General features: G+C 54.6%; 101 protein-coding genes and 1 other RNA gene (2 of these 102 cut by a window edge). 28 read left to right on the top strand and 74 right to left on the bottom strand.

The window, feature by feature from the left end; all coding sequences use genetic code 11:
- Both RUDLU_RS0101815 and parS read right to left on the bottom strand, forming a co-directional pair.
- A protein-coding gene (locus tag RUDLU_RS0101815) for an RES family NAD+ phosphorylase (RefSeq protein WP_019986633.1) crosses the window boundary here: on the bottom strand, positions 1-274 show its 5' portion. Its footprint begins 209 nt before the window's first position; the window shows 274 of its 483 coding nt (coding positions 1-274); the start codon lies at positions 272-274; the stop codon falls past the left edge of the window.
- A gap of 15 nt (positions 275-289) precedes the next feature.
- A complete protein-coding gene (parS, locus tag RUDLU_RS0101810) occupies positions 290-700 on the bottom strand; it encodes a type II RES/Xre toxin-antitoxin system antitoxin (RefSeq protein ID WP_044129275.1) in 411 nt (136 codons plus the stop codon).
- Between the two features lie 126 nt (positions 701-826).
- On the opposite strand from parS, the gene RUDLU_RS0101805 reads away from it, so the two are divergent.
- On the top strand, positions 827-2392 hold the full coding sequence (locus RUDLU_RS0101805) for a M81 family metallopeptidase (protein WP_019986631.1): 1566 nt from the start codon (positions 827-829) through the stop codon (positions 2390-2392).
- Positions 2393-2481: 89 nt separating this feature from the next.
- On the opposite strand, the gene RUDLU_RS26795 is transcribed toward RUDLU_RS0101805, so the two are convergent.
- The 8 genes from RUDLU_RS26795 to RUDLU_RS0101765 all read right to left on the bottom strand — a co-directional run bounded on the left by RUDLU_RS26795 (position 2482) and on the right by RUDLU_RS0101765 (position 9637).
- On the bottom strand, positions 2482-3030 hold the full coding sequence (locus RUDLU_RS26795) for a hypothetical protein (protein ID WP_157580069.1): 549 nt from the start codon (positions 3028-3030) through the stop codon (positions 2482-2484).
- A 180-nt stretch (positions 3031-3210) separates the two neighbouring features.
- Complete coding sequence (gene dnaK / locus RUDLU_RS0101795; RefSeq protein ID WP_019986629.1) at positions 3211-5118, bottom strand: molecular chaperone DnaK; 1908 nt, start codon at positions 5116-5118, stop codon at positions 3211-3213.
- A 281-nt stretch (positions 5119-5399) separates the two neighbouring features.
- Positions 5400-5621, bottom strand: a complete 222-nt coding sequence (locus tag RUDLU_RS0101790; protein ID WP_019986628.1) for an MbtH family protein — start codon at positions 5619-5621, stop codon at positions 5400-5402.
- Positions 5622-5781: 160 nt separating this feature from the next.
- Positions 5782-6693 carry an oxygen-dependent coproporphyrinogen oxidase gene (hemF, locus tag RUDLU_RS0101785; protein WP_019986627.1) on the bottom strand — a complete coding sequence of 304 codons (912 nt, stop codon included), beginning with the start codon at positions 6691-6693 and terminating at the stop codon, positions 5782-5784.
- Between the two features lie 78 nt (positions 6694-6771).
- A complete protein-coding gene (locus RUDLU_RS0101780) occupies positions 6772-7392 on the bottom strand; it encodes an AlbA family DNA-binding domain-containing protein (RefSeq protein ID WP_019986626.1) in 621 nt (206 codons plus the stop codon).
- A 261-nt stretch (positions 7393-7653) separates the two neighbouring features.
- Complete coding sequence (locus RUDLU_RS0101775) at positions 7654-8529, bottom strand: universal stress protein (protein ID WP_019986625.1); 876 nt, start codon at positions 8527-8529, stop codon at positions 7654-7656.
- A gap of 24 nt (positions 8530-8553) precedes the next feature.
- Entirely contained in the window at positions 8554-9369 is an 816-nt protein-coding gene (locus RUDLU_RS0101770; RefSeq protein WP_019986624.1) for a universal stress protein, read from the bottom strand.
- A gap of 25 nt (positions 9370-9394) precedes the next feature.
- On the bottom strand, positions 9395-9637 hold the full coding sequence (locus RUDLU_RS0101765; protein WP_019986623.1) for a hypothetical protein: 243 nt from the start codon (positions 9635-9637) through the stop codon (positions 9395-9397).
- Between the two features lie 251 nt (positions 9638-9888).
- On the opposite strand from RUDLU_RS0101765, the gene RUDLU_RS0101755 reads away from it, so the two are divergent.
- A complete protein-coding gene (locus tag RUDLU_RS0101755; RefSeq protein WP_019986622.1) occupies positions 9889-10998 on the top strand; it encodes a L,D-transpeptidase family protein in 1110 nt (369 codons plus the stop codon).
- 128 nt (positions 10999-11126) lie between these two features.
- Complete coding sequence (locus tag RUDLU_RS0101750) at positions 11127-11525, top strand: hypothetical protein (protein ID WP_019986621.1); 399 nt, start codon at positions 11127-11129, stop codon at positions 11523-11525.
- 86 nt (positions 11526-11611) lie between these two features.
- Here RUDLU_RS0101750 and RUDLU_RS0101745 read toward each other — a convergent pair whose 3' ends face one another.
- The 12 genes from RUDLU_RS0101745 to RUDLU_RS0101695 all read right to left on the bottom strand — a co-directional run bounded on the left by RUDLU_RS0101745 (position 11612) and on the right by RUDLU_RS0101695 (position 21640).
- A complete protein-coding gene (locus tag RUDLU_RS0101745; protein ID WP_027302669.1) occupies positions 11612-12007 on the bottom strand; it encodes a DUF983 domain-containing protein in 396 nt (131 codons plus the stop codon).
- 273 nt (positions 12008-12280) lie between these two features.
- Positions 12281-13693 carry an MBL fold metallo-hydrolase gene (locus RUDLU_RS0101740; RefSeq protein WP_019986619.1) on the bottom strand — a complete coding sequence of 471 codons (1413 nt, stop codon included), beginning with the start codon at positions 13691-13693 and terminating at the stop codon, positions 12281-12283.
- Positions 13694-13806: 113 nt separating this feature from the next.
- Entirely contained in the window at positions 13807-13959 is a 153-nt protein-coding gene (locus RUDLU_RS30530) for a hypothetical protein (RefSeq protein WP_342663114.1), read from the bottom strand.
- Positions 13934-14923 carry a sterol desaturase family protein gene (locus RUDLU_RS26790; RefSeq protein ID WP_019986618.1) on the bottom strand — a complete coding sequence of 330 codons (990 nt, stop codon included), beginning with the start codon at positions 14921-14923 and terminating at the stop codon, positions 13934-13936. Before RUDLU_RS26790 ends, RUDLU_RS30530 begins: the two co-directional genes overlap by 26 nt.
- Positions 14924-14931: 8 nt before the next feature.
- A complete protein-coding gene (locus RUDLU_RS0101730; protein ID WP_019986617.1) occupies positions 14932-15324 on the bottom strand; it encodes a rhodanese-like domain-containing protein in 393 nt (130 codons plus the stop codon).
- 124 nt (positions 15325-15448) lie between these two features.
- Complete coding sequence (locus RUDLU_RS0101725) at positions 15449-15661, bottom strand: YgaP family membrane protein (protein WP_019986616.1); 213 nt, start codon at positions 15659-15661, stop codon at positions 15449-15451.
- Between the two features lie 306 nt (positions 15662-15967).
- Complete coding sequence (locus tag RUDLU_RS0101720; protein WP_019986615.1) at positions 15968-16453, bottom strand: DUF6691 family protein; 486 nt, start codon at positions 16451-16453, stop codon at positions 15968-15970.
- A gap of 6 nt (positions 16454-16459) precedes the next feature.
- Positions 16460-17032 (bottom strand): YeeE/YedE family protein, encoded by a 573-nt coding sequence (locus tag RUDLU_RS0101715; protein WP_019986614.1) that lies wholly within the window; start codon positions 17030-17032, stop codon positions 16460-16462.
- A 3-nt stretch (positions 17033-17035) separates the two neighbouring features.
- Positions 17036-18421, bottom strand: coding sequence for a hypothetical protein (locus tag RUDLU_RS0101710; protein WP_157580068.1), 1386 nt, complete (start codon positions 18419-18421; stop codon positions 17036-17038).
- 65 nt (positions 18422-18486) lie between these two features.
- Positions 18487-19896 carry an MBL fold metallo-hydrolase gene (locus tag RUDLU_RS0101705; protein WP_019986612.1) on the bottom strand — a complete coding sequence of 470 codons (1410 nt, stop codon included), beginning with the start codon at positions 19894-19896 and terminating at the stop codon, positions 18487-18489.
- A 190-nt stretch (positions 19897-20086) separates the two neighbouring features.
- On the bottom strand, positions 20087-20917 hold the full coding sequence (locus tag RUDLU_RS0101700) for a sulfite exporter TauE/SafE family protein (RefSeq protein ID WP_019986611.1): 831 nt from the start codon (positions 20915-20917) through the stop codon (positions 20087-20089).
- Between the two features lie 84 nt (positions 20918-21001).
- Positions 21002-21640, bottom strand: a complete 639-nt coding sequence (locus RUDLU_RS0101695) for a Crp/Fnr family transcriptional regulator (RefSeq protein ID WP_019986610.1) — start codon at positions 21638-21640, stop codon at positions 21002-21004.
- Between the two features lie 203 nt (positions 21641-21843).
- Here RUDLU_RS0101695 and RUDLU_RS28590 point away from each other — a divergent pair, with 203 nt between their 5' ends.
- A complete protein-coding gene (locus tag RUDLU_RS28590; RefSeq protein WP_019986609.1) occupies positions 21844-24462 on the top strand; it encodes a T9SS type A sorting domain-containing protein in 2619 nt (872 codons plus the stop codon).
- Between the two features lie 68 nt (positions 24463-24530).
- Here RUDLU_RS28590 and RUDLU_RS0101685 read toward each other — a convergent pair whose 3' ends face one another.
- Together RUDLU_RS0101685 and RUDLU_RS0101680 are read right to left on the bottom strand one after the other, a co-directional pair.
- Positions 24531-25298, bottom strand: coding sequence for an LOG family protein (locus RUDLU_RS0101685; RefSeq protein WP_019986608.1), 768 nt, complete (start codon positions 25296-25298; stop codon positions 24531-24533).
- A 608-nt stretch (positions 25299-25906) separates the two neighbouring features.
- Complete coding sequence (locus tag RUDLU_RS0101680) at positions 25907-26599, bottom strand: hypothetical protein (protein WP_019986607.1); 693 nt, start codon at positions 26597-26599, stop codon at positions 25907-25909.
- Positions 26600-26915: 316 nt separating this feature from the next.
- On the opposite strand from RUDLU_RS0101680, the gene RUDLU_RS0101675 reads away from it, so the two are divergent.
- Both RUDLU_RS0101675 and RUDLU_RS0101670 read left to right on the top strand, forming a co-directional pair.
- Positions 26916-27740: a universal stress protein gene (locus tag RUDLU_RS0101675; RefSeq protein WP_019986606.1), complete on the top strand. Its 825-nt coding sequence runs from the start codon at positions 26916-26918 to the stop codon at positions 27738-27740.
- A 20-nt stretch (positions 27741-27760) separates the two neighbouring features.
- A complete protein-coding gene (locus RUDLU_RS0101670) occupies positions 27761-28207 on the top strand; it encodes a pyridoxamine 5'-phosphate oxidase family protein (RefSeq protein WP_019986605.1) in 447 nt (148 codons plus the stop codon).
- Between the two features lie 290 nt (positions 28208-28497).
- Here RUDLU_RS0101670 and RUDLU_RS0101665 read toward each other — a convergent pair whose 3' ends face one another.
- A complete protein-coding gene (locus RUDLU_RS0101665; protein ID WP_019986604.1) occupies positions 28498-29490 on the bottom strand; it encodes an NAD(P)-dependent oxidoreductase in 993 nt (330 codons plus the stop codon).
- A 201-nt stretch (positions 29491-29691) separates the two neighbouring features.
- Here RUDLU_RS0101665 and RUDLU_RS0101660 point away from each other — a divergent pair, with 201 nt between their 5' ends.
- Entirely contained in the window at positions 29692-30489 is a 798-nt protein-coding gene (locus RUDLU_RS0101660; protein ID WP_019986603.1) for a universal stress protein, read from the top strand.
- A gap of 146 nt (positions 30490-30635) precedes the next feature.
- Here the strand turns inward: RUDLU_RS0101660 and RUDLU_RS28585 are convergent, their stop codons facing one another.
- Both RUDLU_RS28585 and RUDLU_RS0101650 read right to left on the bottom strand, forming a co-directional pair.
- A complete protein-coding gene (locus RUDLU_RS28585) occupies positions 30636-31499 on the bottom strand; it encodes a universal stress protein (RefSeq protein ID WP_019986602.1) in 864 nt (287 codons plus the stop codon).
- Positions 31500-31655: 156 nt separating this feature from the next.
- Positions 31656-32630 (bottom strand): 1-phosphofructokinase family hexose kinase, encoded by a 975-nt coding sequence (locus RUDLU_RS0101650; protein ID WP_019986601.1) that lies wholly within the window; start codon positions 32628-32630, stop codon positions 31656-31658.
- A gap of 239 nt (positions 32631-32869) precedes the next feature.
- Here RUDLU_RS0101650 and RUDLU_RS0101645 point away from each other — a divergent pair, with 239 nt between their 5' ends.
- Together RUDLU_RS0101645 and ssrA are read left to right on the top strand one after the other, a co-directional pair.
- Positions 32870-35569, top strand: coding sequence for a cation-translocating P-type ATPase (locus tag RUDLU_RS0101645; RefSeq protein WP_019986600.1), 2700 nt, complete (start codon positions 32870-32872; stop codon positions 35567-35569).
- A gap of 80 nt (positions 35570-35649) precedes the next feature.
- Positions 35650-36021: a transfer-messenger RNA gene (gene ssrA, locus RUDLU_RS29110) on the top strand.
- A gap of 47 nt (positions 36022-36068) precedes the next feature.
- On the opposite strand, the gene RUDLU_RS0101640 is transcribed toward ssrA, so the two are convergent.
- The 3 genes from RUDLU_RS0101640 to RUDLU_RS0101630 all read right to left on the bottom strand — a co-directional run bounded on the left by RUDLU_RS0101640 (position 36069) and on the right by RUDLU_RS0101630 (position 40933).
- On the bottom strand, positions 36069-37421 hold the full coding sequence (locus RUDLU_RS0101640; protein WP_019986599.1) for an McrC family protein: 1353 nt from the start codon (positions 37419-37421) through the stop codon (positions 36069-36071).
- Positions 37396-40293: an McrB family protein gene (locus RUDLU_RS0101635; protein ID WP_019986598.1), complete on the bottom strand. Its 2898-nt coding sequence runs from the start codon at positions 40291-40293 to the stop codon at positions 37396-37398. The genes RUDLU_RS0101640 and RUDLU_RS0101635 overlap by 26 nt, the downstream gene beginning before the upstream one ends.
- A gap of 163 nt (positions 40294-40456) precedes the next feature.
- Positions 40457-40933, bottom strand: coding sequence for a DUF3347 domain-containing protein (locus tag RUDLU_RS0101630; protein WP_019986597.1), 477 nt, complete (start codon positions 40931-40933; stop codon positions 40457-40459).
- 287 nt (positions 40934-41220) lie between these two features.
- Between RUDLU_RS0101630 and RUDLU_RS0101625 the strand changes: the two genes are divergently transcribed.
- Positions 41221-42024 (top strand): sialate O-acetylesterase, encoded by an 804-nt coding sequence (locus tag RUDLU_RS0101625; RefSeq protein ID WP_019986596.1) that lies wholly within the window; start codon positions 41221-41223, stop codon positions 42022-42024.
- 96 nt (positions 42025-42120) lie between these two features.
- Here the strand turns inward: RUDLU_RS0101625 and RUDLU_RS0101620 are convergent, their stop codons facing one another.
- Both RUDLU_RS0101620 and RUDLU_RS0101610 read right to left on the bottom strand, forming a co-directional pair.
- Positions 42121-43323, bottom strand: a complete 1203-nt coding sequence (locus RUDLU_RS0101620; RefSeq protein WP_019986595.1) for an acyltransferase family protein — start codon at positions 43321-43323, stop codon at positions 42121-42123.
- 962 nt (positions 43324-44285) lie between these two features.
- On the bottom strand, positions 44286-45692 hold the full coding sequence (locus RUDLU_RS0101610; RefSeq protein ID WP_019986593.1) for a sensor histidine kinase: 1407 nt from the start codon (positions 45690-45692) through the stop codon (positions 44286-44288).
- A gap of 191 nt (positions 45693-45883) precedes the next feature.
- Between RUDLU_RS0101610 and RUDLU_RS29560 the strand changes: the two genes are divergently transcribed.
- The gene (locus RUDLU_RS29560) at positions 45884-46075 is read left to right on the top strand and encodes a hypothetical protein (RefSeq protein WP_157580067.1); all 192 of its coding nucleotides are present in this window, start codon (positions 45884-45886) and stop codon (positions 46073-46075) included.
- Here the strand turns inward: RUDLU_RS29560 and RUDLU_RS0101605 are convergent.
- Positions 46072-48294 carry a bifunctional alpha,alpha-trehalose-phosphate synthase (UDP-forming)/trehalose-phosphatase gene (locus RUDLU_RS0101605; RefSeq protein ID WP_019986592.1) on the bottom strand — a complete coding sequence of 741 codons (2223 nt, stop codon included), beginning with the start codon at positions 48292-48294 and terminating at the stop codon, positions 46072-46074. The genes RUDLU_RS29560 and RUDLU_RS0101605 overlap by 4 nt on opposite strands.
- A 286-nt stretch (positions 48295-48580) precedes the next feature.
- Here RUDLU_RS0101605 and treS point away from each other — a divergent pair, with 286 nt between their 5' ends.
- On the top strand, positions 48581-51910 hold the full coding sequence (gene treS, locus RUDLU_RS0101600) for a maltose alpha-D-glucosyltransferase (protein WP_019986591.1): 3330 nt from the start codon (positions 48581-48583) through the stop codon (positions 51908-51910).
- 118 nt (positions 51911-52028) lie between these two features.
- Here treS and RUDLU_RS26775 read toward each other — a convergent pair whose 3' ends face one another.
- Positions 52029-53111 (bottom strand): hypothetical protein, encoded by a 1083-nt coding sequence (locus tag RUDLU_RS26775; protein ID WP_019986590.1) that lies wholly within the window; start codon positions 53109-53111, stop codon positions 52029-52031.
- A gap of 249 nt (positions 53112-53360) precedes the next feature.
- Here RUDLU_RS26775 and RUDLU_RS0101590 point away from each other — a divergent pair, with 249 nt between their 5' ends.
- Positions 53361-54503, top strand: a complete 1143-nt coding sequence (locus RUDLU_RS0101590; protein ID WP_019986589.1) for a glycoside hydrolase family 88/105 protein — start codon at positions 53361-53363, stop codon at positions 54501-54503.
- A 293-nt stretch (positions 54504-54796) separates the two neighbouring features.
- Complete coding sequence (locus RUDLU_RS0101585; protein WP_019986588.1) at positions 54797-57385, top strand: glycosyl hydrolase; 2589 nt, start codon at positions 54797-54799, stop codon at positions 57383-57385.
- A 214-nt stretch (positions 57386-57599) separates the two neighbouring features.
- Here the strand turns inward: RUDLU_RS0101585 and RUDLU_RS0101580 are convergent, their stop codons facing one another.
- Complete coding sequence (locus RUDLU_RS0101580; protein WP_019986587.1) at positions 57600-60008, bottom strand: TonB-dependent receptor; 2409 nt, start codon at positions 60006-60008, stop codon at positions 57600-57602.
- 88 nt (positions 60009-60096) lie between these two features.
- Between RUDLU_RS0101580 and RUDLU_RS0101575 the strand changes: the two genes are divergently transcribed.
- Positions 60097-60738 carry a hypothetical protein gene (locus RUDLU_RS0101575; RefSeq protein WP_019986586.1) on the top strand — a complete coding sequence of 214 codons (642 nt, stop codon included), beginning with the start codon at positions 60097-60099 and terminating at the stop codon, positions 60736-60738.
- Between the two features lie 203 nt (positions 60739-60941).
- Here RUDLU_RS0101575 and RUDLU_RS29975 read toward each other — a convergent pair whose 3' ends face one another.
- Complete coding sequence (locus tag RUDLU_RS29975) at positions 60942-61109, bottom strand: hypothetical protein (protein WP_169578016.1); 168 nt, start codon at positions 61107-61109, stop codon at positions 60942-60944.
- 27 nt (positions 61110-61136) lie between these two features.
- Here RUDLU_RS29975 and RUDLU_RS26770 point away from each other — a divergent pair, with 27 nt between their 5' ends.
- Both RUDLU_RS26770 and RUDLU_RS0101565 read left to right on the top strand, forming a co-directional pair.
- Complete coding sequence (locus tag RUDLU_RS26770) at positions 61137-61814, top strand: lytic transglycosylase domain-containing protein (RefSeq protein ID WP_019986585.1); 678 nt, start codon at positions 61137-61139, stop codon at positions 61812-61814.
- Positions 61815-61933: 119 nt separating this feature from the next.
- On the top strand, positions 61934-62530 hold the full coding sequence (locus RUDLU_RS0101565) for a hypothetical protein (RefSeq protein ID WP_019986584.1): 597 nt from the start codon (positions 61934-61936) through the stop codon (positions 62528-62530).
- A gap of 150 nt (positions 62531-62680) precedes the next feature.
- Here RUDLU_RS0101565 and RUDLU_RS0101560 read toward each other — a convergent pair whose 3' ends face one another.
- The 4 genes from RUDLU_RS0101560 to RUDLU_RS0101545 form a co-directional block, all read right to left on the bottom strand.
- Complete coding sequence (locus RUDLU_RS0101560; RefSeq protein ID WP_019986583.1) at positions 62681-63664, bottom strand: alpha/beta hydrolase family protein; 984 nt, start codon at positions 63662-63664, stop codon at positions 62681-62683.
- 22 nt (positions 63665-63686) lie between these two features.
- Positions 63687-64346: an SdpI family protein gene (locus tag RUDLU_RS0101555; protein ID WP_019986582.1), complete on the bottom strand. Its 660-nt coding sequence runs from the start codon at positions 64344-64346 to the stop codon at positions 63687-63689.
- Positions 64333-64674 carry an autorepressor SdpR family transcription factor gene (locus RUDLU_RS0101550; protein WP_019986581.1) on the bottom strand — a complete coding sequence of 114 codons (342 nt, stop codon included), beginning with the start codon at positions 64672-64674 and terminating at the stop codon, positions 64333-64335. Before RUDLU_RS0101550 ends, RUDLU_RS0101555 begins: the two co-directional genes overlap by 14 nt.
- Before the next feature lie 167 nt (positions 64675-64841).
- A complete protein-coding gene (locus tag RUDLU_RS0101545) occupies positions 64842-65501 on the bottom strand; it encodes a hypothetical protein (protein WP_019986580.1) in 660 nt (219 codons plus the stop codon).
- A gap of 125 nt (positions 65502-65626) precedes the next feature.
- Between RUDLU_RS0101545 and cobT the strand changes: the two genes are divergently transcribed.
- Positions 65627-66697 carry a nicotinate-nucleotide--dimethylbenzimidazole phosphoribosyltransferase gene (gene cobT / locus RUDLU_RS0101540; protein ID WP_019986579.1) on the top strand — a complete coding sequence of 357 codons (1071 nt, stop codon included), beginning with the start codon at positions 65627-65629 and terminating at the stop codon, positions 66695-66697.
- A 189-nt stretch (positions 66698-66886) separates the two neighbouring features.
- Here the strand turns inward: cobT and RUDLU_RS0101535 are convergent, their stop codons facing one another.
- Together RUDLU_RS0101535 and RUDLU_RS0101530 are read right to left on the bottom strand one after the other, a co-directional pair.
- Positions 66887-67363, bottom strand: a complete 477-nt coding sequence (locus tag RUDLU_RS0101535; protein WP_019986578.1) for a Rid family hydrolase — start codon at positions 67361-67363, stop codon at positions 66887-66889.
- Positions 67364-67369: 6 nt separating this feature from the next.
- Positions 67370-68080, bottom strand: a complete 711-nt coding sequence (locus RUDLU_RS0101530; RefSeq protein ID WP_019986577.1) for a DUF2461 domain-containing protein — start codon at positions 68078-68080, stop codon at positions 67370-67372.
- A gap of 132 nt (positions 68081-68212) precedes the next feature.
- Between RUDLU_RS0101530 and RUDLU_RS0101525 the strand changes: the two genes are divergently transcribed.
- Positions 68213-70552 (top strand): tetratricopeptide repeat protein, encoded by a 2340-nt coding sequence (locus RUDLU_RS0101525; RefSeq protein WP_019986576.1) that lies wholly within the window; start codon positions 68213-68215, stop codon positions 70550-70552.
- 137 nt (positions 70553-70689) lie between these two features.
- Positions 70690-72882: a TonB-dependent receptor plug domain-containing protein gene (locus tag RUDLU_RS0101520; RefSeq protein WP_044129272.1), complete on the top strand. Its 2193-nt coding sequence runs from the start codon at positions 70690-70692 to the stop codon at positions 72880-72882.
- 5 nt (positions 72883-72887) lie between these two features.
- Here the strand turns inward: RUDLU_RS0101520 and RUDLU_RS0101515 are convergent, their stop codons facing one another.
- Entirely contained in the window at positions 72888-73280 is a 393-nt protein-coding gene (locus RUDLU_RS0101515) for a response regulator (protein WP_019986574.1), read from the bottom strand.
- 163 nt (positions 73281-73443) lie between these two features.
- On the bottom strand, positions 73444-74118 hold the full coding sequence (locus tag RUDLU_RS0101510; protein WP_019986573.1) for a response regulator transcription factor: 675 nt from the start codon (positions 74116-74118) through the stop codon (positions 73444-73446).
- Positions 74119-74276: 158 nt separating this feature from the next.
- Between RUDLU_RS0101510 and RUDLU_RS0101505 the strand changes: the two genes are divergently transcribed.
- A complete protein-coding gene (locus RUDLU_RS0101505) occupies positions 74277-74957 on the top strand; it encodes a DUF1345 domain-containing protein (protein WP_019986572.1) in 681 nt (226 codons plus the stop codon).
- Positions 74958-74976: 19 nt separating this feature from the next.
- Here RUDLU_RS0101505 and RUDLU_RS0101500 read toward each other — a convergent pair whose 3' ends face one another.
- The 9 genes from RUDLU_RS0101500 to RUDLU_RS0101460 form a co-directional block, all read right to left on the bottom strand.
- Positions 74977-75501: an acyl-CoA thioesterase gene (locus RUDLU_RS0101500; RefSeq protein ID WP_027302663.1), complete on the bottom strand. Its 525-nt coding sequence runs from the start codon at positions 75499-75501 to the stop codon at positions 74977-74979.
- 121 nt (positions 75502-75622) lie between these two features.
- Positions 75623-76165 carry a DUF6580 family putative transport protein gene (locus RUDLU_RS0101495; protein WP_019986570.1) on the bottom strand — a complete coding sequence of 181 codons (543 nt, stop codon included), beginning with the start codon at positions 76163-76165 and terminating at the stop codon, positions 75623-75625.
- 25 nt (positions 76166-76190) lie between these two features.
- A complete protein-coding gene (gene cobC, locus RUDLU_RS0101490) occupies positions 76191-76784 on the bottom strand; it encodes an alpha-ribazole phosphatase (protein WP_019986569.1) in 594 nt (197 codons plus the stop codon).
- A 20-nt stretch (positions 76785-76804) separates the two neighbouring features.
- Positions 76805-77584, bottom strand: coding sequence for an adenosylcobinamide-GDP ribazoletransferase (locus RUDLU_RS0101485; protein ID WP_027302661.1), 780 nt, complete (start codon positions 77582-77584; stop codon positions 76805-76807).
- 116 nt (positions 77585-77700) lie between these two features.
- Positions 77701-81120, bottom strand: a complete 3420-nt coding sequence (locus tag RUDLU_RS0101480; protein WP_044129271.1) for an ATP-binding protein — start codon at positions 81118-81120, stop codon at positions 77701-77703.
- A 526-nt stretch (positions 81121-81646) separates the two neighbouring features.
- Positions 81647-82699, bottom strand: a complete 1053-nt coding sequence (locus tag RUDLU_RS0101475; RefSeq protein ID WP_027302659.1) for a sugar phosphate isomerase/epimerase family protein — start codon at positions 82697-82699, stop codon at positions 81647-81649.
- Between the two features lie 61 nt (positions 82700-82760).
- The gene (locus RUDLU_RS0101470; protein WP_019986565.1) at positions 82761-83201 is read right to left on the bottom strand and encodes a four helix bundle protein; all 441 of its coding nucleotides are present in this window, start codon (positions 83199-83201) and stop codon (positions 82761-82763) included.
- A 33-nt stretch (positions 83202-83234) separates the two neighbouring features.
- Entirely contained in the window at positions 83235-84380 is a 1146-nt protein-coding gene (locus RUDLU_RS0101465; RefSeq protein ID WP_019986564.1) for a Gfo/Idh/MocA family protein, read from the bottom strand.
- A 92-nt stretch (positions 84381-84472) separates the two neighbouring features.
- The gene (locus RUDLU_RS0101460; protein ID WP_019986563.1) at positions 84473-85606 is read right to left on the bottom strand and encodes a Gfo/Idh/MocA family protein; all 1134 of its coding nucleotides are present in this window, start codon (positions 85604-85606) and stop codon (positions 84473-84475) included.
- A gap of 259 nt (positions 85607-85865) precedes the next feature.
- Between RUDLU_RS0101460 and RUDLU_RS0101455 the strand changes: the two genes are divergently transcribed.
- Together RUDLU_RS0101455 and RUDLU_RS0101450 are read left to right on the top strand one after the other, a co-directional pair.
- Positions 85866-87122, top strand: coding sequence for an MFS transporter (locus RUDLU_RS0101455; RefSeq protein ID WP_019986562.1), 1257 nt, complete (start codon positions 85866-85868; stop codon positions 87120-87122).
- Positions 87123-87242: 120 nt separating this feature from the next.
- Entirely contained in the window at positions 87243-88763 is a 1521-nt protein-coding gene (locus RUDLU_RS0101450) for a serine hydrolase (RefSeq protein ID WP_019986561.1), read from the top strand.
- A 36-nt stretch (positions 88764-88799) separates the two neighbouring features.
- On the opposite strand, the gene RUDLU_RS0101445 is transcribed toward RUDLU_RS0101450, so the two are convergent.
- Positions 88800-89708, bottom strand: a complete 909-nt coding sequence (locus tag RUDLU_RS0101445) for an LEA/WHy family protein (protein WP_019986560.1) — start codon at positions 89706-89708, stop codon at positions 88800-88802.
- A gap of 133 nt (positions 89709-89841) precedes the next feature.
- Here RUDLU_RS0101445 and RUDLU_RS26765 point away from each other — a divergent pair, with 133 nt between their 5' ends.
- Positions 89842-90477 carry a class I SAM-dependent methyltransferase gene (locus RUDLU_RS26765; RefSeq protein WP_019986559.1) on the top strand — a complete coding sequence of 212 codons (636 nt, stop codon included), beginning with the start codon at positions 89842-89844 and terminating at the stop codon, positions 90475-90477.
- Here the strand turns inward: RUDLU_RS26765 and RUDLU_RS0101435 are convergent.
- The 3 genes from RUDLU_RS0101435 to RUDLU_RS0101425 all read right to left on the bottom strand — a co-directional run bounded on the left by RUDLU_RS0101435 (position 90449) and on the right by RUDLU_RS0101425 (position 92877).
- Complete coding sequence (locus RUDLU_RS0101435; protein ID WP_019986558.1) at positions 90449-91186, bottom strand: hypothetical protein; 738 nt, start codon at positions 91184-91186, stop codon at positions 90449-90451. The two genes, RUDLU_RS26765 and RUDLU_RS0101435, sit on opposite strands and share 29 nt — an antisense overlap.
- A gap of 83 nt (positions 91187-91269) precedes the next feature.
- Positions 91270-92367 (bottom strand): AMP-binding protein, encoded by a 1098-nt coding sequence (locus RUDLU_RS0101430; RefSeq protein WP_019986557.1) that lies wholly within the window; start codon positions 92365-92367, stop codon positions 91270-91272.
- A 72-nt stretch (positions 92368-92439) separates the two neighbouring features.
- Entirely contained in the window at positions 92440-92877 is a 438-nt protein-coding gene (locus tag RUDLU_RS0101425; RefSeq protein ID WP_019986556.1) for a QcrA and Rieske domain-containing protein, read from the bottom strand.
- Positions 92878-92984: 107 nt separating this feature from the next.
- Here RUDLU_RS0101425 and RUDLU_RS0101420 point away from each other — a divergent pair, with 107 nt between their 5' ends.
- Together RUDLU_RS0101420 and menB are read left to right on the top strand one after the other, a co-directional pair.
- Complete coding sequence (locus RUDLU_RS0101420; RefSeq protein ID WP_019986555.1) at positions 92985-93458, top strand: DUF2452 domain-containing protein; 474 nt, start codon at positions 92985-92987, stop codon at positions 93456-93458.
- Between the two features lie 59 nt (positions 93459-93517).
- Positions 93518-94342 (top strand): 1,4-dihydroxy-2-naphthoyl-CoA synthase, encoded by an 825-nt coding sequence (gene menB, locus RUDLU_RS0101415; protein ID WP_019986554.1) that lies wholly within the window; start codon positions 93518-93520, stop codon positions 94340-94342.
- A 96-nt stretch (positions 94343-94438) separates the two neighbouring features.
- On the opposite strand, the gene RUDLU_RS0101410 is transcribed toward menB, so the two are convergent.
- Complete coding sequence (locus RUDLU_RS0101410; protein ID WP_027302657.1) at positions 94439-95299, bottom strand: TIM barrel protein; 861 nt, start codon at positions 95297-95299, stop codon at positions 94439-94441.
- Positions 95300-95526: 227 nt separating this feature from the next.
- Here RUDLU_RS0101410 and RUDLU_RS0101405 point away from each other — a divergent pair, with 227 nt between their 5' ends.
- On the top strand, positions 95527-96717 hold the full coding sequence (locus RUDLU_RS0101405) for a class I SAM-dependent rRNA methyltransferase (RefSeq protein WP_019986552.1): 1191 nt from the start codon (positions 95527-95529) through the stop codon (positions 96715-96717).
- A gap of 126 nt (positions 96718-96843) precedes the next feature.
- Here RUDLU_RS0101405 and RUDLU_RS0101400 read toward each other — a convergent pair whose 3' ends face one another.
- From RUDLU_RS0101400 to RUDLU_RS0101345, 12 genes are all read right to left on the bottom strand, one after another.
- Positions 96844-97086, bottom strand: coding sequence for a hypothetical protein (locus RUDLU_RS0101400; protein ID WP_019986551.1), 243 nt, complete (start codon positions 97084-97086; stop codon positions 96844-96846).
- A 99-nt stretch (positions 97087-97185) separates the two neighbouring features.
- The gene (locus RUDLU_RS0101395; protein WP_027302656.1) at positions 97186-98280 is read right to left on the bottom strand and encodes a Gfo/Idh/MocA family protein; all 1095 of its coding nucleotides are present in this window, start codon (positions 98278-98280) and stop codon (positions 97186-97188) included.
- A 176-nt stretch (positions 98281-98456) separates the two neighbouring features.
- The gene (gene rplT, locus RUDLU_RS0101390) at positions 98457-98801 is read right to left on the bottom strand and encodes a 50S ribosomal protein L20 (RefSeq protein WP_044129270.1); all 345 of its coding nucleotides are present in this window, start codon (positions 98799-98801) and stop codon (positions 98457-98459) included.
- Between the two features lie 176 nt (positions 98802-98977).
- Positions 98978-99172: a 50S ribosomal protein L35 gene (rpmI, locus tag RUDLU_RS0101385; protein WP_027302655.1), complete on the bottom strand. Its 195-nt coding sequence runs from the start codon at positions 99170-99172 to the stop codon at positions 98978-98980.
- A 184-nt stretch (positions 99173-99356) separates the two neighbouring features.
- Positions 99357-99914 carry a translation initiation factor IF-3 gene (infC, locus tag RUDLU_RS26760; protein WP_019986547.1) on the bottom strand — a complete coding sequence of 186 codons (558 nt, stop codon included), beginning with the start codon at positions 99912-99914 and terminating at the stop codon, positions 99357-99359.
- 237 nt (positions 99915-100151) lie between these two features.
- Positions 100152-102095: a threonine--tRNA ligase gene (gene thrS, locus RUDLU_RS0101375; RefSeq protein ID WP_019986546.1), complete on the bottom strand. Its 1944-nt coding sequence runs from the start codon at positions 102093-102095 to the stop codon at positions 100152-100154.
- Between the two features lie 46 nt (positions 102096-102141).
- On the bottom strand, positions 102142-103293 hold the full coding sequence (locus RUDLU_RS0101370; RefSeq protein ID WP_019986545.1) for a tetratricopeptide repeat protein: 1152 nt from the start codon (positions 103291-103293) through the stop codon (positions 102142-102144).
- A 274-nt stretch (positions 103294-103567) separates the two neighbouring features.
- Entirely contained in the window at positions 103568-104452 is an 885-nt protein-coding gene (locus RUDLU_RS0101365) for a class I SAM-dependent methyltransferase (RefSeq protein WP_027302654.1), read from the bottom strand.
- 133 nt (positions 104453-104585) lie between these two features.
- Positions 104586-106130, bottom strand: coding sequence for a hypothetical protein (locus RUDLU_RS0101360; RefSeq protein WP_019986543.1), 1545 nt, complete (start codon positions 106128-106130; stop codon positions 104586-104588).
- Positions 106111-106548, bottom strand: coding sequence for an EVE domain-containing protein (locus RUDLU_RS0101355; protein ID WP_019986542.1), 438 nt, complete (start codon positions 106546-106548; stop codon positions 106111-106113). The genes RUDLU_RS0101360 and RUDLU_RS0101355 overlap by 20 nt, the downstream gene beginning before the upstream one ends.
- A gap of 225 nt (positions 106549-106773) precedes the next feature.
- Entirely contained in the window at positions 106774-107355 is a 582-nt protein-coding gene (locus tag RUDLU_RS0101350) for a DinB family protein (RefSeq protein ID WP_019986541.1), read from the bottom strand.
- 195 nt (positions 107356-107550) lie between these two features.
- Positions 107551-108408: a dienelactone hydrolase family protein gene (locus RUDLU_RS0101345; RefSeq protein WP_019986540.1), complete on the bottom strand. Its 858-nt coding sequence runs from the start codon at positions 108406-108408 to the stop codon at positions 107551-107553.
- Between the two features lie 300 nt (positions 108409-108708).
- On the opposite strand from RUDLU_RS0101345, the gene fumC reads away from it, so the two are divergent.
- On the top strand, positions 108709-110109 hold the full coding sequence (gene fumC / locus RUDLU_RS0101340; RefSeq protein ID WP_019986539.1) for a class II fumarate hydratase: 1401 nt from the start codon (positions 108709-108711) through the stop codon (positions 110107-110109).
- 76 nt (positions 110110-110185) lie between these two features.
- On the opposite strand, the gene RUDLU_RS0101335 is transcribed toward fumC, so the two are convergent.
- From RUDLU_RS0101335 to RUDLU_RS0101320, 4 genes are all read right to left on the bottom strand, one after another.
- Positions 110186-111049, bottom strand: coding sequence for an alpha/beta hydrolase (locus RUDLU_RS0101335; RefSeq protein ID WP_019986538.1), 864 nt, complete (start codon positions 111047-111049; stop codon positions 110186-110188).
- A 207-nt stretch (positions 111050-111256) separates the two neighbouring features.
- A complete protein-coding gene (locus RUDLU_RS0101330; RefSeq protein ID WP_019986537.1) occupies positions 111257-112975 on the bottom strand; it encodes a GMC oxidoreductase in 1719 nt (572 codons plus the stop codon).
- Positions 112976-113094: 119 nt separating this feature from the next.
- Complete coding sequence (locus tag RUDLU_RS0101325) at positions 113095-113613, bottom strand: gluconate 2-dehydrogenase subunit 3 family protein (protein ID WP_027302653.1); 519 nt, start codon at positions 113611-113613, stop codon at positions 113095-113097.
- Between the two features lie 409 nt (positions 113614-114022).
- Positions 114023-115343: the 3' portion of a DUF6909 family protein gene (locus RUDLU_RS0101320; RefSeq protein WP_019986535.1), read on the bottom strand. 380 nt of this gene lie beyond the right edge of the window; only the last 1321 of its 1701 coding nucleotides appear in the window; its start codon lies off the right edge, out of view — the gene reads right to left on this strand; its stop codon occupies positions 114023-114025.

Below are 115343 nucleotides of genomic sequence, written 5' to 3'. Positions count from 1 at the left end.
ACGCGGGCAGGTCAGCTACCGAATAGGTTCGGAGGGGACAGCCTTCGGCCTCGTCGGGCACCTGAAGGGTAAACAGATACAAAGCAGGTAGTTTTTCGTACCGAACCCCCGGCTGATGAACAAGGGATTCGATCAGAGCAAGCGAGGGCGACGAAGTAGCGTACAGCAACGGGTACCCTTTCGGATTCCAGCGCCCGCCAAAAAGCCGGGCCCCTTCGGTCCCAAGTGGGTCGGCTACGTACTTGGCTTTTACGGTTCGGTAAACGGTCAGCATCAAAAACCCGGCGAATTACCCAACAATACCATGCTCAATCCGACCCAGCACGTCATCGACCAGACCAAAGCCGGTCGTAGTGTCGAGCAACTGAATGGGAGCTTGCTGCGCTAATTCGCGAATAGGGGTTCGGAGCCACGATGCCACAGTCTCGGCATCCCCATCGAACACATCGAGGGCATGCCGCAGGAGGTTCGTCAGAAGCAACAACCGCTCCGACGAATCGCGGGCCAGCCGATCTTCGTCTTTCAACCGGTGCATATTCCGTTCCGACATATTCAGGATCGGGGCCATCTCCTTATCCGTCAGGCCAACCAGTTCGGCCACCTGATCTACCTCTACCCGAGGCACGCCCTGCCGCGAACGGGCAATCATTGTAAAGGGCGGATACGAAACCGGCAAAGCCTGAGCAGTTGCGTGTGTCATAAATACAGAGTGACTAATTGCATGAATATAACTGCAATTTGGCACATCTGGTTCAATCGCGCAAGTTCCGATACGACAAACCCGTCCTGGATACCAATCAGCCGCCCAATCGCTTAACTTGGGCGCATGAACAAGCTACTCTCTGCCCTTTTTGTATGGCTGGTCGTCGGACCCGCCGTTTTAGCCCAACCCGCTACCGGTCGGCTCCCACGGATTGCCATTGCAGGGCTGGGGATCGAATCGAGTACGTTTTCGCCAGCGGTCACCCACGAAGAAGCCTTTCATGCGCGGTACGGCCCCGAGGTATTCAACGCGTACCCGTTTCTGATGCCAATGGCTCCCTTGCGCAGGCAGGCCGCATGGGTACCAACGGTAATGGGCAAATCGCTGCCGGGTGGGGCCGTTACCCGGCAGGCTTACGAATCGCTCGTCACCAAAACCCTCGACTCGCTCCGTAAGTACGCTCCATACGACGGCCTCTTCCTCGACATTCACGGCGCGATGAGTGTACAGGGGCTCGACGACCCCGAGGGGGATTTTATTACCCGAATCCGGCAGGTAATCGGGTATCAGACTCTTATCTCTACGTCGATGGATCTGCACGGTAACGTCTCGTGGCGGCTCGCCCAAAACACCGATCTGATGACCTGCTACCGGATGGCCCCGCACGAAGACGCCATGCAAACCAAAGAACGGGCCGTGGTGAATCTGCTCCGGCGCATCCAGAGTGGTCTGGGCAAACCGGCCTACAAAGCCCTTATTACCGTACCCATTCTGTTACCAGGCGAAAAAACAAGCACCCGGATTGAACCCGGCCGGAGCCTCTACGCGCAGGTGGCACCCCTTGCCGACGGGCAGCCGGGAGTCGTAGATGCCGGGATCTGGATCGGGTACGCCTGGGCCGATGAACCCCGTAACCATGCCGCCGTGATGGTGACCGGCGACGATAAAGCCAAAGTATCCCAAACCGCCGAAACCCTCGCCCGTCAGTTCTGGGATGTACGCAAGCAGTTTGCGTTTGTTGCCCCAACCGCGCCACTCGCCGAGTGTCTGGACAAAGCACTGAAAAGCAACAAACACCCGTTTTTTATCAGCGATATGGGCGATAACCCAACCGCCGGTGGAGCGGGCGACGTAACCTGGACACTCACCCAGATCCTGAACCAACCCGCGTTTAAAGATCCCAACGGTCCTTCGCTTATCTACGCATCGATTCCAGACCCGGAGCTGGTCAAAAAAGCCATTGCCGCGGGCGTAGGTGGACAGGTTACCGGAAAAGCCGGCGCGAATGTCGATGCGCGATTTGCCCCGCCTGTACCCCTGAACGGAATTGTACGGGCCATTGAGTACGGGGACCGGGATGCCGAAGTTGAAGTAGTGGTGCAGGTAGGCAGCGTTCGGGTAATTGTAACCCAGAAACGAAAGCCCTACCATAAGGAGAAAGATTTTACCCGCCTGGGCCTCAACCCACGGCAGGCAGATATTGTGGTGGTAAAGATCGGGTATCTTGAACCCGAGCTATACGCCATGCAGGCCGACTGGCTGATGGCTCTCACCCCCGGCGGGGTGGATCAGGATTTGTTTCGCCTGCCTTACAAACGAATTCAGCGGCCTATGTATCCCTTCGACGCCGACATGCCTACGCCCGACCTCTCGGCTAAACTGGTTCCGGTATCGGGCAGCACCAAATAAGCGTATCCTGCCGGATTAAAGCTACGGGGTCGGGGCGTGAGTTTTATCTCGCGACCCGACCCCATTTCATAATCACTGCCCTAAATAACTCAGAGTGCCGTCATATCCATACCGTCGTTCAGATTCGGGGTGGAGCTGACGGTCATCACGGTCTCGCCCCGGCTGTTTTTTCGGATGGCGTAATAGTACGTCTTGGGCTTGAGCTCATTGGGCTGGGCATCGCGTTTGAAATTTTTGCTCGGGGCACAGGCATAATACCCCCGCATAGTTCCCCGCACCGGGCGAATCGAAAACGAACCGGCCCCCTCATCAAACGTTACCGTGCCCGCCGTAAACGCATACGACTCGGTTCGGCACGAGTAGGTCGTGGCCGAGTTTATGGTGTAAACCTCGTATTTTCCGTTCGTACCAAAGTCGAAGAGCATCCCCTGCTCAAAGGCTTTGCCGCTATAGGAGCCGTTATAATTCCAGAAGTCAGTCGCCGAAAACGAACTGCCGTACACCCATTTCCCCCTCGCCCTCGTCGGGGTTGTCGTTTGCGGTTCCGGCTCACCTCCGTTATCGACTCCTCCCGACGGTGTACAGGCAACTGCCGCAAGACAGCCCCAGCAGAAAAGTACCCGAATAAGCGTGTTCATCGTAGTATGTTGTTTGGTTACGGGACAAAGTTGCGTGCCCAGTACCCCACAACGCGACCGTTACCTGCACGAAGGGCAACGTTCTTCGACTGAACTGCGCTAATCCGGTACTTAACCGGACGGATGACCAACAAAAAACCCCGCCGTTTTGGGGCGGGGTTTTCCAGAAACAGATTCTGTTTATTTCACTTCTTCGTAGGGTACATCCGACACATCGTCGGCCGGTTGTCCCTGTCCGTTGGTCGCGCCAGTAGCAGCACCATCGGCGGGGTTAGCCCCTTGCGTAGCGTTGTAGATATCCTGCGAAGCCGCATTCCAGGCATTCGTGAGGGCGGCCAGTGCGGTATCGATAGCTGCGGCATCGCGTGAGCCGTGGGCCGTCCGCAACTGAGCGAGGGCATCTTCAATCGCCTGCTTGTTGGCCGGGGTCAGTTTATCGCCATAATCTTTCAGTTGCTTTTCGGTCTGGAAAATCATCGAGTCCGCCTGGTTCACTTTCTCGATTTTTTCCCGCTCGGCCTTATCGGCAGCCTCGTTAGCTTTCGCTTCGTCGCGCATCCGGTTGATTTCGGCGTCAGTCAGACCGCTCGATGCTTCGATCCGGATTTTCTGCTCCTTACCGGTGCCTTTGTCGCGGGCCGTTACGTTCAGAATACCATTGGCGTCAACGTCGAAGGTCACTTCAATTTGCGGAACCCCACGCGGTGCCGGTGGAATATCCGACAGGATAAACCGACCCAATTGCCGGTTCTGAGCGGCCATCGGGCGCTCGCCCTGCAACACGTTAATTTCTACGCTCGGCTGATTGTCCGACGCCGTCGAAAACGTTTCGGTTTTCTTGCTCGGAATCGTGGTGTTTGCTTCCACCATTTTCGTGAACACGCCACCCATCGTTTCGATACCCAGCGACAGGGGGATTACGTCGAGCAGAAGAACGTCTTTCACTTCACCCGTCAATACACCACCCTGAATAGCAGCGCCCACGGCAACGGCTTCGTCGGGGTTAACGGCTTTCGACGGTTTCTTGCCAAAGAGTTTTTCTACCTCTTCCTGTACTTTCGGAATCCGGGTAGAACCACCCACCAGAATCACCTCATCAATCTGACCAGCGCTCAGACCGGCGTTTTTGAGGGCCCGGCGGCAGGGCTCCAGGCTCCGCTGCACCAGCGAATCGCTCAGCTGCTCAAACTTCGCGCGGCTCAACGAACGCACCAGGTGCTTCGGAATACCATTGACCGGCATGATGTACGGCAGGTTGATTTCCGTTGACGCTCCGCTCGACAGTTCGATCTTCGCTTTTTCAGCGGCTTCTTTCAACCGTTGCAGGGCCATGGGGTCCTGACGGAGGTCGATCCCTTCGTCGCTTTTGAACTCATTCGCCAGCCAGTCGATAATCACCTGATCGAAGTCATCACCACCTAGGTGTGTGTCACCATCCGTCGATTTTACTTCAAATACACCGTCGCCCAGTTCGAGGATCGAGATATCGAACGTACCGCCACCGAGGTCAAAGACAGCGATTTTCATGTCTTTATCGGTCTTGTCGAGACCGTAAGCCAGGGCCGCTGCCGTGGGTTCGTTGATGATCCGCTTCACGTCGAGACCGGCAATCTGACCTGCTTCTTTGGTGGCCTGACGCTCGGCATCGTTGAAGTAAGCCGGCACCGTAATCACGGCTTCGCTTACGGTTTGCCCCAGATAATCTTCGGCGGTTTGCTTCATCTTTTGCAGAATAAGGGCCGAGAGTTCCTGCGGGGTATATTGACGGTCGCCGATTTTGACCCGGGGCGTATCATTCGCTCCGCGCTCAACATCGTAAGCCACCGTTTTCATTTCGTTTTGTACTTCGTTGTACCGCTTACCCATGAAGCGTTTGATCGAAGAAATCGTATTTTTCGGGTTGGTGATTGCCTGACGTTTGGCCGGATCACCTACTTTGCGCTCCCCGTTGCCGTTATCCATAAACGCGACCACCGACGGAGTAGTCCGGCGCCCTTCGCTGTTTGGGATAACCACGGGCTCGTTGCCTTCCATAACGGCCACGCACGAGTTGGTTGTGCCTAAGTCAATGCCAATAATCTTGCCCATAGTCTGGTTTAGTTTAGTGAATGAATAATGTGTAATGAATAAGGCGTTGAAAGCATCTGATCATTATTCATTTTGCATTATTCACTATACATTCAAATTTTAAAATGCTGACAGATACCTGCCCTATTGCAAGGGATATGCCAGCCACCCAACCGGCTTTTTTTTATGACAGATTGACAGCATAAAAGGAGGTAACGGGCAAGGTTGGCAGACCACTAACCTACAGTCTGACACGCTGCCAGTACATACCTGAACTACTATGCACTGGTAACCCCAAACCGTCATTCACCTCGCCGTTGGGCTTCTTCCATCCGCTCCCGCAAACTCCGCGGACGCATGTCGGTCCAGACTTCTTTAATATACTCCAGACACTCCGCCTTCGTACCCTGCTTACCGGCGTCATTCCAACCCAGGGCATTTTCGCGCTCGGCGGGCCAGATACTGTACTGTTCTTCGTGATTGACTACAACTTTGTATATCGTGTTGTCTTCGCGCTCTTCCATGAGGTAGTTTTTGGTTAACAGGTTTCTAAATAAATGGACAATGTAAAATGCATGATGGACATTCGGACCTCAGACACTAGACGTTAGACTTCATGCCATTCTGCAGGGAGGTCCAGAGTCCAACATCTAATGTCCAGTACTGAGTACGTCGATAGCTCGCTTATTTCCCGACCCAGTCTATTCCTTTCCGCAGGAGACTCAGGGTGCGGGCCTCTTCGGAACCGGGCTGCGGCTGATGGTTGTAGGTCCAGTTGGCCTGCGGGGGCATACTCATCAGAATCGACTCGGTGCGGCCGTCGGTTTCGAGACCGAACTTGGTACCCCGGTCCCATACCAGATTAAACTCTACGTAACGTCCACGCCGGAGCATCTGCCACGCTTTCTGCGTTTCGCCGTAGGGTAAATCGCGGTTCTGCTGCATAAAGTGGGTGTAAATTGGCGCAAAAGCGTTGCCGACATCCTGCACGAAGCTGAATAGTTCAGCCTTATGCTCAGGCGACTCAGGACGGAGATGATCGAAGAAAATGCCACCGATACCGCGCGTCTCCTGCCGGTGTTTGAGGTAGAAATAATCGTCGGCCCAGGGTTTAAACCTGGGATAGTAGTCCGGGTTGTGCTTGTCGCAAACGGCTTTGAGCTGCTCGTGGAACCAGCGGGCATCGGCGGCTGCCACGTAGTGCGGAGTCAGGTCGATACCACCCCCGAACCAGTTGTGGCCGGTACTCATCTCGAAGTACCGTACATTCATGTGGATAATGGGCACCATGGGGCTGTGCGGATGTAACACAATAGACACCCCCGTGGCAAAAAAAGTAGGGACTTCGCCATTTTGCGCCGTAATACCCAGCTGACGCAGGGTACCTTCGGTAGCTTCGCCATGCACAACCGAGAAGCCGACTCCACCTTTTTCGATCACGGCTCCGTTGGCCAGCGTACGCGAGCGACCTCCGCCACCGCCGGGTCGTTCCCAGCTATCTTCGCCAAAGCGCCCTACGCCATCGGCCGTTTCGAGCACCTGGCAAATTCTGTCCTGTAATCCCCCAAACCAGTGGGCAATATCTTCCTTTGTCATGTATCAATGATTGTCGTACCTGTCGTGTGGCCCCAAACAGCGATGGCGCCCCAGAGCGGATGGTCGCAAAACTACACCTTAATTCACTTTGAGGGCAAACCGGGCCGGGCGGGGCTTATCGATAAGGAGCAGCAGCCCCTGTTCGGTCAGTTGCCGGAGGAGCTTGTTGGCCCGGTAATCGGAGATATTGATCAGTTTGGCCAGCCTGTCGGCTGTGATGTAGTCATTCTTGCGCAGGTACTGCACCAGCGTGCGCACGTTGGGCGATTGCAACAAGGTTTTGTCGGCGGAGTCCTGCTCCATAATGAGCTTGTTGGTTGGCACCGATTTATCCTTTACGCGAACATAAATGGTTCGGCGCCCCTGATCGTCGACGGCATAATGGGGTTTTTCGGTACTCTCCGGCACGTCGATCACAAGCACGGGTCGCCCATCGGCGTACACCACCTCGTAGCTCACCGTGATGGGCGGCTCTACCAGCAGGTCGGTAGCCTGTTCGATCTTACGCATCTCCCGGATCTCGGACTGAATGCCACTAATTTTTCCGTCATCATCGACGCCTATCAACAGCGTGCCCCCCGCCGTGTTGGCAAACGCGCACAAGGTCCGGGCAATGCGGGCCGGTGTCGAAATGGTACTTTTAAACTCGAGCCGGGAGCCTTCGCCCTGGGCAATCAGATCGGGAAGCTTTGAGACCATACTACGCTAACGACGGTTTTTGGTGTAGAGTTTTAGAGTCTCTCGTTAACCGGAACGGAATTAGGGGACGGTCACCAAAAAGGGAGCTCTGCGCAGAGCTCCCTTTTTGGTGTTTATGGTTTACGGTTTATCGTTTTTAGTTTTTGGCGGCCGGCAATCCAGTTATCGTTTTAGGTTAAAAACAGAACTTGTAGTTGAACTCAAAACCATAAACCGGAGCGCCGGCCGCCAAAAACCATAAACCAAAAACAATAAACAGACTTACAAATACGTCGCAAACGGCACCTCGGTCGGGTCTGTGTTGGCAGGGGAAACCGGCGCGGCATCGTACAGAGCCAGTAGGGGCACCCGTGGGTGATACGCCAGCGAGCGGGTCACGCTCCGCCCAAATAAGGCGTCAACCAGACTCTTCCGGTGAGGCACCGTGACAAGCAGATCAACCGGGTGGGTTTCCAGATAAGCGTCGATACCCCGCACCACCTCATTATCGTGAATGTAGTACACCAGCGGCTTCACCGGATCAAAGTATAGCTGTACCTGATCCAGCGTTTCGGGGGCCATTTTAGTTTCTTTCCGGTCAGGATTTTCAATGGTTAACACTGTTAGATCGGCGTTTTTAGCCTCCAGCATCGCTTTTACCGGTTCCAGACATTCGGTCGACCGGACGAAGTTAGCGTCGGTGGCCAGCACCACATGCGACAGGGGCCGGATAGGTGCCGTTGCCGGAACAACCAGCACATGGGCCGTAGCCGCTCGGATCACCCCGGTCGAAACGCTGCCCAGCCACTCGCTGCGGCCCGCTCCGGTAGCGCCCAGTACCACCCAATCAAACGACTCATTGGCGAGTATCGCTTCGAGCGCACCTACCGGACCGCCGGCCAGGGTACGGGTTTCGTAAGTATGCGTTGGCGTGATCGACGAGGCTTCGAGCGACTCTTTCAACTGGGTCAGTTCATCAGCGGCCGCCTGCCGCAGCGTCTCCATAGCGTAGATAGCCCCGTTGGCCGCTTCGAGTTCGATAGGGTACGCATTGAGCAGACAGAACTGCGTGGGCACGTCGCCGAAAAAAGTTTGGGCGTAGTGAATGGCGTGCGTAGATGCGGCCGAAAAGTCAGTTAAAATCAGAACCTTGTTCATAGTGAATGAGAAAATGTAAAAACGTTAAACAACAGCCAGCACGGGCACTATCGCCTGGCGGGCAACCTGCTGTGTGACCGACTCGGTGAGCCAGACCCGAAACCGGCTATGGCGCTTGGGTAGCAGCACGATCAGGTCGGCCCGGGTCTGGGCGAAGTACGAGTCGAGCGCTACCGTCAGGTCGTTGCCCGACAAAAACTGAAAGGTGTGCGGTTGGTCGACAAATAGGTTACGGATGGCCTCGGCCCCCCAACGGTGCAGGTCGGTCGGGGTATCTTCTACACAAACAATATCGAGCGTGGCATCGAGCAGTCGCGCAAACCGCTTCACGTTACCCAGCGTCAGCACATCGACGGACTCATCCAGATCGACAGCCAGCACCACCGACCGAATAGGCGCGTACACGGTGCCGGGCGGGACGAGTAGCATCGACACCAGCGTTTCGGGAATGAGCTGAGTCGCCAGGCTCCCCTCGATCCGGGCGCGGTAGGGTTCATCGCCCACCAGACCCATCACGAGCAGATCGGGTTTGCGGTCGCGTACCTCCGCTGCAATACAGGCTGCCGGATCGCCCGGACGGGCCACCACATCTACCAGGAGTAATCCGCCGGTCTGCTCCCGGATCGAGTCGCGCAGATCATGAAGCCGATGGAGGCAGGCCTGTTTGGCCCCTTCGTCGGCCGAGGTCAGCCACTCGTGAGCCGGAGCATTGACCGGCAGCGGGTCGTATGCATTCAGGATCACCAGTTGTGCGTGTAACGCAAACGCCATTTCAACGGCGTAATCAATTGCCCAATGGGCGTTTTCCGAAAAATCGGTTGCCAGCAGGATAGTTTTCATAAGAGCAGTGGTAAACGTTCCTGAATCAATTTACCAGAATCTCTTTTTCTTCCTGGTATTGCCGCCGACCATCTGACCAGTTGAGTCGAGCCCGCCAACTCCCTTTGGCCAATTGCGCCGTCGACACCACATGCCGGGCTTTGCCCGAGGGTGTCACACCGACACAGATTTTCTCGTCGGCATCGTTGCTCCGGCAGAACGTCAGCTCGGCCCGCCGAAAGTCGGGCAAAACAAACACAACCGATTGGGTGGCAGGTTCGAAGGTCATGGCGATAAAGAGTTTAGTGATCAAAACGTTGAATGACACGACAAAACTGCCCCCTGCCGCCCAGTTTCCCCATGACCACGCTTAGACATCCGTCTGATTTAGTTCAGCCTGAGACCTGCATCGCATCAGGCTGAAAACAAAACGACTGAGGTAACTTTGTTGGAAGTATGAAAGGAAAGGGAGGAAAGGGAGAAGGCCAGGCATCGCACAACAATAAACAAAAAGCAAAAAACGATAAACCATAAATTCTCATGACAACCCGGTGGCTACTGCTTGTAAGTTTGTTTTTGCCCCTGCGAGGTATGAGTCAATCGGCCGATGACTGGGCCCGGTTGCGGGGGTACGGCGAAAGCATCGGGGTGGAGCCGGTTTGTAAGACGCCCATTCCCGACCGGGCGTGTCTCACCACGTATTTGTCGGAGGTGATCTGGGGCAAACCGAGTCGGCGGCTCGGTTATCAGGGCGTTACGCCACAAATGGACTCCCTGCGACTGGGGCAACTTGTCGACCGGGTTATAGCGGGCGGCAACTGGCCTCCGCTGCTCGACTCCCTCGAATCGCACGACCCGCACTACCGGCAACTGAAAGACTACTGCTGGCGCTGTTTGCTCGATGATTACGTGGGCGACTCCCTCACCATTGAGCAAATCAAGGCAAGTTTGAACACCTACCGCTGGCTCAACCGGTTTCCGGCCGACAAACGGGTGATTGTCAACCTCCCGTCGGCTACCCTACGGGTTGTTGACCGGCAAGGCGAAACCAAACTCAACAGCCGGGTGATTGTAGGCAAACGAAACACGCCGACGCCCGTATTTACGGCCCGAATCACCGACCTCGTTACCTATCCGTACTGGAACGTGCCCCGCTCCATTACCGAGAAAGAGCTGATTCCGAAGATCAAACGGAATCCGGCTATACTCGACGACATGAATATGCAGGTGATCGACAGCCAAGGGCAGGTAGTTGACCCTACGTCCATCAACTGGACTGCCCTGACGCCCAAAACGTTTCCGTACCGACTCCGGCAATCGACAGGCTGCGACAATGCCCTCGGCCTGATGAAATTTAACCTCGGCAGCCCCTACGACATTTACCTGCACGACACCAACGCCCGGCACCTCTTCAAAAACGAAAACCGCTGGCTGAGCCACGGTTGTGTGCGGGTCGAGAAACCCGTTGAACTGGCCAACGAGCTACTGGGCTCCAACCGGTTTACGCCCGCTTACCTAAACAGTTGCCTCAAGGCCAAAACACCCCAAACGATTCGGCTGCCCCGGCCGGTGCCTGTTTTTATCATCTACAATATTCTGGACATCGACGAAGCCGGAGCCGTGCGGGTGTACCGGGATGTGTACCGCTAACCTATTCACGGGTAAAAATCAGCCGTTTCGCTGACGGAACGCAGGAAATGGGTTGAGGCAACCGGCTAACTATGCAACCAGAACCCGTGCGGGTTCCCAACGCCAACACTCCAACTCCCGCATGAAACATGAAAACTGAACAACTCAACTACCTGTCGCATCAGCACGTCGAAGTGCGCCTTTGGCACGAGGAAATCACCTTTGTCCAGGTCGAGCTGCCTTTGCTCGAAAAAATGCTCGACCTCCTCGACTGGCAGGCACTGACCGCCGAAGCGCAGAAACAATTCGACGCGCTCAAAAGCCATATTGCGCACTTCTACCGGCTCATTCCGCGACTCAGCGGAGATGTTCAGGAGTACGATCAGACAGTGGTTCAATCCTGGCAGAACAAACAGGCCGTACCCGCCGGACTACGGCGCGACCATCGCTACATTCGGCAGGAGATGGATGATTTTCACGCCGACTATACCCGCATGAAGCGCGAGCTGCGCGCTTTTGTAGCCCTGCACGAAGCCTTTTTCGTTTAGTTTCTTATTTACCCCCGTAACACAAACGACCACCCCGCGGGGTGGTCGTTCTTTTTTCAAGATCTATTGCTGGTCAATGGAGCGTTTCAATGTCCGGCCGGGGCGGGTTCTTTTTTAGCCGCCGGGTCATATCCCACAAAAATGTTAATCCAGGTACGCCGGGCGAGTCGGAAGAACAAAGGTGTCAACAGCACCAGCGCGGGCAACAGCCCCCACAGCAGATCGACGGGGTCAACATCGAGAAAAACAACAAACAGAAAAAACGCGCTCACAATGGTAGCCACGTACAGGGCATAGCTCACGTACATGGAACCAAAGTAAAAACCCGGCTCCGGCTCAAAACGCTGCCCGCAGGCGTGGCAGTGCGTATGCATCTGATCGAACTCCCGACTAAACGCAGTCGCACTGGTAAACATATCGCCCTCCTGACAACGAGGGCATTTATTGAATACGATGCTATACAGCTTGGTGCCTTTCAACATAACGGTAGGTGATGCAGGGGCCCTCTTCAGAGACCCTTGGTTGTGGGTTATTTTTGATAACAAAGGTCGCTGATGCCGCTTTATACATCCAGTCACAAACGCGGACATTCGTGGTACAGATCAACGATTTTTTCAGTATTGGACATTCGGACTTCAGACACTGGACGTTAGACTCAGTACCCTTCTGTAGGGAGGTCTAACGTCTAGTGTCCAACTTCTAATCTCCAGTACTGAGAACGATTTCCAGTAAAGAAACCCGTTCAGCCATTGCACTTATAGCAACGTTGTGGGGCACACATAATCGGTCAGGGAAAGCTGGCCGGTTGCTTTGATGGCGGCAAAACCACCGGCCACCTCCACGAGGTGATCGAACCCACGCGCCCGCAGAATCGACGCGGCTGTCATGGACCGATACCCACTACCGCAATGCAGGTAATACGTTTCGGCCCGGTTCAGTTGGGCCATGTTGGCGTTGATAAAGTCGAGGGGAAAATTCTCGGCACCCACCACATGCTCGGATTCGTATTCGCTCCGGCGCCGAACATCAAGCACCTTCAGATCGGGCTGAGCCGTAAACCGGTCGGCAAACGAAACCGCCGAAATAGACTCGATCGTATCCGTCGGGCGGTCGTCGGCTACCCAGGCGGCAAAGCCACCGTTCAGGTACCCGATGCAGTTGTCGTACCCCACACGGGCGAGCCGCAGCACAGCCTCTTCTTCGCGACCTTGGGGAACCACGAGCAGAATGGGTTGCTTCAGATCGGTCACGAGCGTACCCACCCAACCGGCAAACTGCCCTTCTAACCCGATATTGATCGAATTCGGAATAAACCCTTTTGCAAATGTCTGCGCATCCCGCACATCGAGCACGAGCGCGTCGACTTCGTTGGCGGCTGCTTCAAAAGCACCCGGCGACAACGCCTGTGTCCCCTGTTGCAACACCGTCTCGACGCTATCGTACCCCATTTTGTTCAGTACCGCATTTTTGGGAAAATACTGCGGGGGTGTATTCAGACCGGTGAGCACCTCGCGCACAAACTCCGCTTTCGATGTAGCCTGCAAGGCGTAGTTGAACCGTTTCTGGTTGCCGAGGGTATCGGTCGTTTCCTTGCTCATGTTCTTACCACAGGCCGAACCAGCCCCATGACCAGGGTACACAATCAGACTATCGGGCAGGGGAAGAATTTTGGTGTACAGGCTATCGTACAAATACCCGGCGAGGTCTTCGCGGCTCAGGTCCGACTTGACGGCCAGGTCGGGGCGGCCCACATCACCAATAAATAAGGTGTCGCCCGTGAAAATAGCATGTTCCCGGCCGGCTTCATCGATGAGCAAAAACGTACTCGACTCCATCGTATGCCCCGGCGTATGGAGCACTTTTATCTGCACCTTGCCCAGCGTCAGTAGTTCACCATCCTGCGCAATATGGGCGTCGTAGTTGGGCTGGGCCGTGGGGCCAAAGACAATGTTAGCCCCGGTTTTGGCCGCCAGCTCAAGGTGACCCGACACAAAATCGGCGTGAAAGTGCGTTTCCAGCACGTACTTGATCCGGGCCCCGTCGGCGGTGGCCCGGTCGATGTAGGGTTGCGGTTCGCGGAGGGGATCGATGATGGCAACCTCGCCCGCTGACTCGATATAATAGGCGGCCTCGGCCAGACAGCCGGTATAAATCTGTTCGATTTTCATGGTAGTCGTTTCGTTAAAATAACTACCCAAAAGTGGCCGAGGCCGACGGGGTATTCCGTGATAAATGTTACAAACCCGGACTGATTAAAATCAGCTATTTACCCCCACACAGGTCATTTCTTAGCGAAACGATACCAACTCGAATAGCCAATTAGTCCCAGCCAGGGAGCCCCGTGCATGAGCAAGTCGCCCCAATCGACGAGTTGCATACCCACGGCCCCACCCAGCACCCAGCGCAGTTTACCGAGCAGATGCGGTTCGGGCACGAAGGGAGCCAGACCGAGTGTGAGTGACGCCAGCGTCAGTTGCTGGAAAATCGCCTGTTTCCAAAGGGGTGGTTTTTGTTTCATGTTTGGATAAAGACGGCCGGAGCGACAAACCTAATTGCGCCGGCAAGGTGCGGGGAAATGTGTCAAGCCCCGGAAACCCGAGTTTCAGGTGACTGTCGACGTAAGGCTCGTGGGCTGTGCCAAACAGGTAATCCCAGATACTGAGCGTAATGCCGTAGTTGATGCCGGTGGGGTGGTCGGCGGGCATTACCTCGGCATGATGCCAGAGGTGCATCTGGGGGCTGTTGAGCAGGTACCGCAGTGGGCCTAACGGCAACTTGATGTTGGCGTGATTGAAATGCCCCACGGCCAGTGTAAAAAGGTGTACCACAAAGAAATCGCTTATACCGAAGCCGATCATCGCCAGCGGAATGTATTCAAACACGCGGTAAATGACTGTTTCCATCCAGTGATACCGCAGATGTGCGGCAAACCCCATCTGCTCTACGCTATGATGCACCCGGTGGAATTTCCACATCCAGGGCACCCGGTGGAGCAACCGGTGGACGTTCCACTGCACAAAATCGCGGACAATGAACAGGGTGAATAACTGCGCCCAGACCGGCCAGCTCTGTATATTGATGGCGACCAGATTTCGAACACCCAACTGCGCCAGCGCATCCGAGAAGGCCAGCACCCCCACGTTCGACAGGGCATTGTAGCCTACAAGCGAAAACAGAAAGAAGTTGAAAAACAGGTAGAACCCATCCAGGAAGAAGTCCTGCCGCAGTACCGGCTGATCCCGACGCCATGGGAAGAGCAACTCGAGCCCCCACACGGCCAGCGAAAGGCCCACCAAGACGTAAAAGTAGTTGTGCCAGCCGGGATTGACTATCTCATGCACCAGATACCGGGCGTAGCCGGTGTACCCGTCGACAAAGGTCTGTACGTACCGTTCCATGACCCTCTTCAGCGTAGCGGAACGACCGGGTATCCGGCACTGAGCCAGGCCTGGATACCGCCGTTCAGGTTATACACCGTTCCAAACCCTTTTTCGGCCAGCAACCGGGCGGCCTGCGCGCTGCGACTACCCACTGCACAGTACACGTACACGGGTGTGGCTTTATCGAGTCCGTCGAGTTGCTGCTCAAAAAGGTCGCTACTGATGTCGAGTTGCTGGGCACCGGCAATTACGCCCCCACTTACTTCGGGACCGGTGCGCACGTCGATGAGTTGACGGGGAACCGTGCTGTCGAGGGCGGCTTTAAACTCGGTCGACGTCATGTCGATCACGGCCGACGGCCCGGTTCCCGAGCCGCATCCGGGCAACCAGAGTACCAATAGAATTAGAAAAACACGCATCGGGTGAGTTGTTTTTCTCACAAAATTCGCGCGCACACAGAACCAACTTTGTGACAAGAGTCACACAAGGCGGCTAATTATGGGAAAGACAAAATGGGCTACTAAAGGGCCTGAACCCGGCCCCTTAGACCGATTTACCCACCCGGTTGGTTCGGATACCAAACGGCAGATACAACGGGCAGAACCGAACCAGGCTTGTCAGTAAAAACACCCCGGCCAGCACCACCCCCACTACAGCCCAGATGCCGCTTAGCGTGCCCGTAGCCACTAAACTAATCACCACCAGCGCAACCAGTACGCGGATAATCCGATCGGCAGAACCCATGTTCGCTTTCATTTGTCGTCTGTTTTTTGAACAAAGAAAGCCAACCCTTAGGCAACACACTGTGACAAATATCACGCAAACAAATGATATTCAACAAAATGATGTATACTCAAATAAATGTCACTCACTTCTGAACATTAGATATTGGCCCCTAGACGTTAGACCTCCCTACAGAAAGGCAGTAAGTCTGATGTCCAGTGTCTAAAGTCCGAATGTCCGGTACAGAGCGAGTATCACCTGTAACTCACGTTAATTACAAAAAAGCGCGCATCATCCTCATACCGGGCTGATGCGCGCTTTTTATTGCTCGCTGAATGTTTAGTGTGGCAACCGATCCCGCAGGAGTCCGTAGGTCCAGGTACCGGCAATGGCACTCAGTAACGTAATGATCACAACCAGATACCCACTCCCAATCTGAGCAAACAACGGACCGGGGCAAGCCCCTGTCACAGCCCAGCCGAGCCCAAACATCAGCCCCCCGTAGATCTGCCCTTTGTTGAACGCTTTGGGGTGAAATTCAACGGTCTCGCCCGATAGGGTTTTAACGTTGAACCGCTTGATAAGCCAGATCGACAGCATGCCAACGGCTATGGCCGAACCAATAACCCCGTACATATGGAAACTCTGGAGCCGGAACATCTCCTGAATCCGAAACCAGGAAATGATTTCGGCCTTCACGAAAACAATCCCGAACAGAATCCCCACTACGGCATATTTCAGGTGCGCGAGCAGGCTTTCTTCCCGCTTCATATCGTTGGGTGCATCGCAAACCAACGGTTGTTTAATTTCTTCTAGTTGTTGCATGGTTGGTTACAGCAGTTTGAGGATGTAGGGTAAGATAAGGTGCGTCATGGCAAAGCCGCCCGCCATAAAGCAACAGGTAGCCACCACCGACGCCCATTGCAGGTTAGAAATGCCCATAATGGCATGCCCCGACGTGCAACCACCCGCCCAGCGGGTACCAAACCCCACCAGAAAACCACCCAGCACAAAAAACACAAACCCCTTGAGGCTAAACAACGTCGCAGTACTGAATAACTCAGCCGGCATCAGACCCGAAAAATCGGTGATACCCAGCGCCCGTAAATCGGCCATCGTAGCGGAGGCAATCACAATCGTGTCGGGGTTGGCCAACCATTGGGTTGCCACCAAACCGCCCAGCAGTACCCCGGCCACAAAAAACAGATTCCACATTTCGCGCTTCCAGTTGTACTGGAAAAACGGAATCCCGGCCGGAATACAGGCCGCGCAGATGTGCCGCAACGACGACGAGATACCAAATGATTTGTTGCCAATCAGGAGCAACACCGGCACCGTGAGGCCGATCAAAGGCCCGGCTACGTACCAGGGCCAGGGCTTTCGAATTAGTTCAAGAAACTCCATAACTCATAGGTGGTAATTAATCAGTACATTGAATTGACTCATATCGACCCGGTTGTACACATACCGGAGATTATTGTAAGTAGGCCCCTGAGCCCCTTTATATACCCATAACACCCCTGTTTCTAATCCGTTCAACTGTCCGGCAAAGGCGTAATTCAGATTCAGGTTTACCTGGCTGTAGGCAGGCAGGCCATATTTGTTGTGGCGGTACCGCTTCACATCGGGCAAGTGGTAATATCCCGCCCCAACCTCGGCCCGAAACCGGGTGCCGGGCGTCAGAATGACGTTAGCACTCAGGGCCGTCATATCACCGGTGCCCTCGCTTCGTTCACGGGTCAGAAACGTGTACCACGGATCGCGGCCCCACTCGCGGGGCATTAGAAACCGACCTTCAGCCGTAATCCGGGTCGCATTGAGGTGGGCTGTCCAGCGCGGAGTCTGGTACCCAACCCGCCCCGACACCGTGAGCGAGCGACTACCGGGCGGAATGTACGCTTTAGCCGGTTCGGGGTTGCCCCCTTCGCCAACGGCCCACTGCCGCGCGGCCTGAATCCCCAGCAAAATCCCTCGTTTGCCCCCTGCCGGCAGGTTTGCATCGGCCCGCAGGTAACTCATGTTAAACAGGTTAGCCACCCGGGTATCCCAGAGTTGCACCACTACCGGCCCGATCTTGTGCGTGAAGCCAAGTTGTACGATATGCCCCGACCGGGTGTTACCCGCGTATTGCGAAGCACGTCCCTCGGCATCAACACCCACGCCGTGCTGCCCCACACTTTGGCCGATACCGTACCAGCCGAGTGTAGACCGGGGCCCCATGCGCCACAGGTACTCTACCTGAATCCGGGTGTTAGGGGTCAGATCGTACTGCCCCACCAGCCCTTCGACCATCGTGGGAGCCAACCGACCGTCCTGCGGATTGATAAAGGGGGAACGAGGCAACTGTCGGCCTACCGTGAGCGAGCCTTTCGGGCCAAACCGCCACTGTGCATACAGCGATTCCATACGGTGCATGAGCCGGTGGCTGCCCGGCTGCCGGAGATCAAACAGGGCTGCTTCGTAGCGATTGGGCTGATTGGTGAGGGGATCGCGGGTGGCGAGGTCCGACGACAACAGGTTTTTACTCACAAACACAGTACCGCCCAGTTGCAGGTGCCGAAAGAAAACGGGCGTCTGATAACCCAGCCCCACCCCTACGCCCCAGGCGTACGAATCGGTCAGGCCGGTTTTGTTGTCGGTTGCCATGAACACCGACCGCACCCGGATCGGAAACCGCTCGCGCCCCAGCCACCGATTGGCCACCCGAAGCGAATCGGGGGGCTCTGCCCGGCCGGCCAAACTGACGCCCAATACACCCATACTAAGCCCTAACCTCCAAAATCGTCTGGCCATTCCCCGTTTCCCCTGTTAATCAAGTCAAGTTACCCGCACAAAACGCAAGCCACGCCATTCGGGTTTCAAACGGCCGCCAGTTCACCGGTTACCACCGGGTTCCCCTCGCGGACCCACTCGTTCATGCTGCCCGAGTAATTGCGCACATTGGTAAACCCGTGCCGCACCAGGAGAGAATACGCAATCGTCGCCCGGTCGCCCCCCTGACAGTAAATAACGACGGGTTTGTCGCGGCTAATTTTGTCCAGATTCCGTTCCAGCGTACCCACAAACACATTTTCGGCCCCCTCCACATGACCTTGCTTGTATTCCGAGGCTCCGCGCAGATCAACCACCTGCACATCGGCCCGGTTGAGGTAGGTTTTAAACGTCTCGATGTCGATCACATCGGCTCCAGCCAGCTCCATACCGAGGTCACTTACGGTATCGGTGTAGCCGTACACCTTATCGAGGCCAATGCGCATCAGTTTACGGGTCAGGTCTTCGATTTGTGCGTCGTCGGCCACGAGCATAAACGGCTCATCGTACGACATGAGCCAGCCCATCCAGGTCGCAAAGGCATTGTTGCCCTGAATGTTCAGGCTACCCGGCACAAACCCCTGTGCAAAAGCCGTTTTGTTCCGGGTATCAATCAGCTTCATCCCGTTCTGGAGGCCTTCGCGTACCTCGGCCGGGCTTAGTTTTTTCTGGGTCGGCACCTGAGTCAGCAACGGGCGATCTACTTTGTTCAGGGTTTTCATCCTGGCAAAATAGGTGGGCGGCTCGGGCTGATCGGTGAGCAGGTACTCCACAAACCCTTCGGGGTCTTCGTCGTACTGAAACGCCCAGTTACGTATTTTTTCGTACCCGACTGTTGTGCTCGGCACCGCACCCAACGCTTTCCCGCAAGCCGACCCCGCCCCGTGACCGGGCCATACCTGTACGTACTCGGGCAACTGACTGAACTGCTGCACCGACTGGTACATCTGCCGGGCACCGGCATCCTGCGTACCGGTCATACCGGCGGCTTTTTCGAGCAGGTCGGGGCGGCCAATGTCGCCCACAAACACAAAGTCACCCGTGAAAATCATGACCGGCGCGTCGGTAGCGGGGTGGTCAGTGAGCAAAAAGCTGATGCTCTCTGGGGTATGACCGGGGGTATGGAGCACCTTCAGGGTCAGGTTACCCACCCGGATCACATCGTTATGCCGCAGGCCCTCGTGAGCAAACGCATAGGCCCAGTCGGGGCCGCCTTCGTCTGAGAGGTAAAGAGTAGCCCCGGTCAAAGCCGCCAGTTCGCGGGCACCCGAAAGGAAATCGGCGTGGATATGGGTTTCGGTGACGTGCGTAATCCGAAGGCCGTTTTGTTTGGCCACATCGAGGTAGGTATCGACATCCCGCTTGGGGTCAATCACAATGGACTCGCCGGTTTTCTGGCATCCTATCAAATAGCTGGCCTGTGCCAGGGTTTTGTCATAAATGGTTTGAAAGAACATCGTGCTAACTGGTTTATGGTTTGTGGTTTTTCGTTTGTAGTGTCTCGTTGGGCCTTCACCCACCGGCGCGAAACTCATGGTCCGTCATTACGGTGGTCCGTCACTACGGTGGTCCGTCGCCACGGCAAACCGTTGTAATTCAATTATTCAACTGATTATGAAACAAAAGTAGACGCCCTACCGCCCCTGTTCAGTGACTTTTGTTACGCAGATCGGGCGAAAAGAATAATTCGCGGCTGATGATGTAAACACCCATGATGAGCACAAACCAGCCAAACGCTTTTTTGAGCCGGGCACTCGCTACATACCGCGACAGGTACATACCCACAAAGATGCCAACCACCGATAGGGCCGTAAATTCGAGCAGAAACGCCCAGTCGATATGCAGATTAGCCACATCGCCTACGAAGCCAATGAGCGATTTAGCCGCGATAATGAGCAGGGAAGTGCCCACAGCCATGCGCATGGGCAAGCGGGCCAGCACCACCAGGGCCGGAATAATCAGGAAGCCGCCCCCGGCCCCCACGATCCCCGTCAGCACGCCCACCACGGCCCCTTCGAGACCAATGAGCGGGTAGTTGAACCGGGGCTCCTCGTCTTCGGTATCGGCTCCGTTGCGGCTGTCCCGCAGCATGGAGTACGAAGCCGCCAGCATCACGAGGGCAAAAAACACCATGATGCCGATGTTTTTGGTGACGGTCAGGTCTCCCAACGTAAACAGCACGTCGGGGATAGCGGGTACAATGTATTTTCGGGTAAGAAAAACGGCCGTGAACGAAGGAATGGCGAAGATGATCCCGGCTTTGTAATCGACCAGTTTCTTGCGCATGAAATTGACCGAGCCCACGAGCGAGGTCACGCCCACAATAAATAACGAATAGGCCGTTGAGATAACCGGGTTAATCCCCAGCAAGTACACCAATACGGGCAGGGTCAGGATGCTGCCCCCTCCGCCAATCAGCCCGAGGCTGACACCGATGAGTAAGGAGGCCGAAAAACCGGCCAGTTGTAATGAGGTCATAGTCGCTCCAGTAATATAGGATAGCGAAATACGGCCTCGCGGCACGCCGGTTCCGTGACAAATGTTACACGAACCCCACTTTGTCTACTTTAGCATATCAATTTTGTTGCGCATCAGCTTCAATACCCCGTTTTTTTCGAGCTGCTTGAGCAGTCGGGAGATTACCTCACGTGAGGTGGCCAAATCCTGCGCAATCTCTTCGTGGGTAATCGACAGCACCCGGCAACCGCAGCTCTGCACTTTCTTGTGCAGGTACGCCAGCAACCGCTCGTCGAGCTTATGAAAAATCACCTCGTCGACCGTGGCCAGCAGATTGTCAAATCGTTTTTGGTAAGTCTGAAACACAAACTGTTTCCAGGTCGAGAACCGGCACATCCACTCATCGACCTTATCAACCGGAATGGCAATCAGCTCGGTGTCTTCTTCCACTACGGCCGTAATTTCACTTTGCTTGCTACCCAGACAGCACGTCAGCGACATGGCGCAGGCATCCATCCCGCCGAGGTAGTACAGCAGAGCCTCGCGGCCTTCTTTGTCGGGGCGCATGATCTTCACCGAGCCGTGCAGGATGATGGGCACCGACCGGATGTATTCGCCCGGCCGGATCAGATACGCCCCGGCCGAAACCCGTTTGTACTGCCCCGCCTTCGCGATTTCGTCCAGCAATAAATGCTCAAACTGCCCGTTCAATCGTTCCTGCAAAAACTCGTTCGTTAATTTCATAGTGGGTACTCACCTCAGTTGTTTGCCCCTGCAACACGAAAGCCGGTCGTTGAGTTGCACGCAATCATCAGGCTATTTCTTTCCCGCCTGATAAAGAACACGTCGGCATCTGACGCCTATCAGAGCGCCTTAGCCAACTGACTGTCACCTTTGTACAGCCAACTGACGAGTGTCGGCTGGCTGTACATCAACCTCTTTTCATCATGAAAACCGTGTACCAACTTTCCCGGTTTTGTGTCGGCCTGCTGCTGTTGCTGGGGCAACCGTTCGCGTGGGGGCAAACGAATCTGCCCGACCCGCAATGGAGTGTTTCGTTCAGGTCGTCGGAGTCAATGGCCAATCGCATCGTGCTTCCCGCCAGTGGCAATCTGGTCACGGGCGGCATCGAATACAGCCTATCGGGCGATACCATCCGGCCCATCAGCGGATTTACCTACCCAATTGGCAGCACTGCCGACGGGGGCTATATCACCCTGTACAGTGGTATCATTTATATGCAGTCGGGCCTCGACCCGCGCCGGTTTGAAGCCTGGTGGGGTTTGCAAAAACTGGATGCGGCCGGGCGGTTGGTGTACACCCGTGAGTGGTACCACACGTATGGCCCCGGTGGCCCTATGTACCCCGACTTCTTCAACATCCGCAGCATCACCGGCACTACCGACAACGGATTTTTGATTCTGAACGCCAATGGCACCCTGACCAAATACAATCCCGACGGCAATCCGAGCTGGAACCGGCAATTTACCGCCCTCAACCGGGCCGGAACCTCGGTCAATGTGCAACTCGAAACGCTGCTCGTCACCCCGGATGGCGATGTATTACTGGGCGGCTCAATTCCCGGCAGTGGGGCTTACCCAACCGACCCCAGCGGTCCGGCAACAGGCTGGATAGCCCGGCTCGACCCGGCCGGCACGGTGCGCTGGGAGAAACCGGTCGATGCGCTCTCGGCAGCCGGTCAAAACCGGGTTCGGTCGACCTTCAGCATCACCGACATCAGCCCGGCGGCCAACGGCAGCGGGTTTGCACTCGCAGGTATTGGCTACGGATTCTCGTCGCTCGTACAGGCTCCCAACCGGGCTATTCTGCTCGAAATTGACGATATGGGGACGGTGAAACGGGGTAAGGCGATGAGTACCATCGACGCGACAACCCCCTACCTGACAACCTACACGGGAGCCGATGGCAAGGTGTGCTACATACTCGGCAACACTTACCCCGGTCCGGATTTCTACGACTACCGACTCTACAAAATAAGCGCCGACCCCATTGCCAACCCCGACGATCCGGCATTTCTGGCAACCCTCGCCTTCCGCGACTACAGCCTCTCCACTACGTACATCGAACGCCTGACCGACGTGGCCGTAGCAACCGACGGCGGGCTCGTGTTGACGGGCACCACCGGGACCATCAAACTCAAACCCGAACGGACGGTAGCCTCGCCACTGGTGCTGCTCTCCCCGGTCTACAATTGCCAAACCGGCCAAATTACCTTTCTGACAAGCGGGGGGGATGGATCGCCGATTACATTTGAAGCCCCCGGCATCAGCCGCACATCAGCCACTGCCACCACGGGGGAGGTGGAGCCCGGTCTGCGCAACGACCCCAAACCGATTCCAATTCAGGCCCGACAAGGGAACGTAGCGATTTCGGTTCTGTTCGACCTGAACCGGGCCTGCACCAACGCCGTAACCCCGTTACCACCGGTCCTGAACCGCCCGATTCCAACCCTCCGGCTGACCGTCGACGACGTCACAGCGCTACGGCAAGGGTTTCCTATCGGACAGTATTTCTCCGACCCGACCCCCTACGAGCTTAACTATAATTCGAACTGGCAGCTGACCGTGGTCGGCCTCCCCGCTGGGCTCTCCACATTTAGCCGCAACGACGTTGGCTCATATAGCCCCGTCTGGACTATTGTGGGCACCGCCCGAACCGTGGGGGTCTATTCGGTTACCGTAACCGCGAGCACAGCCGCTTTCCGCGACAAACCCGTGGTAACGACGTTTACGATTGAGGTAGTGCCGCCCACACCCCAGCCGCTGGCGCTTTACCTTCCCGTGTACAATTGCCAGACGGGGGCCATCAGCCTGCGCGTGACCGGGGGAAACGGCTCTCCCATTACCTACGTAACGCCGGGTATCGGGCGGGTAACCCCTACCGATAGCATCGGTACGGTAGAGCCGGGGCTGCGTGCCGACCCTAAGCCAATTCTCATTCAGGCTACCCAAAGCGGCCTGACCACAACGTACCTCTTCGACCTGCCCGGCTACTGCCAAACCGCTCCACCCGTAGGTGGCCTTCAGCTACTGCCTCCTGTGTACAACTGCGCTACGGGCGCCATTACGTTTCGGACGTGGGGTGGCGACGGCTCACCGGTTGAATTTATGGCTCCCGGCATTACTGGCTGGACAACCAACCCCAACGCGTTTGTGGACCCGGCCAGCCGTACAGCCACTGACATTGAACCATTTACCATTACCGCCCGGCAACGTGGGCAGACGGTTTCGATTCGGTGGGACCTGAAAGCTACCTGCGGGCGGGCGCGTCTGGCCGGGGCTGAACCCGACAGCCGCCTGAGGGTGCAGGTATTGGGAAACCCGGTTGAAAGCGTGCTTCGGGTTCGTATCAGTAGCCCGACAGACGAGCCCCTCGACCTTCAGCTCACCGATGTACAGGGTCGGATGCTCGACGGACGACGGGTGGCTAACCCACAGGCACAGCCCGAGCAAACGTTCCGCCTGCAACCCGGCGCACCGGGCGTGCTGCTCCTACGGGCCACCAACGGCGGGCAAACCGAGACCGTTCGGATTGTACACCAGTAACAGCATATTGTACCAAAAAGGCCCTCGCTTGCAAGTGAGGGCCTTTTTGGTGTTCATACTGGTGGGGCTTAAACCCGTTCGAGGAGCCACCACAGAGGTTTCCGGCGTTTTACCACTTTGTAGTGCGTCTGTACGTATTTGCGAATATGTTCCTGAGCCTCGGCCACATCGTCGGTCAACAGCACCAGTTTCAGATCCTGCTCGCTGATGGTGCCCGCCTTGAGCATATCGCCCATGTAGTCGACCAGGGGCTGATAGTATTCGCGGCCCATGAGCACCACCGGAAAATTATGCACCACGCCCGTTTGCACAAGGGTAAGCGTTTCAAATAGCTCGTCCATCGTACCCCAACCGCCGGGCATCACCACAAACGCGTAGGAGTACTTGAGCAAAAGCACCTTACGAACAAAAAAGAAGTCGATCGTGACGCTGGTGTGCAGGTATGGATTAGGTTGCTGCTCAAACGGCAGCCGGATATTGCACCCCACCGAGCGCCCCCCGGCCTCGAAGGCACCCCGGTTAGCGGCTTCCATCAGCCCCGGCCCTCCGCCCGTCATCACGGTAAAGCCCAGTTCCCCAATGGCCCGCCCAACATGCCGGGTTTGTTCGTAGTAGGGGTGCCCCTCCCTAAACCGGGCCGAGCCGAAGACCGTTATACAGGGCCCCACAAAATGGAGGGTTCGGAGTCCTTTGAAAAACTGCCAGGCAATCTGCACAACAAACCGAAGTTCGGAGCGCCGATCTTTGGGACCATCGAGCGATTGCGTAAGTCCGTCGCGGAGCAACGGGCGAATGGGTGGCCGGGGGTTAGCCTGTACGGTAGAGTCAGGAGCCATGAACGAGTGAGCGTGTGCAGGCCACGTTTGGTTAAGACCGGGCTGCCGGATGATGAACGTCGGCGGGCCGTGGCGGCAATGGGCGATTAAATACTTCAGTGGACGCTTTTTCGGGCCTGTGGACAGCCACATAAAGAAAAAGCCCGTAATGGACACCACTACAGGCTTAATTAACTACCCAGTTAGCAACGTATTCCAGCCCTAAAGCTGAGCTGCTATTCTCCCTTTGTAAGCGTCTAATCCAATTCAAAAGTATGGCGTCTCCCCTCGCCAAACACTGCGTTTAGTCAGATCTCTGGCTGATTTTGGTCAATGTTCTCTTTTCGGTCATGCCAGACTGATACGCAGATGACATAGATCAGGCCCATTTCCACAGATTTATAACCACTGTTCAATACTGAAGAATTGGTACGCGGATAACACAGATTGGGCAGATGTACGCCGATTTGTTTTATCAATCCGTAAAATAGGCCCGAGCCGCGTCATCCGTGTCCAATTCGTATCCATTGGCTAAGGGCATGGACCGAGCCGTTTTACCCCGTCAGGGGTTTTCCGATAAGAAACCTAACTCGGCTCCACGGCTTACAGGCACGCCCGCCCACCCCCCCTCACAAACGTGCAAAGCCACCGGCCCCGATCACCACCGTGATAAAATAGCCATTGGTTGCATAGCGCGGCAGGGTGGCCGAGAGCGTTTCGGTGTCGCCCGACCAGTTGGTGGCAATCGGGCTAAACTGGTACCCCGCCCGAAAACCCAGCAGAAGACCACCGTTACGTTTGCGGTCGTCGCTATCGATGCGGAACGCAAGCCAGTCGGCCCCGATGCCCAGATGCAGGTTGAAATTTGGCAGCATAACCGTCGACTCATTCAGGCGCTCACCGGTAGGGCTTTGCTCATACTGAGTTAGCCCGATCACCGAAAAACCAGCCCCCAAACTTGGGTACAGCCAGAAACGGGGTTTGTCGAGCACAATCCGCCCCGCCTGAATCAGACCGCCCCCGCTGAAGGGTTCGGCCCGGAGCCCATTTTGCGCCATAGTCCGGCGGGCCATCCCGTAGCCCCCTCCGCCCACGACGTATTTGTTCAGCCGGGCGTACCCTTCGCCCCCGACACACAAAAAATCGTTACCCAGCGGAGCCAGCCGGGTCGACGATACAGCCGCCAACGCCCGGCCAGATTGATGCAGGTTGGCATAGCCGATCCGAAAAAAACCAGCGCCCCCGTACAGGCTCGTTTTCTGGCCGTAACCAGGTAGAACACACGTCAGGAAAAGGCCCAAAAAGATAGCGTAGCGGTTCATGGCATTGGCGAATCAAATGAATGATGAATAGTGTAAAATGAACAATGTATAGAGTAGGACGAATAAGATAAAGCCTGATAACCAGCAGACAACCCCATTATTCATCATTCATTGTTCATTCTACATTTTACGGTAAAGTTGGGCGATGCAGGTGACTCTTATTGTGAAGCGGGTCAGGCCGGGGTGTGATTCTGGTAGGTTGCGGGCCTGACAAGAGTCACCCGGTCCCCTAACGGCCATCACAGTTCAACGCCCGCATCGGGCCCAATTTTACATCGTCGGTTACACCCAACTGACGCCCATTCACCCCGACGCCATGAACCATATCCTTGTCCCAACCGACCTTAGCCCGCTCGCCAACGAGGCCCTGCCCGTTGCGGCCAGCCTCGCCCGCCAGTACGGTGCGCAGATCACCCTGTTGCATTACGTACCGTACAATCTGGCCACACCCGGCCTGACCGAAGCTCCGCTGCCCCTGGCCAACTACATAGATGAGCAGGAAGCCGAAGCAACGCAGGCTCTACAGGCCCTGTGCCAGGCCCCGCAGTATGCCGACCTGACCATAAACCCGCTTGTGACCACCGATAGCAAAGGGCTGTACGGCGTAATGGCCAGCTACCCTGCCGACTTGATTGTGATGGCCTCGCGTGGGGCAACCGGCTGGGCCGAGTGGCTCGTTGGCTCCAATGCCGAGCAGGTGATCCGACGGGTACACTGCCCCGTGCTGGTGGTGAAAGAAGGACAACCCAACTTTGCTCCGAAGCGGGCTATTTGCGCCATTGATGTCGATGAGCGGCTCAAAACGCACCCCGCCTGGCCCTTTCATCTGGGCGATGGGGTGCGGCAGTACGTGTATGTGCTCACGCCCACCGACGCCCGCGTACCCGAAGGCATCCGGGAGTTCATGACCGAACTGGCTACGGCGCAGCACCTGACCAATTACGAATTTACGTTTGTGAGCAGTGCCGATGTACCGGGCGGCATTCTGGAATTTGCGGAGAAACAGGCGGCCGACCTGATCCTCCTGTTCACCCATCAGCACGACGGCCTCTGGCACCTGCTGAGCGGCAGCGTCGCCGAAGATGTGGTCAACCATGCTACCATCCCCGTATTGGTTATGCCCTTGGGCGAAAACAACTAACCGAACCATTCACCCCCGTTATGCTAAGCCACTTAACCGAAGAGGTAATCAATCACATGCTCACCAGCCAATGGTTTGGGCGGTTGGGGTGTGCGTCGGGCACGGAGGTGCTGGTGGTACCGGTCACGTACCTGTACGATGGGCATTGCCTGTACGGCCACACCCGCGAGGGCACCAAAACCCGGCTGATGCGCGAGAACCCCAACGTTTGCCTGGAGGTCAATGAGGTGGTATCGCCTACGTACTGGCGCAGCGTAGTGGTACATGGGGTGTACGAAGAACTGACCGGCGACGACCGCGTGTACGCCCTGCAACGATTGGGCAATCGGATGGCACCGCTGTTTGCCCACGAAATCACGTCGCTGGAAAACTACCAGGGCGAGACGTTTCTGGGCTCCGGTGCCCCCAACACCGTGGTGTACCGAATCCGAATCACGAAAAAAAGCGGCCGCGCCGAACAACGATAAACGAGTGAGCCGGGCTTCTGCCGAAAGCCCGCCCGGCTGATTATGTAGACAGAGAAGGGATGTAGGAACAAAAAGCGGGTCTGGATACTCGCTTTTTGTCTTTTATAGCGATCATCGATATGTGTAAAACGAACCGCGCTTCCACTAATATGCATCAGGTTATACGCAAACAAAAAAGCCGGGTGCCAGCGCCTGAACCGCTTGTTACACCCGACTTTCCTATTTTTTAACCACTTGTAATAGACTCTTCACTAACCCAAAGCTGTCTGGGCAAAAACGCTATGAACGCTTCAGCACATCGACGCCTTTGTGACGCCTTCTGCGCGCTGCCCTTCAAAAAAAGTTAATTTATTAAGCAGGCTCCGACCAATCTGCTCCAGCGCTTCGGCGGTCAGGAACCCCTGATGAGCCGTCATCAGCACCCTCGGATGCCGCCGTAACTGATTGAGCCGTTCGTCGGCTACCCCCTCCAGCGACCAGTCTTTACCAAACCAGCTCGCTTCGTTTTCGTACACATCGGTGGCATAACCCGCCAGTTTGCCCCGGTTGAGGGCCGCCAGCAGGGCGTCGGTATCCACCAGTTTGCCCCGGCTCGTATTGACCAGAATCGCCGACGGTTTCATCAGGGCGAGATTCCGGGCGTCGATCAGGTGGTGGGTGCGCTCGTTGAGGGGGCAATGCAACGCCACCAGATCCGACTCGCTCAGCACCTCGTTGAGCGATGCGTAACGCAGGCCCGTACTCATGAGTTTGGGCTGAGGCCGCACATCGTAGGCCAGTACCGTACAACCAAACCCCTGCATAATCTGGCAAAACGCCCGGCCAATATGCCCCGTCCCGATTACCCCCACCGTTTTGCGGTGCAACTCGGTGCCGACGAGCCCATCCAGCGAGAAATTACCCCGCCCAATCCGGCTACGGGCTTCGGGCAAGTGCCTTAACAAGGCCAACAACAAAGCCACGGCGTGCTCGGCTACGGCGAAGGGTGAGTAATCGGGTACGTTGATCACCTGGATACCCAGCCGCTCGGCCGCATCCAGGTCCACGTTATCAAGACCAGCGCAGCGCATAGCCACCACCTCAACGCCTGCGTTTTTGAGCCCTTCGAGGGTCAGTTTGCACAGGTTGTCGTTGACCGACGCACAAACCGCCCCGCACCCTTCGGCCAGGCGCACATGGTATGGCGTCAGCGGTTCGTCAAAGAAATAGATCTGATGATGCCCCTGATGGCGTTCATACCAGTCTCGCTCAAAAAGCTTCGTATTGAAAAACGCGATTTGCATGATCGTCGACGGTTTGTGTTTAGGCAAAGGTAGCCCACCGGGTAGCCTCCTAAACATGACGTTTCTCAGGTATATGCCTGATTCGGACGGTAGCCTGCCCCGAAGGGCTTGTGAGCACAATCAACCCCGTCTGTGAGTCTGGTCATGCCCCTCAAAGGCCTAAACAGATTCATTTGCCGTGTACATTAAGCCTTTGTTCGCATGAAAACGATTGTCGTTCCGATCAACCTCGCCAATACCGACCCCAAAGCCTTACCCGTTGCCGCCGATATTGCCCGGCTCTACGGGGCTCAACTGATTCTGATCTCGGTGATTCCCCAGCCGATACACCAGCCTGTATTGGCGGGCGAAACGTCAGAAAGCCCCAAACCGGAGCCGCTTCAGACTCTGGAACAACTGGCCGCCCCTCTCCGGCAACAAACCCGGCACGAGGGCCTCACGATCAAACCCACGGTTACCTACTCCGACCAGAACCCGGCTGAGGTGGTGGCTGGTCTTGCCCCTGACCTGATTGTACTGGGCGCACGGAATGCGGGTTTCTGGCAGGAGTGGGCGAGTGGTACCCGCGCCGAATCAATGGTGCGGCAGGCCCCCTGTCCGGTGTTGGTGGTGAAACAGCCCATTGCGCATTTCAGCCCCCGAAACCCGGTAGGAGCACTTGATCTGGACGAGAACATGAAAAAGCGGCACGTGCTCCCGTTTGGTGTGGGCGAGGATGGACTGAGCCGGTTTGTGTATGTATCGACGCCCGCCGATAACCGGTCGCCCGAGCAGATTCGCGACTGGGTAGGCGACTGGGCGCGTATGCAGGGGTACGCGCAGTACGAGCTGGCTATCCGCTCCGACCGTACCGTATCTGAGGGCATCCTGCACTACGCCGACGAAACCGGGGCCGACCTGATTGTACTGTACACCCACGGCCGGGCGGGTGGGCACGCAAGCGTTGCCGAAACTGTGCTCCGGCACGCCCAGGTACCCGTGCTGATTATGCGTATGTAAAGTAGGTGCATGGTTTTTGGTTTATAGTTTTTGGTTTACGTGAATTGCGGACTGAACTTACCGCAACCCATTACCTGACAGCGCGTTACCAACTCGTGTAACTTTGGCAGGCTCAACCAAAAACTATAAACCAAAAACCTTAAACCTTAAAAAAGCACCATCGGCACGGGATCGGTTTGGAGGGGGAGCGTCAGCACGGCCATGCCTGCATGGTTGGCCACATCTTCGGCAATACTCCCTTGCAACAGATGCCGCAGCCCCTGTCGCCCATGCGTACCCAACACCACCAGATCGGCTTGGTGGGTCTGGGCAAACCGCATAATCCCCGCTTCTACCTCCAGTTCGTTAAGCTCGGTCATCGACGTCACGCCCAGGTGGTAACGCTTCACGAAGTCCTCCATGCGGGGTTGTATGTCGTGGCTGGCGGTAAACCGACCTAGCGTATTCACAAAGAGCAGGTGGAGTTGCGGGAAATCGTAACTATCAAGCAGTTCGTGAATAAAGTTCATGCTGGCGTCGTACACATCGGTGAAGCTTGACGCAAACACTACTGAGCGCAGGTCGAGGTAATGCAGCGGATTTTTCAGCACCAGTACCGGAATGCGGGCGTGTCGGATCATCCGCTCGGCGTTGGAGCCCAGTAAGGTTTCTTTGAGCCCTCCCGCCCCCGACGAGCTCATCACGATCAGGCCAGCGCCCGCAAAAGTCGGTTGGGTGAGTACCTCCGTCACATCCGTCCCTTCAACCAGATGAGTCTTCACCACAACACCCTGTAAGCAAGGCAGTTGCTTAAGCTGCTCAAACCCGGCAGCAATGGTTTCGGTCAGCATGTCGGCGTTGGCGCTCGCGGCTTCGAGTGTCGGAACGGGCGTCCAGCCGGTAGCCAGGGGTGGGCTTTGTACGTGTACCAGATCCAGCCGGGCATTGAAAAGTTTGGCTAACTGCGCGGCAATGGGTAATGCCTGTTGCGACTGGGCCGAGAAATCGGTGGGAAATAAAATCGTTTTCATCAGGAAAGAAATGTAAGGATGGTCTTTGTACTGGATATTAGATGTTGGACATTAGACGTTGGACCGCCATATATACAGGTAGTAAGTCTAACGTCCAGTGTCTGAAGTCCGAAGGTCCAGTACTGAAAAGGATGGTATGTACCAAAAAGGACTGAACTACGGTTCAATGGGTTGGGCAAAAAAATCCGTTTGGGTACCGGCATCGGTCGCTTCGTTGATCCACCGAAGCAACTCGTCGACGTCGGTTTTGTGAAAGAGCTCGGTGCCGTGATTCAGGGTGGCGGCCGTGCCGCAGGCCACCCCCAGGCGCACCATGTTGTGGTACGATTGGCCGGTCGACAGGGCAAACACCATTCCCCCCACCACACTATCGCCCGCGCCCACGGTACTCACCGATTTTACAGGCGGGGTCGGTACGTACTCGAACCCCTGGGCCGTAACCAGCAACGCCCCCCGCGGACCGAGCGATACCACCACGAGGGTGCATCGGCCTTCGCCAATCAGCTGCCGGGCGGATTCGTGCACCTCACTCGCATTGAGCCGGTCTTTACCGACCAGTCGGGCCAGCTCACCCACGTTTGGTTTAAGCAGAAAAACCCCTTCGGCCACGGCCTGCTTCAATGGTTCACCCGAAGTGTCGAGCACAAACCGAATCCCTTTCTGTTTGGCCCACCGGGCTATCTGCGCGTAAAAATCGACGGGCAGGCCGGGTGGCAAACTCCCACTGCCTACCAGGTACTCAATAGGCCCTGGCAGGGCTTCCAGAGCCTCCAGACAGGCGGTTCCTTCGGCCGGGCTTAGCGCGGGGCCGGGCGTACCGAACCGGTATTGTAGGCCTGTACTGTTTTCGGTCACCACAAAGCTCTCGCGGGTGAGCCCTTCAATACCGATAATCTGGTAATCGACTCCTTCGTCGGCCACCAGTTGTTCGAGCGAAAGGCCCATAGGCCCACCGGCCGTGAACACGGCCTTCGACTGGCCACCGAGCCGACGAATGGCTTTCGACACGTTGATGCCGCCCCCACCCGCATCGTATCGGGGTTGGGCGCAATGTAATTTCTGCGTAGGCGTAAGCCGGTCGACGCTCGTGCTGATATCGACGGCCGGGTTGGGCGTGAACGTAACGATCATACAAAGGGATGTGTTGGCCCACCCGAAACCACACGCGGGCAGGCCGATTTACAAAGACGAAACTATCCGGTTTTGCCTCGGCCGAAAATGACATCCGTCAGCTTGTTGATTGAGTTTACAAGTGAGCGGGCGTTGGCTACAATCACTTATTTTGCGGTCTATCCATTCCGGTCTTTATTCAACCCGTACCCGTTGTCGGCCGCTCGTTTGCCAACGGGAACGCAACCCGCCCGATCCGCATGCCTCAACACGCAGATAATCAACCCAATACCCCTCCCCCACCTCCGCACCGCCCCTGGCATTCGTTTGCCGTTACCGAGCTGTTCGAGCACCTGCAGAGCAGTCGACAGGGGCTGACGCAAACCGAGGCTGCGAACCGACTGGCGCAATACGGCCCCAACGTGTTGCCTCAGAAAAAATCGGTTACGCTTGTCGAGATTGTGCTGCGGCAGTTTATGAGCCCGCTTATTTACGTGCTGCTGTTTGCAGCCGTTATTGCGTTGATTCTGAGTGAATATGTCGATGCCGGCTTTATTGCGGTGGTGCTCCTGTTCAATGCTGCCATGGGTGCCTACCAGGAGTGGCGGGCCGAAACCAACGCCAACGCCCTGCAACAGATGATTCGGATTCGGGTGCGGCTCCGGCGCGACAATGCCGACGAAGAAGCCGAGGCCGAAACCCTCGTACCGGGCGATGTAGTGCTGCTCGAATCGGGCAATAAAGTGCCAGCCGACATCCGGCTGATCAAAAGCACCCAACTGAACGTCGAAGAAGCCCTCCTCACGGGCGAGTCGTTGCCGGTAGCCAAAACGAGTCAGCCCCTTGAGCCAAGTGAGCTACCCCTTGGCGACCGGGCTAACATGGTATTTGCGGGGACCACCGTACTCACCGGCCGGGCAACGGGCGTAGTGGTGGCCACGGGCATGCATACCGAAATCGGCCGGATAGCCGCCAGTTTGCAGTATCTGGAACCGACCAAAGCGCCCCTCGTGGAGCGGATGGAAGCGTTTACCCAGAAAATCAGTGTCGTTACGCTCATCACCTGTCTTTTTATTGGCGTTGTGGGCTACTGGCAGGGCATGAGCCTGACGCAGGTTCTTTTTCTGGCCGTCGCCGTAGCCGTTTCGGCTATTCCCGAGGGCCTACCCATTGCCATGACCGTGGCCTTATCCATCGGTACCCGCCGGATGGCCAAACGAAACGTGATTATCCGAAAACTCACCGCCGTGGAAGGCCTCGGCAGTTGCACCTTCATCGCAACCGACAAGACGGGTACGCTCACCGTGGATGGGCAAACCGTACGGCAGTTGGTTTTACCTGACGCGCGCACCCTGACCGTAACGGGAGAGGGCTACAACGGTATCGGGCAGATTCTGGACCCCGCCGGGCAACCCGCCCCCGTGCAGGGCAGCCTGGGCGAATTGCTCGAAGCTGTAACTGTTTGCAACGAAAGTAAGCTCGAACACCGGGCCGATGGCTGGCACTATCAGGGTGATGCCGTCGATGTGGCTCTGATGGCCTTGTCGTACAAAGCGGGCCTTTCGCCCGGCGACCTGCTCCAGTCGGTTGAGCGGGTGCAGCAAATTCCGTTTGAGTCGGAGCGGAAGTACGCGGCCGTGTACTATCGGCGCGCCGGGTCGCTGCGTATTGCCGTAAAAGGTGCCCTCGAAACTCTATTGCCCGCCCTGCAAACCGAAGACGCCGACGCCCTTGTGACCCGGCACGACGCCCTGGCTGCTAACGGATTCCGGGTACTGGTGGTAGCGGGTGGGCCGGTCGACACAATCGACGAAACGACATTACCACCTCTGCAACTTCTCGGTTTGCTCGCCCTCATCGACCCGCTGCGCCCTGAGGCCAAAGCCGCCGTGCAGACCTGTCAGGAGGCTGGCGTAACCGTAGCTATGGTCACCGGCGACCACCCGGCTACGGCCCTCTACATTGCACGCGAACTGGGCCTTGCCGAACACAAAGAGCAACTCATTACGGGGGCCGAACTGGCCGAAGCCGCCCGGCAGGGATCGTTTACCGACTTCGTCGAGACCGTAAACAGTCGGCGGGTGTTTGCGCGGGTGTCGCCCCAGCAAAAACAGCAGATTGTGGAAACCCTGCAGGAGTCGGGGCATTTTGTGGCCGTTACCGGCGACGGGGTCAACGATGCTCCGGCCCTCAAAACAGCCCATATCGGGATTGCGATGGGCTACGGTACCGATGTAGCCAAGGAAACAGCCTCGATGATTATTACCGACAATAATTTTGCGTCGATTGTGGCGGGTATTGAGGAAGGCCGGAACACCTACAGCAACCTCCGCAAAATTATTTACCTCGCCATTTCGACCGGGGCCGCCGAGATCATGCTCGTAGCCCTGGCGCTGATTTTCGGTCAGCCAATCCCGTTTTTACCGGTGCAGCTTTTGTGGCTCAACCTAGTCACCAACGGCATTCAGGACGTCGCCCTGGCATTTGAAGCTGGTGAGCCCGGCCCCATGCAGCAATCGCCCCGCAAGCCTTCGGAGGGCGTGTTTAATCCGCTCATGATCCGGCAGAACCTGCTGGCGGGGGGCGTCATGACGCTACTCACGTTTGGTCTCTGGTACCACCTGCTCAACAACCTCGGCCGCTCCGAATTCGAAGCCCGCAACCTTATTCTGCTCCTGATGGTGTTGCTCCAGAACTTCCACGTGTTCAACTGTCGCTCCGAAACCCGCTCGGCCTTTGGTATTCCGTTGCGCAACAACTACGTGCTGGTGCTGGGGGTACTGGCCCTACAGGCGCTTCATATCGGGGTGATGCACATTCCGTTTATGCAGGAACTGCTGAAAATTGCCCCCGTATCGCTCAACGACTGGGCTAAGCTGGTGCCCACGGCGGCAATCGTCCTCGTGGTGATGGAGTTGTTCAAATGGTGGCAGCGCCGGGGGCATGCGTCAGGCGCCTGACGCATACAAAAAAGAGCCAACGGGCGAACTTTCCGACCTACAGCCGGGTTTCTACTATGCACGCCCAAGGTGTGTCATCTGGGGTCGACCGGAATTGACAGCTTGCTGAGGTCGCGTGTAAGCATGCCGGGAGTTGACGGAATTTCCCGCCCAAACAAATCGTCAAAACAATAACTGGCGAGTATAACTACGCCATGGCTGCCTAATCCGGAGGATTAAGCACTAGCCATCGTCTCCCCGGCCTACGTGCTGCTGGCTGGATCAGGGGGCGTCGAACCGCAGCGCTGGTTGGTCTAATGGTATTAACACCCAACGAGATCCAAGTACCTACGGCGATTGGTCGGTCTGATCCGAACCAGCCTTTTGCCCGACAATCCAATCGAATCTAAGCATGTAGAAAGCACGACGGGTTCCTTGACTGGACGAGGGTTCAAATCCCTCCGACTCCACCCCGCGAAAGCCTGTAAGTTTTGACTTACAGGCTTTTTGTTATGTGTAGCTATTCAAGTAGCTTCAGATTAAACGCTTGCAATAATTGAGATACCAGCTTGCTTACCAGGAGCTGTCTTGATTGAATGTCACTCGTTAACTCACCAGTAATGGGTAAGTCAACGGCTCGAATACAAATGGGGATGTTGTTGAGGAGGACAGAATTAACATGAAATGTTTCTCCCCCCGTTTGTTCCTGGCCGTAGCTGAGGGGGTACAAAAGTAGTACATCCCGGGTTTCCTGCCGTAACCCGTAGCTGACCATCTGGTACAGATCGCTTTGGCTAATTCCCGCTTTCTTATCGGGTAATGTGCTCCCCCGTACTTTGTACTTGGTATCAGCCACTAACCGTGTTTTATCGGGGTAGGTCAGCACGAGATCGCTTTTTACCTGGAATATTTTTTCCTGGGTGAGCCACTCAGTTTTTTGAGGAGAGACGCTCACCTTATGGCCAAGGTACGTTTCGGATACGCCCAGGATGAAGTCCTCGAACACATAATCCATAGGGAGCAAAAAGCAGAAATGCCGATGGTGGGTTTCGGGTTGGGACAGGTAGCTATCAGAGAGAAAGAACCGGCACATGTCCACACATACCTCATAATCTGCAAAGTAGCGGTTCAGGTGCAGGGTATCGCAATCCCGGGCAATAGCGGGAACATCATCTACCTCATCTAAGATAAAGATGAGCTTCTCCAGAGCCCGGTGCGTATCAGTAAACCGGCACACCTGACTCAGCGAACGAGCCACGTATTTGATGATCTGGTTCAGCCGGTTATTAAATACGAAGGGTTCGTAATCACACACCAGCTGGTGCCAGTTACCCCGGCTCACACTGGTGTTAATGTACTGCTGGGTATTCAAACGCCCCCGCATGTAGGGAATCGTGTCGGTAACCTCCTCGTACTGGTGGTAGGGAGCTGAACCAACCAGCTGGTGGGTGAACTGAGCGAAATAGTGAATGAGTGCTTCGGGGAACTCATCGATAGATTGGGTATCACTCAACAGGTCTGTAAAGGGGAACCGGACCCGTTTGCAGTATGATAACCACCATAACAGGTGTCTAAACGCTTTATCACTCTGTTCAGGCTTAAAGAGCTTGGGAATGATCTGAATGGTAGTATCCTCAAACTGAATAAAGCCAACGTACTTACCCGCTTTAAGGGTGGGTTGCCCCAGTTTGGGATCATACCCAATGGTTAAAAACTGCTGTTCGGAGGACTGTTTTACATCGGGGTTCTCATCAAACTGGGTACGGGTATGCCACACTCCGTTCAGGTAAGCACTCAACGAAACCACATTGATCGCTGAATCCGTTGGGAGAGTGTAGGTCTGGTACTCAACCAGGTTGATTAGCTGTCTCATTGGTATACTCGATCTGATAAGTAAGCTCGTTGATGGTGCAGTTTGTACCCGCTTCCTTGAGTACCTGTAACACCAGATCCGTACGGCCATTAAAGTATTCCATCAGCAGAGGTATCACCCGGTTATCCATGACCGATTTAAGTTGAGCATCCGTTTTACCTATGAAGTAAGCATGACCAATGAGGAAATCCGCTGATTTCTTATGGTTGAGGATCACCTTGTTCAACCGTTCCATTAGGGCTTTCGCTTGCGGGGTAGCATGTAGCAGCTCGGAGTTAGGGTATTTACCCACGAACTCGAAGCGTCTGCGGAGCGCAATGTCCAGCAGAGCCAGCGATTTATCGGCAGTGTTCATCGTACCGATGAGGTACAGGTTGGGCGGGACCGAGAAGGGTTCTCCATTGGGTAGGGTAACGGTAAGCTCGTTGGGCTCCCCCAATCGTTTATCCTCTTCTAACAGAGTAATCAACTCACCAAATACACGGGAGATGTTTGCTCGGTTGATTTCATCGATAATAAGCACAAAGTTCTTTAATGGGGCGGGTGGTCTTTCAACCTTCCTTCTACCAATGCGATGTAATGTATTAACAAGAGCTTCATAATACGGCCCTTCTTTATCGACCTCTTTCTCTTCCAGATATAATTCTTTTAATGTTTGTACAGAGAGATACCGAGCGTCTTTCTTGGGGGACTGATGTTCCTTCTTCGCTGATTCACGAAAGTAGAGAGCTTTGTATTTCTGTTGGTAATCAATTAGATAAAAAGCAATTTCTTCATCTACGTAGATCGGAAGCTCTTTTCCAGATGTAACGGGTGTAATAAAGTCCGAAAATAATTCTTCAAACGGGATTAACTCGACTACGCTTGCTTGCTGAAAACTTCCTAAAAAATTGCTGGTTGCCCTTTTTGCAATTTTCAGAAATACACCTTGATGGTCTTTGAAACTTAGGCCATTCGTTGATGAGTTGAGTTCCGGTCTTATGCCCACTACGAAATCTTCGTAGGTGTAGTTCTGGTGGAAGGTAACAAACTCGATTTGTCCGTCCTTTCGCAGTACATCAAAGCGCTGTTTGTACTGTTGGTGGTTCCCACTTAAAGCACCATCAATTATTTCAACCGCTAACTCGATGGTTGTATAGGTTTTTCCTGTACCCGGTGGACCGTAGAGGATGATATTTTTGGGATGGGTGGATTCTGGTTGAGCTTGAGCCATTTTGAGGATAAGTTCGTATTGGTAGCGGGTAGCGGTGAAGTTGGTGCCTTGATTGCCCCCATTAAACCCCGTAAAAGCGGGTAAGTCCTGCAACTGAGGTTTCAGAATGGGTTTGTCCCAGAGGTTATGTTCAATATTGATCTTTACCCGTTGGGTAGGTTCCGTTAGTACCTGGGCGGTTTGGTAGTATTGTTCTCCGGATTCATCCGTACCTGTGTAAATCTCCGAAGCAACCTGTGCCAGTGCATAACAGCCCGATTGCTTACCCACAACCCAAAGAATGATTTTATCCCCGGGTTTTATCGTTTGTGCGTGAGCCGCTACCCGCCACGTTCGGAGCGCGTTGTCCTTCAATGAATCGACAATCCTGAATTGAGCGGGATTACCCTGAAATATCCAGTAATTGGTTTGTTCTTCCGAGGGTAAATTAACGGTTGCAGGTCCTTCCCAGTACGCTTCATCCACAATTTTGTAGAAGGGCCTCTTGTCAAACTCGCGGATTGCTTCGAGCAGCTGTCGGTACTCATTCCAGGTAGTAAACTGATTGGGTAACTTTCGCTTCTGTAGCCAGGATCGGGTTTTACCATTGATCGGGAAATAGAGCTCGGGGCGATGCTTGAAGAGTGATTCGGATACCTTACCCATGCTGGTCCGCTTGATGGTAAGTACAGAATTGAACACATCCTCGGTAACGGTATTCGTTTCAACCTGTTGGTACAGATTGCGTAGTTTATCTATGTCCTCCGATTGTCGTTCGTATGAATATCCAAACAACCAGACCCGTTGGTTCTGTTGAAAGTAGAGCCCTGATAAGCCCGTTGGTAAAGCGGTGCTGATCGACAACCATTCTTTTAACCGGGCCAGCACAGCAAGCTGTTTTTCTTTCCTTCCAATTCCTGTAAACGATAGAAATGTATACGGGTCCATTTTGGTCAGGGGAAACTCATTCTGATGAGCGTCCTGATCAACTAATCCCCGCAGTTTCTGAACCATTAACACTTTTTGGGTCAGATCGGTCAATTGGGAGGAAGTAAGGCCATTTAGTTTAGTGCATAGTTCGCTATAGAAGGGAATCCACGAATAATCTCCCCTATCCGATTTTTCGTCAGGTTCGAATAGCTGGTCAATTGTTTGCTCCAACTCTTCAATAGCTGTTTCAAGCTTTTCGACGGGAATAAAAAACTCATGGTTCATCCCGTGGTCCTTAATAGCCTGATCGATGATTGGTTTGTGCTCTGTGAGGTAGGTTAGCAGGGCTGCTTTCCAATCCGTACTCTTATAAAAGTATTGAAATTTCTGAGTGCCGATTGTTTTGAATTGATCCCACCCAATTTGATCGATAACCTGCTTGTAAACCGGATACTGATGGTCCAGTTTAGGATCGTTAAATACAATCTCCAGAGCACAGTATGTAACTTTCTGTTGAGCGGTATCATAACCTACTTCAAATCCGACACTTCGCGTTTTATTGTTTCCATTGTGAGGAGCATACATCCCCACGAAGATGTAGAAGTCGTTCCCCGTAAACAGATAAAGATGCTTCGGACGTTTCGCAGAGTTGTTATTGCGAAGAGAGTAGGTAAGGTTTGCTTCGGGGTGGTCCTTGCGGTATTGTTCCAGAAACTCAAAAATCGCACGGTGGTAATCTGTAATGTTCATGGGGCGGACTAGGAAACTTGGAAGGGTTAATCAAAAAAATTCAACTATCCGGTTTCCTGTTAAACCGGAATATTCGTTTGGGACGTGCTTGAGTATCCCCCATAACTACAGAATATAAACCTAAGCAACTACACCCCTGACGAGCCATTACTCGAAGACAGCACTAAATCTCTTCCTTCACGGTGCCGCACTTGAGCATCTTGTCGCCGTAGTAGGGGTTGCGAACTTCCCGCTTGTCGCTGAGCCACGAGGCCCCTTTGCCCCCGGCTGCCATGGGGCAGTATTGCACATAGGCCTTACCGGGCTTGGTCGCTTTGGTGAGGGTAATCATGTTGGTCGACAGCCCTTCGAACTGTTTCCGCTGGACTTCAACATCCGAGGTTTTGGCAATGGCGGCCGCCTGCGTTTTGGCGGTCGACAATAGGGGCCGGGCCGAAGCGGGCAGCGCGGCCGCATCCACTTTACCCAGGGCAGCAATAAGGCTTTGGGCCTCGGCTTTCGCCTTGCCTGCATTGGTCGCCACCAACGCATCTTTCACCGAATAGTACGCCGACAAGGCGGGGGTCAGGCTCTGGGCCGAAAGGGCCAATGAACAGAATGTCAGGCTAAGGGCCGTGATGGCTAATCGAATGGTTCTCATGCATTTAGTCCGTTTTTGAGGGGTAAATTCTCAGCACTGGACATTCGGGCATCATACACTAGCCCATAGACTGCCCCACAGAATGGTAGTACGTCTAACGTCTGGTGTCTAACATCTAATGTGTCCAGTTCTGAAGAATGAATTGGGTCTGAATTGTTACGCAAAGGTAAAATCGGAGGCCCGAATGGCAAGCCGTAGTTAGGCGAATCGGTTAGCCGCTGTGCGTAAACCAACGGGCTTTTTTGCTTATACGGTAAAGATCGGTATACAGCCCAAACGAGCTCTTCATGAAGCTAACTACCCTCAGTCGCCTGCTACTCGCGTTCGTGTCGTTTATCGGGACCCACACAGGCCACGCACAGGTAAGCCCCTTCCCGCCGGGCCGCGTTCACCTGTACCTGCTCGCAGGGCAGTCGAACATGGCAGGCCGCGGGACCGTCGAAGCGGCTGATCGCCAAACGCATCCGCGCATCTGGGTGCTCGACAAAACAAATACCTGGGTACCGGCCGCCGATCCGCTTCACTTCGACAAGCCAGCGGTAGTGGGTGTGGGCCCCGGAATGGCCTTTGCGCGGGTCATGGCCGAAGCGGATACTAACGCCATCATTGCCCTAATTCCGGTGGCTGTGGGTGGATCGCCCATCGACAGCTGGCAACCGGGCGGGTTTCACGAGCAGACCCAAAGTCATCCGTACGACGACGCCCTTGCCCGCGCCCGAATCGCGCTCAAATCAGGAACGCTCCGGGGCATTCTGTGGCATCAGGGCGAAAGCGACGCCAAAGCCGAACTGGCTCCCGCGTATGCCGATAAGCTGAGTCAGCTGATTCGTCGTTTCCGTAATGACCTGAATGCAACCAACGTACCCGTCGTGGTAGGCACCCTCGGCGATTTTCACACGAGCAAAAACCCATACGCCGTGCAGATCAACAACGCCCTTCAACAGGTAGCCCGTCGGGAACCGCGAGTAACCTGCATCGAGTCTACGGGGCTTACGCACAAGGGCGATCAAACTCACTTCGACACACCCTCGGCCCGCGAGTTAGGCAAACGGTACGCCAGGGCGATGCAAATGGTGCTAAAAAGTAAATGAATAATGTAAAATGGATAATGAATAATTGGTTTAGCTGCCACCTCCATTATACATTTTACACTGTTCATTATACATAGAATCATCTCGATTGCTTATTTAGGAGACTGGGTTCACGGCATTCATCTCCGTTTCTTTATCCTTTTTAAGTAGTATTGACTTTTCACCCCGCCCTTCTAACCGGCTACGCAACCACCGGCTCATGGGTTTCTCGACCAGCCGATGTAGGGCGTAGGCCATCAAAAGCATCCCAACGGTGAGCCCCATCAGCAGTGGGTAGGGCTCTACCAGATGGCCCAGTCGCCCAAACAAAACATAGCCAATGTTGTGATGCAACAGGTAGAGCGGGTACGTGAGTGCCCCCGCTACGGCGAGCCCCGGAAATCGACCTAAATCAACTTTTCGGCGGGCAATGGCCCAGAAAATGAGGTAAAACCCCGTTATGGCTCCCCCAACTACCTCCGGCGAAAAGTACGTGTGAAAATAAGCTTGTTGCTCTTCGGCATACGCGAGGGCGTTGCGCAGCGCCATTACCCACGAAAACAACAACAGGGCGTAAAGTTGCCAAATCGGAGCGGGATGGTGCGGCAACCGACGTTGCGGCAACCGATGGTGCGCCATCCGATGCTGGGCTAACCGAAAAAAGAGCATACCCGCACAAAACAAGGGGCTGTACTTCGGAAACAGCAGGGTGTTGAGCGGAGCATCGGGGGCCGTGGTTTCCGACAGTACCCCGTAGGCCAGCCAGCATCCTATTAGTAAAGGCAACCGGGGCATCCCCCGCAACGCAATGAGCAAAACCACCAGTCCGTAGAACAGCATCTCGTAAGTAAGGGTCCAGTACACCCCGTCGATGTCGCGCTGCCCGAAAAAATACTGAAGCATTGTCAGATTGAACAGGTACTGCCGCCCATATACCTCCATGTACGGCGACGCAGGAAGGCCACCCTGATGCGGGCCACCCGGATGCGGGCCAAACACCTTCAGCACGACAAACGTAAGGGTACAGGCCACCCAGAACGCCGGGTACAGCCGCACTACGCGCGACACCACAAACTGCCGCACGGTTTTATGCTCCGCCGACATGAGTACGACAAAACCGCTGATGATAAAAAACAGCTCGACGCCCAGATAACCGTATTTCGCCACCGGTTCCAGGGCCGGGTACCGTACCGGATTCAGATGGTCGGCTGCATACCCCCGAAACGCAAAGTGAAAAAGGAGCACACTGAGGGCCGCTAGTAAACGTAGCAGATCGAGTTCGTAGTAACGGATAGGCTTGGCTTGTAGGTCCAATTTCATGGATGACAGTAACGAGTAGAGCGTATATCCCACACTGGTAGTGCAGGTAAAGACTTCTGAGTAATGACTGTCCCAAACCCGTTCGGGTCACATGAATCGGTTAGCCAGATGGCCGCCTTCAATATACACTTTTTAAGTTTTCACCTACATTCCAACGCATATTTTAACCTATTTTACATACATGAATGTTGTAGCGTTTGTCATTTGTACTGTAGTTTTGCCCCCTCAAGTACGCAGCCCGCCATTTTACAGCAGTCTCCATTCCATTCTTTTCATTAAGCAATGAATTGTTTTTGAGCTGCTTACCTAAACTGAAGTGTAAACAGACCCACAGCCAATCATCTGGTTGTCAGGCCTTTTTAATCAATTTAATCGATAGGTTAAATCCATTATGACAAAAACAAAGACCATAGCCTGTATCATTAAGCCGTACTTTGGCGTATTCTGTGATTTGCTTTGGGCATACGACAAGGGGGAGTTTAATCTGAGCCCCGATTTTAAGTGGATTTGGACGGTTGAACCCATTGAGCAGAACCAACGCGGATATGGAGTTTACCTGGGCTGGGGTTTTTGGGGTATATCATTTCTTTACCTACGTCGCAGACCCGGTGGGGGGCTGCTTCGTATGCCGTAGCATACACTGTACACCAAACTGCTGACAGTTTTTTGGCTACCAGACAGTTACGAAAAAACAAAAAAGCCGAGCGCCAGAAGCGTTCGGCTTTCCCATTTCCACACCATTTAAAAATGCAGTATAAATGTACTTAATTAATACATACAACAGCCCATTTTTAGAGCAAATAAGCTCAGAACAAGCTACTTAATAACCATTTTATCAATATCGACACCTAATACCTCAGTACTGATCATTGGGCTTCAGACACCAGATGTTAGACTTACTACTATTCTGTAGGGAGGTCTAACGTTTAGGAGCCAACATCTAATGTCCAGTACTAAGACTACTACGATTGCTCAGCTGCCTGATGATGGTTCAACCCGGCATCGGGACGCGGCAAAGCCACGGTGAATATCGTTGGCCGGCCCGCTTCAGAGCTAACCGTGACCTGCCCTCCGTGTACCCGTGCAATGCGTTCGACAAGCGACAGGCCGACGCCATACCCCCGCACATCGGCCGTTTGCCGACTCCGGTAGAACGGCTCAAAAATATACGGCAGATCAGAGGCCGGAATAGGCGTACCCGTATTCTGCACATCAATCTGAACCTGTTCGGGCTGAACCCGTACCCGTAGTAAAGCCCGGCGGTCGTCGGAGAATTTACAGGCGTTTTCGGTCAGATTTTTCAGGGCCGTGCGGAGCAGGGTCTTGTTGCCCTGTATGGTAAGCAGGTCTGGATCGTCGGGTAAATCCCCCCATTCGACCTGCACGCGATAGCCGGGTTGTAACGCATTGACCTGATCGCGCACGTCCCAAACAATCTCATCGATACGGATGCGGCCCGTGAGCAAACCGACCGTACCATCGCCACTCACCTGCGAGAGCTGAAGCAATTCACGGGTGAGGGCCGTCAGTTCGGTCACGTCTTCGAGCACCGACCGAATGGTTTTCTGATACGCATCGGGGTCACGCCGGTTGAGCAAACTTACTTCGAGCTGGGAGCTGATTTGGGTCAGGGGGTTTCTCAGTTCGTGGGAGACGTTGGCCACAAACATGCGCTGTACCCGAAACGACTCCCCCACCCGATCGAGCAAGCTATTAATGGTCATCGACAATCGGCTAATCTCGTCGCTTTCGGGACCAACCGGCAGACGCTCCTCCCGGTTGTGCGGAAAAATATGGCTCAGGGTCTGGTCCAGCCGTTGCATAGGCCGCAGGGCATCGCCCGCAAAGACCCAGCCCGCCAGGGTTGTAACGCCCACAATCAGGATAAACAAGCACAAGAGGGCCAGTAGCAACCGACTTAGGAAATCGTCGCCATCGGTATTTTGCGCACTCGCTATCACCACATACCCACCCGAATCGGTGGTGTAACGGCTCCCCGACAGGTAATAGATTCCCTGCCGGAAATCGGTTTGCTCGCCCACCCTGATCTTAGCCAGCGTCGTGGCCGGAATGGGTACCGTGAGGGCTTCGTTTGTCGTAAAAATGAGCGAATCACGGGCATCGAATACCATGATTTTTTGGCTGGGCAACTGATCTTTTCGGAGTCGCCCCAATTGCCGAATCAAGTCGGCATCGAGCCGGTGCCGGATAAGCATATCGCCCGTTGTACTCGCTTTTCGGTCGAGTCGCCGGTAAAAATCAGCCGAAATAAAAAACCAGCAGAAGGCGTAAATACTCACAAAAACCAGCAGCAAAATACTGGATACCAGCCCGGTAAAGCGTAGTGTCAACCGATTACGGATGGTCATCGCTGGTGAGAAGTTGGAAGGTATGAGTTAGCCTTAACGCTGTTAGATATCTGCCTTCTAAGCACATTCTAAGGATAAGTTAAGTCGTTTCTTAAAACTACAGCCTACTTTTCAGGTATTCTTTAAAGGGTTTGAGTAATCACTGGCCGCTTGCCAAAACTCTTACCTACTTACTCTCAACTCAACGGTGTATGCTTTTTTTGATCGGAATAGCCGCCCTCGGAGCCGTCGCGTACTTCACGAGCGCCTGGTTTGGATGCCAATCGTCGGGAATGGGGCCTTTGCCCCCGCACTATGCCTCATCAGTCGGCAACAACACCGACCAATCCCCCAATGACACCGACGGCTCCGTTCCCGAACCCAACGAACAACCTGTTTGTTAACCAGTTACAGGCGCAATTGCTTCGTTCATCTGCGTCAGCAAGGCCTCCACATCGCGTTGACGAGCCAGCCGATACCGGGCATTCGAGGCTCCCGACCCAACTTTGAGCGTGTAGGCCCAATTAGGCAACTGCCGAAACATATCCTCGTCGGTGGTATCGTCGCCGATGCTCACAATAAAATCGTACGGCTTTTGTTCCGCGATAGCGAGTGCCACCGTGCCTTTGCTATGGTGTGCAGGCTTCACCTCCACCACTTTACTTCCCTGAATCACCGCGAGCGGCACCAGGGCATTGGTCTCGCGTAAGCTTGCCGCCAACTCAACAGCCTGTGCTTCTACATCCTCAGCCTCGGCCATTCGATAATGCCACGCAATGGCGGTTTCTTTCTCCTCAACAAACGAGCCGGGAAACTGGTCGACGTAGGCCTGCATCTGCTCCCGGACGGTCTCCTGCCAGTCATCGGTCGAGAGGTCGAGCCGCTCCCAGGGGCTGTCGGGCTTTTTCAGAAATGCGCCGTGCTCAGCCACCAGATAAACCGGAATACCGGCAAATGTTTTCTCCAGAAAGACCCGGTTTCGGCCGCTGATTACCACCATATCGCTTTGTTCAGCCAGCCCATGCAACACGCCTTTGAGGGCATCGGACGGGCGGGCGTCGGCCGGGTTGTTGACAAGCGGGGCGAGTGTCCCGTCGAAATCAACGAGCATCAGCCGACGGCTTGCGTCGGCAAAGGCCGCCACAAACGAGGGCACCGAGAGGTCTGTTTCCAGTTCAACGGGGTTGTTCATCATCTCATCGAAGGCTTTCAGAAAATCATGACTCCAGCGGAACACACTGTAATTCTGCACGCGGTCCCGCATTTTTCGCATCCGCCCTTCCTGCTCGCGGGGCGTCATCACCAGGGCTTTGTGAATGGCATCGGCCACCTCCTGCGTATCGGTGGGGTTGATAATAAGGGCGTCGGGCAGCTCCTGCGCAGCCCCGGCCAGTTCGCTCAGGATCAGCACCCCCCGGCCGTCTTCCCGACTGGCCACAAACTCCTTGCAGACCAGATTCATGCCGTCGCGCAGAGGGGTAATCAGGGCCACATCACAGGCCGTGTACAGGGCCAGTAACTCGGTAAACGTGAGCGATGAATACAGGTACACCACCGGCCGCCAGCCAATCGACCCAAATAGGCCATTGATCCGGCCAACGGTTTCTTCGATTTCGCGCTTGATCTCCTGATACTGCGGGATGTTGTCGCGCGAAGGTACCACCGTCATCACAAACGTGACGGTATCGCGCCATTCGGGGTGCTGGTGCAGAAACCGCTCAAAACCCTGTAACCGGGAGGTAATGCCTTTGGTGTAATCGAGTCGATCGACGGAGAAAATCAGTTTCGGGTGCCGCAACAACGAAAGGTACCCGTGCCGCATGGCCACCACGGCATCTTCCTGCCCGCTATTGTTAAACTTCGCAAAGTCAACACTGATCGGGAAGTCGCGCACCACCGCCGACCGGTCGGGAAACACCACCCGATTGCCGATGATGGGCAGGGCCAGCACTTCCGACACACTTTGCAGAAAATGCTGCACGTAGTCGGGCGTGTGGAATCCGAGCACATCGGCCCCCAGCACGCCCTGAATGAGCTGTTGCCGCCAGGCACGGGGCAGTAACTTTACAATCTCATAGTTCGGAAACGGGATATGGAAGAAATAACCAATATGGGTGTCGGGCCGGGCCTCGCGCACCAGATTGGGCAACAGCATGAGCTGAAAATCGTGAATCCAGACAAGATCGCCCGGTTCGATCAGGGCCAGTACCTCATCCAGAAACCGGGCGTTGGCCTGCTGGTAACAGGTAAAGTCGCTTTCCCGAAACGATGCGTACGAGGGGAAATAGTGAAACAAAGGCCAGAGTAGATCGTTACTGAAACCCTCGTAAAAACCTTTATTCACGGCCTCATCGAGAAAAACCGGGTGCGCCACAAAGGTTTCGTTTTCAAACACCGCCGGGTCGACCGATTGCAGGGCCGGGTCGGCATGGCCTACCCAATGAATTTTGGAGGCCACGGGCGCACCGGGTTGCCCCAGTCGTTCGGCCATCGAGAGCACGGCCGACACCAGCCCGCCGGCATTCTGTTTGAGGGTGAGCCCCTCAGGGGTCTGATGAATCGTAAACGGGAGCCGATACGAAACAATAAGCAACCGGTTGAACGGCGTTTTAGATGTGGTCATACAAGTGACGCGTCTGAGCTGAACGCTGAGTGTGAATAGACAAATAACAACGAAGCCACTTAGAGTGGCCTTAACCAAATCTTAGAAATTCATTAGAAGTAGGCAAAGCGATTAGTTTTTGAAACATAAGGGCCACCTGCGGGTCTTTTTAAAAGACTCTCCGGGTCATTTCCCTCTGTTTTTCGTCCGTTGATCTTCCCCGTTCCCTCACTCGCGGGCGTCGGTTGGTCGACACGAAAAACGACGGGTTTACCGGCCCGAACCTTCCAAAAACAACCTCAACGTTATGCCGAACATCCCAAAAAACAGCCCTGCGAACGACCTCTGGTACAAAGACGCCATCATTTACGAACTGCACATTAAAGCCTTTTGCGATGGCAATGGCGACGGTATCGGCGACTTCGAAGGCCTGCTGACCAAACTCGATTACTTACAGGAATTGGGCGTGACCGCCATCTGGCTCTTGCCGTTTTACCCCTCTCCCCTGCGCGACGACGGCTACGACATTGCGGATTACTACCGCATAAACCCCTCTTACGGCACTATTGAGCAGTTTAAGACCCTGCTCCAGGAGGCCCACGAGCGCAACCTGAAGGTGATTACCGAACTCGTCATCAACCACACCTCTGATACACACCCCTGGTTTCAGCGCGCCCGCAACGCCCCCAAAGGCTCACCCGAACGCGATTATTACGTCTGGACCGACGACCCAACTCAGTACAGCGACGTCCGAATTATCTTTCAGGACTTCGAAAACTCCAACTGGACCTGGGATCATCAGGCGCAGCAATATTACTGGCACCGGTTTTTCCATCACCAGCCCGACCTCAATTATGACAACCCGCTGGTGCAGGAAGAGGTTTTTCGGGTTATCGACTACTGGTGTGAGCTGGGTGTGGATGGGTTCCGGCTCGACGCCGTGCCCTACCTCTACGAACGTGAAGGCACCAACGGCGAAAACCTGCCCGAAACCCATGAGTTTCTCAAAAAACTCCGTCGGCATATCGACGAGCATTACCCCGGTGTGGCGTTTCTGGCCGAGGCCAATATGTGGCCCGAAGATTCGGCTTCGTACTTCGGCAACGGCGACGAGTGCCACATGAACTACCATTTCCCGGTTATGCCCCGCATGTTTATGGCCCTGCAAATGGAAGACCGGTACCCCATTACCGACATTTTTGATCAGACACCGGCCATTCCCGACACCTGCCAGTGGGCTATATTTCTGCGGAATCACGACGAGCTGACCCTCGAAATGGTGACCGACGAAGAACGCGACTACATGTACCGAACATACGCCAAAGACCCCAAGGCGCGCATAAACCTCGGCATTAGGCACCGGTTGGCCCCACTCATGGACAACAACCGGAAAAAGATTGAACTGCTCAACAGTCTGCTGTTTTCGCTACCCGGCACACCCGTTATTTACTACGGTGACGAAATCGGAATGGGCGACAACGTGTACCTTGGCGACCGCGATGGGGTGCGTACACCCATGCAGTGGTCACCCGACCGTAACGCCGGCTTTTCGGCTGCTAATCCGCATAAGCTGTATCTGCCCACCATTCTCGACCCAGAGTACCATTACGAGTCGGTGAATGTGGAAACCGGGCGCCGGAATACTTCTTCGCTGTTCTGGTTCATGAAACGGATGATTGGGCTGCGTCGGCGGCACCCGGCCTTCGGGCGGGGCGACATGCAGTTTCTGGCCGTCGAAAACCCTAAAGTGCTTGCCTTTACCCGGTCGTATCAGGACGAAACCCTGCTGATTGTGGTCAACCTGTCGAAGTACGCGCAACCCGTGCACATTGACTTACAGGGTTTTGCGGGTTACGTACCGGTCGAAGCGTTTAGCCAGAACCCGTTTCCGGCCGTGGGCGACGACGAGCGGTATTTTTTCACCCTGGCCCCGCACGATTACGCCTGGTTCATTCTCGAAAAACCGGCCGTCGGCCCCGTCGATACGGCTACGTTGCCGCAGGTACAACTGGCCGAATGGAGCGAGCAGCTGAGTAGTGCCAACCGAACCGCGCTGGAACGGAGCGTGCTACCCGCTTACCTACACCGTGCCGACTGGCTTGGCGACCAGAAGACGGCCCTGCGGGAGGTACGTATTCCCACCCAGGTGGCGATTCCGACAACCGAGGGTCCGGCATGGCTTCTCTTGCTGGAGGTGACCTACGAGCGTGGCTTACCCGAGTGGTTTCAGCTGGTACTGGCGTTTGTGCCGACCGATAGGGCCGATAAACTAATGCGCAACTGCCCCCAGGCGGTGCTGGCAACGGCAGAGATAGGCACCCAACCGGGCGTTCTGGTCGATGGACTCTACCTGACCCATGTACAGCAGGCCCTGTTACAACCAATGACCGGGGAACAGGACAGCCCCGCATCTTTGTACTTCAGCGGCTTAGACACCTTGCGGGCCTACACCGCCGAAAACGCCAACCCGCGCCCTAAGCTCGAACGGGCAGGACCTCATGATACGACCATAAGCTACGACAACCGGTTTTTGCTGAAGCTGTACCGGAAAGTAGACCGTTCGGAGAACCCCGATGCCGAAATTGCCCGGTTCCTGGCCGAGGAGGCTCATTTTGGGCATGTGCCTACCCCACTCGGTACGTTTGGCCTGACGGTTGGCGGGGAACCCGTGCAGCTTGGGATGCTCGAGACCCAAACCGGCCGGTTTGGCAATGCCCGGCAGTACGTGCAGGATCGGGTGGGCAACGTAATTGAGCGGATTCTGGCCCGCGACCGAACCCGTGTGGACGAAGCTCTGGCAAAACCCCAAGCACCTCTGACGGAGGCTCCGACCTTCGATGGCCTCCCCGATGAAACCCAAATGCTGCTCGGCAGCCGGGGGGCCGAGCAAGTCCGATTACTGGCGATTCGTATCGGCGAGATGCACCTGGCCCTGGCCTCGGGCAACGGCCCCTCGTTTGCGCCCGAACCGTTTTCCCTGCATTACCAGCGTTCGTTGTTTTCGGGGATGCAGTCACTCGTACGCGAGAGTTTCGGGCGGCTGAACGGGCAACTTTCGCAGGTACCGCCTACCCTACAGCCCCTGGCCAGTCGGGTGCTGGGCGGAAAAAAAGAACTCCTGCAAACCCTCCGGCGTATTTACAGCCATAAACTGGATGCCCTCAAAATCCGAATTCATGGCGATTTACAACTGGAAAATATTTTGCTCACCGGCCGCGATATTGCTATCCGGGACTTCGGGGGCGACCCGGCCCGCAGTTACAGCGAGCGACGGCTCAAACGGTCGCCCCTGCGCGACGTGGCGGGCCTGATCCGGTCGTTTTACGACGTGGCTTACGAGGGGTTCCTGACCAGCAATCAACTGGCTCCCGATACCGCCGAGTCGATGCTACACCTTGCCGACACTTGGGCGTATTACATGAGTGGCTTTTTTCTCCGTGCCTACCTCGACACCGTACGGCCGGGGGCACTCATCCCGACCGACAAAGCTGATATTCAGCTCATGCTCGACACCTATTTGCTCGAAAAAGCCCTGATTGATTTAGGACAAAACCCCGAACAGGCGTGGGTACCCCTGCACCTGATAAGCAGCCTGCTGGCTCCCGAACCAGCCGCTGAACAGCCTATTTCCGACTAAGTAATACGTAAATGAACCATGTAAAATGTACAACGAACGATTGGTCTACCTACTGACAATCAGCCATTTCATTATACATTTTACATGATTCATCATACATTGAATGCTGCTTTACTTATTACCCAAACAAACTATGCAGTACGGCCGCATACTGGCGGTCGTACACATAGTCGCTGCGGTAGGTGCGGCTGGGCAGGTCGGTTGACAACGCTTCGGCTGCGGTAACCCGGTCGGTATCGGCCCGGCACAGAAACCGCTGCCCCGAGGGGCCGGTCAGGGTCGCGGGCGAGGCATCGCAGTCGACCAGCAGATAATACTGATGCCCGGTAACCTGCGCCAACTGATTGGCGGCCTCGCGCATGAGCTGTATTGTTTCGTCGGCATCAGGCAAAAACGGGAGACCATTGAGCCGGAGGGCATCCACATGGAAATCGCGCCACCAGAGCAGGGCATTTTCCAGGCAGTACCGTTGCAGGGCATCGGGATGCCCTACACCCAACGGCCGGTCACGGCTGCCGGTGCGCATGGCGGGCATTTTCCCCCAACCGCCAGCCAGCGTATGGTTCGATGGCCCGCCCAGAAAACTATAGTCCAGGTCCAGGCAAACGGCAATTCCCTCAAAATGGCAGACGTTAATAAACTGCTGCAACTGCCGGGGCGAGCCAAAAGCAGGCTGTACGGCGTATAAAAAAGCGGTATCGTCGGGCCGGTCGGGCGAGTGCAGGGCAGAAAGTGTCGGGTTTATAGCTACCGCATTAATGCCCTCCGTTTTGAGTCGCGCCACCCGGCCCGTAGCCGCAGCCAGCGTGCCCTCGCCGGTAAACGTGCGCAGGTCAAGTTCAGCAACGCAGTACTGTTCAAAGGGGTGATTCACCCAGCAGGTATCTTCCCAATAAAACTGCCCGGTATCGACCGCAAGCGACGGTCCGAAAGGCCCCTGCGGTTGGGCCAGTGATGCCGTATCAGGGTATTCGCGCTCGTCGTCGACCAGAATCAGGTATTCATCGCCGGGGCAAATGGCGTTTGTTTCGGTATGCCAGTAGCCATTCGGCTGGCGCGACAAGGGTACGGGTCCCAAACCGCCCACCACCAGCAGAGCCACCTGACGGGCACCGGGATGCCATACCGTAACGGCCGCCTGGCCCTCGGTGCTGAAGGTAACCCCCAGCGTGCGGTTGTGAATAAAAGTAGGGTCAGACATACGTTGAGTAGCCTCGGACTGCCCAGGTTGGGCCGACTGAGGATTGGTTGATCTAATCAAATAACGCCCGCGAGGCTTAGATGGGGCTTAATCAGACCTTAGAAATTCCTTAGAGGCCTGGTTTTATGCCTCTGTCAACCCCAAAACCGCCACTATTCATACAAATGCTCAATACTGGGTATGAGTAGAACCGCCAACCGGCTGCCATTTTGTTGACGCATTACCCAACCTGCGCATTTCTGCTCACCTATGTCTTGTAGTTATTTCTGGACCGTTCGGCTTCTGGCCGGCCTCCTGTTGCTGGCCACCAACGCCCGGAGCCAGCCCATGCCCTCCAAAAAGACGTTGCTGGCGACCATGACCCTCGCCAACGATTATTTCATGGCCAAATGGCCCGACGCGGGAAAAGAAACCGTTACGAATAAGGTCAGGCCGAGCAATATCTGGACCCGCGCCGTGTATTACGAAGGGTTGATGGCCCTTTACGGTGTCGACCGCCAAAAACGTTACTACGACTACGCCATTGAGTGGGGCACCAAACACAAATGGGGTATGCGCAGCGGTCCGCTGACCCGCAACGCCGACGATCAGTGCTGCGGCCAAACCTATCTCGACCTCTACGAACTCGACGGCCGTAAACATCCCGAGCGCATCGAAGCTATCAAGTCGAGCATCGATAACATGCTCAAAGCCGACAAAGCCGACGATTGGGACTGGATCGACGCGCTCCAGATGGCCATGCCGATTTTCGCCAAGATGGGAGTGCTCTACAATGAGCCCCGTTATTTTGAGAAAATGTACGATATGTACCGATTCACCCGCGACGTACATGGGGGCAAGGGTCTGTACAATCCCGCCGACCGGCTCTGGTGGCGCGATAAAGACTTTGTACCGCCCTACACCGAACCCAACGGACAAGACTGCTACTGGTCGCGGGGGAATGGCTGGATTGTAGCTGCGCTGGTACGGGTGCTCGACATCATGCCCAAAAACGCTCCGCACCGCGCCGAATACGAGAAAATGTATCTCGACATGATGGGGGCCCTGCTGCCGCTCCAACGGCCCGACGGGTTCTGGAACGTAAGTCTGCACGACCCTACCCACTTTGGTGGCCCCGAACTGACGGGCACGTCCCTGTTTGTGTATGGCATGGCCTGGGGCATCAATCACGGCTTGCTGAACCGCAAAACCTACGGACCCGCAGCGGTCAAAGCCTGGAACGCCATGACCAATACCTGCGTGCACCCAACAGGTTTTCTGGGCTACGTGCAGGGTACGGGCAAAGAACCTAAAGATGGGCAGCCCGTTACGTACACCAGCATGCCCGATTTTGAAGATTATGGCTTAGGCTGCTTCCTGCTGGCCGGCACGGAGTTGTATAAGGGGAAATAGGGAAAAAGGAGGAAAGGAGAAAGGGAGAACATAACACCAATACGTACTGAGTCAAAATCAATGGATAATGTACAGTACAAACGAATTGGCACGCAGATGAAACGGATTAAGCTAATTTTTGCGGATTGGTAATCGGCGCATATCGGCTCGATCCGCGTAATCCGCGTAATCCGCGTTCAATTGTCATCGATTGGCCAAATCAATCGCTTGATTGTCTATTCTACACTGTACATTATTCATTGTCCATTCACGTAACCATAAAACCGTAAACCAAAAACTACAAACTCACCACTATGACCCGGTTTCTACTGTTTTGCCTGTTGAGTTCTACGCTTGCCTTTGCCCAACCTGGCCCGGCACCGGGGCAAACCGCCAAACCTTGGACGTACTGGTGGTGGCTGGGTAGCGCGGCCAACGAGAAAGACATTACGGGTCAGCTCGAACAGTTTGCCAAAGCGGGCCTGGGCGGTGTACATATCATTCCGATTTACGGCGTGAAAGGAGCCGAGTCGGCGTTTATTCCGTTTTTGAGCAAACGCTGGCTCGACGTATTTGCCCATACCGTTCGCGAAGGAAAACGGCTGGGGCTGGGCGTCGACCTGACCACCGGCACCGGTTGGCCCTTTGGCGGGCCGGGCGTTTCGGAGGCCCACGCAGCCAAAGCCTGGAAACTAATCGACGGGAAACTGACCGCCGTGCCCACCCGCCAACAGGTGAAACGACCCGCACCGGGCGGAGCCGGACCCGTAATCGATTATTTCAGCCGGGCCGCTATCGACGCGTATCTGGTCCGTTTCGACTCGACGCTGAACAACCTGCCGCAGCGGCCCCGGGCTGTTTACAACGACTCGTACGAGGTATTTGGCGCTAACTGGTCCGACGATTTTCTGGCGCAGTTCCAGAAACGGCGCGGGTACGACTTGCAGAGTCAGCTGGCTGCTTTTCTGGACACCACCGGGACTGATGCCGGTATTCGGGTGCATCAGGATTACCATCAGACGCTTTCCGAACTGCTGCACGACGGCTTTACCCGCCAATGGACCGATTGGGCCCGTCGGCAAAAATACCTCACCCGGCATCAGGCCCACGGTTCGCCGGGCAACCTGATCGACCTCTACACCCTGGCCGACATTCCCGAAACTGAATCGTTTGGGTCAAGCCGGTTCCCGATTCCGGGGCTCCGGGTCGATGCGAATTACGAAGTAGATCGATTTGGGACACCTAACCCGCTGGCCATGAAACTGGCCTCGTCGGCCGCGCATCTGGCGGGCAAAAAGCTGGTCAGTTCCGAAACGGGCACCTGGCTTGCCAACCATTTTCAGGTTTCGCTCTCGCAGCTCAAACCGCAGATCGACGAGCTGTTTGCATCGGGTATCAACCACGTTTTTTACCACGGTATCCCCTACTCGCCCCCGTCTGAACCCTGGCCGGGCTGGCTGTTTTATGCCTCTACCCATTATGGTCCGCAGTCGCATTTCTGGCCCCACCTCCCTCAACTCAACAGGTACGTAGAGCGGTGTCAGTCACGCCTGCAAGCAAGCAAACCCGACCCTGATGTGCTCGTTTATTTCCCCATTCATGACCTGTGGGCTACGCGGGCGCGGTCGGGCGGGGGCATCCATCAGCTGGAGGTTCACCACGTTGAACGCTGGCTCCTGCCTCAGGCCGTTGGGCAGCTGGGTGAGCAATTGCTTCGGCGGGGATTTGCCTATGATTTCATCTCCGACGAATGGCTCAAGCAGTTAACGGTAAGCCCTGATGGCGTTCGGACACCGGCTGGCACCACGTACCAGGCCATTGTGATTCCACGTACCACCTACTTCCCTGAGAGCACGCTTCGGCAACTGGCCAATCTGGCCCGACAAGGGGCTCGCATTGTGTTTGAGGGGGCTGTACCAACTACAGCATCGGGCTTTTTTGAGCACGACAAACGGTCGGCCGAGGTAAGACAGTTGGGCGCACAAGTGAGCAAGCTACCTTCTGTACGGGTGAGTAATGATGTGTTCCAAACGTTGCGCCAACAGGGTGTCCGGGCCGAAAGCTGGGCCGAACAGGGACTGTCATTTTTACGCAAACGGCGGGCTGATGGCACCGTTTTGTATTTCATTACGAACCTCGGCAATACCTTCCGGCCCGGCTGGATAACGCCCGCAGTCACCGGCTCGGTTCGGCGGTACAACCCGCTCACCGACCAAACCGAACCGGTAGCAGTGCGGGCAGGCCGTGCGGGGCAGGCCGAACTGTTTCTGGCCCTTGAACCGGGTCAATCGTGTTTTCTGGAGATTTCGCCCGGCCGGGCGGTTACCCGGCAATCGGCCACAGCCGTGCGGGCCGACGGTGCGGCTGTGCTTGAGCTAGCTACCCCCTGGCAGTTTCGGTTCGGAGCGGGTCGGCCGTCGCTAAGCGGGTCGGCTACGTTGCCAAAGCTCGTTTCCTGGACAAGCACCACCGACTCGGCAGGATATTTTTGGGGTACGGGCCTGTACCAAACCACCTTCGATTTACCGACCGGGGCCGCAACTAACACTATCTACGAACTCGACCTGGGCGATGTGCGGGAGGTAGCCGAGGTACGGCTCAACGGGCAACCACTGGGCACCGCCTGGTGTCTGCCGTTTCGGCTCAGCATTCAGGCAAACCGGCTCAAATCAAGGGGGAATACGCTGGAAGTAGCCGTTACCAACCTGTCGGCCAATTACATGCGGCTGTTCGACAAGCAGCATCCGGGCAACCAACCACCCGGCTGGAAGAAATTTTACGACATCAACATTGTCGATATTCAGTATCGGCCCTTCGATGCTACGCGCTGGGAGGCTCAGCCTTCGGGCTTGTTGGGGCCAGTCAGGCTACTCGCCCAAACACCGGTTGAGGGCTCGAGGTAAATCCATTTCCCATAATTCGCGGGCAACAAAAAACATGAGTCACCCCAGATTGAGGTCTGGTTGTTTGTGACTCAACACCCCGTTTTGATGCTCCATTAGGGGCGTAACATCGGCAGCCAGCCCGGAAACAAATTCACTGGCAAAGTCCCGAAGGGGCGTAACCATGTCCGCAGTTACGCTCCTTCGGGGCAAAAATCTCAGCGTTCGCGTTTTATCAAAACTCCCAGCGGTAATTCAGGATAGGCAGCAAACCAAGCTGAAACTTCTCGACTACTTTGCGCTGAACGGCATCGTAGTAACTGTACGCCCGGTTTTTAGCCCCGGTTACGTTCATCAGGTCGAGCGAAAGGGTGCGGCTGTACCGGGCCCGATTCTTTTTCCAGTACACCCGCAAATCGGCGCGGAAGTAATCGGGCAGCTGCACACTAAAATCAGATCCGGCGTAGACGGTAGCCCCCGCCTGCCGAGAAGCCTCAACCTTGATGGGCCGATCGCGGAAACCACCTAATTGCGTTACCCGTCCGTTGAAACCCCAAATGCGGGTGTACGTATTGCGTTGAGTCACGTACTCCTTGCCCCCGGTCAGATTGATGGCGTGCCGACCATTGAAGCGAGTATCGCGCCAAACACCATCCAGTGCCTGGTACCGTGAATCGTACAGTGAGCCACTCACAAGCAGGTAGTAATTCTTCACGAGCAATTTCTGGTACGTCAATTCGAGACCCGCATTACGGCCTTTACCCTTGTTCACCAACGGCTCAGGGCGTTCGGCCAATTCGTTGATATCAATCAGATTAAGTACCGAATACCCAACGGGCACCCCGCCCACCAACCGGCTCGAAACGGGCACGTTGAACAGACTTTGGTAATATGCTTCGGTCCGCACCGACGACGATTCGTCGATCTGGAACGTGTGCCCCAACACCAGATGATGCGACCGGGTCAGCCCCACGCCCAGATTCCGAAACGACTCGCCACTTCCCCGCAGGGCTTCTGTCAGATACGTCACCGGCTGCTGAGTCTGACTATGCAGTCCGTAAGCGAGCGTAAACGCATGCCGCTCAACGGGTTGCCAGCGCACCGAAGCACGGGGTTCCAGAGCAACACTCTTTTTGTTGACTGTGAACAGATTACCGTGTACCCCTACGTTGAGGGTCAGTTTTTCGGAGGGCGTCCAGATATAGTTGGCGTAGGGCTGCACAAGCCACGACCACAGGATGCCTTCCTGCACCCGACCCGACCGGGGGAAGCCCAGCGGAGCCCGGTCGCGCCAGACACCCACCGACCCATACCAGCGCGTCAGATAAAGACCTAGTTGGAGCCGCCGATCGTCGCGCAGGCGGTAGTTAAACTGGTTGTGGAGCGTAGCGCGGGCATTGGTGCTGCGGTCGTACTGAAAGGGGTTGCCTACAGGCAGGGTGCCCGTTAATGAACCGGGGGACTGATCGCGGTCGTTCTTATTGGCCGAGGCTACGGCCGACAATCGCCATTGCCAACGCCCGCCCAGCATCTGCGTGTAGGTAAGGCCACCCGCGCTCATCCATGAATCGAAACGGATCGAGAACCGATCTTTATCTTCCTCACGGAGCGAATCGGCCTTGGCCGTGAAATCGTTACTGCTTTTGCCCATCACACCGAACAGGGTGAGCTTACCCCGGCGGGTAGGTAGGGCGAGGTTCACCGACAAATCGCCGAATCGGATGTCTTCTCCGCCAAATGAAACACCCATAAGCCCCAGTAAGCCTGTAAAGGAGTACCGGAGATTGACAAGGTAAGAAGCACCCGTGCGTCGGTTCAACGGACCCTCAGCGGCCATATCGAGGCCAATAACACCCACCTGTGCGGTGTACTCGTGTTTCTGATTGTTACCTTCCCGGAATCGCATGTCCATAATCCCCCCCAGCGCGTTGCCGTACTCGGGCGTGAAGGCACCCGACAGAAACCGGGTTGAGTTGAGCAACTGCGCACTGAGCAGGTTCACCCCGCCACCCGATGGCAGGGGGCGGTCGCCAATTGTGCCGGCGTTGCTCAGATGATTCGGATTCACAATTTCGACCCCTTCGAGCCGCCAGACCAACCCGCTTGGGGCATTACCCCGCACCGACAGGTTATTGGCCTGATCGTTGGTATTGATGACCCCGGCATAAGCCGTTGCGAGCCGGGCCGGGTCGAGGTACGTAGCCGGAAACCGCAACACCTGCTCCGGCGTAATGGTCTGCACACTGCCCAGAACATTGTCGGGACGGCGGCCTTTCACAACCGTTTCGACGAGGGTCTCGGCTCCGGCCCGCAGCTGTACGTCGATAACCTGTTCCTTACCCGATTCGAGCAGGATTTCAGTGATTACCTGGGTTTCGTAGCCCAGGAAGCGGGCCACCAGCTGATAGCGGCCTACCGGCACGCGACCAAACGAAAACGCCCCGTTGCGGTCGGCAGTAGCACCGTACACCTGCAACGCATCTTCGAGTTGGAGCGTCGCGTTGGGCAGAGGCTTGTCGGTATCGGCATCGAAAACCGTGCCCCGGATAATTTGTGAAGAAGCAGGAGCAGCTGAGTAATTAACCTGTGCAGAGGCCGCAGAAGTCAGTAGACAAAGGCAAACGAATCGGTAAAAAAAAGACATACAACGGTGGGTTAGGCATTCCTAAACATATTAGCCGGTTCGTCGTTAAGTAGGCAGCTAACCGCTACCCGGTCAGGCTGGTAACGCAATGATCCTGACACCCTTCGAAATAGACTTATACCGGCACCTATCGCCCTTCTTCACCGCTCAGGGGTTTACCCTGATGGCAGAGAAAAAACAATACCGCAAAACTACGGCAACCGGCTTTCAAAATGTTATTCTGTCGCCCGCTTTTTATGGCGACGAAACCTGGCTGGAAGTAAACCTGGGCACTCGAAATGAACAGATTGAGCAAATCGGGCAACAATTTTTAAACAACCTCCCCGATTTCCGGCCCGATGCAAACACCCTTATTTTGTCGATTGGAAAGTTGCAGGGGCTCCCGTATTTCCGGTACAAAATTGCCTCCGACGCCCAACTGGCCGACACCTGCCGTACAATCGAGGCCTTCATGACTGAGTCGGGTTTTTCGTTTCTGCAATCGGCCGAGAGCCTTAGTGGTATCGACACGCTGCTCAACGAATCGCCGGGGCAACCGAGCCGGTATGTGTACAACCAGACCCACCGTTGCTACAAAGCGATTATTGCTGCCCGACTCACGAACAACCCCCATTTCGACGGGCTCATCGACCGGTACCGTCATCAATTGAACGTGCAAACCCGCAACCCCTATGAGCAACTTAACTTCGAGCGGCTGGTTGCCTTTTTATTGCACTATTCAATGAACTAACTATCCTCAACCACCAATATATCAGACGGTTACCGGATCAACCATTTTAGTTTTAGCATTTTTTAACATTTTTTTCGTCCGCACGGTCCAGAAGGTTTTTAATCTCTATCTGACTGAGGGCGACTGTTTTATCTATTAAAAGGATAGATTATTTAAACATAGCCTTCTTTCATATAAAGTATCTACTTACAATCGATTCATAATCAATAAACTAATCCGTTACGCGCCAGCGTTACTTCTCTATCACCAAGTAGTTTTATGTTTTGCTCAAACGAGTTGGAATCTCCTTTTTCTTTGCGCTTGTTCGTCCAGCCGTGATGGCTGCGGTAAAAATCAATCCTCTTTCTGTAGCGCCAAAATTGATCAATCACAGTCAGCCGGTTGTTCTGTCAACGGACATGAACACGCTGATGACGGCTCCCGCTGAGGCCGAACTGCCTCTGCTGGATGTAAACTTTTGCGGAGAAGATATGCCCCTCGATCAGGAGGTGGTTATCAGCCGCTGGAAGCACGTATTCACAACGTTTCGCCCCCAATCCAGGCAAATAAGCGACCTCCGCCGACGAGCCGATTCGGTGTTCCCGATCGTTGATGAGATATTGGATAAGTACGATATTCCGCCCGATTTCCGGTATGTACCCTTAGCCGAAAGTGGTCTGAACCCCAAGGCGGTATCGCCGAAAGGGGCCGGTGGATACTGGCAACTGATGCCCGCTACAGCCCGTGAGCTTGGCCTGAAAGTTGGCGGTAAAAACGATGAGCGGTTTCATGTTAGGAAGGCAACCGAGGCCGCTTGCCGGTACCTCCGTAAGCTGTACGATCAGCTGGGGTCGTGGTCGCTCGTAGCGGCTGCCTACAATGTAGGGCCGGGCTATATTAAAAGTCAGTTGAAACGACAGCCTAATTTAGATTATTACAAGATGAAGCTCCCCCGCGAGACTCGCTATTATTTGTACCGGGTGTTGTTGTATAAGGAGTTATTTTCGCGCCCTAACGACTATTCATCCTACCTGAACCCGGCACCGCTCACCACATTTCGGCTTACGCCCGGCGTATTTAGCCAGCAAGCGGCCTAGGTTTATGAGCTCAGGCCAAAAAATGGGTCATTTGCTCAAAAATCGGGTAGTTCTATGGACAAATAAGCCAACTTAACGTTAGTCATATATCCGGTTGTTCCGGAGTTACTCACTACGTTATGGTTGGCTTTTATCGTTTTGTACTATTTCTGGTTTTTACAGCTTCGCTTGCCCGTGGGCAGGACCGATGGGGGGTAGGAATTGGCAGTGGTGTACAAAACGTGCGGCAACCCTTTCGCAACGAACCTAAGGCCCCGATGGCCGCTCCCGTGAGTGTGTCGCTTGGCCGGGTATTCATGCTCGAAAAGCCGAGCATTGCTCTCTGGTTTTATGGTCGGGCGGAGGGTACTAACCAGAATCAGGCGTTTGGGGTAGGCTACCGGGTTTACTCGGCCAATGGGTTTGGCGAACGGGGAAGCCTGAAGCCATTTATCGATTTATTTCTGAGCACCCCTTACGTAAAAGACCGTGTAGGGCCACCCGAGCGTGAGCGTTCGAGCGGCACATTTTTGAGCACGGGGCTGGCTTATTTTCTGGGCGATAACCACTCCATTGAGCTTAGCATGGGCTTGTACACTACCCGGCAGTTTCAGGACCGGGGCTTTGCGGTGCAGCCTTCCATTGGGTATGCGTTCATTCCGAACCCAAATCCGCCCCTGCGGTCGCCCAAAGCGCGCCGATACCGCAACCCTGCCCGGTGCCCGAAGTTGTTTTAAATAAATAATGGGTAATGGAGAATGGGCAATGTGTAATGGATAATGTAGAATTGTGATAGCTTGACTCTTAGCCGGTTCAATAATTATCCATTCTACATTGTTCATTATCCATTTTACATTATTCATTCTACATTATCCATTATCTATTATCTATTCTTTCCCAACAAACGAGACTATTGTCTGAGCCAGGCCCGGCATTAGTGGGCGGTTGGGTTCGCTGTACGTTTTGATGTTGGCAGCCCGGTCGGTGGGTCCCTCTTTCAAAATGTGGCTCATGCCGGGTACCAGCTCGTATCGGGCGTCGGGACGGGCCGCACGCAGCCGTTCGGCTTCGCTCACAGCCACCTGAACATCGCGGTCGCCCTGGATAATCAGCACTGGCCCTTTGTACCGGGTGATCTCTACGGCTGGGTCGTATTGCATCCACGACCGCAAAAACGGTTGGTTCATCGGACCAAACCCCATCATGAGCAGCGACATAGGCACCACACTGACCGGCCGGTTCATCCGCAGGGTGTCGAGCATCAGGCCCGCAGCGGGTCGATCACCCGCCGGTACTGCTGTTTCAAATTGCGCTTTGAGCACATCGGCAATGTTTCGGCCCGCCCCGGCCAGCGAAATAAACCCAGCCGCCCCCAATTGACGGGCGGCCAGCATACCCACCAGCGACCCTTCGCTATGCCCGGCTACGTACACCCGGCTAAATCGGCTATCAGCCTGTAGCAGTCGGGCAAAACCGACGGCATCAGCCACGTACGAATCAAACAGAATAGCCTCGGGTTTAATCAGTTTCAAGGCCGTTTTGACGTTTGCACCGCTAAACCGTTTGTCGTACCGCAGCATTGCCACCCCGCGTTGGGCAAGGCTATCCGCCAGCAACCTGTACGCGTTGGATTGCAAGGCCGGTCCGCTATTGCCATTTCGGTCGGTAGGGCCCGAGCCCGCAATCAGCAGCACCACCGGTACCGGGCCGGCGCTACCAGCGGGTAGGGTCAGCGTCCCTTCGAGCACGAGCCCTTCGGCGGTAGTCAGCGAAACTGGCTCTGAAGCCTGCGCTTTTACCTTACTTGAGTCGGATGTAACCGGCCCAATCAGACTACCCATTAACAGGAAAAATAAAGCGAAGAATTTCATAGAGATGTGTCGGTTGGATTGATTACAGGAGGCCGGCGCGCCGTTTTTCGTTACGATACGCCCAGTACGAATACACCAGGGGAACCACCGCCAGCACGACGGCTATGGTCCCAACAATCGGCATCTGCCACGGCTTGGGTACCAACAGCAACAGAATGGCACCAGTCACGCCCCCTCCTACCCACAGTCGACCCGCCATTTGGTGCGTTTTACGCCAAACGGTTTCGCTAAACAACGTCCAGGGCGTTCGGATACCGACAAAAAAATTGGGCTTTACCGTAGTCATGTAGTTGCCGATAGCTGCTACTAAAACCATGACAATGAACATGATCGGCGAACTATCTTCGGCTAAACCGGCCTGCGTAGATGCGTATAACGTCCAGCCCATCAGCCCTGACAGGAAGAAGCTGACTACCAGCCGGAGCCGGTGGTAGTTACCCGATTGTTCATTTGAGAACACGCCAGCCCCCGGCATATATCGGGTAAGGGCATAGACAAATACCTGAATGCCCCCCATCAACAGTAGGAACGTAGCTTTGGGCATTGTATCGTCGGGCTTACCATTCATACCATAGTGCGATACCAGCCGGGGCGGCAACTGATCCCAAACGAATGCCGCATAGATAAACGGAGTCACAATGGCGATCCAAATCATTACATCGGTGGTGTTAATCTTTTTCATGGTTTTGGGGGGTTTGAACACCGGTTTCTGCGGACGAGCCGCCCAGCCCTACTGAGTCTGGGCGCGAGAGGCCCGGTTGACCCAAACTGAGTAACCAACCCAGCAACTCATCGAGTACCGATGTATTGAGTGAATAATAAATGAACTGCCCCTGCCGGGTCGACTCAACCAGCCCGGCCTGCCGCAGCAGATCAAGATGGTGCGAAATACTCGGTTTAGTCATGGCAAACCGATCGGCAATCTCACCGGCTGTCAGGTCGCCCCCGCGTAGCATGTCCAGCATTTGCCGACGGGTTGGGTCGTTCAGGGCTTTGAATAAGGTGTTCAATGTAAAGCCGATTAAACAGTTAGACAATTATCTAATTATTTAAGATTCTAATCAAATGCCCGCATGTTGGGCGGCTATAGTGTCTGATGAACGGTAAAGACAAACCATTATGGCACAAAAAAAGGCACAACAACCTGCTGTGCCTGTGCTGGATTCCGTAGCGGCCCCTACTTCATCTTGAGCATAAACGTACCATTGGTGAGCACAATCTGATCGGTTTTGTCACCCCGGCGGTAGCCATTGCCTTCGGGGTCGATACCCGAATCGTAGCCCGATGCCTTGGTAATCACTTTATCCTCCATTTTATTCATCAAACGACCCACACCGCCAAACACCGTAGCCCCGGCTTTCTCTTTCCAGTAGCTACCGGCCAAATTACCACTAAACGTAGCCGTAAGGGATCCATCGGCTCCTTTTTTCACAGTGATAACTTCGTCGTTATTCTGCGATTTGCCCACATGATACTCCATGCGGGGTGCCCGTGTTTCTTCTACATATTTGATCGCGGCCAAACCGGTGTATTTACCCATGCTTTCTACCTTCTGCCGGTTTTCGCGGGTGTCGGGTCGGTCGGCATCAACCACAAGATAGGTTCCTTCCTGCAACTGATCAACGTTGGTGTTGCCACCCAGCCAGATCCGTAAGGAGCGGTCGGGCTTGTCGGTATTCGCTGTGATCCACCACACGTTGCCAATCATGACCCGCCGGGGTGCGGTTTTGTACTCTTTGCCGTCGATTTGCACCGAGAGCGTATTGTTGTTTTCTATCTGAGCCAGGGCAACCGTTGCCGATGCGAGCCAAATGAGTAAAGCGGATAGGAGTTTCATCGTGTTCAAGCGTGTTGTTTTGTGTATCAAACCTATCGAAAATAGACACCCCCTGTCTGAATGGTTTAGCATTCGGTATTTCAATTGTATTTGACCGATGCTCTACAACCGGCTCTATCCCCTTTTTGCGCATCTTTGCAGCCTATTTGCTCACACAGGAAATGCCTATTACACCCATCAATCGCACTCGTCAGGCCGAGTTTCAGCAACTCATCGACCAGAAAACCAAGCCTCTTGGGGCATTGGGGCAACTCGAACGCCTGGCCCTGCAACTCGCCCTCATTCAGCAAACGCCCACCCCTACCCTCACCCATCCGCACCTGCTCGTATTTGCGGGCGACCACGGCCTGACGGCCGAGGGCGTCAGTGCGTACCCCTCAGCCGTGACCTATCAGATGGTACACAACTTTCTGAATGGCGGGGCAGCCGTGAACGTTTTTTGCCAGACCAACGGGCTTCAGCTTGTGGTATGCGATGTGGGTGTGAACGGCACTTTTGCCGAAAACGCACCCGGTTTTGTGAAATACAAAGTGGCACCCGGTACGCGCAATATGCGCTATGAACCCGCCATGACGCTCGACGAATGCGAAGCCGCTATGGATGCAGGTCGGATTCTGGTAGATGGGCTCGTGTACCGCGACTGCACGGTAGTGGGTTTTGGTGAAATGGGGATTGGCAATACGTCGTCGGCCAGTTTGCTCATGCAACGGCTCACGGGCCTGCCGCTCGACCAATGCGTGGGGCGCGGTACTGGCCTCAATGATTCGGCCCTGGCTCACAAGCTTCAGGTGCTACAGGCGGTGTCGGATCGGCACGCTGAAGTGGGCCACTCGCCAATCGAGCTGCTGGCTACACTCGGCGGGTTTGAGATTGCGGCCATCGTGGGTGGTATGCTCCGGGCGGCCGAAAACCAGATGGTGATTCTGGTGGATGGGTTCATTGCCACGGCGGCCCTGCTCGTGGCGCAGGCTATCGACCCGGCGGTTGTAGACTATTGCGTATTCTGCCACGAGTCGAACGAAGCGGGGCATCACCTCATGCTGGGGCACCTCAATGCCGAACCGCTGCTGAGCCTCGGAATGCGGCTGGGCGAAGGGTCAGGTTGTGCGCTGGCATACCCGTTGCTGAAAAGTGCAGCTGCCATGCTCTCCGACATGGCCTCGTTTGCCTCGGCGGGCGTATCCGGGAAAGAATAACTTTCCTCTCAGTACTGATATGAGATGTTGGACACCAGACGTTAAACTTCTCTGCAGAAGGGTAGTGGGTCTAACGTCTGGTATCTGAAGTCCGAATGGCCAGCACTGAAAACTTTCCTCCCCTGCCAGTGTACGCACGGAAGCCCAAACCGGGGGCCATATGTTCGCTACGAATGGCCCCCGGTTTGGTTAATCCTTGACAGCCACCACCTCGACCTCAATCATCACGTCTTTATCTACCTGTTGCGGCACGTTTTTAATGTCGGAAATAGTGGGCAGATTCGCTTTATTCTCAGAGAAATACCTATTCGCCAATCCTCTGACTACCTGTTGGTTATCACTGTTAGATTTTTCATCCGAATTGGTAATTCGATACGAAATCTGGCGGATATTGTTTGGACCCATCCCAACGGTGCGGAGGGTCTGGGTGAGGTTCACAAAAATGAGCGCCAATTGCGCATTGAGGTTGCCCCGGCTCACTACCTGCCCCTGATCATCTACGGGCCGTTGGCCACAAATGTAGATTTTCCGGTTCGGCACCGTGGTTTCAACCGGGTACAGGTACGTAGGCAGCAGTTTGGCGGTGGGCGTACTTTGGGCATGACCCATAAGCCCCGAGAGGCTCAGCACCCCCACCATCAGCCAGCGGTTCAGGCAGTGTTTCATTCCAGATCAGAGGGTAATGGCTTCGTCTTTTTCTTCAAAAAAGAGGTAATTCAGATAGTCGCAATAAGGTTTCAGCAACTGGCAGGCCTGCGTTATTTCGTCAACAAAGCCCGGTTTTAGTACGTCTTTATCTGTGTACCGGTGCATAAAAAACAGTTGCTTACGCCGGAGCAGATGAATATGCGGATGGTCGGCGGTGTAGCCTTTTGGGGCCGTTTTCATGGTCTCTCCCCAGATTTCGGGAAAGTACGACCGAAACGGCTGAGCCTCGATAATATCCGTCAGCGACTCCACATTGTAGTCGATCTCCTGCCGGAATTTGGCCAGATGTTCGGGGGTGGGCTGCCACATACCCGCACCGATAAACGACTCATTGCCGGGCTGAATATGGATGTAATAATCAATCCGCCCCGAATGCCGCCCGCCCGGCCCGATAGCCGCAGCCAGATTAAGTTTATAAGGGGCTTTATCTTTTGAAAAACGGATGTCGCGGTTGATTCGGAAGATACAGTCTTTTGCGTCGGTGTTTGGAAGGGGCTCAAACCCAGATACATTTTGCAATACCTGATGGACAAACGTGACAAATTCGGCCTTTGCAGCGTCATAGCGTTTGCGGTTGAGCTGAAACCATTCGCGGTTGTTATTCTGAGCCAGGTCACGCATGAACTGGAGCGTGGGTGCCGTCAAAACGGCCTTGGTTACGGTTTTAGCAGCCATGATAGTCAAAGTTACTCTATTTTTTGTGACCCGACCACGCCTAGTATACATTTAACCCGTTTCATATAAGCCATACGGGCGAAAATCGGCTGCCTCGGTGAAATCTGTGCTCCTATCCATTAGTTTTACGGCATGAAGGGAAGTTGGTGCGTGTGGTTGTCGGCTTGTTTGGTGAGTATCTGTCCTCTGTTTGGGGGCGCAGAACGGGGGCTTTTTTCTTCTTCCAAGCCTACCCGTACCGACTCGCTCAAGAGTCCCGCGCCCGTACGGGTAGCGGCCTCAGCACCCACCCGCAAAGATCCGGTACCGGGCCAAAACAACACGGCGATACTGTTCAGCAAAGCTGGCAAACAGGCGCAGGCACTTGGCCTGCTCACCAAAGCTGGTCAGACACGCCCTTCCGACACGCTGACCTATAACCGGGCGTTAGTACTACTCAAACTCAAACGCTTCGACGAAGCAGCGGCCGCCCTCCAGAAAGCCAACACCTTTGCACACGCACAACTCAACCTCGGCGGTCTGCAATGCCGACAGGGCGACTGGGCAGGCGGTCTGAAAACGTTGCAGGCAGCCCCGGCCACCCGGGAGTGGGCCGACGAAAAGGCCGTAAACATCGCCCTGGCGCAATATCAGTTAGGTCAATTCAAGGAAGCCGAACGTACGCTATCGGGCGCAGCAGGGTCTACGGCCCAGCTGCTTCGCGCTGATCTGGCTCTGGTACAGGGCTTTTATGCCGACGCCCTGAAAGCCTACAAAGCGTTGGAAAACGACGAGACCTACGGACCCGTTATGCCTGTCCGGATGGGCAATGCCTTGCTGGGAATGCGTAAATTCGATGATGCGGTCGCCTTATTTGAGCAGTACCTGACGGGCAACGACCGCTCGGCGCACGGGGCCGCCCGGCTGGGCATGGCCAACGCCCGCTACGGGCAGCGCGAGTTTGGTCGGGCAGCCGCGGAGTACCGGGCCGCCCTGCAGCTCATGCCCCAGTCGACGGCAGCCCGCACCGGACTGGCCAATGCACTGGCCAGCAACCGTGACTACCGCAGTGCACGGGTCCAGTACGAAACGGTACTTCGGCAAGACCCCGCCAGCCTGAACGCCCGCATGGGGCTGGGCGTGGTGGCCTTCCGGCAAGGGAACCTACCTGAGTCAATGGGGCATCTGCGGCAGATTACGGCCCGGCTCGACCCGACAAACCCCGACCATGCCGACGCTTATCTGCATCAGGGACTGGCTTCGCTCAGTATCAGCCGGTTCGATACGGCCCGGCGTGCCCTTGAAATTGTGTCCCGGCTGCGCCCCGGCGACCCATCGGCTTTCTCGGGCCTGAGCGAAGTGTACCGGCGGCAGGATTTATACGGGCAGGCCCTCGAAATGCTACAACAGGCTATCAACAAAACGGCCGAACACCATTGGCCGGGCGCTCAGCCGCCCCCGGAGCTTTCGGCCAAAACCCGTGCCCGGATGCAGGCCAACCGGGGCAGTTTGCTCCTGAAACTGAACCTGATGGATCAGGCGTATCCGGTGTTTCGCGAGGCTCTGAAAGATGATCCATCCAACCTCAACGCCCTCAACGGGGTGGCTGTGAGTCTGCTGGAAATGGATCAGCTCGACAAAGCGCATGGCCTTTATGACAGCCTGATTAACCGGGGCCACCGCCGGGCATTTTTGCTCAATAACCGGGGGATTGTTCGCTCATACATGGCTCTACAGCTCGACAAGAAAAAACAGATCGAGGAAGCCCGAAAGTATTACGCTCTGGCCCGGCAGGACTACGAAAAAGCCCAGCAAATGGACACCTCGCGCCGGTTTTACCAGAATAATCTGGGGAATGTGCTGAAGAACCTGAACCTCTACGATGAGGCCGTGAAGAGTTATCAGGCCTATATGAGCCGCAGTGCCATCAATAACATGGGCGTGCTGTACGCTGCCAACCGAAAACCCGATTTTTCGCGCTACTACCTCAATCTGGCTATCGAGCTCGACTCCAACAACCTCATTTACCAGTACAACCGGGTGAAATTGTACCGGACTTTCTACCCCGACTCGCTTAACCGCAAACCGAACCTTCTGGCGGCCGAACGACGGTTGCCCACGCAGTCGATCAGTGCCAAGTACAGTCGGGATGGCTACATCAATATCTACCTGTACGATTACGATTTCGATGTGTACGACTACCCGCCTGACCATCGGTTTCCGTTGGCCATGGAGCCGCCCCGCCCACCCGACCTGTTGGCCATTGACGATTTTGTGACCATGCCCGAACCGGCCGACCCCGCGCCGACGACGGCTACCGTAGCCCCATCGGCCGTGAAGCCAGGTCCGGCAACAGCTCCCGAAATAAGTACCCCGCCGGTAGCTACGCGCCCCGCCGTGGCGGGCACACCCGCCAAACGAAGTCGGATGCCCAAACCAGCCCGGCCCCGCCGAAGCACCCGCTGGGGCAGCACGCGTTGCCCGACGTTCTGACATCGGCCCTAAACCCCTCATTTTATTGCCAAAATCGGGCTTTACATACCTATACCTATAACCGGGCAGGCACCATTGCTTTTTTAGCTAATTTCGGGCCTGTTTTGGCAACGCATTTCATCCTCCAACATTACTGCATGCGCTATTTTTTACCCTTTTTTTTTAGTCTTGCTGTTCTGAACGCCCCTGCACAGACAGCAGACAGTACCCGCCGGTCAATTGACCTCGACGAGGTGCGGGTAGTAGCGCAAAAGTTTCAGACCAAAGGCCCCGTTCCGTTTCAAACCGAGACCATAACCGGGAGTCAGATTGCCCAACGCAACCCCATGAATTCGGCCGATTTGTTGCAGCAAACCGGTAACGTATTTGTGCAGAAGAGTCAGGGCGGAGGAGGTAGCCCCGTATTGCGCGGCTTTGAAGCAAGCCGGGTCCTGATTGTGGTTGATGGGGTTCGGATGAACAACGCCATTTACCGGGCCGGGCATTTACAGAACGTGTTGCGAATTGACCCTTCAATGCTCGAACGGGCTGAAGTCCTGTTTGGCCCGTCGTCGCTTATCTACGGCAGCGATGCCCTGGGCGGGGTCATGTACTTTCAGAGCCGCAACCCAGAGCTCTCGGGCGCAAAAAACTGGCTTGTCAAGCCCTCAGCTTATATCCGATACGGCTCCGCCACCGGCGAACGGACGGCGCATGCTGATGTAAGCCTCGGCAACCGCCGGCTTGGTTTTCTGACGAGCGTGACCTACGGATCATTTGGTGATATTGTTCAGGGTAACCGACGCCGGGACGCTTACCCCGACTTTGGTAAGCGCTTTATGTACGTGGAGCGCCACAATAATGAAGATGTACCGGTAAAAAACGCCAACCCAAATAAGCAGATCGGGTCAGCGTACCAACAGCTCGATATCCTGCAAAAAGTTTTGTTTAAGCCCTCAGAGGGCGTTCAGCATACGCTCAACGTACAGTATTCGACCACAGGCGATGTTCCTCGTTACGACCGGCTTACTGAAATGGCCTCGGGTCGGCTTCGGTTTGCAGAATGGTACTACGGCCCTGAAAAACGCCTGTTGACGTCGTACAACCTGACCCTCTCGCGGCCAACGCGCCTGTACGACCGGGCCATGCTGACGGCAGCTTTCCAGCACATTGAAGAGAGCCGTATCAGTCGTCGACTGGGCGCAGCAGCCCGGAATGAGCAACTGGAGCGAGTCGGCGTTTGGTCGGTGAATGCCGATTTACAGAAACAGGCCGGTCGGCATCTGATCCAGTACGGACTGGAACTTACGCACAACGGCGTACACTCCAACGCCCAGACAGTCAACGCCTTAACGGGGGCTCCTGGCCCATTCAACACCCGCTATCCCGATGGAGGTAGTACCCTTCAGACCCTCGGCCTGTACGTGAGCGATGCGGTTTCACTCAGCAAAGCCCTGACCCTGAACGGAGGTATCCGGTACGGCTGGTCGCAGTTAGAAGCTCAATTTACCGACAAAACGTTCTTCCCGTTCCCGTTTAATAGCATCCGGCAGCGGCCGGCAGCCCTCACAGGTAACCTTAGTTTGCTGTACCGCCCTACCGACCGGACGCGCGTGTCCCTCCTGGGGTCTACGGGTTTCCGCGCGCCCAACGTCGACGATCTGACCAAAGTATTCGATTCGCGGGCGGGCGTTCTCGTTGTGCCGAACCCCGGTATCAAGCCAGAATACACGTACAACGGAGAGCTTTCGGTTTCGCAGTGGCTGGGCAATCGGCTGCGGCTCGACGCTACGTATTACTACACCCTGTTTACCAATGCCATTGTCGTGGATGCGTTTAGCCTGAATGGCCAAACGAGTGTGCTCTATGGCGGGCAGATGAGCTCCGTACTGGCCGCTCAAAACAAACGGCAGGCTGTCATTCAGGGCTGGAACGTGGCGGCTCAACTCCGTCTGACCAACCAGCTCACGCTGAGCAGTACGCTCAACGGCACGCAGGGACGGATCAAAGACGCTAAAAAGACCCCACTCGACCACATTCCGCCGACCTTTGGCCGAACTGCCCTGACCTATCAGAATGGACGGGTGCAGGCTGAAGTCTGGGCTCTTTATAACGGATGGAAGCGAATTGCAGACTACAACCCGGAAGGAGAAGATAACGCCCAATATGCCACCCCCGACGGTATGCCGGCCTGGACGACACTGAACGTACGGGGCTCGTTTAAAGCAGGGCCTTACCTGACGGTACAGGCCGCGTTAGAAAATATTCTGGATAGAAATTATCGCTACTTCGCCAGCGGAATCAGCGCCCCCGGCCGCAACCTAACCCTAACAGTTCGAAGCGCATTCTGAGCAACTTACAACCACTGACTGGCCAGGTTTCGGGTTAGCTCAACCAGCTTATTGTATTCGCTTGGCTTTGAGATAAAGGCATTGGCTCCGTGCTGGATAGCCTGCTGCCGATCGGTTACACTGATCGACGTGGTCAGGATAACAATAGGAATGTGCACCTCGGGGAGTGCCAATCGCACAGCCTTCAGCGTTTCGAAACCACCCATGCGTGCCATATTGAGGTCAAGCAAAACCAGTTTTGGCAAATGGGTCGTTGTGTTCAGCTGTGGCAGCAACTGATCGCCATCATCGATCGTGTGCACCTTCACATCCGGGTTGGTCTGTTTGAAGGCCGCTTTTACAAGCAGTTGATCGTCGCTGTCATCATCAACTAACCAGACCCAAGGGTTGGCTTTCATGGAAAAGGTGGTTAAAATAGTATACGTTACAGGTCGGTACGAGAAAAAAAGCCCCCGAATTCAGGTGTCAACGAGGTCATCCTATTTTTACACAACGTGGAATAGCCCGGTTTTCATCTTACGAAAAACTAAAAATCTCATTAAAAAAGCACGGTGCCGTGTATCAGGTGCGTAGTACGTAACCCATCCCGACAACGGTATGAATGAGCGGGCTCGGAAAGGTCTTGTCGATCTTTCGACGCAGGAGATTGATATACACTTCCACTGCATTTGTCGACGACTCGGCTTTCTGGTTCAGCACGTGCTCGGCAATGTCGAATTTTGAAACCACCTGCCCCGTGTGCTCCATGAGGTACTGCAGCATCTGAAATTCACGAGAGGTCAGGCTGATTGGCATACCCGCCCGCGAAACGGTCTTGTGCGTCACATCCAGTTCCAGGTCCCCCACCCGAATCAGGGGATTACTACTGCCGCTATTCGTGCCGCGCCGATGCAGCGAGCGTAACCGCGCCAGCAACTCCCGAAACACAAACGGCTTCACGAGGTAATCGTCGGCGCCAGCCTCAAATCCGCTTACTTTATCATCCGTACGATCCAGGGCCGTCAGCACCAGCACGGGAGTATTGTTACTTTCTGCCCGAAGCCGCCGAATCAGTTCTATACCATTGAGTTTGGGGAGGTTCACGTCGATTACCAGTACATCGTACGGGTTCGACCGGGCCAACTCATGCCCAGCCAGTCCGTCCGTCGCTACGTCGACCTGAAACGACTGTTCGACCAGGCCCTTACGCACAAAACGGGCCAACTTAGGCTCATCTTCAACCAGCAAAATACGCATAACCTATTCCGGTTTTAGGGCAAAAACGCGGTTTTTAGGTAAAATAGCGGCTTATTATCGGTTTGTCAGATGAAAACACGGTTAAAGCTATTCAACCGGCTTATCCATCCTTACGACTTACCGGTTTGGCTATACAGTAGTTTTATACGTTATCCTCCATGTCTGTCTTACACGCCATCAACCGCCTGAACGCCCACCGGCGACTCCTGCTTAGTCTGGGCGTAGCCGGGCTGACGGCTTTGGCCCTGCCCTACGCCCTCGACCCGGCCACGCGCGTAATTGCGGTATGGCTAGCCTATTCGCTCAGCTACCTGATCCTTTGCTGGATTACCCTGACAACCGCTCACCCCCGGCATCTGAACACCCTCACCCGGACGCAGGATCTGGGCCGTACAGTATCGTTTCTGTTTGTTATTCTGGCTTCGTTCTCCAGTCTGTTTGCCATCGTTCTCTTGTTCCGGTCCGGAACCGACGGGCGGGGCAGCCATCAGCAGCTGCATATTCTCCTCTCGGCTATGGTGGTAGTTTGTTCATGGATGCTGGTCCATACCGTTTTTACCCTGCATTACGCCCGGCTCTATTATGAGGGACACACAAAAGCCGGGTCTACCCCTAAAAAACTGGACTTTCCGGGCGACGATGAGCCCGATTATCTCGACTTCGCCTATTTCTCGTTCGTAATCGGCATGACGAGTCAGGTTTCCGACGTGGCAATACAATCAAAAGCCATGCGTCGGCTCGCGCTTCTGCATGGCTTTCTGGCATTCTTCTTCAACACGAGCATTATTGCCCTGAGCATCAACACCGTATCGAATATTATTGGCGGGCTGGCTAAATAGCCAAATGTCCAGGCAAGTGTTAAGCTCCCTCGCCGAGCAACAGCGCCCGTAGTTCGGTGGCTTCTTGCGGCTGCATCCGCCCGGCCAGCACCAGCCGTAACTGCCGACGGCGTAAGGCACTGTCGAAACGGGCTTTTTCCTCGTCCGATTCGGGAACAACAGCAGGCACCTCGATAGGCCGGCCATTCTGGTCGACTGCTACAAACGTGTAGTAAGCGCTGTTGGTGCTCACCCGCACTCCGGCCGGAATATCCTCGGCCCACACTTCGATAAACACCTCCATCGACGAGTTGAAAGCCCGGGTCACCTGCGCTTTCATGGTCACAATGTTACCCAGCCGAATAGGTTCCGAAAACGAAACATTATCGACAGAGGCCGTCACCACAGTACGGTTGGAATGCTTTTGTGCCGCAATAGCCGCGGCAATATCCATGAAGTGAAGCAGTCGGCCGCCCATCAGGTTGTTGAGCGTATTGGTGTCATTAGGAAGCACCATCTCCGTCATGATGGTGTGTGAGTCGCGGGCGAGTTTTGGTTTTAGCATACAAAAGAAAAAGTCATCGGGCCTGTGTTGCCTGTCGTTCATAGCCGTTCATCGCGTGACAAACCTAAACTACGCAGACAAGCAACGACAACCCGATGACCCGAATAAAATGAAGTGTCAGTTAAGCGCGGGCGGGACGGAGAACCGTAAACCGCTGCTGCAACAGGTAATATCCGCCGAAGAGGGCACCGCTAAAAAACAGATCACCCAGCACGCCGTTCAGGAAAAATGATTGGCCGTCGTAAAAGGCAAGGCCAGCCGCGTAGCAGCCCATCAGGCCAGCCAGGGTTTGCGGATAAAACGTGCTACCGTACCAAACGGCAAAGTTGGTGATGAGAAAAAACAGGGTAGACGATGCCAACGCAGCACCCGCTACCCGACCGGCTGTAGGCCGACGCAGGGCCAGCGCTCCGATGAGCCAGGTCAGGCCGAAACTAATGTAAACCGCCCCCATGCTTCCGTGAAAACCCAGAATGGCGTCGCTCAGGAGCATAGCTCCGAACGGCGCAACCAGACCCAGCCACTTCCGATCGAAGGTGGCCGCCCCAAACAGAGCCAGTGCGGCTACGGGCGTAAAGTTGGGCCAATGCGGTACTAAACGAAACAGGGCCGTAGCCAGCACGATGGTGAGCAGTGTGGTCAGGCGGATGGTTAAAGCATTCATTCGATTGGAAGCCATAAAATAACGGTCAGCGGTTAATGTATTGAATAGTAAAGTGTTGACCGTTTGTGGTTAGTTTGGTGAGCGAACCGTAGTCGAGGTGAATCCGGTAGGCGTTTTGCAAAGATAAATCCAGAAACAGACACAGCAAAGCTCGAATCACCCCGCCATGCGTGATAATGTAGGCCGAACCGGTGTTTTCGGCCGCCAACGGGCTTATTTTTTCCTGCCAAAAGGCCGTAACGCGTTCAAACAATGCCCCGAATGACTCGCCATTGGGCGGGCCTACGTTGACGTAATCGGCCATCCAGGGATCGAGTGATGACCGGGGAATATCGGCCCAGGGCACCATTTCCCAATCGCCAAAATGGAGTTCTTTGAGCCGGTCGTCAAACTGCACCTGTTGCAGATCAACGTCGGCCGAGGTTGCCAGATCGTTGGCCAGCAACCGGCACCGGCTCAGGGGACTACTAAACAGGTAAGCCGGTGTCTCGGTGGGCAGATGGGGCAGAATCCGGTCCCGTTGCTCCTCATAATTAACTGCCAGCTCGACGTCACTCTGCCCATAGCTAACCGACCGCCCTACGGCTACTTCGGTATGCCGAATCAAGTAAATTTCCATGTGTGGGGTTGAAATTTGTTTCAGACACTAACCCAGAGCAGCGACACAAACGACAGGTACACAACTACTTCGGCCAATTGCTGTGTAGCGCCGAGGCAATCGCCGGTATAGCCACCAAGCCATTTCCCGAAAAACGACGCCAGCCGCCAGCGTACAAGCCATAACGGGATGAGGAAGGTCAGGTAAATCCAGAGACCCGTGTACACCGACAACACCAGCAGGGGCAGGAGGCCAAACAGGGCAGCAATGGCCAGTTGACCGTCGGTAATGCCTTTGGCAATAGGTTTTACTTTGCTCGTTTCGTCGAGCCGGGCGTAGGGTAAAGCCCGCATCATGGAGGTGGCCAGTAAGCGGCTCAGGCTATGCGCAGCTACGTATTTGAGGGCTACGGCCACGCCAAAGGCTTCGACCGTCAGCATGGTTTTGAGGGCAAAGAACTTGACCGCCAGCAGCAACCCCAGCCCCACGGCCCCGAACGTACCGAGCCGGCTGTCTTTCATGATGGTCAGAATCTGCTCAGCTGACCAGCCTCCGCCGAAGCCATCGCACACATCCGCAAAACCATCTTCGTGAAAAGCCCCAGTGACCCAGACGGTAGCAATCATGCTGAACAGAACCGCCAACTCGGGCGGAAACAGCACGGTACCAATCCAGTACACCCCTACCCCAATTAGGCCAACAATCCAGCCGATGAGCGGAAAAAAAATGGTCGATCGGTTCAGCAAGTCTTCCGAATGGTCGATGCCCTTAGGCACCGGCAAGCGGGTATAAAACATCAGGGCGGTAAAAAGTAGCTTCATAGTGGGTAGTTTGACCGTACGGTTAACGGTCAAACTACCCATAGGGTTCAGCCCGAACGATGGCCTGCCTCACGAAGCCAGCAGCGGTTCACGCTCCCCCAACCACAAAAAAACTGTCAGACAGGCAAATACAGACTAAACGTGCTCCCCTCCCCCGGCCGACTACTTGCGGTAATAGCTCCACCATGATTACTGGCTACTTTCTGACAGATGGCCAGCCCAATACCGGTTCCCGAAAACTGATTGCGCCCGTGCAGGCGTTGAAAAACCTGAAAAATGCGGTCAACATACTTTTCATCGAAGCCGATCCCGTTGTCCTTTACGTCGATTCGGTGGAATGCCGACGCACGGCGCACGGGCTTCACCGCAGGCGGCAAATCGGCGGCTTCTATCCGTGCCTCGCGTACCCAAATTTCCGGTGCCGTGCCGGGCGCCTGAAACTTAAGCGCGTTAGCAATCAGGTTCTGAAAAAGTTGCCGCAACTGCGACCAGTCGCCGGGAACGGTGGGCAACGGCTCAATGTGCACCCGTGCGCCCGTTTCATGAATCGTCACTTCCAGATCGGCCAGCACATCCTGTAAAATATGGGCCAGGGAAACGGGGGATACGGCCTCTTGCCGGGTCGAAATGCGGGAGAAGCTGAGCAAGTCCCGAATCAGTGTCGACATCCGGCTCGCAGCGGCTTGCATCCGGTTGAGGTGCTCACTCCCCTCGCCCAGTTGATCGGCGTACTGTTTCTGAATCAGATCCCCGAACGACTGGATTTTGCGCAGGGGTTCCTGCAAATCGTGCGAGGCCACATAAGCAAACTGCTGCAGGTTTTCGTTGGAGCGTTGCAGGTCGTACACCGATGCCTGCAACTCAGCCGTACGCTGCTGCACCTGCAGGTCGAGCTCGGCCGAAAGCTGCCGGTATCGCGCTTCGCTACCCGCCAGTGCCTGACTCGCCAGCACCAGCTCGGTAACCTCGGTACATATTTCGAGTACGCCCGTACGGGTGTTTCCTTCGTAGTAGGGCGTCAGCAGCAGGTTGAAGTACCCCGTTTCCAATTGACCATGTCGGTGTACGGGTATAGGCACCGCCCAACCCTGATCGGGCACACCGGTTTGAAACACCTGCAGGCAACGGTCCACAAACGACTGCCCTGCCAGTTCGGGAAGGGCTTCCAACAGGGGCTTGCCGAGTACGCCGTCCTCGCGCTGCACCAGTTCGAGCATAGCCTGGTTGATGAGCTCTACCACCATCTTTTCACCTTTCACCAGCAGCATGGCTACCGGTGCGTGTTCGACCAGATTCCGCAATTGGGTTTCGCTCTGTCGGCGCGACTGGTTGAGGGCAATCTGCACCCGGACTTTAGTCAACAGCTCCTGGGCCGAAAACGGCTTAACGAGATAATCGTCGGCACCGGCTTCCAGCCCGTCGATCCGAGCTTCCTGCCCCGCCCGCGCCGACAGAAAAATAAGCGGAATTTGAGCCGTTGCGGGGTTCTGGCGCAGGTTTTGGAGCAGGGCTTTACCGTCCATTACGGGCATCATGATGTCGCTCAGAATCAGCTGAGGTTCAAACGTTTTCAGTTGTTCGAGCGCATCGACTCCGTTTACGGCAGTCTGCACCTCAAACGAGGGCTGGAGCAACCGGGTCAGGTAGCCCCGCATATCAGGGTTATCGTCGACAACCAGGACGTGGATTTTGGGTGCGGTTGCATCCTGCTCACCTAAATCAGCTGGTAAAGGCGTTTCGCCCAGCATCGTGCCAGCCTCTTTCAGAAACGATTCAGCCAGGGGGCTCAAGCCATTGGCGCGTACTTCTTCTACAACCTGCACAGTCGGCAGATGCGCTTTGCCAAGCGGCAATCGAACGGTAAACGTACTGCCTTCGCCTTCGACACTGGTTACGGCGATTGTGCCCCCGTGCATCTGCACCAGCTCATGCACCAGCGACAACCCGATACCACTACCCTCGTAGGTACGCCCACCGGCCTGCTCTACCCGGTGAAATCGTTCAAACATGTGCGGAAGCTCGTGCGCCGGTATCCCAATACCCGTGTCGGATACCCGAAGTATGGCTTCAGTTCCTTCTGCCGTCAGGGTTACCTCAATTTCCCCTTCCAGCGTGTATTTGAAGGCATTGGACAAGAGGTTCAAGACTATTTTCTCCCACATTTCGGCATCGGCATACACCACCGAGGGCAGGGGCTGACAATCGACGGTGTACTTTAAACCCGCCCGCTCAATGAGTGAGCGGAAGCTACTGGCCAGATCAACCGTTAGCCCAACCAGATCAACCGGCCGGTAGGTAGCCCGCGTACGCCCGGCTTCAGTGCGGCTAAAATCAAGTAGATTATTAACCAGTTTGAGTAGCCGAAGCGCATTCCGATGCGTGGTTTCGATGGGTTCTTTCACGTCTGACGCCTGTACATCAGTTCGTTGTAAAAGCTCCTCCAATGGACCCAGCATGAGCGTGAGGGGCGTCCGAAACTCGTGGCTTACATTGCTGAAAAAGGCCGTCTTGGCCCGGTCGATGGCCGCCAGGGCTTCGGCCCGTTTCTGCTCCTCCTGATAGGCATATACATTCGAGAAGGCCGTACTAATCGTGTTGGCCAACAGGGCGTAAAACGTGAGGTACTCGGGGTCGAGCGCCCGGCGTGGGCTCACTCCAGCCACCAGAAAGCCCACCGGCTCCGAACGGGTTGAAAGGAGAATGGGTAACCGTACGGCCGTATGGGGCGCTTCGGGATAGGGGCCAGCCTCCAACGGGGCCAGTTTATCCGACAAATCTTCTATTACCAGCGTGTTGGATAAATCAGACAGCCAGTCGGTTTCGGCTACGTTCAGCTCCAACAGATGTGTGGGTATCGGGTACTGCTGAGATAACCCGAATGTATTTACTAAACGGCCACAGGTAGCGTCTTCGTCAAACTCGTAGAAGAGCAAAAAAGGGAGGTCGAGAGCAAAATCGGCGTCGGCCGTGGCCAGGTTTTCATAAATGGCCTCTTTCGTTTTGGCTTGCCCGGTCAAGGCAGCTACATCGCGTAGCACCTGCGTACGGCGGGCGCTGAGCATCTTATCGGTGGTTTCGGTGATGGGGTGAAAAATACCACCAACCTGCCCCGACTCGTCGCGGATGGGCGCAAACGAAAAGGTCATAAAAGCCTCTTCCAGATAACCGTAGCGATCCAGAAACATCCGCTGATCTTTGATGTACGTTCCCTCGCCCTCTTGCCCACGCGTAAAGGCGTCGCCCACAACGGGCAAGGCGGTTTCCCAGCAGATTCGAAAGTTTTGCCCCATAGATTCGGGGTGTTTAGCTCCGCAGATCGGCCGGTAACTATCGTTATAAATCTGGATTGTTTCAGGCCCCCAGGCAATCAGAATGGGAAAGGTAGAGGATAAACATAGGCTAACGGATGTGCGTAAACTTTGTGGCCAGGTGTCGACGGGTCCAAGAGCGGTTTTTGACCAATCCATCGACCGAATCAAGGCACCCATTTCACCACCGCCCGCCAAAAAATGATTCGACGTTTCGGCTCCTGTCATGATGGAATTAGGCAATATGAAGCTCAATATGGGGTTACGTGCGCCAGTAGCGTTAAGATATGTCAGGCTGCAAGTTTTCATGCCTTGCTACCTCGCCTTGCTGACACGTTTGATTTAGAACAAAATACGGCACAGGCCCGAAAAAGTTTTTCTATGCCCCGCTAACCTTACTTACTGGTCTCCTTACTCTCTATCTAACCTGATTTTTGGCAGTCCTACCCTCAGTACGTAACACAAAACATGAGGCATCCCGAATTTTCAACATCTTGATGGTTCAGGCCCACGTTCCCCCAGGATGCCCCGTTAGAGGCCTAATATCTGTAGCTAACGGGGAAAATGATCCAAATAGCCGAGCCCCAAAGGGGCGTAACTCGAATTAAGTTACGCCCCTTCGGGGCTCGGGTTCTCTTGGGAGACGTCTTTTCTACCAACATCGGGCCCCTTACGGGGCGTTGGGTTGGGTCGAGGCCTAGACTACCCTAAAATTCGGGATGACTCATGCATGTTTATTTGGGAGGAGCACCAATTACAGCCCCAGAACCTTCTTGTTAAAAGCCTCATCGGCACCCGTACCGGCGAAGTCGTCGAAAGCACGTTCCGTAACCCGGATAATGTGGCTTTCGATGAAGGGCGCGCCTTCGGCGGCTCCCTGCTCAGGGTGCTTCAGGGCACACTCCCACTCCAACACCGCCCAGCCGTCGTAGTCGTACTGCGCCAGTTTGGAGAAAATACCGCCGAAATCAACCTGACCGTCGCCGAGCGAACGGAACCGACCGGCCCGCTCAACCCAGCCCTGGAAGCCACCGTACACACCTTGCTTGCCCGTTGGGTTAAACTCGGCATCTTTCACGTGGTATGCGTAGATACGCTCGTGGTAGAAATCGATAAACTGCAGATAGTCGAGGCACTGCAACACAAAGTGGCTCGGGTCGTAGTTGATACCGGCCCGGGGGTGGTTGTTCAGCTTTTCGAGGAACATTTCAAACGTGACACCATCGTGCACGTCTTCGCCGGGGTGCAGTTCGTACCCGACGTTCACACCTGCTTCGTCGAACGCATCCAGGATTGGTTTCCAACGATTGGCGAGTTCGGTGAAGCCCGTTTCAACCAGGCCTGCCGGGCGCTGCGGCCACGGGTACATAAACGGCCACAACAGGGCCCCCGTAAACGAAACGTGTGAGGTGAGCCCCAGATTTTGGCTCGCCTTGGCCGCCATCATCAGCTGATTCACGGCCCACGCCTGTTGATCTTTCGGCTTACCCGCCAGTTCGGCCGGCCCGAATCCATCGAACATGGCTGCGTACGATGGGTGAACGGCTACCAACTGCCCTTGCAGGTGGGTCGATAGTTCGGTGATTTCGACGCCAATATCGGCGAGTTTGCCTTTCAGCTCGTCGCAATACGTTTTGCTTTCCGAAGCCTGCTTCAGGTCAATTACCCGTGGGTCCCAGGTCGGAAGCTGAATGCCCTTGTAGCCGAGGTCGGCCATATAACGGGCGATGGTATCGAGAGAGTTAAAAGGGGCTGTATCTCCGAGAAATTGTGCCAGAAAAACACCTGGCCCTTTCATTGTTTTCATGATGTAAAGAGTGAAAGAGTGAAAGAGTGAAAGAGTGCCGGTTGAGCGCTCTTCCGCACGTTCACTCTCTCTGTTTTGTTGCTGTTTTACGTGATTTGGACAAGATTTTGAGGATTTGATAGCCCTCGTCGAGAAGGCCTGCTAATCGAGACGATGCTACCAAATTGGCATCCACCAGTGTTTCGAGCCAAAAGAGTGATTCATCGAGTTCTTCAATAACGACACTCAATTTTGCATAATACTCTTTCTCGCTGCGCCCACGCCGGACGGCACGAAAATTAGCAGTAGCCGAGGACGATGAACGAATTAGCTGCCGACTGAAGTGTTGTGCTTCATACGCAGTCGGCAATGCCCGGCAAACCGACAGACAACGGAGCATAAATTTCTTCAATCGCCCTTGAATATCGTCCAAAAACTCACTTTTAGAATGGCCTGAATAGTCAACAATATACTCCTCAACAGACCAATCCATATTCGTTTCGTCTTTGTCGTCGGTTGTCATAACTCGCTCATTCACTCTTTCGCTCTTTCACCTTTACACCTCCACCCACGCCTGCTTACGGCTGCTTTCCAGAATCCGCTCGCAGATGAGTAGTTCGCGGTAGCCGTCTTCAAATGTTGGGTACGTGGGGTTCTCAGGTTGCTTACCGGCTTCGATAGCTGCGTACACTTCCTTGAACATCTGCTTCGACGTATCCGGAAAACCCTCATTGTGCCCGCCGGGGAAGCTGATCACCGAGCGCGTTTCGGCATGTACGAGCGACGGGTCGTCGGTCATGGTTTGGTTGTAGCCGTCGCGGTTACCAATCCAGAGTTGGTTAGGCGATTCTGAATCAAAGGCAAACGTTTTCTTCGAGCCCGAAATCTCGATTTTCAGCTGGTTCTTCCGGCCAGCCGACACCTGCGACACCGTGACAACACCCCGATTGCCGTTGTCGAAACGAAGCAATACGTTGGCATGGTCTTCGGTATTGATGGGTACATCGGCGTAATCTTCCGGCTGCAGCATCTTACCCGAATAGGTCTCAACGGCCTTCAGCGGCTTCTTACGGGTTTTGTGGATAGTATTGAAGTCGGCCATGACGGCGGTGGTCTTCACGCCGGTCACGTACTCCAGAATATCCATCAAGTGCGAGCCAATGTCGGCAATCGCCCGCGAATCACCCGACTTATCGGGCTCAAGACGCCAGTTGTAGTCGGTTTCGTAAAAGAGCCAGTCCTGCAGGTACGAGCCAATAATGCTGTACACCTCGCCCAGTTCGCCTTTTTCGCGCATCACCTTCATCTGACGCACCAGCGGGTAGTACCGCAGGTTGAAGTGAACAGCATTGACCAGACCGGTTTGCTTCGCCAGAGCGACAAGTTCCTCGGCTTCGGCCAGATCCTTGGCTAAGGGTTTTTCGCAGATCACGTGCTTACCCGCCAGCAGAGCCGCTTTCGACTGACTGTAGTGCAGGAAGTTGGGCGTACAGATATGCACAGCCTGAATGTCGTCCTGCTTGAGCAGCTCATCGAATGTATAGGCGCGGGGAATACCCAGTTGAGCGGCTTTCGATTCGGCCAGCTCCTGCGTCACTTCGCAGAGGGCAACGACTTCAACATTGGGTAACCGACGGAGTGCTTCAATGTGAGCGGGGCCGATAAACCCGGTACCAACAACACCAACTTGGATTTTTTGCATGTATGTATTTAGATTATCAAAAGAGTGAATGAGTGAAAGAGCGAAAGAGTGAAAGGGATTTTCAGACATCGCTCTTTCACTCTTTCACTCTTTCACTCTTTAAACTTCGTCCACTTTTCATTAGAGCTGTTCGATGCCAGTACCGTATCAATAAACGCCAGGCCACGAACGCCATCGTACACCGACGGGAAATCGTACAGCGGATCGGGCTGCTGACCGTTCATGTGTGCCTTTACGGCAAAGGCAAAATTGCGGTAAATATTGGCAAATGCTTCGAAGAATCCTTCGGGGTGGCCCGATGGCATCCGGCCGTGTGCTTTGGCTGCTGCGCTCAGATCACCTACGGCCGGGCGCAACAGTCGGTGGCCTTCCTGCGATTTGTAGTGCAGGGTGTTGGGCTCCATCTGATGCCACTCCAGACCGCCGAGTTCGCCGTACACGTAGATTTTCAGGGCGTTCTCTTCGCCATTTGAAATCTGACTGGCATGCAGTACGCCTTTGGCTCCGCCCTCAAACCGGAGCAGAACGTTGCCGTCGTCATCGAGCAAACGACCCGGGACAAACGTGCTCAGGTCAGCGCATAATTCTTCAATTTTCAGACCCGTTACGTATTCAGCCAAATTCTCGGCATGCGTGCCAATGTCGCCCATACAGCCGGCCGCGCCCGATTTGGTCGGGTCGGTACGCCAAATCGCCTGCTTGTAATTGTTGCCTTCTTCGTACTTCGATAGCCAGCCCTGCGGGTACTCGACCACCACTTTCCGGATTTTCCCCAACTTACCGTTACGGACAATATCGCGGGCCTCTTTAATCATCGGATAGCCCGTGTAGTTGTGCGTCAGGCCGAAGACCAATCCGCTTTTCTCCACAATGCCAACCAGCTCTTTGGCCTCCTCCAGGTTCAGCGTCATGGGCTTGTCGCAAATAACGTGGAACCCATTTTCGAGGGCCATTTTGGCCGGTGGGAAGTGCATATGGTTAGGCGTCACGATGCTGACAAAGTCCATACGCTCGCCTTCGGGCAGTTCTTTTTCGCGGAGAATCATCTCCTCGAAGCTTTCATAAACACGATTATCGGGCAGGTACAGGGCCTTTCCGGTTGCTTTCGATTTTTCGGGTGATTGGCTAAAAACACCACAAACCAACTCAATTTCATTATCAAATGTGGCGGCCCGACGGTGAACAGCTCCTATGAATGCATCGAGGCTACCCCCGATCTGACCCATGCGCAATTTGCGATGCATATACTTGCTACTGTTTAAGTTGATGCTGTGAAACGTAATCACTACGGTAGTAAAGTGGCCGAAGGAACCGCTTTACCCGTTGCACAGTGCGATAATTTTTACGGCCGGAAATTAGCGTAAATCCATTTTTTTCTAAAATTTTGGCCAAAAAGAACGGTGTAGCGGGTAATCCTGCCCTATCCCCTACTTTTTTGGATGATCTTTCTTTAACTCCAGTCTAAACCCCCTAATTGTCTACCAAATGAACCAAGCTGTCAATCAGTCGCGACTATTTTACGCCAGTTGCTTCGCTCTCATTACCACGGCGTTCTCGTTCAGTATCCGGGCGGGTATCCTGGCCCAGTTGGGAACCGAGCTAAGCCTTTCTGCCGAACAATTGGGTTTTATTAACTCGATGTGGTTTTTGGGCTTCCCCATTTCTATGATTATCGGCGGTCTGGTGTACTACACCGTTGGCCCCAAGACGATCATGCAGATTGCGTTTGTGTGTCACCTGCTGGGTATTCTGCTCACCATCTACGCACAGGGCTATACCACGCTGCTGATTTCAACCTTTTTGATTGGTATTGGCAATGGTTGTACCGAAGCGGCCTGTAACCCCATGATTGCCGATATGTACTCGGGCGTTACCATGAACAAGATGCTCAACCGATTCCACATGTGGTTCCCCGGTGGTATCGTGGTAGGTAGCCTGATCTCGCTGTTCATGGGTCCTGAAAACCTGAACCTTCCCTGGCAGGCGCAGATTTGGGTGATCATGATTCCGACCCTCATCTACGCGTTCCTGTTCTTTGGTCAGACATTCCCAACCGCCAAAGTGGCCGGTTCAACCTCGTTGGCCAGCAACTTCCAGGCTATGCTGACACCGCTGTACATTTTCATGTTCTGCTGCATGGCCCTGACGGCAATTAGCGAGTTTGGTCCGCAGCAGTGGGTAGGTCTGATTATGAGCAAGTCGGGAGCAAGCCCGCTGCTGATTCTGGCTCTGGTGACCGGTCTGATGGCCGTTGGCCGTTACTTCGGTGGGCCTATCATCCACCAACTTGACCAAACGGGTGTACTGCTCGGCGGAGCGGTTTTTGCCGCCATCGGTGTTTACCTTTTCAGCAGCGTAACGGGCCCAATGGCTTACGTAGCGGCTGTGTTCTTCGCTATTGGCGTGTGTTATTTCTGGCCAACCATGATCGGTTTCGTAGCCGAGCGGATTCCGGCTTCGGGCGCCCTGGGCATGTCGGTAATGGGTGGTGTTGGTATGTTCTCAACCTCTATTTTCCAGCCTATCATCGGTGGCTGGATTGACACGGAGCGGGCAGCTAAATCGGCCGCTGGCCTGACGGGCGACGCCCTCGAACTGGCGGCTGGTCAGGCGACACTGGCCAAGATGACCACCTTCCCAATCATCCTGATTGTGGCCTTCACGGCGCTGTGGTTCTTCATGCGCAACCGCAAGGTTACCCACGTCGATGAGTCGACGGTAGCCCAGCAGCCGCAGTTGTAATACCAACACGGTTTTACACCGAACAAAAGCCCCGCAGCAACTTGCGGGGCTTTTTTGTTTCTTTGTGTCCAACGTCTCATTTTATCCGGAAACGCCCCTACACGCTACGACAATTTCACCATGAAACCCCTGCTTCTCCTTTCCTCCCTCCTCCTTTCGTCCTGTCTCCTCCACGCCCAACCACCCGCGTTTATCGCCGACAGCCTCGACCGCTACATTGAGCGTGGCATGGCCGACTGGCAGATTCCGGGACTCGCCATTGCAGTTGTGAAAGACGGCAAAGTAGTTGTGTCGAAAGGGTTTGGCGTGCGTGAAGCCGGTAAAAGTGAGCCCGTCGATGAAAACACCTTGTTTCTGATTGCGTCGAACACCAAACTGTTTACGGGTACGGCGCTTGCCAAGCTGGAAGATGACAAGAAACTGTCACTCAACGACAAGGTGACCAAGTTCTTCCCCGATTACCAGCTCTTCGACCCCACCTCAACGGCTCTGGTTAGCGTGCGCGATTTGCTCTGCCACCGGCTGGGGACCAAGACCTTTCAGGGCGATTTTACCTTCTGGAACACCGACCTTCCCCGTGCCGAAGTAATCCGGCGGATGCGACTTCTGAAACCAACCGGGCAGTTTCGACAGGATTACGGCTACTGCAACTCGGCTTTCGTTACGGCAGGCGAAATCATTCCGAAGGTGACCGGCCAATCGTGGGAAGCTTACGTTGAAACGAACCTGCTCAAACCGCTGGGCATGACGAATACGTACATGCTCACGGCCGGGGCCGAAAACCGCTCCAACGTAGCCCGCCCCCATACCAGCAGCTTTGGCCCTCTGCGCCGGATTCCGTACGACGTCGTCGACAATTTAGGACCGGCAGGCAGCATGGTCTCGAGCGTGAAAGACCTGAGTAAATGGCTCATGATGCAGCTCGACAGCGGTCGGCTCGATGGGCAGCGGATTCTGCCCTGGAGTGTGGTTCAACGTACTCGCGACGCCAACACAATCGTCGGCAGCCGCAAGTCGACGGTATTGCCCCGCCATTTTCAAACGTATGGCCTGGGTGTGCTATCGGCAGATTATGCCGGGCGGCAGATTTTCTGGCATACCGGCGGGGCCTTCGGCTTTGTGACAAATACCTGCTTTGTACCCGAAGAAAAATTGGCCATTACCATTCTGACCAACAACGACAATCAGAGCTTCTTTGAGGCATTGCGGTATCAGATTCTCGATGCCTATCTGGGCGTTCCGTACACAAACCGCAGCGCCTTTTTTCTAAAGCAAGCCCGCGCGGGCATGGCTGAGGAACAGGCTACGCTCAAAGCTCTGGCCGACCGGGTTGCCAAAGGAAACAAACCATCGCTGCCTCTGATGGCTTTTGCCGGAACCTACCGTAACGAACTGTACGGAACCATTACGCTAAAGCCAGCTGGCACGGGGCTCGATGTCCTGTTTGAACATCACCCACGCATGACGGCCCGGCTTGAGTATATGGACGATAACACCTTTCGGCTAACGTACTCCAATCAGGCATTTGGCGTGTTTCCGGCCCGGTTTAGCGTCGATGGGAATACCGTAAAAAGCGTCGAAATCAAAGCCAGCGACTTTGTGGAGTACGACCCGTACGTGTTTACAAAAGCAGCGCGTTAAAGTCAGCTTAACACGAATTACAGAATAGTGCTGACGCTAATCCTTTTTCAGATCGGCCAGCGTACCCCGCACTACCGTATTCATCTGGCTTTGGTTGAGCATTTTGTTGCCTCCTTTAGCGATTAACTTGCTCTGCATAGTCACCAGAAAAGGCGTATCCTTTTTGTTGAACAGCATTTTGGGCAACAGGCCCAACGTGTTGCCCGGCTTCATGGTTACAGGAAACACAACAGGCGTGGTGGCTCGCTCTCTGATGACTACCGGCTCGGGTTGGTGGCCCTCGGCAATCTCCTTACCGTCGATCGACACCCGGTAGTGCGTATCCGTAAACTGAATTGGGAAGCTATTGCGATTTTCGATGCTCACCTTAGCGGCCACATCGGTACGTTTAAGACCAATTTTGCCAAAGTCGAGGTCTTCTATCTTTATTTTGGGGACATAAACCGTCGGTAACCGTTTTTCAAATGTCTGCGTAAAGGTGCGCTCGCCCAAAATTGGTACGTCAAGGTCAAACGCGGCCCGGACCCCATAGGTCGTACTGTCGATGTTCTTTTGGTCAAGGGCATTTAGTACGGCCATCATTTTTTTGGTTTGCAGCTTCATGGGTAGCGTTATAAACGTGCTATCACCCGACTCAACCTCGATCGTTTTGGCGTACGACTCTTCAATGATGGGCGTTTTGGCCATATACACCGTGTAACGCAGTTTATTCGCTTTGAACCCAACCGGTAAAGGGTTGTCAATGAGCATTTTCACGTTCATCGTAATCACGTCGTCGTCCATGTTTGTGATCTCCATAGTGCTCATTTCCAGACGCGGCTTGAGCGTATCATCGTAAGCCCCCCCTTCGGCCTGCGCTTCGTTTTTGAGTCGGCTGTACCACACGTAAGCTCCAATAGCCCCTACTAAAAGCAGAAGAAGCGCCACAATCCATCCCTTTTTCATCCCGTTTCTGTTTACGTTGTGTGCGGCTTTACGAGAGCCCGGTAAACAAACTATTTGTTCTACCTTTTTAATATTATTACCTGATAACACTTAACAGAAACTGGCCCGTTTCGCTTTATTTTCGATGAACTAAATGACTTTTGACACCATCGCATCCACCTACGACCCGCTGGCACGGCTGGTTTTTGGCCGCTCACTTCAACGGGCACAGATAAGTTTGCTGGACCGGCTACCGAATGGGGGGCGGTGGCTCATTCTGGGGGGCGGCACCGGCTGGTTGCTCAAGCAGGTGCTCGACCGTTGTGCGCCCGACCATGTTGTGTACCTTGAAGCCTCGGGCCAAATGCTCACACTTTCAGAGAAACGGGTGCAACACCACCCGGGCCGTAACCGGGTAGCATTCATGCAGGGCACCGAAGCGTCATTGTCAGAGCAGGAACGGTTCACCGTCATTCTGACTCCCTTTGTGCTTGATTTATTTTCGGAGCCGTGGCTGGCCGAACGCATGATTCCCCGGCTCCTTCAACACCTGACGCTGGGGGGCTTCTGGCTCGTCACCGACTTTGTTCCGACAAACGTGTGGTGGCAACGGGCACTCGTCAGGGCCATGCTTCTTTTTTTTCAATGGACGGCAGGCTTACGCACCAATCGACTACCCGATTGGCTCCCACTGATACAAAAACGGCTGCCCTCTGTCGCGCAGGAGGCAGCCGTGAACGGTATGGTACTTTCGGTGCTGTTTAGCCGATCTTCCGTAGCATCGCCGTAATATCTTCATAAGGCCCAACGTCGTACCATTCTTCAGTACCCAGGTTGAGCCACGCTCCCGCCCGACGGGGGCGCTTTAGTTCGGCTTCTTCGGGGTCGAAATCCACATCATAAATGGTACTCATAATCGACTGAAGCGTTTTCCAGGGCAACGTTTTCGTCTTCGACCGTCCGTTTTGGGTTGTTTGCAGGTTTATGGTTCGTTCGGCAAAGGAGGCTGTAATCTGCACCTCCAGATCCCCCTCCCGACCTGGTTCAACGTAGGTTAGCTCGAAGGGACGTTCGCGGCCGGCCGCTTCGTACGTAGCCTGCATCAGTTCCTGAATCAGGTATTGCCAATCTTCATAATTGGCGGGCATCCCCGTTTTTTGGGTGCCGTCTTCCGCCGTCAGAGACACCTCCCAGAAGTCATCATCCTCGTCAAGCTCTTCTTCATTCAGGGTTTCCAGCTTCGTTTTCTGCACCAGCGACGCCATGGCCTGTTGCCACACAAGCCCAAACCGACCATTCCAGGCAAAATCGTCGTCGCGGGTGTAGCCTTCGGCAATGAGCTCATCGTCGTCGATATCATCGCGATCCGGGTAGGTCACGCTCAGGTCAACGGCGAGATAGTCTTTAAACGCCGGGCGAACCGCCAGGGTGAAGAAATAAGCGTATGGAGCCGGGAGTGACCGGGCCGTCTGGAAGCGTATCTGTACGTTTTTAAACATAGTGCTTGGGGTCATTGGTCATGGATTCCTGGGGTTGCCCAGCCTCTCTGGATGACCAATAAACAATAAGGCGAAGCCCGTGACTACTGCCCAATGGCTAAGTGCAGCGTCTTACTCCGGTCAATTTTACCGGTCGGGGTTTCGCAGAATGTGGCCACAAAGATAATGTCTTTCGGCACAGCGTAGGGGCCAATTTCCCGACGAACCTGCTCAGTCCATTCGCTACGCCTGGCTTCGAGTTCCGGCAAAGCCTCGGCCTTGCCTTCGACCACCAGAACAATCCGCACACCCAACCGCTCATCGGGCACTCCAGCCACAAACAACCGGGGCGACAACCCATTGATAGCCAGAACCCTCTGTACAATCTGCTCAACCCGCTCGGGCTGAACCTTGACGCCCCCGGTATTAATAATCGAATCGGCACGCCCCAGAATTCGAAACCGTTTGCCAGGCTCCGTCCCGTCGGCCCACTCAAATACATCGTTGGTTTGCACCCACGCAAAATTGCTCGCGGCCGCCCGAATTGCCAGACAGTGCCGGGCATCAGTGCGTAACTCGACCCCATCCAACGCGGTAAAAAAGTCGGATTTGTTGGGGCCGTTCAACCGGCGAATGGCAATGTGCGAAACCGTTTCGGTCATTCCGTAGGTAGCATAGACCGGAGCCGCAATGACCTGCAACTGAGCCTCCTGCACCGGCGAGGTAGCTGCCCCCCCCAGCAAAATAGCCTTAGCTTGGTTCAGTATTTCGATTTTCTCGGGCGTCTGGCCCAGTATTGCCTGTACTTGAAGAGGCACAAAGGCAAAGAAATCGAAATTGTTGGTACCCGTCTTAAACAACGTCAACGGATTTCCCGACGGCTCAACCAGCACCAGCCGCAGGCCAAGCGTCAAAGCCCGCACCAGCATCATAGTACCCGCTACGTAGGCCGTGTTGAGACAGCAGAGCGCCCTGTCGCCGGCTTGCAACCCGAACGTTTGCCCCGTAAGCTCGGCGCTTGCCTGCATCTGAGTGCGGGTGAGCGTAATGGGCTTGGGTGTTCCGGTGGAACCCGACGTATGCAGGACAAACGTCGCCTGCCCCGACTGCCAGGCCCGTGCAAACGCTACCGCCTGCTCGGCGTACGTGTGGGTGGGCAAAGGCCATTGGTCAACCGGTAACCGACCGTCGAAACTATACATAAAGGGAAAATACCCCGAACAGAGGCACGTTTGTCAGGCAATAGATATGTGGGTAATCAGCACCCGTGCAACTTATCCAAAAATGCGTAACGTATTACTTTTCTGGTCGTTAGAGACTTTATACACCACCAACGGCTGGGTAGCCGGGCCGAAGATTACCTTACCGTTGAGGTCGAAACGCGAACCGTCGAACGGGCAATAAAAAGCGTTGTTGTTCGCCTGATATACAAGCGTAGAGCCCTCGTGTGTGCATTTAGGCGATACCGCTACGTACTGATTTGGTTGGATATGCGCCACAATCACGCGGTTGTTCACAACCACATAGAAACCCTGTTTGAGCAGGTCAACGTACCGGGCATCATCGAGCCGAATGGTCAGGTCGAGCGCATCGCTCGCCGGACTCAGATCATCCGCTTTGGTTTCGCAGCTACTCAGGCTAACCACACCTAAACTCGCCCCGAGTACCCGAAAAAACGTGTGTCGATCAATTGTTTTTGAAAGAGCTTCCATGTGGCTTTGTATCTTTGACGCTAATCTAACGATAAACCGCGAACCGCAGGTCTGTAGCCCTGCAAATCCAAAACAAAGGCAATTCACGAAGGGTTTATCAATCAATTATGGAAGAAGCCAAAGTGATCATTAACCCCATTGCACCGGAGAAAGTAGCCGAAAGCCCCGGTCTGATGGAGTACGCCCATACGGCGGGTGGTGCAGTGATTCGCCCCGAAGACAAGGGGAAAATAACCGGGCGGGCTGTGACCGCCATGCGCGAGCAAACCGACCTCCAGCTATCCCAGCTCTACAAACAGATGCAACTGCTGGCCGAACAGGCCACAGCGATTCGAAACCGGGTCGAGATTTCGGAGCGGATTTACTCCGCCCAAATGAGTTTTGAGCCTGTTGTAGGACATACCTATTATTTTTACACCCGTAAAAACGGTACAGACCTGCTGTCGATGGTAGCTCCGAACGAATGGGGGCGCAAGTTCCCCTTTGAACGTTGCCTCGCCACCGTCCGGATGATGGCCGACCATACGTGGGATGTACAGTATCACGAAACCAATTTTGAAACGATGAGTGATGAACGATAAGTGATAAACTTGCTGACGCGAGATCACTCATCGTTCATCACTTATCATTCATCACTCATATGCAAAGCAACTACCCCTGGGAGGTTATTAAGGAGTACAAAGAGATTATTTTCTCGTATTACGAAGGGATCGCCAAGATCAGTATTAACCGCCCGCACAAGCGGAATGCCTTTACCCCGCTGACGGTAAAGGAGATGTCGGAAGCCATGGAGATTGCCCGGCAAGATGAGCGCGTTGGCGTGGTTATCCTGACCGGCGAAGGGGGCGAAGCCTTCTGCTCAGGCGGTGATCAGTCGGTGCGGGGGCATGGCGGCTATATCGGCGAAGATCAGGTGCCTCGCTTGAACGTGCTCGACCTGCAAATGCAGATCCGCCGGATTCCGAAGCCAGTAGTCGCTATGGTAGCCGGGTACGCTATTGGCGGTGGTCACGTACTGCACGTGGTGTGCGACATCAGCATAGCGGCCGAAAATGCTCGGTTCGGGCAAACGGGCCCCAAAGTGGGTTCGTTCGACGGCGGCTTTGGGGCGTCGTATCTGGCCCGAGTGGTAGGACAGAAAAAAGCCCGCGAAATCTGGTTCCTTTGCGATCAGTATAACGCACAGGAAGCCCTGGACATGGGGCTGGTCAACAAGGTTGTGCCCCTGGATAAGCTGGAAGAAACCACCATTGAATGGTGCCGGAAGATGCTCGAAAAGAGCCCTATTGCCCTGCGAATGCTCAAAGCGGCATTCAACGCCGAGCTCGACGGGCAGGCAGGTATTCAGCAACTGGCGGGCGATGCCACTCTGTTGTATTACCTGTCTGAAGAAGCCAAAGAAGGCAAAAATGCCTTCCTGGAGAAGCGGAAACCCGACTTTAGCAAATTCCCGAAGTTCCCCTGATGTAATGATGAGTTATACGTGATGAACGATGAGTAAAATTTTAGCGGCAGCCCATTCATCGTTCATCACGTATAACTCATCACTCATCGATGATTATTATACACTCAACTGCTTCATGTAAGCCGCGTCCATTTTCATACTTTCCATAGGCGAGGTTGGGTATTCTTCCTGCTCCACGATAAAGTACTTCATGCCGTTGTCCCGGGCGGTTTTGAGGGTTGTTTTGAAATCAACGTTCCCCTTGCCGAGGTCATTCTGAACGGGTTTGCCGTTTTCTTTCTTGTAATCCTTGATGTGGCACAGCTCATATCGCTTGCCATACTTTTTCAGGTGCTCTACGGGATTCTGCCCCGCCACATCAATCCAGCACAGATCCAGTTCAAACATCACATTTTTCGGATCGGTATTAGCCAGCAGGTACTCCTGCGGAATTTTACCGTCGAGCGCCTTGAATGAATAGTCGTGGTTGTGGTAACCAAACTTGACCCCACTCTGCCGGGCCAGTTCACCCGCTTTGTTGAACCCATCAGCAATACGCTTCCAGTCGTCAAATGACTTCTGAGCCCCAATGTATGGGCACAATGCGTACGTCAGGCCAGCCTCAGCGGCCATGTCGAAGCTTTTTTTCAACTCGTCGGGTTTATTCGCCTGCCCACCGTAGTTGAAGTGCGTGCTGACCATCTTCACGTTAATGTCGTTCAGGAACGACTTAATCTCTTTCGGACTCATCCCCCACAAAAAGCCCTGGTTGCCCTGGTAGCTTTCAAACTGACGATAGCCCATCTGCGCCAGTTGGGTCATAATACCTTTCGGATCTTTGGGTAATACATCCCGAACGCTGTACAATTGTACCCCAAAAACACCTATGTTCTTGGCAGCCAGAGCGGCTGTATGGTTAAGAGCGAGGGCACCGGCAGCCAGTACGCCGGTACGCTTGAGAAAATCGCGACGATTGATCGACATATTAAATTGGTAAATAGGAACAACGTATATGCCCAAAAGGCAGATTACCCCCAAACTTACGGGTTGCCCCGCTAAATCTTCGTAATTTCGCCTGCCGAAATGAGCTACATCTCTGAGACACGCAACGAGCCACAGCGTTTAACCGAGGGTTAAAAAGTAACGGTCTTCGTACCCACCCGCTTCTCTGCAATGCTCCGTTTGGTAGCTTACAACTCAATATCATGCAATTATCCAAAATATACCTCCAGGCCAATCGCGATGAAGCCGTTCGCCGATTTCACCCCTGGGTTTTTTCCGGAGCTGTCAGCCGCTATGAAGGTAATCTGACGGATGGCGACGTAGTTGAAGTTTTTGATAAAAAAGGCAATTATCTGGCAACGGGCCATTACCACGATGGAAGCATTGCCGTCCGGATTTTTTCGTTCGAACGCATCATCCCCGACGTTCACTACTGGACACAGAAACTAACCAGCATCCGGCACTTCCGCGAGGCCATCATTGCCACTCTCCCCGGCAAACAAACGGACTGTTACCGGCTCGTACACGGCGAAGGGGACGGTTGCTCGGGGCTCATTATTGATTACTATAACGGAGTAGCCGTTGTGCAGGCTCACTCCATCGGGATGCACCGGGAACGGCACCTGATTGCCGAAGCGCTCAAAAATGTGTACGGCGACCAATTAATTGCCGTGTACGACAAAAGCGCCGATACTGTACCGGACATCTACGGCCAAACCGTTCAAAATGGCTACCTGCTGGGTACGGCCGAAACGCCACACGAGGTCCACGAAAACGGCCACAGCTTTTGGGTCGATTGGGTGACGGGCCAAAAAACCGGCTTTTTCCTCGATCAGCGCGATAACCGGCAGCTGTTGGCTCGCTACGCACACGGCAAACGCGTGCTCAATGCCTTTTGCTACTCGGGAGGCTTTTCGGTGTATGCGCTGGGGGCGGGTGCAGAGCAGGTGCACTCGGTCGATGTGTCACAGAAAGCCATCGACCTCACCAACCGTAACGTAGCCCTCAACGGGGTGAACGAAGAAAAGCACGAGGCCATTGCTGAGGATGTGATGACCTACCTGAAAGCGCACCCCGAGCAGTATGACCTCGTAGTGCTCGACCCACCGGCCTACGCCAAAAATATTTCGGCGCGGCACCGGGCCGTGCAGGGCTACAAACGGCTCAATACCGAAGGGCTGAAACGAGTGGCTAAAGGGGGAATCCTGTTTACGTTCTCTTGCTCACAGGTTGTTGACCGCGAGCTGTTTTATAATACCGTGGTAGCTGCCGCTATCGAAGCCGGGCGGCAAGTGCGGGTGCTCCACCATCTGAGCCAACCCGCCGACCATCCCGTTAGCCTGTTTCACCCCGAAGGCGGGTACCTAAAGGGGTTAGTACTCTGGGTAGAATAAGGAATGCTGAGTGCATAATGGTTAATGCATAATGGTTAATGCATAATGAATAATGGGCTGACGCACGAGGATTTCGCTGGCGTCAGCCCATTATTCATTATGCATTAACCACTTGTACATTACGTATTAAAGCACCTCCTCTGTTAGGTAAGGTAAGTAAGCCTCCAGTTGTTCGGTATCTTTAAAGGCCGAAACCGCCTGCAATTGATTGGTGTAGGCATCGTGCCGAAGCTCAACATAAAAGTTGTGCAAACTGTATAGCAAAAAAATGTGCTCTTCTTCGTAACGATTGGCCAGAATATCACCCTGATAGTACAGAATGTCTAATTGTTGAGCGGTTGATAGTTGCGTAAACTCGGCAGGTTGCATAATCACATGCGGTTTGGGGATACGAAAATAGGGAATCCGCGTGCGCAGGCAGCAGGAAATTCGATTAATCCAGAAAGTTGCCCGAATGGTACAGCACGCCTATATCTTCACCCGCTTGCCCGTCCGGGCGGCTTCATACACAGCCTCCACGATTCGGATATCCCGCAGCCCTTCTTCGCCAGGAACCAGCATAGGTTTTTTATTTTTGATGGCGAGGGCGTCGTCGTCCATCTGCCGGATCTGCTGACCGGGCACCGGATACGGCGTATCAAACGTAAACCCGCCGGGACCATTGCCCTTCACGCCGTTGTAGGCTGAGTAGGGTTCCACGCGCAGAATACCCTTCTCCCCCATTACGTACATGAAGTTCATGTTGATACCGTAACTTGTTTGCAGCACCGCCCGCGCCCCACTCGGAAACTCAAGCTGAATCATCGAGGTCTCGTCGAGCCCATTTCGGTACACGTCGGGGCGGGTTGTGTATTGTTGGGCCGTCACGGCAATGGGTTCCTCGCCCGTAGCGAGCCGGGCACCCTGAAGCACATACACACCCATATCGTACATGACACCCCCACCCATTTCTTTCTTCTGCTTCCAGTGGTCAGTACGGCCGTCGTAGTAAGCCGCCGAGCAGTTCACCATGCTGATCTTACCCAGCTTGCCGTCGCGCAGGAACTTCACATACGCCTGCGTGTTAGGGTCATGATGAAGCCGATACCCCACTGACAAGGAGACGCCGGCTTTTTTGCAGGCGTCAATCATCTCCTGACATTCTTTAGCAGTCACAGCCATCGGTTTTTCCACCCAGACATGCTTACCAGCCCTGGCGGCCCTAACTACATACTCCCGGTGCATCGACGGGGGCAACACCACATACACGACGTCAATGTCGGGGTTATTCGCAATCTGATCGAAGGTCTGGTAGGTGTACACATTCTTGTCGGGAATAGTATACTGTTTTTTCCACTTTTCAGCTTTGGCGGGCGTGCCGGTTACGATACCAGCCAGATAGCAGTGCTCCGTTTTCTGAAGTGCCGGTGCCAGCAGATCCGTACTGTAATACCCCAACCCAACCAATGCTACACCCAGTTTATCTTTTTTGGGTGCGCTCTGCGCCAGCAGGGTTTCGGGAGCTAACATACTGGCGGTAGTCCCCAGAGCTAATGTTTGTAAAACAGTGCGACGAGAAGCCATAATTCGGTTGTGATTTAGTTGTACCCAATTTGGCGTAAAGATGCGAAGAAGGCAAGTCAGTCGCCAGGGTTTTACCGTCTACCCAGGCAGAACATGACGACCAATCTGGCTAAAACGAAAAACCCCCAACCGGTTGGCTGGGGGTTTTATAATCAGTCGTTTCGACTCAGGGCTGTTTACTTCACCTGATCAACAACGGCTTTGAACGCTTCAGGATGGTTCATAGCCAGATCAGCCAGAACTTTGCGGTTCAATTCAATTCCTGATTTGTTCAGAGCACCCATCAGGGCAGAGTATGAAGTACCGTACTGACGAGCACCGGCGTTGATACGCTGAATCCAGAGCGAGCGGAAATCCCGCTTCTTAGCGCGCCGGTCGCGGTACGAGTACACTAATGCTTTCTCAACGGCATTTTTGGCTACCGTCCAAACATTCTTGCGCCGACCGAAAAAGCCTTTGGCCAGCTTCATTACTTTTTTCCGACGTGCCCGTGAGGCAACGTGATTGACGGAACGTGGCATTTGTTAGTTGTTTTTTGACGTAGGCGGCAGAACCAGTTAACAGGTATCCATGAACAGCGATCAGTTAGTACCTATTCGTTGTTAGTTGTTTACTGTTAGTTGTTCATTGCACTTTGGGCCTGTAGTCGGGTGAAACATTGAACCGGAGGCTGCTTTAGCAGACGCTCCAAACGAAATTAGATACCGAGCATGGCTTTGATCCGGGTCTCGTCGCCTGAGAATACAAGCGTTGAGTGAGCCAGATTACGCTTCTGCTTCGTCGTCTTCTTCGTCAGAATGTGTGAGTGGAAGGCATGCTTCCGCTTGATTTTCCCGGTGCCAGTCAGCTTGAAACGCTTCTTGGCGGCCGAGTTGGTTTTCATTTTTGGCATTGGTTTGAACCGCTTATGTGTTTTTGACCGGATCGCCGGACCGCCGGATTCTCTTGTTCAGATCACCGGACTTCTTGTAAACAGGCCGCAAAGATACGAATAAGGGAGTAAGGAGAAAAGGGACGAAGGGGAAAAAGCATGAAAGCCTTCTCTCCTTCGTCCCTTTTCTCCTTACTATTATCTATTACTTCTTCACCTGCACCACTTTCGGGGCCAGGAACATGCTCATCCGCTTTCCTTCAAGCTTTGGCTCCGACTCGATCTTCCCGACCTCTTCGAGGCCTTTGGCAAACCGTTCGAGGAGTTGGAAACCGCGCTCTTTGAACACAATCGCCCGGCCCACAAACTGTACGTAAGCCTTCACCTTTGCGCCTTCTTTCAGGAACGTAAGGGCATGCTTCAGCTTAAACTCAAAGTCGTGATCGTCGGTATTGGGGCCGAAACGAATTTCTTTAATAACGACTTTCTGAGCGTTAGCCTTAATCTCTTTCTGTTTTTTCTTCTGCTCGTACTTGAACTTGGAGTAGTCAATAATTCGGCAGACAGGCGGAACAGCGTTGGGTGAGATTTCTACCAGATCAAGGCTTTGCGCCTTTGCCAGAGCTTTGGCTTTGTCAATCTCATAAATGCCCTGTTCGACGTTTTCGCCGACAACCCGGACCTGCTTGGCCTGGATACGGTCATTAATTCGGTAGGGTTCTTCAACCACGCGCCGGGGTGGTCTCCGCTGGGGTAATGCCATATATGCTGTTTAGTGGTACAAAATATCTCCCTGATAACACAGGGAGTGGTTAAAAGTTCGGGAAATTAGAGAATTCGGCGGTTCTTGTCAATGAATACCGAGCGATAACCGGCAGAAAATGAATATTAATTTTTCATACCGAACAAATGGATAGACGTTAGACTTCCCTATCCGGTCTGCAGGTAAAATCTAACGTCTGCTGACGAACGTATTGTTCGACAAAATGCACCTGATTCGTTACGGCTTAACCTCCTGCTGAAACAAAGCCGTAAACTCGTCAATCGACATCGCCCCCAGGTCGCCCTGCCCTTTCCGACGAACCGACACTTTACCTTCGGCCTGCTCCTTCTCGCCCACGATGAGCATAAACGGAACTTTAGTCACCTCGGCATCCCGGATTTTGCGGCCGATTTTCTCATCGCGCAAATCCACAAATCCCCGGATATCCTGCTCCTGCAGGGCAAAGAACAACTCGTTGGCGTAGTCCTCGTACTTCTCTGAAATCGGCAGAATAGCAATCTGATCGGGCGATAGCCAAAGCGGGAAGTTACCAGCCGTATTTTCGATCAGAATCGCGATGAAGCGTTCCATCGAGCCAAACGGCGCCCGGTGAATCATCACCGGCCGGTGCTTCTGGTTATCAGCCCCTACGTATTCCAGTTCAAATCGGTTAGGCAGGTTGTAATCTACCTGAATGGTACCCAACTGCCATTTCCGACCCAGGGCATCTTTCACCATAAAGTCAAGCTTGGGTCCGTAGAAAGCCGCTTCGCCTTTTTCCGTTACGGTTGGCAAGCCCTTTTCACGCGCCGACTCGATGATTGCTGACTCAGCTTTTTCCCACAAATCGTCGGAGCCAATATACTTGGTACCGTTTTCGGGGTCACGCAGCGAAATCTGAGCGCTGTAGTCATTGAAGCCCAACGACTTGAATACGTACAACACTAGGTCGATTACCTTCATGAATTCTTCCTTCACCTGATCCGGGCGGCAGAAGATGTGCGCGTCGTCCTGCGTGAAGCCACGCACACGGGTCAGGCCATGCAACTCTCCCGACTGCTCGTAGCGGTACACCGTACCAAACTCAGCCAAGCGGAGGGGTAGGTCACGGTACGAACGGGGCTTCGACTTGTAGATTTCGCAGTGGTGCGGGCAGTTCATGGGCTTGAGCAAAAACTCTTCGTCCACATCGGGGGTCCGAATGGGCTTAAACGAATCTTCGCCGTATTTCTCCCAGTGCCCCGAGGTCACGTACAACTGCTTGCTACCGATGTGGGGCGTCACTACGGGTGAGTAACCCGCCCGCACCTGCGCCTTACGCAGGAAGTTTTCGAGCCGCTCCCGAATCAGGGCTCCTTTAGGCAGCCATAACGGCAAACCAGCCCCTACACGCTCCGAGAACGTGAAGATTTCCAGCTCTTTACCCAACTTCCGGTGGTCGCGTTTTTTGGCTTCTTCGAGCAGATGCAGGTACTCATCGAGTTCTTTCTGCTTCGGGAAGGTGACCCCGTAAATCCGGGTAAGCATTTTGTTTTTCTCGTCCCCCCGCCAGTACGCGCCAGCCACGTTCATCAGCTTGGCGGCCTTGATAAAACCCGTGTTGGGAATGTGCGGCCCCCGGCAGAGGTCGGTAAAGCCACCCTGAGTGTAGAACGTGATGGAACCATCTTCAAGCCCTTGAATGAGCTCGATTTTGTACGGGTCTCCTTTTTCCTCAAAGTAAGTTAACGCGTCGGCTTTGGGTACTGCCTTGCGGATATACTCGCTTTTCTGACGAGCCAGTTCCAGCATTTTGTCTTCTACTTTCTTGAAGTCATCCTGCGAGAAATGACGACCTTCAAAGTCGACATCGTAATAGAAACCGTTTTCAACGGCCGGCCCGATAGCCAGTTTAACGCCCGGATAGAGTGCCTCCAGGGCCTCTGCCATCAGGTGGGCCGAAGAGTGCCAGAAGGTAGCCTTGCCGTCGCGGTCGTTCCACGTGAGCAGTTGCACCTCGGCGTCGGTATCGATGGGCAGGTTCGCGTCCTGCACTTTTCCGTTTACTTTAGCCGCTAACACATTACGGGCCAGCCCTTCGCTGATACTCAGCGCAATGTCGAGGCCAGAGCTTCCTTTTGGGTATTCACGGACACTCCCATCGGGTAGCGTTACATGAATGAGTTGATCCTGGGCAATCATACGATATAGTCAATAATTCAGTAGTCAAATATTTGCGTCTGCGCCCCTACCGGTTCGCCCGGGTCGAGTCGCCGGGTGTAGACAGTTGTGTACGCGGCTTGATGGTCTGTATCTCCATCTGTACCGGAGCCGCATTTGGTTCCGAAGCGGCCGATTTCCCGTCTTCGTCCGGCAAAAGTACGGAGTTATACGGGTTCGGATTATACATTCGGCGTTGAGCCCGCCACATTCCTGCAACAGCCTGTCCGTCGGCCGGGTTCAACCGGGCACTTTGGGTGTACGAAGCCACGGCCTGCTCATACATGCCGAGTTGCTCCTGACAGAAGCCAATGTAAGTATGAATCCGGGGAAACTGCGGATTCAGCTGCTGCACCCGGCTGTAATTGGCCAGCGCCTGTGAGTAAGCCCGGTACCGCTGCAAAATCAGGCCCGCCTGAAAGTTAGCCTGATAATACGTTGGATCAATCTGCACCGTATGCCGGTAAAACGTCAGCGCACTGTCGAGCCGGCCACCGGCGTGGTAAATCAGCCCTCGCCCATAGGTCAGCCGGGCATCTTCGGGAAAGTACCGAATTGCCTGTTCGTTGTACGTCAGGGCCGAGCCCAAATCGCCCAGCGACCGGTAGATAGACGACAGTTGGTTGTACGTTTCCAGATACCGGGGCTTCAGCTTCAGCGACTGCTGATACAAAGCCAGTGCCTGAGACGTGTCGCCCTGCTTGGCCGTGATGAGTCCGTTGAAAAAATAAGCCTCACCGTCATAGGGGGCCATTTGCAACGCCTTCGCCAGATACAACCGTGCTTTAGCGAACTGATTACGCTGCTGCCAGACATCGGCCATCAGAATATACAGTTCCGGGCTATCGGCTCCCAGAATCTCGGCACGTTGCGCATTGTCGAGGGCTTTCTGGGGTTGTTTAAGCCCTTGCAAAACCCGTGCCCGAATCAGAAAGTACGTACCATCGGTATTGTTCCGGCCAATGGCTTCGTCAATATCGGCCAGTGCTTCTTTCAGGCGTCCCATTTCCAGATACAAACGGGCTCGTTTGGCATAGGCCGAGGCCGGCGACGACTGATTAATGGCCCGGGTCAGTGCCTGCAGGGCTGCTTCGGTACGCAAACTATCATTGGCCGAAGGCAAGGGCGGTATACGGGTCTGCTGACGGGGGTCGGTACCGCAGGAAAACAGAACGAGCAAAAGAGCGAAAGAGTGAAAAAGCGAAAGAGTGAACGAGCGAAGATTTCGTGCCCGTCGCGCTGTTCCGCCGGTTCGGCAAAGAGCGAAAGGACGAAAGGATGCATGAATATCGCAATGCAGAAGCTGATAAAATGACGACCTTGCTGTTTGTCCGCTACGTTCCGGGCTAGACCCGCAAACCTGTAAGCCAACCGTACACTGGCCGCTTTCGCTAGTTACCGCTACTGTTCCCTTTTTCAATCGTTTCCTCATTGAGAATGCTCCACAAAGGTAGCTAAAACCGGTAAAAGACGCCGAGCGGAAGGCGTTTTTGATACCGGTCGTCGAGGTATAGTTCGCCCAGTTGCGCATTGGCTGGCTTGCCGAAAATCTGCCGCATGAGGTTATCCAGAATCAGGGCCGAGAATCCCAACGAATACAAATTGATGATGAAGAACCGATTGTCGCGGTCGAGCAGCTCGGCGCAGGTTTTGAGCAGCTCGTTCAGATGCTCTTCGAGTACCCATTTTTCGCCATCGGGGCCACGGCCATAAGCGGGTGGGTCCAGAATAATGCCATTGTACGTATTTCCGCGCCGGGCTTCGCGCCGGGCAAATTTCAGCGCATCTTCAACCACCCAACGAATATTGGTCAGGCTGCTGTAATCCATGTTTTCCCGCGCCCAGGTAATCACCGGCTTCACGGCATCCACGTGGGTCACATCGGCCCCAGACTGGCAAGCCGCCAGCGATGCCGCTCCGGTGTAGGCAAACAAATTAAGCACTTTGGGCTTAGCCACACCGGCACCCTGCAGGGCCTTTACCCGATCGTGGATAAACGCCCAGTTTGTGGCCTGCTCGGGGAAAATTCCAACGTGTTTAAACGACGTCAGAGCCAGCTTGAACCGCAGGTTAAGCCCATCCTGCCGAAAGTCGATAAACCAGGGTTCCCGCATATCGGGAGCCTTCTGCCAATCGCCCCGCTCGGGCGATTGCCGGTCGCGCCGGAAGGTGGCGTGGGCACGTCGGTCCCAGTCAGCCTGAGGCAGCGATTTATCCCAGATGGCCTGGGGTTCCGGCCGGGCCAGTACGTACTCACCGAAGCGCTCGAGTTTTTCGAAGCCACCAGAATCAATCAGTTCGTAAGCGGGCCAGGGGCCGGGGGTAAGCAGTTGAAGCATGAGAAAACAGGGAGCCAAAGGTCTGGCAATTGGCCCGGTCACGTAAATCAGTTGGGCCGCAAAGGTAGGGGTTTGCGACCAGACCATGAACATAGCCGGGCCCGGAGGCCGCTAAAATAGGCCCCGGTTGGGCTCAGAACGCTATTTTATCCAGGTAAAACACGCGTTTGCGACCCTCCCCTCTTTGGTAGCCCCAGGCCAGAAAATACCGGTCGTGCCAGAACCGGACATCATCCGTCACGAGCGATTGATCGCGTTGCTCATCAACGACGGCCGCAATATCGATTTGGGGTTTTTCTTCGGCCATCCCATTGGGCCGGATCACCGTTTGCAGAATCCGACCTTTGTGGTTGTGGTACAGGGCCAGTTGGTCACCCTGTTGTACCAGCCGCACTTTCTCCTGTAGGTCGATGCTTCGTTCGGAGGTCAGTTCAAGGCAATTGTCCCAAAGTAGCTTCCCTTCGGCATCAAAACCCGCTACAACGGCATGGGTGTACACGTACCCGTCGAACACCTGCTGCGGACTCAAACCCCGTGGCCCATTCCAAGGATTCCACATGTACGGGTTATACAGACTGTAATAACTGAGGGGCGAATACCGCCAACCATACCACGAATTGATCCCGTAAGGGTACGAGTTCTGGTACCGAAACTGCGGGTAAAACACCTCCGCTACGAGCACGTACTGCCCCCGGTGCCGCACCAGTTCGTGCATGAGTAGCCGGTAGTTGAGCCGTAGGTCGGAGCCCGCTTCTTTCCGGCGTTGCGCCCGGCGCTCCATACGTTCCTGCTCGCGGTCGCCCAGGTAGCGGAAAAAGTTTTTGAAATCGGTAAAACTGATATAGCTGATTTGGGGTGTTTGCCCCTCACCTACCCGGCTGATGTACAACCCCTGCGAACCCGCCACGCCGTTGCTCTGCATGGCTCGGTACCCATAATTACCCACCACAAGCTGCGTTGAATCGTCGAGGACCGACAAACGGCCACTTAGCAGCGCATAATCGGGTTTAGGCTCGATAACCGCCCGGGTCGTGGTTTGCCCCAATTCGTCGTACACGTTGGCAATCAGTTTAAGGTCGCGCCCACGCCGGACTGTGTATGAGACCGTCATGCGGCCGTGCGCGGTGTCGGCTTCGAGCGACTGGATAGCCGAGCCTCGCTCGCCACCGGGCAACAACCGGGCCTGCCGACTCGACAAATGGCTGTGGTACAGAACGGGGTGTTCATCGACAATACCAGCCATAAAAATACCGTCGCCGAGAGTTTTGAAATGGGTCACCTGCAATCGCTCCACTACGTTGAGGTTGAAGCGTTCGGAAAAACCCGGCCCAATGCTCACACGAACGACCTGGCAGAACGGCAACCGGTAGCTCGAAAACAACAGATATACCGCCCCGCGCCCGTCGAAGGTCGAAGCCACGTATTCCAGATTATCAGGGAGCTGACCGGTGAGGCTCCAGTCGCGGTCGAGATCGGTGCTGTATTTGGTCAGCTGATAGCCAACCCGGTCGGTGCGGGTGAGGAGCAGAACGCCTTTATCACCCAGAGGCAAGGTAATAATCGACTCACTGCCGGTGGGCGCGGCCAGCTCGATTCGGCGGACGCTCTGCGCCCAAACCAGACTGGTCAGTGCCAGCCACATCTCCACAAAAAGTATGCTACGAAGCCACGTGCGCATGGGCCATTTTCAGAATCAATTCGAATTCGTCGGGTTTGATGGGCATTACCGACAGGCGCGACTGCTTAATGAGGCCAATTTGGGCCAACATGGGCTCGGCCTTAATCTGAGCCAGGGTCACAGGCTGACCAAATGCCATCATGGGTTCTAATTCCACAACAACCCAGCCAAACTTTGCCTGCGCCGGGTCGTTGGCCACAGTTGGGTCAGGGTATGCCGTTTTTACCACTTTGGCAAGCCCCACCACACCCGGTCGGGTAACGCTATGGTAAAACAAGACCTGATCACCTTCCTGCATGGCCTTGAGGTTGTTACGAGCCTGGTAGTTGCGCACACCGTCCCAGACGGCCCGGCCCTGTTCAATAAAATGCTGCCACCCGTACACATCGGGTTCTGATTTGACAAGCCAATAATTCATAAGTACTCAGACTGAATTAAATGTATAATGAACAATGTGAAATGTACAATTAAACGACTGGTTGTGAGTAGGTAAATCAATTATTCATTGTACATTTTACATTATTCATTCACTTAGGTGGGTATTCAACTGGTTTCTCTTGCTGGTATTAACAACAGAAAGGGAGTAAGGGCGAAAGTCGGTTGCCCCGCTCCTCCCTTACTCCCTTTCGGCTATGTCCCGGTGTCAATAGTAATCGTCGCCGTCGTAGGTGTCGCCGTAGCGCGAGCCAAACTCGTCGTCTTCACGGGCAAACCTGCTTGTTCCGGCCCCTTTGAAAGCCAGGGCTTTTTTCAGAATCGAAATTTGGCCTGAGTGGTAGGTATCGTGGTTGACGATACCATGCAGCAGATCGTAGTAGGTATAATCGCGGCCAGGCACAATGTCTTCCAGAAACTCGTCATCGTCGCGTTTATCCAGCTCGTTGATCAGTTCCTCCTGACTCAGGCTCAGCTCCATCTGCAGGGCTTCCCACTCGAAGTCATCAATTTTATCAGGAAACTGCCCAAAGTTTTTCTCGGGGGTGAGAATATCGAAGGTAGCATCGCCCTGCATTTTTTTCACCGCAAAAATACGCCAGCTGGTCATGTGAAACACCAGCTCAGCGATACTGTGCGTATTGGGCGTGATACGCTGCCCGGCCATGTCGGGCGTAATTCCCCGGATCACTTCGGCCAGCGAAGGACCATGCCAGGCTTCCTCCCCTTCGTAGGTTGTATTGAGCAGATCAATGATCCGTAACAGTTCGTCGTTATTTTGTACTTCCATTGTTCAAAGTAAGCAACCCGAATCCGTTGGCTGTATGTGTAGCTGGCGCAGACCGGCTACATCGGTTCGGTTGCATTCATGGTAAAGCCCGCTGCCGTGCGGTACTGTTGAATTGTGCTGCAAAGGTAAGCCATTATTTGTGCGTTGCCGTACAAATACGACGAAACGAGCCGTAGGCGAGCGAAATAGACGAGCTTACGCCAGCTTTTCTTTCAAAAACTTCACCGTCCGGTCCCAGGCCAGTTTGGCGGCCGCTTCGTTATAGCGTGTTGGCGCAGTATCGTTATGAAAGGCGTGCTGGGCTCCTTCGTAAACGTATAATTCGTAAGGAACCCCAGCTTTTTTCAGGGCTTCTTCGTAGGCCGGAATTCCGGCATTGATGCGCTCATCGAGCCCGCCATAATGCAGCTGGATAGCGGCCTTGATCTTGGGGACATCGGCCGTTTCGGGCTGCCGACCGTAAAACGGAACAGCCGCCTTCAGATCGGGCGCATGGATCGCCAGTTGGTTCGACATAGCCCCTCCCCAGCAAAAACCCACGCAACCAACCTTTCCTGTACTCGCCGGGGCTTTTTTCAGGTACTCTACGGCCTTCACAAAGTTGTTACGGGTTTGTGTTGCATCGAGCTTGCCGAAAAGCTCCCGCATCTGGGCTTCGTCGGTTGGGGTACCCCCCGCGGCCGAAAGGGCATCGGGCGCTAAAGCCACAAATCCGGCAAGGGCCACCCGGCGGGCTACGTCTTCGATATGCGGGTTTAGCCCCCGGTTTTCGTGGATCACCACAACGGCAGGGTACTTACCGGGGGCCTTGGGCCGCGCCAGGTACCCTTTCATCGTCATGTTATCACCGGGATATTCAATGCGCTCAGTGATGAGCCGGTCGTCGGCATCGGGTACGGTAGCGGCTTTGGCGTAGTTGATTTCGAGCAAGGGCAAAACGGCCAGAGCCGCGCTCATGCTACCGGTCAGGTTGGCCAGCCGTTTGAGAAAATCGTCGCGCTTGAGGGGCTTGTGCGTGTACTCGTCGAATAGGTTGATAATGCGCTGATCCATAGTGATGGCGATTGCAGAGTTTGTAGAATGCAAATCATCAACATGACCCAATCTACTTTAGTTTTTAGGGAGCGTCATTGGGTGGCCGGGCCGCCCCTCTAACAACCTGCCAGCCTCCGCTCTTTTTACCGACTGAGCCAGTGGAGCCCGTCTTTCTGGGAACGATAACCCAACAATTCCTTGCAACGCTGTTCGACTGAACTTTACCTTTGCAGCCGAACTTAAAAAGTGAATGAGCGCAAGTGCGAATAGCTGACGCGGGCACTCTTTTGCTCATTCACTCTTTCACTCTTTCACTTTATGGAATTTCGTATCGAAAAAGACACCATGGGCCAGGTGCAGGTACCAGCCAATGTGTACTGGGGCGCGCAGACCCAACGCTCTATCGAAAACTTCAAAATCGCTCAGGATATCAATAAAATGCCCCGCGAGATCATCCGGGCGTTTGCGTATCTGAAAAAAGCGGCTGCCCTGACCAACCTCGACGCGGGCGTGCTACCCCAGGAAAAATCGGATCTGATTGGCCGCGTGTGCGACGAGATTCTCGAAGGCAAGCTGGACGATCAGTTTCCGCTCGTGGTGTGGCAAACGGGTTCGGGCACGCAGTCGAACATGAACGTGAACGAAGTGGTTGCCTACCGCGCGCACGTCCTGAACGGTGGCCAATTGACCGACGAGAAAAAAGCCCTGCACCCCAACGACGATGTGAATAAGTCACAATCGTCGAACGATACCTTCCCGACGGCCATGCACATTGCGGCCTACAAGATTCTGATGGAGGTGACGATTCCGGGCATCGAAAAACTGCGCAACACGCTCGATGCCAAGGCGAAAGAATTTATGCACGTCGTGAAAATCGGCCGGACGCACTTCATGGATGCTACGCCCTTGACCGTGGGTCAGGAGTTTTCGGGTTATGTGTCGCAACTGGATCACGGTCTGCGGGCCATCCGCAACACGCTGGCACACCTGAGCGAGCTGGCGCTGGGCGGCACGGCCGTAGGTACGGGGATCAACACTCCCCCCAACTACGCCGAAAACGTAGCCAAGCACATTGCCAACCTGACCGGCCTGCCGTTCATCACGGCCGAAAACAAGTTTGAAGCGCTGGCCGCCCACGACGCCATTGTGGAAGCCCACGGTGCCCTAAAAACGGTAGCCGCAGCCCTGATGAAGATTGGCAACGACATTCGGATGCTGTCGTCGGGGCCACGCGCGGGTATCGGCGAACTGTTTATTCCCGATAACGAGCCGGGTAGCTCGATTATGCCGGGCAAAGTAAACCCCACGCAGTGCGAAGCCATGACAATGGTCGCGGCTCAGGTAATGGGCAACGACGTGGCGATCAACATCGGCGGCATGACGGGCCATTTCGAGCTGAACGTGTTCAAGCCGGTGATGATTTACAACTTCCTGCACTCAGCCCGCCTGATTGGCGATGTGTGTGTGTCGTTCAACGACAAGTGCGCCGAAGGCATCCGGCCGATTGAGGAAAACATCACGAAGCACGTGAACAACTCACTCATGCTCGTGACTGCCCTGAACACGAAGATTGGCTATTACAAAGCGGCCGAGATTGCCCAGACTGCGCACAAAAACGGCTCAACCCTGAAAGAAACGGCCGTCCAACTGGGCTACCTCACCCCCGAAGAGTTTGATCAGTGGGTAGTGCCCGGCGACATGGTTGGGGAGATTAAGTAGACGATCAAACCCAATAACTATAAAAAAGGATGGCCCCACTCCGATCGGAGTGGGGCCATCCTTTTTTATACGGAATTCAACGCTGATGAAACGAATCCGTGATAAACGACAGCACCGTGGGTAGGGCCGTGCGCCAGTAGGTCCAGGTGTGGCCCCCGTCGCGAACCCGAAACTCGTGCGGAATCTCCTTTTTGCGCATGGCAATATGCAGTAGAGAGTTCATCTCGAACAGAAAATCATCGTCGCCACAATCAATGTACCAGCGAACGGCCTTTTTCTGCTCTTCGGGCATGTTGTTGACCAGAATCACGGCGTTCTGCGTCTCGTAATACCGCTTTACTTCCTCCGGGGTAGCATCGGGCATGGTGCGTTTGAGCCGGACCTCAGCGTCGGCTATATCGACCGGCCCGGCCGAGGCACTGAGTGCACAGGCCGACGAAAACAGCTCAGGGTGCCGCAACGTGTACATTAAGGTTCCACCCCCGCCCATCGACAGGCCTGCAATGGCCCGAAAGCGCTTTTCGGGCTTGATCCGGTACGTTTTCTCGATGTACGGCATGAACTCACTAAAGAAAAAGTCCTCGTATCGCCACTTACCCCGTACATCGTTGAAGTACCCCCGCACGCCGGTATTGGCATCGGGCATCACAATAATCATCGACGTAGCCGACCCATCCGCAATGGCTTTGTCGGCAATATGCTTCACCTCGCCAAACTGCACCCAGCCGGTTTGGTCATCGCCCCCGCCATGCAACAGGTACAGCACGGGGTAACTGCGGTCAGAGGTTTCGTAATCGGCTGGCAGGTAGATCGCGTATTTGCGGTCGCTGCTCAGTATTTTGCTCCGCAGCGTCAGGTTCTCCTGTACTTTGCTCGTTTGAGCCCAGGCCAATGGCCCAACTAAGCAAAGCAACAAAAGGCCGGTAATCGTTTTTTTCATACTCTTGGTTTTGAGGGTTAAAGATTGAGCGCACAGGCGTACGCGCACTCCCGTAAAACCCACCCTCAGGGCTTGCCTACTCAGTTGCACGCACTGCAGTTGACGGCTCCCTACCGCACAAAAAAACCAACCTGTAGGTAACCAGGCTCAACATCGTTGAACACTGACTACCTGCAGGCTGGCACTTGAAGCCGTCACGTCGACGACTTATAGATTTTTCTTCTTCATTTCGCCCACGGCGTAATTTGCGGCCCGGGCTGTAATCGCCATAAACGTGAGCGACGGGTTCTGGGTCGATGTTGAAGTCATGCAGGCTCCATCGGTAACGAACACGTTTTTGCAATTATGAAACTGATTCCACTTGTTTAGCAGCGACGTTTTGGGATCGTTACCCATGCGTACCCCGCCCATTTCGTGAATATCAAGGCCGGGTGCTTTGTCGGGCTTATCGTGCGTCTGGATATTCGTGAAGCCCGATACCGTCAGCATTTCGGTCATTTGCTCGTGAAAATCCTTGATCATTTTCTCGTCGTTATCGTCGTACGCAACGGATACGCGCAACTGCGGAATGCCCCAGGGGTCGGTCAGGGTTGAGTCGAGGGCTACGTAATTGGTTTCTTTCGGGATAGTTTCGCCCATCATGTGCGAGCCCACTCGCCAGTTGCCGTACCTGGTCTGCATCAGGTTGGCTTTCAGGCTTTCGCCCATACCCGCCGTGTCTACGTTCGTCATGCGGCTGCCGCTGAAACCAGCCGCATAGCCCCGCAAAAAGTCAGTTTCCTGCTTGAAGACGTTGCGGAAACGCGGAATGTAGCTGCCGTTGGGCCGGATACCTTCGGTAATCGTATCCTGGAATCCTTCATACTCCGCCGAAATGGTCGTGCGGAAGTTGTGGAACGCCATGTATTTACCCAACAGTCCATTGTCGTTGCCCAGTCCGTTCGGGAAGCGGCTCGACTTTGAGTTGAGCAGAATCAGGTTGGAGTTGAGGCAGGCTGCATTTACGAAAATGACACGAGCGTAATACTCGGTCATCTGCTTCGTGTTGGCGTCGATCACCCGAACACCCGATGCCTTTCCTTTTTTCTCATCATAAATAATCGAATGCACCACCGAATCCGGCCGGAGGGTCATCTTACCCGTTTTGGCAGCCCAGGGCAGCGTGGATGAGTTACTGCTGAAATAGCCACCGTAGGGGCAGCCTCGCTGGCAGATCGACCGATTCTGACACTGCCCCCGCCCCTGCTGGTAATGAATGGGTTGTGGCTTGGTTAGGTGCGCACACCGGCCAATAATTACCGGGCGGGTGTTGTTGTAATGTTTCGCCATTTGCTGGCTAAAGTGCTTCTCCACGCACGACTGCTCATGCGGGGGCAAAAACTCACCATCGGGCAGTTGCGGCAGGCCGTCTTTGTTGCCCGAAATTCCCGCAAATTTCTCTACATGGCTGTACCAGGGTGCAATGTCTTTGTAGCGGATGGGCCAGTCGATGGCGAAGCCATCGCGGGCGGGCCCTTCAAAATCGAAGTCGGACCAGCGTTGGGTTCCGCGCGCCCACATGAGCGACTTACCGCCTACCTGATAGCCCCGAATCCAGTCGAAGGGCTTCTCCTGAATATACGGGTGCTCGGCGTCTTTGACGAAAAAATGGCTGGCGTCTTCGCGGTTGGCGTAGCACCGGCTGGCAATAGGGTTGGCGTCGATGTACTCCTTGGTCAGTTGTCCGTTATGCGGAAACTCCCAGGGTTGCATCATGGTAGTGGGGTAATCGGTAATGTGCTTCACATCGCGGCCCCTCTCCAGCACCAGCGTACGTAAACCGGCACCGGTCAGTTCTTTGGCGGCCCAGCCTCCACTAATGCCCGACCCCACCACAATGGCATCGAACGTACGCTCTTTAACCGAATCTATATTGAGAAATGACATGTCACAAAAGGAATTGATAGGTTAATTGGAGACAAAACCAGACTACAGGACTTTGTATGTTAGACCATAAACATACTGTCCAATAGCTAACGTCTGGTGTCTAATAGTCTGATAAATAACTAACTTTTCAGGGTCACGCATCCGTGATAAAAGCCCGGTGCCATGTTGAATTTCAACTGGTTGACCATGTAGTATTCCGAGTTACGAAACCCCTGAATGGTCAGGCCTTTGACAAGGTTCACAAACTGTTTGGCGGTTGGGTCAGTCGAGTTGGCCATTTGCGTAAGTACCTCAAGCCGCTGCGTTGAATCACAGTTTACAAAGGGTTTTGAGAAAGCCTGCTGTGCCACCTGATCCACCGAAACAAGGCCTTGCTTCAGCGTATTTTTGGCCGCATCGCCGTAGCAGTCCTGAATCATGCGCTGCACAAACTGATGGACATTAAGCGATTTGGCACCCGGCGTCGTAGTTTCCGGAATAATGGTTTCCGTGATCTCGGCCAGAAGCGCATCATTGGAAACGGACAATAATGACGAGGTTCCAATCGATTCGGGAGTCCAGCCAGAAGCCCAGGCCGGTAAATTCATAAGCCCACCGACAGCCAGTGCGACATGTTTTAGGGCAGAACGTCGTTGCATAGAGGGAATTTGTGTTAAGTACTTGGGATAGAAAGCTGCGATTTTGCCTTCTTGCTTTACCAGGGGCATTCGCCTGAAACTGGGAAATTACACAAAATAAAGTCGGCAAATGCAAAAAAGTAACCAATATGTAAAACGCAAGTAAAGAGGGTTTCTAACCAGTTATGCCGCGAATTAGCCCATCGACTTAACGCAAAAGCGCCTATAACCATACTTATCAGGCAACAATACCTTATTTATCAAGCCGTTAATACCACGCAACCGATTCCTTAACAGACTTAACCCTTCTTCAACCTCTGCCCGGTAGTGAAGGCTTTGACATGGGGCTCCAAACAACAAAAACCCCGCTCGACAACTCATATTGGCTTGTCAAGCGGGGTCATGTATGTATGCTGCTGCTTTTGGGAAATTACCCCAGAATCTTTTCCAGACACTTCACGGTAATCAGATACGTGGGCTTCACACCCAGCGAACCCAAACTGCCAGAGGCCAGTGTCGCGCCTGTTAGCAGCGGGTTGTCCGATGCGTAATAAGCGTACCGGACCTTCACATTGGCCGGGATGCTCTGCCGAATCCGAACGTGGGCCTGAATGGCTTTCTGGTAGTGAGCCCCTTCCATTTCAAGGCCTACCGCGTTCCACGACGAGTTTTTGAAGTAGCTCAGAATCTCTTTGTTCTGCAGCGAGGTGCCCAGCACAGTAATCATGGCACCTTCAAATACGTCGAGTCCGGCCCCGACGAAGTCGGCCGCGCAGAAATCGTTGTCCAGTGGGTAATTATCGGCCGTTCCTTCAAAAATGTGCGAGGTCGGAATCATCAGATCCCCCTTGTCGCCGGTCAGAATCCCCGCCTTACCCATGATCGAGATCGAAGCCACGTGTAACGGGTACACCTGACCATCGCGCTCGTAAGGCTTCAGCAGCTCGTCCATCGTTTCGAAAGCCTGCTCGCCAAACGCGTAGTCCATCACCAGAATCAGCGGTTTCTCCTCCCGAACCGTCGGGATATTAGCCTTGATTTCGTCGGATAAAAGCTCAGGGTCAATGCGGCCGGTATCAATCAGCTGCACCAGCAGGCTCGTGCCCGCTATGTCGTGCAGCTCGTGCAGGCCATTATCGAGCGCAAACGCCTGCACCTGCTCGCGCAGGGCCCGGTTGCTCGACTGACTCAGCTTGAGCGCCAGATCGTACAGGTCGTCATATTCCACCGACTTGTCGAGGGCGATGGGCGCGTACAGGCAGTTCATGACACTGTGCGGGTTGGCACTGACGATGTGCACCGGGCGGTCCTGCAGGCCATTTTCCCAGATATACTCTTTGATACGCCGGGCCCAGCGTTCGCCGTACAGGTGCTGACCGATACGCTCGCGCAACATCGGCGTGAAGTTGATTTCACGGTCGATGTTCTCGCCCCGCAGTTCGCCCATCGACACGCTACCGAGGCTGTACACGATCTGAAACAGACCGGTGTTGGTGGAGCCAGTTTCTTCGAAGCGTGCATAAGCACGCTGGGTTTCCTCGAACGTACGGCCCAGAATCGAGCTAAGGTAGGTAAGCGCCAGTTCGCGGTCTTCTTCTTTGACCGTGCCGCCCGCCTTTACAATGGCCTCCAGTTTCTGCCACTCACGGGTTTTGCTGCCACGCTCCTGAATGGCATTCCGCCGGATTTTGTCGGCCTCCATAAACATGAAGGTGAGGTGCGTCAGGATGTCGTAAATCTCGCTACGGCCG

Source organism: Rudanella lutea DSM 19387 (genome assembly GCF_000383955.1).
GTDB classification, from domain to species: Bacteria; Bacteroidota; Bacteroidia; order Cytophagales; family Spirosomataceae; genus Rudanella; species Rudanella lutea.
This window is presented reverse-complemented; position numbering and strand designations above follow the sequence as displayed.

What these genes read in the sequence shown, in the direction of transcription:
- parS (WP_044129275.1), bottom strand. Translation starts at nt 700, where the DNA reads ATGACACACGCAACTGCTCAGGCTTTGCCGGTTTCGTATCCGCCCTTT.
- RUDLU_RS0101805 (WP_019986631.1), top strand. Translation starts at nt 827, where the DNA reads ATGAACAAGCTACTCTCTGCCCTTTTTGTATGGCTGGTCGTCGGACCC.
- RUDLU_RS26795 (WP_157580069.1), bottom strand. Translation starts at nt 3,030, where the DNA reads ATGAACACGCTTATTCGGGTACTTTTCTGCTGGGGCTGTCTTGCGGCA.
- dnaK (WP_019986629.1), bottom strand. Translation starts at nt 5,118, where the DNA reads ATGGGCAAGATTATTGGCATTGACTTAGGCACAACCAACTCGTGCGTG.
- RUDLU_RS0101790 (WP_019986628.1), bottom strand. Translation starts at nt 5,621, where the DNA reads ATGGAAGAGCGCGAAGACAACACGATATACAAAGTTGTAGTCAATCAC.
- hemF (WP_019986627.1), bottom strand. Translation starts at nt 6,693, where the DNA reads ATGACAAAGGAAGATATTGCCCACTGGTTTGGGGGATTACAGGACAGA.
- RUDLU_RS0101780 (WP_019986626.1), bottom strand. Translation starts at nt 7,392, where the DNA reads ATGGTCTCAAAGCTTCCCGATCTGATTGCCCAGGGCGAAGGCTCCCGG.
- RUDLU_RS0101775 (WP_019986625.1), bottom strand. Translation starts at nt 8,529, where the DNA reads ATGAACAAGGTTCTGATTTTAACTGACTTTTCGGCCGCATCTACGCAC.
- RUDLU_RS0101770 (WP_019986624.1), bottom strand. Translation starts at nt 9,369, where the DNA reads ATGAAAACTATCCTGCTGGCAACCGATTTTTCGGAAAACGCCCATTGG.
- RUDLU_RS0101765 (WP_019986623.1), bottom strand. Translation starts at nt 9,637, where the DNA reads ATGACCTTCGAACCTGCCACCCAATCGGTTGTGTTTGTTTTGCCCGAC.
- RUDLU_RS0101755 (WP_019986622.1), top strand. Translation starts at nt 9,889, where the DNA reads ATGACAACCCGGTGGCTACTGCTTGTAAGTTTGTTTTTGCCCCTGCGA.
- RUDLU_RS0101750 (WP_019986621.1), top strand. Translation starts at nt 11,127, where the DNA reads ATGAAAACTGAACAACTCAACTACCTGTCGCATCAGCACGTCGAAGTG.
- RUDLU_RS0101745 (WP_027302669.1), bottom strand. Translation starts at nt 12,007, where the DNA reads ATGTTGAAAGGCACCAAGCTGTATAGCATCGTATTCAATAAATGCCCT.
- RUDLU_RS0101740 (WP_019986619.1), bottom strand. Translation starts at nt 13,693, where the DNA reads ATGAAAATCGAACAGATTTATACCGGCTGTCTGGCCGAGGCCGCCTAT.
- RUDLU_RS26790 (WP_019986618.1), bottom strand. Translation starts at nt 14,923, where the DNA reads ATGGAACGGTACGTACAGACCTTTGTCGACGGGTACACCGGCTACGCC.
- RUDLU_RS0101730 (WP_019986617.1), bottom strand. Translation starts at nt 15,324, where the DNA reads ATGCGTGTTTTTCTAATTCTATTGGTACTCTGGTTGCCCGGATGCGGC.
- RUDLU_RS0101725 (WP_019986616.1), bottom strand. Translation starts at nt 15,661, where the DNA reads ATGAAAGCGAACATGGGTTCTGCCGATCGGATTATCCGCGTACTGGTT.
- RUDLU_RS0101720 (WP_019986615.1), bottom strand. Translation starts at nt 16,453, where the DNA reads ATGCAACAACTAGAAGAAATTAAACAACCGTTGGTTTGCGATGCACCC.
- RUDLU_RS0101715 (WP_019986614.1), bottom strand. Translation starts at nt 17,032, where the DNA reads ATGGAGTTTCTTGAACTAATTCGAAAGCCCTGGCCCTGGTACGTAGCC.
- RUDLU_RS0101710 (WP_157580068.1), bottom strand. Translation starts at nt 18,421, where the DNA reads ATGGCCAGACGATTTTGGAGGTTAGGGCTTAGTATGGGTGTATTGGGC.
- RUDLU_RS0101705 (WP_019986612.1), bottom strand. Translation starts at nt 19,896, where the DNA reads ATGTTCTTTCAAACCATTTATGACAAAACCCTGGCACAGGCCAGCTAT.
- RUDLU_RS0101700 (WP_019986611.1), bottom strand. Translation starts at nt 20,917, where the DNA reads ATGACCTCATTACAACTGGCCGGTTTTTCGGCCTCCTTACTCATCGGT.
- RUDLU_RS0101695 (WP_019986610.1), bottom strand. Translation starts at nt 21,640, where the DNA reads ATGAAATTAACGAACGAGTTTTTGCAGGAACGATTGAACGGGCAGTTT.
- RUDLU_RS28590 (WP_019986609.1), top strand. Translation starts at nt 21,844, where the DNA reads ATGAAAACCGTGTACCAACTTTCCCGGTTTTGTGTCGGCCTGCTGCTG.
- RUDLU_RS0101685 (WP_019986608.1), bottom strand. Translation starts at nt 25,298, where the DNA reads ATGGCTCCTGACTCTACCGTACAGGCTAACCCCCGGCCACCCATTCGC.
- RUDLU_RS0101680 (WP_019986607.1), bottom strand. Translation starts at nt 26,599, where the DNA reads ATGAACCGCTACGCTATCTTTTTGGGCCTTTTCCTGACGTGTGTTCTA.
- RUDLU_RS0101675 (WP_019986606.1), top strand. Translation starts at nt 26,916, where the DNA reads ATGAACCATATCCTTGTCCCAACCGACCTTAGCCCGCTCGCCAACGAG.
- RUDLU_RS0101670 (WP_019986605.1), top strand. Translation starts at nt 27,761, where the DNA reads ATGCTAAGCCACTTAACCGAAGAGGTAATCAATCACATGCTCACCAGC.
- RUDLU_RS0101665 (WP_019986604.1), bottom strand. Translation starts at nt 29,490, where the DNA reads ATGCAAATCGCGTTTTTCAATACGAAGCTTTTTGAGCGAGACTGGTAT.
- RUDLU_RS0101660 (WP_019986603.1), top strand. Translation starts at nt 29,692, where the DNA reads ATGAAAACGATTGTCGTTCCGATCAACCTCGCCAATACCGACCCCAAA.
- RUDLU_RS28585 (WP_019986602.1), bottom strand. Translation starts at nt 31,499, where the DNA reads ATGAAAACGATTTTATTTCCCACCGATTTCTCGGCCCAGTCGCAACAG.
- RUDLU_RS0101650 (WP_019986601.1), bottom strand. Translation starts at nt 32,630, where the DNA reads ATGATCGTTACGTTCACGCCCAACCCGGCCGTCGATATCAGCACGAGC.
- RUDLU_RS0101645 (WP_019986600.1), top strand. Translation starts at nt 32,870, where the DNA reads ATGCCTCAACACGCAGATAATCAACCCAATACCCCTCCCCCACCTCCG.
- RUDLU_RS0101640 (WP_019986599.1), bottom strand. Translation starts at nt 37,421, where the DNA reads ATGAGACAGCTAATCAACCTGGTTGAGTACCAGACCTACACTCTCCCA.
- RUDLU_RS0101635 (WP_019986598.1), bottom strand. Translation starts at nt 40,293, where the DNA reads ATGAACATTACAGATTACCACCGTGCGATTTTTGAGTTTCTGGAACAA.
- RUDLU_RS0101630 (WP_019986597.1), bottom strand. Translation starts at nt 40,933, where the DNA reads ATGAGAACCATTCGATTAGCCATCACGGCCCTTAGCCTGACATTCTGT.
- RUDLU_RS0101625 (WP_019986596.1), top strand. Translation starts at nt 41,221, where the DNA reads ATGAAGCTAACTACCCTCAGTCGCCTGCTACTCGCGTTCGTGTCGTTT.
- RUDLU_RS0101620 (WP_019986595.1), bottom strand. Translation starts at nt 43,323, where the DNA reads ATGAAATTGGACCTACAAGCCAAGCCTATCCGTTACTACGAACTCGAT.
- RUDLU_RS0101610 (WP_019986593.1), bottom strand. Translation starts at nt 45,692, where the DNA reads ATGACCATCCGTAATCGGTTGACACTACGCTTTACCGGGCTGGTATCC.
- RUDLU_RS29560 (WP_157580067.1), top strand. Translation starts at nt 45,884, where the DNA reads ATGCTTTTTTTGATCGGAATAGCCGCCCTCGGAGCCGTCGCGTACTTC.
- RUDLU_RS0101605 (WP_019986592.1), bottom strand. Translation starts at nt 48,294, where the DNA reads ATGACCACATCTAAAACGCCGTTCAACCGGTTGCTTATTGTTTCGTAT.
- treS (WP_019986591.1), top strand. Translation starts at nt 48,581, where the DNA reads ATGCCGAACATCCCAAAAAACAGCCCTGCGAACGACCTCTGGTACAAA.
- RUDLU_RS26775 (WP_019986590.1), bottom strand. Translation starts at nt 53,111, where the DNA reads ATGTCTGACCCTACTTTTATTCACAACCGCACGCTGGGGGTTACCTTC.
- RUDLU_RS0101590 (WP_019986589.1), top strand. Translation starts at nt 53,361, where the DNA reads ATGTCTTGTAGTTATTTCTGGACCGTTCGGCTTCTGGCCGGCCTCCTG.
- RUDLU_RS0101585 (WP_019986588.1), top strand. Translation starts at nt 54,797, where the DNA reads ATGACCCGGTTTCTACTGTTTTGCCTGTTGAGTTCTACGCTTGCCTTT.
- RUDLU_RS0101580 (WP_019986587.1), bottom strand. Translation starts at nt 60,008, where the DNA reads ATGTCTTTTTTTTACCGATTCGTTTGCCTTTGTCTACTGACTTCTGCG.
- RUDLU_RS0101575 (WP_019986586.1), top strand. Translation starts at nt 60,097, where the DNA reads ATGATCCTGACACCCTTCGAAATAGACTTATACCGGCACCTATCGCCC.
- RUDLU_RS26770 (WP_019986585.1), top strand. Translation starts at nt 61,137, where the DNA reads ATGAACACGCTGATGACGGCTCCCGCTGAGGCCGAACTGCCTCTGCTG.
- RUDLU_RS0101565 (WP_019986584.1), top strand. Translation starts at nt 61,934, where the DNA reads ATGGTTGGCTTTTATCGTTTTGTACTATTTCTGGTTTTTACAGCTTCG.
- RUDLU_RS0101560 (WP_019986583.1), bottom strand. Translation starts at nt 63,664, where the DNA reads ATGAAATTCTTCGCTTTATTTTTCCTGTTAATGGGTAGTCTGATTGGG.
- RUDLU_RS0101555 (WP_019986582.1), bottom strand. Translation starts at nt 64,346, where the DNA reads ATGAAAAAGATTAACACCACCGATGTAATGATTTGGATCGCCATTGTG.
- RUDLU_RS0101545 (WP_019986580.1), bottom strand. Translation starts at nt 65,501, where the DNA reads ATGAAACTCCTATCCGCTTTACTCATTTGGCTCGCATCGGCAACGGTT.
- RUDLU_RS0101535 (WP_019986578.1), bottom strand. Translation starts at nt 67,363, where the DNA reads ATGAAACACTGCCTGAACCGCTGGCTGATGGTGGGGGTGCTGAGCCTC.
- RUDLU_RS0101530 (WP_019986577.1), bottom strand. Translation starts at nt 68,080, where the DNA reads ATGGCTGCTAAAACCGTAACCAAGGCCGTTTTGACGGCACCCACGCTC.
- RUDLU_RS0101525 (WP_019986576.1), top strand. Translation starts at nt 68,213, where the DNA reads ATGAAGGGAAGTTGGTGCGTGTGGTTGTCGGCTTGTTTGGTGAGTATC.
- RUDLU_RS0101520 (WP_044129272.1), top strand. Translation starts at nt 70,690, where the DNA reads ATGCGCTATTTTTTACCCTTTTTTTTTAGTCTTGCTGTTCTGAACGCC.
- RUDLU_RS0101515 (WP_019986574.1), bottom strand. Translation starts at nt 73,280, where the DNA reads ATGAAAGCCAACCCTTGGGTCTGGTTAGTTGATGATGACAGCGACGAT.
- RUDLU_RS0101510 (WP_019986573.1), bottom strand. Translation starts at nt 74,118, where the DNA reads ATGCGTATTTTGCTGGTTGAAGATGAGCCTAAGTTGGCCCGTTTTGTG.
- RUDLU_RS0101505 (WP_019986572.1), top strand. Translation starts at nt 74,277, where the DNA reads ATGTCTGTCTTACACGCCATCAACCGCCTGAACGCCCACCGGCGACTC.
- RUDLU_RS0101500 (WP_027302663.1), bottom strand. Translation starts at nt 75,501, where the DNA reads ATGCTAAAACCAAAACTCGCCCGCGACTCACACACCATCATGACGGAG.
- RUDLU_RS0101495 (WP_019986570.1), bottom strand. Translation starts at nt 76,165, where the DNA reads ATGAATGCTTTAACCATCCGCCTGACCACACTGCTCACCATCGTGCTG.
- cobC (WP_019986569.1), bottom strand. Translation starts at nt 76,784, where the DNA reads ATGGAAATTTACTTGATTCGGCATACCGAAGTAGCCGTAGGGCGGTCG.
- RUDLU_RS0101485 (WP_027302661.1), bottom strand. Translation starts at nt 77,584, where the DNA reads ATGAAGCTACTTTTTACCGCCCTGATGTTTTATACCCGCTTGCCGGTG.
- RUDLU_RS0101480 (WP_044129271.1), bottom strand. Translation starts at nt 81,120, where the DNA reads ATGACAGGAGCCGAAACGTCGAATCATTTTTTGGCGGGCGGTGGTGAA.
- RUDLU_RS0101475 (WP_027302659.1), bottom strand. Translation starts at nt 82,699, where the DNA reads ATGAAAACAATGAAAGGGCCAGGTGTTTTTCTGGCACAATTTCTCGGA.
- RUDLU_RS0101470 (WP_019986565.1), bottom strand. Translation starts at nt 83,201, where the DNA reads ATGACAACCGACGACAAAGACGAAACGAATATGGATTGGTCTGTTGAG.
- RUDLU_RS0101465 (WP_019986564.1), bottom strand. Translation starts at nt 84,380, where the DNA reads ATGCAAAAAATCCAAGTTGGTGTTGTTGGTACCGGGTTTATCGGCCCC.
- RUDLU_RS0101460 (WP_019986563.1), bottom strand. Translation starts at nt 85,606, where the DNA reads ATGGGTCAGATCGGGGGTAGCCTCGATGCATTCATAGGAGCTGTTCAC.
- RUDLU_RS0101455 (WP_019986562.1), top strand. Translation starts at nt 85,866, where the DNA reads ATGAACCAAGCTGTCAATCAGTCGCGACTATTTTACGCCAGTTGCTTC.
- RUDLU_RS0101450 (WP_019986561.1), top strand. Translation starts at nt 87,243, where the DNA reads ATGAAACCCCTGCTTCTCCTTTCCTCCCTCCTCCTTTCGTCCTGTCTC.
- RUDLU_RS0101445 (WP_019986560.1), bottom strand. Translation starts at nt 89,708, where the DNA reads ATGAAAAAGGGATGGATTGTGGCGCTTCTTCTGCTTTTAGTAGGGGCT.
- RUDLU_RS26765 (WP_019986559.1), top strand. Translation starts at nt 89,842, where the DNA reads ATGACTTTTGACACCATCGCATCCACCTACGACCCGCTGGCACGGCTG.
- RUDLU_RS0101435 (WP_019986558.1), bottom strand. Translation starts at nt 91,186, where the DNA reads ATGTTTAAAAACGTACAGATACGCTTCCAGACGGCCCGGTCACTCCCG.
- RUDLU_RS0101430 (WP_019986557.1), bottom strand. Translation starts at nt 92,367, where the DNA reads ATGTATAGTTTCGACGGTCGGTTACCGGTTGACCAATGGCCTTTGCCC.
- RUDLU_RS0101425 (WP_019986556.1), bottom strand. Translation starts at nt 92,877, where the DNA reads ATGGAAGCTCTTTCAAAAACAATTGATCGACACACGTTTTTTCGGGTA.
- RUDLU_RS0101420 (WP_019986555.1), top strand. Translation starts at nt 92,985, where the DNA reads ATGGAAGAAGCCAAAGTGATCATTAACCCCATTGCACCGGAGAAAGTA.
- menB (WP_019986554.1), top strand. Translation starts at nt 93,518, where the DNA reads ATGCAAAGCAACTACCCCTGGGAGGTTATTAAGGAGTACAAAGAGATT.
- RUDLU_RS0101405 (WP_019986552.1), top strand. Translation starts at nt 95,527, where the DNA reads ATGCAATTATCCAAAATATACCTCCAGGCCAATCGCGATGAAGCCGTT.
- RUDLU_RS0101400 (WP_019986551.1), bottom strand. Translation starts at nt 97,086, where the DNA reads ATGCAACCTGCCGAGTTTACGCAACTATCAACCGCTCAACAATTAGAC.
- RUDLU_RS0101395 (WP_027302656.1), bottom strand. Translation starts at nt 98,280, where the DNA reads ATGGCTTCTCGTCGCACTGTTTTACAAACATTAGCTCTGGGGACTACC.
- rplT (WP_044129270.1), bottom strand. Translation starts at nt 98,801, where the DNA reads ATGCCACGTTCCGTCAATCACGTTGCCTCACGGGCACGTCGGAAAAAA.
- rpmI (WP_027302655.1), bottom strand. Translation starts at nt 99,172, where the DNA reads ATGCCAAAAATGAAAACCAACTCGGCCGCCAAGAAGCGTTTCAAGCTG.
- infC (WP_019986547.1), bottom strand. Translation starts at nt 99,914, where the DNA reads ATGGCATTACCCCAGCGGAGACCACCCCGGCGCGTGGTTGAAGAACCC.
- thrS (WP_019986546.1), bottom strand. Translation starts at nt 102,095, where the DNA reads ATGATTGCCCAGGATCAACTCATTCATGTAACGCTACCCGATGGGAGT.
- RUDLU_RS0101365 (WP_027302654.1), bottom strand. Translation starts at nt 104,452, where the DNA reads ATGCTTCAACTGCTTACCCCCGGCCCCTGGCCCGCTTACGAACTGATT.
- RUDLU_RS0101360 (WP_019986543.1), bottom strand. Translation starts at nt 106,130, where the DNA reads ATGCGCACGTGGCTTCGTAGCATACTTTTTGTGGAGATGTGGCTGGCA.
- RUDLU_RS0101355 (WP_019986542.1), bottom strand. Translation starts at nt 106,548, where the DNA reads ATGAATTATTGGCTTGTCAAATCAGAACCCGATGTGTACGGGTGGCAG.
- RUDLU_RS0101350 (WP_019986541.1), bottom strand. Translation starts at nt 107,355, where the DNA reads ATGGAAGTACAAAATAACGACGAACTGTTACGGATCATTGATCTGCTC.
- RUDLU_RS0101345 (WP_019986540.1), bottom strand. Translation starts at nt 108,408, where the DNA reads ATGGATCAGCGCATTATCAACCTATTCGACGAGTACACGCACAAGCCC.
- fumC (WP_019986539.1), top strand. Translation starts at nt 108,709, where the DNA reads ATGGAATTTCGTATCGAAAAAGACACCATGGGCCAGGTGCAGGTACCA.
- RUDLU_RS0101335 (WP_019986538.1), bottom strand. Translation starts at nt 111,049, where the DNA reads ATGAAAAAAACGATTACCGGCCTTTTGTTGCTTTGCTTAGTTGGGCCA.
- RUDLU_RS0101330 (WP_019986537.1), bottom strand. Translation starts at nt 112,975, where the DNA reads ATGTCATTTCTCAATATAGATTCGGTTAAAGAGCGTACGTTCGATGCC.
- RUDLU_RS0101325 (WP_027302653.1), bottom strand. Translation starts at nt 113,613, where the DNA reads ATGCAACGACGTTCTGCCCTAAAACATGTCGCACTGGCTGTCGGTGGG.